The sequence below is a fragment of the Citrobacter sp. R-1.5.2 genome (genome assembly GCF_035064245.1).
GTDB lineage: Bacteria > Pseudomonadota > Gammaproteobacteria > Enterobacterales > Enterobacteriaceae > Citrobacter.
Window position 1 is genome coordinate 1 of sequence record NZ_JASEYC010000017.1, and the last position, 97,067, is coordinate 97,067.

At 52.4% G+C, this 97,067-nt stretch carries 91 protein-coding genes, 1 tRNA gene, 3 pseudogenes and 1 riboswitch; of the genes and pseudogenes, 42 read left to right on the top strand and 53 right to left on the bottom strand.

Features of this window, described 5'->3' with window-relative positions:
* The 4 genes and pseudogenes from tssC to QMN38_RS22100 form a co-directional block, all read right to left on the bottom strand.
* Positions 1 to 1,007: type VI secretion system contractile sheath large subunit (gene tssC / locus QMN38_RS22085; protein ID WP_416348274.1), on the bottom strand; the 1,007-nt coding region annotated here is incomplete at its 3' end.
* A pseudogene (tssB, locus tag QMN38_RS22090) lies at positions 971 to 1,288 on the bottom strand (type VI secretion system contractile sheath small subunit); the annotation flags it as partial. The gene tssC and the pseudogene tssB, both read right to left, overlap by 37 nt.
* A 535-nt stretch (positions 1,289 to 1,823) precedes the next feature.
* Positions 1,824 to 3,683, bottom strand: coding sequence for a bifunctional glutathionylspermidine amidase/synthase (gss, locus tag QMN38_RS22095; protein ID WP_323606023.1), 1,860 nt, complete (start codon positions 3,681 to 3,683; stop codon positions 1,824 to 1,826).
* Between the two features lie 152 nt (positions 3,684 to 3,835).
* Positions 3,836 to 6,124 carry an FdhF/YdeP family oxidoreductase gene (locus QMN38_RS22100; protein WP_323606024.1) on the bottom strand — a complete coding sequence of 763 codons (2,289 nt, stop codon included), beginning with the start codon at positions 6,122 to 6,124 and terminating at the stop codon, positions 3,836 to 3,838.
* A 218-nt stretch (positions 6,125 to 6,342) separates the two neighbouring features.
* On the opposite strand from QMN38_RS22100, the gene yghU reads away from it, so the two are divergent.
* On the top strand, positions 6,343 to 7,209 hold the full coding sequence (yghU, locus tag QMN38_RS22105; RefSeq protein ID WP_323606026.1) for a glutathione-dependent disulfide-bond oxidoreductase: 867 nt from the start codon (positions 6,343 to 6,345) through the stop codon (positions 7,207 to 7,209).
* Positions 7,210 to 7,305: 96 nt separating this feature from the next.
* On the opposite strand, the gene hybG is transcribed toward yghU, so the two are convergent.
* The 11 genes from hybG to yghX all read right to left on the bottom strand — a co-directional run bounded on the left by hybG (position 7,306) and on the right by yghX (position 17,174).
* Positions 7,306 to 7,554, bottom strand: coding sequence for a hydrogenase maturation factor HybG (gene hybG, locus QMN38_RS22110; protein ID WP_048213216.1), 249 nt, complete (start codon positions 7,552 to 7,554; stop codon positions 7,306 to 7,308).
* Between the two features lie 30 nt (positions 7,555 to 7,584).
* Positions 7,585 to 7,926 carry a hydrogenase maturation nickel metallochaperone HypA gene (gene hypA / locus QMN38_RS22115; RefSeq protein ID WP_045447504.1) on the bottom strand — a complete coding sequence of 114 codons (342 nt, stop codon included), beginning with the start codon at positions 7,924 to 7,926 and terminating at the stop codon, positions 7,585 to 7,587.
* Positions 7,919 to 8,407: a hydrogenase-2 assembly chaperone gene (gene hybE, locus QMN38_RS22120; protein WP_271442646.1), complete on the bottom strand. Its 489-nt coding sequence runs from the start codon at positions 8,405 to 8,407 to the stop codon at positions 7,919 to 7,921. The genes hypA and hybE overlap by 8 nt, the downstream gene beginning before the upstream one ends.
* Entirely contained in the window at positions 8,400 to 8,894 is a 495-nt protein-coding gene (locus QMN38_RS22125) for a HyaD/HybD family hydrogenase maturation endopeptidase (RefSeq protein ID WP_271456671.1), read from the bottom strand. The genes hybE and QMN38_RS22125 overlap by 8 nt, the downstream gene beginning before the upstream one ends.
* Entirely contained in the window at positions 8,894 to 10,597 is a 1,704-nt protein-coding gene (gene hybC / locus QMN38_RS22130) for a hydrogenase 2 large subunit (protein WP_003828353.1), read from the bottom strand. Before hybC ends, QMN38_RS22125 begins: the two co-directional genes overlap by 1 nt.
* Positions 10,594 to 11,772, bottom strand: coding sequence for a Ni/Fe-hydrogenase cytochrome b subunit (hybB, locus tag QMN38_RS22135; protein WP_005123144.1), 1,179 nt, complete (start codon positions 11,770 to 11,772; stop codon positions 10,594 to 10,596). The genes hybC and hybB overlap by 4 nt, the downstream gene beginning before the upstream one ends.
* Positions 11,762 to 12,748, bottom strand: coding sequence for a hydrogenase 2 operon protein HybA (hybA, locus tag QMN38_RS22140; protein WP_271449641.1), 987 nt, complete (start codon positions 12,746 to 12,748; stop codon positions 11,762 to 11,764). Before hybA ends, hybB begins: the two co-directional genes overlap by 11 nt.
* Before the next feature lie 2 nt (positions 12,749 to 12,750).
* Positions 12,751 to 13,869 (bottom strand): hydrogenase 2 small subunit, encoded by a 1,119-nt coding sequence (hybO, locus tag QMN38_RS22145; protein WP_016154493.1) that lies wholly within the window; start codon positions 13,867 to 13,869, stop codon positions 12,751 to 12,753.
* Between the two features lie 188 nt (positions 13,870 to 14,057).
* Positions 14,058 to 14,345 (bottom strand): DUF2623 family protein, encoded by a 288-nt coding sequence (locus QMN38_RS22150; RefSeq protein WP_048213218.1) that lies wholly within the window; start codon positions 14,343 to 14,345, stop codon positions 14,058 to 14,060.
* 85 nt (positions 14,346 to 14,430) lie between these two features.
* Positions 14,431 to 16,071: a methyl-accepting chemotaxis protein gene (locus tag QMN38_RS22155; RefSeq protein WP_271455560.1), complete on the bottom strand. Its 1,641-nt coding sequence runs from the start codon at positions 16,069 to 16,071 to the stop codon at positions 14,431 to 14,433.
* Positions 16,072 to 16,286: 215 nt separating this feature from the next.
* Entirely contained in the window at positions 16,287 to 17,174 is an 888-nt protein-coding gene (gene yghX / locus QMN38_RS22160; RefSeq protein WP_323606090.1) for a YghX family hydrolase, read from the bottom strand.
* A 155-nt stretch (positions 17,175 to 17,329) separates the two neighbouring features.
* On the opposite strand from yghX, the gene QMN38_RS22165 reads away from it, so the two are divergent.
* A complete protein-coding gene (locus QMN38_RS22165; protein ID WP_323606029.1) occupies positions 17,330 to 18,370 on the top strand; it encodes an aldo/keto reductase in 1,041 nt (346 codons plus the stop codon).
* 82 nt (positions 18,371 to 18,452) lie between these two features.
* Here QMN38_RS22165 and QMN38_RS22170 read toward each other — a convergent pair whose 3' ends face one another.
* Positions 18,453 to 18,956 (bottom strand): ESA_00282 family adhesion-associated protein, encoded by a 504-nt coding sequence (locus tag QMN38_RS22170; RefSeq protein WP_323606031.1) that lies wholly within the window; start codon positions 18,954 to 18,956, stop codon positions 18,453 to 18,455.
* 103 nt (positions 18,957 to 19,059) lie between these two features.
* Between QMN38_RS22170 and QMN38_RS22175 the strand changes: the two genes are divergently transcribed.
* Together QMN38_RS22175 and QMN38_RS22180 are read left to right on the top strand one after the other, a co-directional pair.
* Positions 19,060 to 19,464, top strand: a complete 405-nt coding sequence (locus QMN38_RS22175) for a hypothetical protein (RefSeq protein ID WP_323606032.1) — start codon at positions 19,060 to 19,062, stop codon at positions 19,462 to 19,464.
* 1 nt (position 19,465) lies between these two features.
* A complete protein-coding gene (locus tag QMN38_RS22180; RefSeq protein WP_323606034.1) occupies positions 19,466 to 19,873 on the top strand; it encodes a cytoplasmic protein in 408 nt (135 codons plus the stop codon).
* 75 nt (positions 19,874 to 19,948) lie between these two features.
* On the opposite strand, the gene exbD is transcribed toward QMN38_RS22180, so the two are convergent.
* Together exbD and exbB are read right to left on the bottom strand one after the other, a co-directional pair.
* Positions 19,949 to 20,374 (bottom strand): TonB system transport protein ExbD, encoded by a 426-nt coding sequence (exbD, locus tag QMN38_RS22185; RefSeq protein ID WP_048213224.1) that lies wholly within the window; start codon positions 20,372 to 20,374, stop codon positions 19,949 to 19,951.
* Positions 20,375 to 20,380: 6 nt separating this feature from the next.
* Complete coding sequence (exbB, locus tag QMN38_RS22190; protein WP_271442225.1) at positions 20,381 to 21,115, bottom strand: tol-pal system-associated acyl-CoA thioesterase; 735 nt, start codon at positions 21,113 to 21,115, stop codon at positions 20,381 to 20,383.
* Between the two features lie 251 nt (positions 21,116 to 21,366).
* Here exbB and metC point away from each other — a divergent pair, with 251 nt between their 5' ends.
* Together metC and yghB are read left to right on the top strand one after the other, a co-directional pair.
* A complete protein-coding gene (metC, locus tag QMN38_RS22195) occupies positions 21,367 to 22,554 on the top strand; it encodes a cystathionine beta-lyase (RefSeq protein ID WP_137382573.1) in 1,188 nt (395 codons plus the stop codon).
* A 131-nt stretch (positions 22,555 to 22,685) separates the two neighbouring features.
* Entirely contained in the window at positions 22,686 to 23,345 is a 660-nt protein-coding gene (gene yghB / locus QMN38_RS22200) for a DedA family general envelope maintenance protein YghB (protein ID WP_137382572.1), read from the top strand.
* Between the two features lie 90 nt (positions 23,346 to 23,435).
* Here yghB and QMN38_RS22205 read toward each other — a convergent pair whose 3' ends face one another.
* A complete protein-coding gene (locus tag QMN38_RS22205; protein WP_271442227.1) occupies positions 23,436 to 24,335 on the bottom strand; it encodes an AraC family transcriptional regulator in 900 nt (299 codons plus the stop codon).
* Positions 24,336 to 24,528: 193 nt separating this feature from the next.
* Here QMN38_RS22205 and yqhD point away from each other — a divergent pair, with 193 nt between their 5' ends.
* From yqhD to QMN38_RS22225, 4 genes are all read left to right on the top strand, one after another.
* Positions 24,529 to 25,692: an alcohol dehydrogenase gene (yqhD, locus tag QMN38_RS22210; protein ID WP_271449646.1), complete on the top strand. Its 1,164-nt coding sequence runs from the start codon at positions 24,529 to 24,531 to the stop codon at positions 25,690 to 25,692.
* A gap of 224 nt (positions 25,693 to 25,916) precedes the next feature.
* Positions 25,917 to 26,744: a 2,5-didehydrogluconate reductase DkgA gene (gene dkgA, locus QMN38_RS22215; protein ID WP_271442229.1), complete on the top strand. Its 828-nt coding sequence runs from the start codon at positions 25,917 to 25,919 to the stop codon at positions 26,742 to 26,744.
* A 188-nt stretch (positions 26,745 to 26,932) separates the two neighbouring features.
* Positions 26,933 to 28,387, top strand: a complete 1,455-nt coding sequence (locus QMN38_RS22220; RefSeq protein ID WP_323606038.1) for a DASS family sodium-coupled anion symporter — start codon at positions 26,933 to 26,935, stop codon at positions 28,385 to 28,387.
* A 44-nt stretch (positions 28,388 to 28,431) separates the two neighbouring features.
* A complete protein-coding gene (locus tag QMN38_RS22225; protein WP_323606039.1) occupies positions 28,432 to 28,887 on the top strand; it encodes an HIT family protein in 456 nt (151 codons plus the stop codon).
* Positions 28,888 to 29,023: 136 nt separating this feature from the next.
* Here the strand turns inward: QMN38_RS22225 and QMN38_RS22230 are convergent, their stop codons facing one another.
* The 6 genes from QMN38_RS22230 to QMN38_RS22255 form a co-directional block, all read right to left on the bottom strand.
* Complete coding sequence (locus tag QMN38_RS22230) at positions 29,024 to 31,195, bottom strand: YgiQ family radical SAM protein (RefSeq protein ID WP_202037744.1); 2,172 nt, start codon at positions 31,193 to 31,195, stop codon at positions 29,024 to 29,026.
* A gap of 189 nt (positions 31,196 to 31,384) precedes the next feature.
* Positions 31,385 to 32,797: a cell division protein FtsP gene (gene ftsP, locus QMN38_RS22235; RefSeq protein WP_005123112.1), complete on the bottom strand. Its 1,413-nt coding sequence runs from the start codon at positions 32,795 to 32,797 to the stop codon at positions 31,385 to 31,387.
* A gap of 71 nt (positions 32,798 to 32,868) precedes the next feature.
* Positions 32,869 to 33,606 carry a 1-acylglycerol-3-phosphate O-acyltransferase gene (gene plsC / locus QMN38_RS22240; protein WP_040233973.1) on the bottom strand — a complete coding sequence of 246 codons (738 nt, stop codon included), beginning with the start codon at positions 33,604 to 33,606 and terminating at the stop codon, positions 32,869 to 32,871.
* A 196-nt stretch (positions 33,607 to 33,802) separates the two neighbouring features.
* Positions 33,803 to 36,061, bottom strand: a complete 2,259-nt coding sequence (gene parC, locus QMN38_RS22245; protein ID WP_323606040.1) for a DNA topoisomerase IV subunit A — start codon at positions 36,059 to 36,061, stop codon at positions 33,803 to 33,805.
* 147 nt (positions 36,062 to 36,208) lie between these two features.
* Positions 36,209 to 37,075, bottom strand: a complete 867-nt coding sequence (locus tag QMN38_RS22250; RefSeq protein WP_323606042.1) for an AraC family transcriptional regulator — start codon at positions 37,073 to 37,075, stop codon at positions 36,209 to 36,211.
* Positions 37,076 to 37,150: 75 nt separating this feature from the next.
* Positions 37,151 to 37,546 (bottom strand): YgiW/YdeI family stress tolerance OB fold protein, encoded by a 396-nt coding sequence (locus QMN38_RS22255; RefSeq protein WP_137382563.1) that lies wholly within the window; start codon positions 37,544 to 37,546, stop codon positions 37,151 to 37,153.
* Positions 37,547 to 37,698: 152 nt separating this feature from the next.
* Between QMN38_RS22255 and qseB the strand changes: the two genes are divergently transcribed.
* The 4 genes from qseB (at position 37,699) to QMN38_RS22275 (ending at position 40,740) form a co-directional block, all read left to right on the top strand.
* Positions 37,699 to 38,358, top strand: coding sequence for a quorum sensing response regulator transcription factor QseB (gene qseB / locus QMN38_RS22260; protein WP_323606045.1), 660 nt, complete (start codon positions 37,699 to 37,701; stop codon positions 38,356 to 38,358).
* Positions 38,355 to 39,704, top strand: coding sequence for a quorum sensing histidine kinase QseC (gene qseC, locus QMN38_RS22265; RefSeq protein WP_271442235.1), 1,350 nt, complete (start codon positions 38,355 to 38,357; stop codon positions 39,702 to 39,704). Before qseB ends, qseC begins: the two co-directional genes overlap by 4 nt.
* A 109-nt stretch (positions 39,705 to 39,813) precedes the next feature.
* A complete protein-coding gene (locus QMN38_RS22270) occupies positions 39,814 to 40,395 on the top strand; it encodes an NAD(P)H-dependent oxidoreductase (protein ID WP_271442236.1) in 582 nt (193 codons plus the stop codon).
* 30 nt (positions 40,396 to 40,425) lie between these two features.
* On the top strand, positions 40,426 to 40,740 hold the full coding sequence (locus QMN38_RS22275; RefSeq protein WP_003024557.1) for a putative quinol monooxygenase: 315 nt from the start codon (positions 40,426 to 40,428) through the stop codon (positions 40,738 to 40,740).
* A gap of 107 nt (positions 40,741 to 40,847) precedes the next feature.
* Here the strand turns inward: QMN38_RS22275 and parE are convergent, their stop codons facing one another.
* The 5 genes and pseudogenes from parE to nudF form a co-directional block, all read right to left on the bottom strand.
* Positions 40,848 to 42,740 (bottom strand): DNA topoisomerase IV subunit B, encoded by a 1,893-nt coding sequence (gene parE / locus QMN38_RS22280; RefSeq protein ID WP_271454301.1) that lies wholly within the window; start codon positions 42,738 to 42,740, stop codon positions 40,848 to 40,850.
* A 28-nt stretch (positions 42,741 to 42,768) separates the two neighbouring features.
* Positions 42,769 to 43,350: an esterase YqiA gene (gene yqiA, locus QMN38_RS22285; RefSeq protein WP_003024575.1), complete on the bottom strand. Its 582-nt coding sequence runs from the start codon at positions 43,348 to 43,350 to the stop codon at positions 42,769 to 42,771.
* On the bottom strand, positions 43,350 to 44,177 hold the full coding sequence (gene cpdA / locus QMN38_RS22290; RefSeq protein ID WP_271442239.1) for a 3',5'-cyclic-AMP phosphodiesterase: 828 nt from the start codon (positions 44,175 to 44,177) through the stop codon (positions 43,350 to 43,352). The genes yqiA and cpdA overlap by 1 nt, the downstream gene beginning before the upstream one ends.
* A 24-nt stretch (positions 44,178 to 44,201) precedes the next feature.
* Positions 44,202 to 44,624, bottom strand: a pseudogene (locus QMN38_RS22295) (DUF1249 family protein).
* Positions 44,621 to 45,253: an ADP-ribose diphosphatase gene (gene nudF, locus QMN38_RS22300; protein WP_040233966.1), complete on the bottom strand. Its 633-nt coding sequence runs from the start codon at positions 45,251 to 45,253 to the stop codon at positions 44,621 to 44,623. The pseudogene QMN38_RS22295 and the gene nudF overlap by 4 nt, the downstream one beginning before the upstream one ends.
* A gap of 199 nt (positions 45,254 to 45,452) precedes the next feature.
* Between nudF and tolC the strand changes: the two genes are divergently transcribed.
* The 3 genes from tolC (at position 45,453) to QMN38_RS22315 (ending at position 48,926) form a co-directional block, all read left to right on the top strand.
* Positions 45,453 to 46,934, top strand: a complete 1,482-nt coding sequence (tolC, locus tag QMN38_RS22305) for an outer membrane channel protein TolC (RefSeq protein WP_323606048.1) — start codon at positions 45,453 to 45,455, stop codon at positions 46,932 to 46,934.
* Between the two features lie 148 nt (positions 46,935 to 47,082).
* Positions 47,083 to 47,760, top strand: coding sequence for a DUF1190 family protein (locus QMN38_RS22310; protein ID WP_323606050.1), 678 nt, complete (start codon positions 47,083 to 47,085; stop codon positions 47,758 to 47,760).
* A 5-nt stretch (positions 47,761 to 47,765) separates the two neighbouring features.
* A complete protein-coding gene (locus tag QMN38_RS22315) occupies positions 47,766 to 48,926 on the top strand; it encodes a glutathionylspermidine synthase family protein (RefSeq protein ID WP_271449653.1) in 1,161 nt (386 codons plus the stop codon).
* A 63-nt stretch (positions 48,927 to 48,989) separates the two neighbouring features.
* Here the strand turns inward: QMN38_RS22315 and ygiD are convergent, their stop codons facing one another.
* Positions 48,990 to 49,778 (bottom strand): 4,5-DOPA-extradiol-dioxygenase, encoded by a 789-nt coding sequence (ygiD, locus tag QMN38_RS22320; protein ID WP_137382555.1) that lies wholly within the window; start codon positions 49,776 to 49,778, stop codon positions 48,990 to 48,992.
* 147 nt (positions 49,779 to 49,925) lie between these two features.
* On the opposite strand from ygiD, the gene zupT reads away from it, so the two are divergent.
* Positions 49,926 to 50,699: a zinc transporter ZupT gene (zupT, locus tag QMN38_RS22325; RefSeq protein ID WP_003024600.1), complete on the top strand. Its 774-nt coding sequence runs from the start codon at positions 49,926 to 49,928 to the stop codon at positions 50,697 to 50,699.
* Positions 50,700 to 50,761: 62 nt separating this feature from the next.
* Here the strand turns inward: zupT and QMN38_RS22330 are convergent, their stop codons facing one another.
* Positions 50,762 to 50,938, bottom strand: coding sequence for a hypothetical protein (locus QMN38_RS22330; RefSeq protein ID WP_271442242.1), 177 nt, complete (start codon positions 50,936 to 50,938; stop codon positions 50,762 to 50,764).
* Between the two features lie 497 nt (positions 50,939 to 51,435).
* On the bottom strand, positions 51,436 to 52,089 hold the full coding sequence (gene ribB, locus QMN38_RS22335; protein ID WP_137382554.1) for a 3,4-dihydroxy-2-butanone-4-phosphate synthase: 654 nt from the start codon (positions 52,087 to 52,089) through the stop codon (positions 51,436 to 51,438).
* Positions 52,090 to 52,195: 106 nt separating this feature from the next.
* Positions 52,196 to 52,345: riboswitch (FMN riboswitch) on the bottom strand.
* Positions 52,346 to 52,477: 132 nt separating this feature from the next.
* Here ribB and ubiK point away from each other — a divergent pair.
* Complete coding sequence (ubiK, locus tag QMN38_RS22340; protein ID WP_202037734.1) at positions 52,478 to 52,774, top strand: ubiquinone biosynthesis accessory factor UbiK; 297 nt, start codon at positions 52,478 to 52,480, stop codon at positions 52,772 to 52,774.
* Between the two features lie 33 nt (positions 52,775 to 52,807).
* Here the strand turns inward: ubiK and glgS are convergent, their stop codons facing one another.
* The 4 genes from glgS to QMN38_RS22360 form a co-directional block, all read right to left on the bottom strand.
* Positions 52,808 to 53,014 carry a cell surface composition regulator GlgS gene (gene glgS / locus QMN38_RS22345; protein WP_137382553.1) on the bottom strand — a complete coding sequence of 69 codons (207 nt, stop codon included), beginning with the start codon at positions 53,012 to 53,014 and terminating at the stop codon, positions 52,808 to 52,810.
* 273 nt (positions 53,015 to 53,287) lie between these two features.
* Positions 53,288 to 54,721, bottom strand: coding sequence for a bifunctional D-glycero-beta-D-manno-heptose-7-phosphate kinase/D-glycero-beta-D-manno-heptose 1-phosphate adenylyltransferase HldE (gene hldE / locus QMN38_RS22350; RefSeq protein ID WP_137382550.1), 1,434 nt, complete (start codon positions 54,719 to 54,721; stop codon positions 53,288 to 53,290).
* Positions 54,722 to 54,780: 59 nt separating this feature from the next.
* Positions 54,781 to 57,621 (bottom strand): bifunctional [glutamate--ammonia ligase]-adenylyl-L-tyrosine phosphorylase/[glutamate--ammonia-ligase] adenylyltransferase, encoded by a 2,841-nt coding sequence (glnE, locus tag QMN38_RS22355; protein ID WP_271454304.1) that lies wholly within the window; start codon positions 57,619 to 57,621, stop codon positions 54,781 to 54,783.
* Positions 57,622 to 57,747: 126 nt separating this feature from the next.
* Positions 57,748 to 59,049 (bottom strand): CYTH domain-containing protein, encoded by a 1,302-nt coding sequence (locus tag QMN38_RS22360; RefSeq protein WP_323606053.1) that lies wholly within the window; start codon positions 59,047 to 59,049, stop codon positions 57,748 to 57,750.
* A 241-nt stretch (positions 59,050 to 59,290) separates the two neighbouring features.
* Between QMN38_RS22360 and QMN38_RS22365 the strand changes: the two genes are divergently transcribed.
* Both QMN38_RS22365 and QMN38_RS22370 read left to right on the top strand, forming a co-directional pair.
* On the top strand, positions 59,291 to 59,911 hold the full coding sequence (locus QMN38_RS22365) for a TIGR04211 family SH3 domain-containing protein (protein ID WP_048213254.1): 621 nt from the start codon (positions 59,291 to 59,293) through the stop codon (positions 59,909 to 59,911).
* A gap of 62 nt (positions 59,912 to 59,973) precedes the next feature.
* The gene (locus QMN38_RS22370) at positions 59,974 to 61,209 is read left to right on the top strand and encodes a multifunctional CCA addition/repair protein (RefSeq protein WP_271441561.1); all 1,236 of its coding nucleotides are present in this window, start codon (positions 59,974 to 59,976) and stop codon (positions 61,207 to 61,209) included.
* 54 nt (positions 61,210 to 61,263) lie between these two features.
* Here the strand turns inward: QMN38_RS22370 and bacA are convergent, their stop codons facing one another.
* Positions 61,264 to 62,082, bottom strand: coding sequence for an undecaprenyl-diphosphate phosphatase (bacA, locus tag QMN38_RS22375; protein ID WP_271441560.1), 819 nt, complete (start codon positions 62,080 to 62,082; stop codon positions 61,264 to 61,266).
* Between the two features lie 90 nt (positions 62,083 to 62,172).
* Entirely contained in the window at positions 62,173 to 62,541 is a 369-nt protein-coding gene (folB, locus tag QMN38_RS22380; RefSeq protein ID WP_137382544.1) for a bifunctional dihydroneopterin aldolase/7,8-dihydroneopterin epimerase, read from the bottom strand.
* 106 nt (positions 62,542 to 62,647) lie between these two features.
* On the opposite strand from folB, the gene plsY reads away from it, so the two are divergent.
* Positions 62,648 to 63,265: a glycerol-3-phosphate 1-O-acyltransferase PlsY gene (gene plsY / locus QMN38_RS22385; protein WP_202037729.1), complete on the top strand. Its 618-nt coding sequence runs from the start codon at positions 62,648 to 62,650 to the stop codon at positions 63,263 to 63,265.
* A gap of 31 nt (positions 63,266 to 63,296) precedes the next feature.
* Here the strand turns inward: plsY and ttdR are convergent, their stop codons facing one another.
* Positions 63,297 to 64,238 carry an L-tartrate utilization transcriptional activator TtdR gene (gene ttdR, locus QMN38_RS22390; protein ID WP_323606057.1) on the bottom strand — a complete coding sequence of 314 codons (942 nt, stop codon included), beginning with the start codon at positions 64,236 to 64,238 and terminating at the stop codon, positions 63,297 to 63,299.
* Positions 64,239 to 64,448: 210 nt separating this feature from the next.
* On the opposite strand from ttdR, the gene ttdA reads away from it, so the two are divergent.
* The 10 genes from ttdA (at position 64,449) to ureG (ending at position 72,528) form a co-directional block, all read left to right on the top strand.
* A complete protein-coding gene (gene ttdA / locus QMN38_RS22395) occupies positions 64,449 to 65,360 on the top strand; it encodes a L(+)-tartrate dehydratase subunit alpha (RefSeq protein ID WP_271441567.1) in 912 nt (303 codons plus the stop codon).
* Positions 65,357 to 65,962: a L(+)-tartrate dehydratase subunit beta gene (gene ttdB / locus QMN38_RS22400; protein WP_323606058.1), complete on the top strand. Its 606-nt coding sequence runs from the start codon at positions 65,357 to 65,359 to the stop codon at positions 65,960 to 65,962. The genes ttdA and ttdB overlap by 4 nt, the downstream gene beginning before the upstream one ends.
* 49 nt (positions 65,963 to 66,011) lie before the next feature.
* Complete coding sequence (locus tag QMN38_RS22405; protein ID WP_271441558.1) at positions 66,012 to 67,475, top strand: anion permease; 1,464 nt, start codon at positions 66,012 to 66,014, stop codon at positions 67,473 to 67,475.
* Between the two features lie 123 nt (positions 67,476 to 67,598).
* A complete protein-coding gene (locus QMN38_RS22410; RefSeq protein ID WP_323606093.1) occupies positions 67,599 to 68,423 on the top strand; it encodes an urease accessory protein UreD in 825 nt (274 codons plus the stop codon).
* A 10-nt stretch (positions 68,424 to 68,433) separates the two neighbouring features.
* Positions 68,434 to 68,736: an urease subunit gamma gene (locus QMN38_RS22415; protein ID WP_137382538.1), complete on the top strand. Its 303-nt coding sequence runs from the start codon at positions 68,434 to 68,436 to the stop codon at positions 68,734 to 68,736.
* 9 nt (positions 68,737 to 68,745) lie between these two features.
* Positions 68,746 to 69,066: an urease subunit beta gene (locus QMN38_RS22420; protein WP_271441557.1), complete on the top strand. Its 321-nt coding sequence runs from the start codon at positions 68,746 to 68,748 to the stop codon at positions 69,064 to 69,066.
* Positions 69,059 to 70,762: an urease subunit alpha gene (gene ureC, locus QMN38_RS22425; RefSeq protein ID WP_323606060.1), complete on the top strand. Its 1,704-nt coding sequence runs from the start codon at positions 69,059 to 69,061 to the stop codon at positions 70,760 to 70,762. Before QMN38_RS22420 ends, ureC begins: the two co-directional genes overlap by 8 nt.
* Positions 70,763 to 70,771: 9 nt before the next feature.
* The gene (gene ureE / locus QMN38_RS22430) at positions 70,772 to 71,230 is read left to right on the top strand and encodes an urease accessory protein UreE (RefSeq protein WP_271454322.1); all 459 of its coding nucleotides are present in this window, start codon (positions 70,772 to 70,774) and stop codon (positions 71,228 to 71,230) included.
* Entirely contained in the window at positions 71,230 to 71,901 is a 672-nt protein-coding gene (locus QMN38_RS22435) for an urease accessory protein UreF (protein ID WP_271449660.1), read from the top strand. Before ureE ends, QMN38_RS22435 begins: the two co-directional genes overlap by 1 nt.
* 9 nt (positions 71,902 to 71,910) lie before the next feature.
* Entirely contained in the window at positions 71,911 to 72,528 is a 618-nt protein-coding gene (ureG, locus tag QMN38_RS22440) for an urease accessory protein UreG (RefSeq protein WP_271454311.1), read from the top strand.
* A gap of 49 nt (positions 72,529 to 72,577) precedes the next feature.
* On the opposite strand, the gene tsaD is transcribed toward ureG, so the two are convergent.
* Positions 72,578 to 73,591 (bottom strand): tRNA (adenosine(37)-N6)-threonylcarbamoyltransferase complex transferase subunit TsaD, encoded by a 1,014-nt coding sequence (tsaD, locus tag QMN38_RS22445; protein ID WP_038633989.1) that lies wholly within the window; start codon positions 73,589 to 73,591, stop codon positions 72,578 to 72,580.
* A gap of 236 nt (positions 73,592 to 73,827) precedes the next feature.
* Here tsaD and rpsU point away from each other — a divergent pair, with 236 nt between their 5' ends.
* The 3 genes from rpsU (at position 73,828) to rpoD (ending at position 78,233) form a co-directional block, all read left to right on the top strand.
* Positions 73,828 to 74,043, top strand: coding sequence for a 30S ribosomal protein S21 (gene rpsU / locus QMN38_RS22450; protein ID WP_001144069.1), 216 nt, complete (start codon positions 73,828 to 73,830; stop codon positions 74,041 to 74,043).
* A gap of 237 nt (positions 74,044 to 74,280) precedes the next feature.
* Positions 74,281 to 76,026, top strand: coding sequence for a DNA primase (dnaG, locus tag QMN38_RS22455; RefSeq protein ID WP_271441552.1), 1,746 nt, complete (start codon positions 74,281 to 74,283; stop codon positions 76,024 to 76,026).
* 359 nt (positions 76,027 to 76,385) lie between these two features.
* Entirely contained in the window at positions 76,386 to 78,233 is a 1,848-nt protein-coding gene (gene rpoD / locus QMN38_RS22460) for an RNA polymerase sigma factor RpoD (RefSeq protein WP_003024699.1), read from the top strand.
* Between the two features lie 177 nt (positions 78,234 to 78,410).
* On the opposite strand, the gene mug is transcribed toward rpoD, so the two are convergent.
* Positions 78,411 to 78,917, bottom strand: a complete 507-nt coding sequence (gene mug, locus QMN38_RS22465) for a G/U mismatch-specific DNA glycosylase (protein ID WP_323606065.1) — start codon at positions 78,915 to 78,917, stop codon at positions 78,411 to 78,413.
* A gap of 124 nt (positions 78,918 to 79,041) precedes the next feature.
* Here mug and QMN38_RS22470 point away from each other — a divergent pair.
* A tRNA-Ile gene (locus QMN38_RS22470) sits at positions 79,042 to 79,117 on the top strand.
* A 127-nt stretch (positions 79,118 to 79,244) separates the two neighbouring features.
* On the opposite strand, the gene QMN38_RS22475 is transcribed toward QMN38_RS22470, so the two are convergent.
* The 9 genes from QMN38_RS22475 to QMN38_RS22515 all read right to left on the bottom strand — a co-directional run bounded on the left by QMN38_RS22475 (position 79,245) and on the right by QMN38_RS22515 (position 88,658).
* A complete protein-coding gene (locus QMN38_RS22475; protein WP_323606067.1) occupies positions 79,245 to 80,210 on the bottom strand; it encodes a LysR family transcriptional regulator in 966 nt (321 codons plus the stop codon).
* A 33-nt stretch (positions 80,211 to 80,243) separates the two neighbouring features.
* Positions 80,244 to 81,158: an alpha/beta fold hydrolase gene (locus QMN38_RS22480; protein ID WP_271456688.1), complete on the bottom strand. Its 915-nt coding sequence runs from the start codon at positions 81,156 to 81,158 to the stop codon at positions 80,244 to 80,246.
* 60 nt (positions 81,159 to 81,218) lie between these two features.
* On the bottom strand, positions 81,219 to 81,845 hold the full coding sequence (gene leuD, locus QMN38_RS22485; RefSeq protein WP_271442463.1) for a 3-isopropylmalate dehydratase small subunit: 627 nt from the start codon (positions 81,843 to 81,845) through the stop codon (positions 81,219 to 81,221).
* A gap of 1 nt (position 81,846) precedes the next feature.
* Entirely contained in the window at positions 81,847 to 83,268 is a 1,422-nt protein-coding gene (gene leuC, locus QMN38_RS22490) for a 3-isopropylmalate dehydratase large subunit (RefSeq protein WP_323606071.1), read from the bottom strand.
* A gap of 436 nt (positions 83,269 to 83,704) precedes the next feature.
* Entirely contained in the window at positions 83,705 to 84,028 is a 324-nt protein-coding gene (locus QMN38_RS22495) for a DUF1889 family protein (protein ID WP_071887391.1), read from the bottom strand.
* Between the two features lie 110 nt (positions 84,029 to 84,138).
* Positions 84,139 to 85,953: a diol dehydratase reactivase subunit alpha gene (locus tag QMN38_RS22500; RefSeq protein WP_323606072.1), complete on the bottom strand. Its 1,815-nt coding sequence runs from the start codon at positions 85,951 to 85,953 to the stop codon at positions 84,139 to 84,141.
* A 10-nt stretch (positions 85,954 to 85,963) separates the two neighbouring features.
* Positions 85,964 to 86,392, bottom strand: a complete 429-nt coding sequence (locus QMN38_RS22505) for a diol dehydratase small subunit (RefSeq protein WP_202037706.1) — start codon at positions 86,390 to 86,392, stop codon at positions 85,964 to 85,966.
* Between the two features lie 2 nt (positions 86,393 to 86,394).
* Entirely contained in the window at positions 86,395 to 86,979 is a 585-nt protein-coding gene (locus QMN38_RS22510; RefSeq protein WP_040230555.1) for a propanediol/glycerol family dehydratase medium subunit, read from the bottom strand.
* Between the two features lie 11 nt (positions 86,980 to 86,990).
* Positions 86,991 to 88,658: a propanediol/glycerol family dehydratase large subunit gene (locus QMN38_RS22515; protein ID WP_271442458.1), complete on the bottom strand. Its 1,668-nt coding sequence runs from the start codon at positions 88,656 to 88,658 to the stop codon at positions 86,991 to 86,993.
* A 393-nt stretch (positions 88,659 to 89,051) separates the two neighbouring features.
* On the opposite strand from QMN38_RS22515, the gene QMN38_RS22520 reads away from it, so the two are divergent.
* From QMN38_RS22520 to QMN38_RS22535, 4 genes are read left to right on the top strand one after another with little or no spacing between them, the layout of a single operon-like run.
* Positions 89,052 to 89,480 carry a GlcG/HbpS family heme-binding protein gene (locus QMN38_RS22520; RefSeq protein ID WP_271442457.1) on the top strand — a complete coding sequence of 143 codons (429 nt, stop codon included), beginning with the start codon at positions 89,052 to 89,054 and terminating at the stop codon, positions 89,478 to 89,480.
* 22 nt (positions 89,481 to 89,502) lie between these two features.
* Positions 89,503 to 90,666: a 1,3-propanediol dehydrogenase gene (dhaT, locus tag QMN38_RS22525; RefSeq protein WP_271449670.1), complete on the top strand. Its 1,164-nt coding sequence runs from the start codon at positions 89,503 to 89,505 to the stop codon at positions 90,664 to 90,666.
* 15 nt (positions 90,667 to 90,681) lie between these two features.
* Positions 90,682 to 91,035 (top strand): glycerol dehydratase reactivase beta/small subunit family protein, encoded by a 354-nt coding sequence (locus tag QMN38_RS22530; protein ID WP_271442455.1) that lies wholly within the window; start codon positions 90,682 to 90,684, stop codon positions 91,033 to 91,035.
* Positions 91,036 to 91,566, top strand: a complete 531-nt coding sequence (locus QMN38_RS22535) for a cob(I)yrinic acid a,c-diamide adenosyltransferase (RefSeq protein WP_271442454.1) — start codon at positions 91,036 to 91,038, stop codon at positions 91,564 to 91,566.
* On the opposite strand, the gene dhaR is transcribed toward QMN38_RS22535, so the two are convergent.
* Complete coding sequence (gene dhaR, locus QMN38_RS22540) at positions 91,544 to 93,469, bottom strand: dihydroxyacetone kinase operon transcriptional regulator DhaR (RefSeq protein ID WP_323606075.1); 1,926 nt, start codon at positions 93,467 to 93,469, stop codon at positions 91,544 to 91,546. The genes QMN38_RS22535 and dhaR overlap by 23 nt on opposite strands.
* A gap of 92 nt (positions 93,470 to 93,561) precedes the next feature.
* A complete protein-coding gene (locus QMN38_RS22545) occupies positions 93,562 to 94,659 on the bottom strand; it encodes a glycerol dehydrogenase (protein ID WP_323606077.1) in 1,098 nt (365 codons plus the stop codon).
* 563 nt (positions 94,660 to 95,222) lie between these two features.
* On the opposite strand from QMN38_RS22545, the gene QMN38_RS22550 reads away from it, so the two are divergent.
* Both QMN38_RS22550 and QMN38_RS27055 read left to right on the top strand, forming a co-directional pair.
* Positions 95,223 to 96,896 (top strand): glycerone kinase, encoded by a 1,674-nt coding sequence (locus tag QMN38_RS22550; RefSeq protein WP_323606078.1) that lies wholly within the window; start codon positions 95,223 to 95,225, stop codon positions 96,894 to 96,896.
* A gap of 71 nt (positions 96,897 to 96,967) precedes the next feature.
* Positions 96,968 to 97,067 (top strand): annotated as a pseudogene (locus tag QMN38_RS27055) (hypothetical protein); the annotation flags it as partial.

The window sequence follows — 97,067 nt, forward strand, 5'->3', positions numbered from 1 at the left end:
GCCTGTGGGCCGCGGATCTGTACACACCAGCCATTACTGATAAAACTGCGCACCATGTTGGCCGCAAAAGCAAAGGATGCATTGGTCCACAGGTATTTGTTGTGATCCGGACCTTTAACTTCTTCCACATAGTTGAAACTACGAACAGGTACGGTGTCCGGACCATACGGCAGACGGCCCAGTACACGCGGCATCACCAGACCGATATAGCGGGCATCATCCGTCTCACGAAAGGATTTCCACTTGATGTATTCAGCACGATCAAAGTAGTTGCCGATGTCTTTAATCGCCGCCACGTCCTCCATCGAGTCCTTGAGGAAGAACGCCGGTCCCGCAGAACCGATAAACGGCATATGTGCCGCAGCGGATACTTTCGAAATATTACGCAGTAATGCGACATCCTGCGCTGAGGCATCGAACTCATACGAAGAAATCAGTGCGGCAACAGGCTCTCCGCCAGGGGTATCGTATTCATCAATATAGGTTTGTTTATACAGTCCGCTCTGAGTCACTTCCGGGCTGTCTTCAAAATCCTGGCGCAGCTCCTCTTTGGACATATCCAGCAGTTCGATTTTCACGTTCTGGCGGAAATCTGTTTTGTCGACCAGCGACTTCAGGCCGCACCACAGGCTTTCTACTGCCTGAAACGCTTCATGATGCATCACGGCATCCAGCTGGCGGCTAATCTGATAATCCAGTTCAGCGATATGGTGATCAATCAGGTTCCTGTCCAGTTTCTCGACTTTTGCACCGGATTTCGTCAGGCACTCGAGAAAGACCTGCATCCCGGCCGTTAAACGCTCATCAGCGGTCGCATCAGACATTGCCTGCGCATCCTGCCAGATATCCAGCGCACTCAGTTCAGATACCGGATTCAGATTAATTTTTTCAAACAGGGACGCGTAAACCCCATTCGCCGAAGCGCGTTCCAGTACAACGCTTTCTCCACCCACAGTACTTTCATTTTGAACACCTGTTCCGGTGAGAAATCTTTCATGTTCTGGAATGTCAGACTGATGGTGTCCTCACTGCCGTCATCAGCAAGCGTATTTTTAACAGTGAGGTCGACTCTGGGGGAATAATCAGAAAGAACAGCATCGAAATTGTTTTTAGTTATATTGGTTTTTTCACGTCCGGATAAGGGTGAGAAATCCTGACCATTGCTGAAATCACCTGCAACCAGTAATTTCAACGGCAATTCTGTTTTCTTGCTCGCCCCGCCGGTATGCAGGTCAAGTTTTAGGTTAACGCGTGCCTTTGGCACCTCATTCTGGAAACTGTCAGCCATCTCATCATCCCTCTGTTTATCGCTGTACACACTCGTCACACTACAGTTCTTTACAGACGATAATAGAATAATGATCTGTATAAGATCAAATAATCAGATCTTTAACCTTAAATAAGGAAATTCTTAAGCATTTTACTCTATTTAATAATGAGAAATTACTCGTTTTGGCAGAAAAACACGCCACAATTAACGCCTGACACACGCATTTATATCGAAAGAGTCGAAATTAGCAGAGCGTTATTGGAAGTTCGATTTTAATTTGATGTACATCAACACTTAAAATATGAAAAACCCCATCAAAAACCAGAGAGAAATTCATATATAGAATGGATGAATAAAAAAGGATTGGAGAATAGATTTGATATATAAAACATCTTAAAATCGCCAGCGCGTGGTCCACGATTTTATGTAATAGGTTTCAGCAGAAAAACTAATCCAATTAGTGAGCCTGCTAAAACATGGTTTTTGGAATATTCAAGATCGCTCATATATGAATACCCCGCAATGGCAATACCACCACTACGGGGTCACGAACTTACTCCTTCACCACAATCAACGGCTCGATATCACTCTCTTTTTTAATCACCAGCGACTCGTCACCGCGCAGGCAGGTCCCGCCGTAGTTACCACCTACGGTGAAGGTACAGACCTGAATATATTTACCGGCAACCTTTGGCAGACACCAAAGTTGCTGATAAATGTTTTTCTGCTCGGCAAACTTACCGCTGGTTTTATCCAGCGACTCTTCCTGGTGGCTAACCAAATCGATGTTGTTACCGCAGCGCCCAGCTATCGGTTTCACCGCATAACCCGTTTTCGCCAGCTCATCATTCACCGTGAAATCCGTATCCAACAGATAGCGATGATGAGGGAAGAGCTGCCACAGAATCGGCAGAATCGCTTTGTTCCCTGGAATCACTGTCCAAAGTGGTTCAAATACCAATACTTCCGGGCGCAACAACACGTCTATCAAGCGCACTTCCTGCTGGGTATGTCCGGTACGAATCGGCACAGCAGCATATTCAGTTTCACTCACCTCACGCACCTGTTCAATCGCGGTTTCCCACGCCCAGGTTTTCCAGACACAGTTCACCAGACGACCGTCACCATCAATCAACTGGCCCGCATCATCCCACCGCAATTCGTCCAGACCACGCAGGATCTTACTTTCGAAACCAGCCTGGTGCAGAGCCTGCTGCATAAACTGCGCATGGTAGTTCTCCTCAATATCCTTATCCTGCATGATATGAACGAAAGGACGCGCACGGCTGTGTTTCCATGCCCCCGCCAGTTCATTAATCAGTCCTTCTGCCGGGTTGTGCCCATGCCCGGTATAACCCCGCTCAGCCCATCTTTCGAGGATCAGACCGGCTTCGGTATGGCAGGATGCGGAATCGGCGTTGTACTCGTACACTTTCAACCCACGCTCATCCATACAGAAATCCATGCGCCCCGTAATCATATGATGACGACGCCGCTGCCAGGATAAGCGCAGACGCGGCCAGAGGATTTTCGGGATATCAAACAGCGCCAGCAGGTTATCGTCTTTCAGTACCTTGTCGGTAGCGTGCAGATACATCAGGTGCAGTTCGTTGGTCGCTTTAATCAGCTCCTGCTCTGCACTTTCGGTAATCGTAAAGTACTGATGCGGATCCTGATTGATCACATGACCGTTCGCCAGCACGTAGGCTTTTTGCAGCGGGTCCTGCTCATCGAGCCACTTACCGTCAAACTGCCCGTTATCTTCCAGTCGTGCGCCGCCAATTTTCAGCGAGTCATTGGCGATCTCCGGCTGCGGCAGGCTGTGACGAGTGTCGTCAGTCTGGATCATCCAGCCAAGGATGGTGGTGTCATCAAAAGTGTCACGCAGCGTGTAGCAGCCATTTTCCACGACCATTTCCAGCTCGCGTGTCCACTGCTGCCCTGGCGGCAGCGGCGTATGAATCACGTTCTGCTCGGCAATACGGATTTTGTTTTCCAGCAACTGGGTGACGACCGCCACATGGCCGGTGTCTTTAAATTCGCCGCCTTTCTGCCAGATAAGCAGAGCACCTGCAACCGGCGCGCGGGGCGAACCATTCGGAAATGCCTGTAACGGCAGGATGTTGTCATTCACCACTTCACGCAGGAAGCGCAAGGAGAAGATCTCCCATGCCATGCCCACATCAGTGAAGACCATGCCATAGTTGAGGAAGAGAAAACGGCGTGCAAATTCTACACACTGCCATTTGTGGCCCATATATTCGTCGTCGATATAGCTACGAAAAGCAGCATCATCGTCGTAGTCCCGTGGGTCGAGGGAGCTGTAATCTGAAGAGTAGATTGCTACGCCGCCTGGGGCGTAGCCCAATAATGTCCCGAATGGGGCATCCTGACTGGTCGTTCCTTTGCTCATGCACCTTACCTCAAAACAATACAGCCTGAGCAGGTTGGCGTGAATTTTTCGCTCTGATTGCCTGCTCTGCGACACTAACCGGACAGAGGTCGACCTATCATACACCTCAACGCAGCGGCTGGCGCTCAGAGGCGAAAAATTCACAGCAGGAACTACACTTTCTTCAACATCACCGGTACGCTTTTATACGCCGGAGTTAAGCTTTCCGTGTCTACCGCATCCAAAGACAACAACACATTCGCTTCCGGCAGATAAGCACCAATAGAGCCCGCTGCCATGTTGTAAATCACCACCGTTAACCCGTACATCACGCGATCGGCACAGGGCAACCCGTTATCGTCCAGCGCCTGAACGTTGACAACATCCCCTTGACTCAGCCCGCGAGCCGCTGCTTCAGTGGCACTCAAAAACACTACATCGCGCCGACCGGTAATACCTCGATAGCGATCGTTCATGCCATAGATAGTGGTGTTGTATTGATCGTGACTGCGCAACGTAGCCAGAACCAGCGCGTCAGCAGGTTGGTTTTCCCGCACTACGGCCCGTTGGCGGCTGACGATAAAGTTGGCTTTACCATTCTCCGTATGCCATTCACGGCGTGAGGCTGGTGTATCCATACGAAATCCGCCAGGAGCAGTAATACGCGCATTGTAATCGTGGAACGCCGGAATCACAGCGTCAATGGCATCGCGGATCAGCGCGTAGTTTCCGGCTAACGTCTCCCAGTTCACCGGCGAGTGAGGCAGCGTGGCGCGTGCCATTGCCGCCACAATTGCCGGTTCAGACTTTAACCATTGCGAAGCGGGTTTCAGCCCACCACAGGAGGCGTGTACCATCGACATTGAATCCTCGACGGTCACCGACTGAATGCCTGTCGCTTGCAGATCGCGTTCCGTTCTGCCCAATGCGGGTAGCAGATAGTTATGTTTAGCCAACAGCAAATGCGATCGATTAAGCTTGGTTGCGATATGGACCTGCATATCGAGTTTTTTCATCGCGGCGAAGGTACGCTGTGGTTGCGGCATCGCCACCGCCAGGTTTCCCCCCATGCAGATAAGCGCTTTCGCCTCTCCCCGCTCAATTGCCCGAATACTCTCCACGCTGGAGCGGCCATGCTTGCGCGGAACGCGGATAGAGAAATGCGCTTCCAGGCGTTGCAAGAAGTCTTCGGATGCTGCCTCGTTAATCCCCACAGAACGGTCACCCTGCACGTTCGAGTGGCCGCGCAGCGGGCAGATCCCTGCGCCCTGCTTACCCATATTGCCTTTCAGCAACAGCAGATTGATCAATTGCTGAACGTTCTCAGTACCGTTTTTATGCTGGGTGATCCCCAGACCGTAGCAGATGATAGTCGCGCGGGACTTGTTGTAACTGTGTGCCAGGTCTTCCATCTGGCTGCGCGTCAGGCCAGAGTCCAATTCCAGCGTCGCCCAGCTACACTGGCGTAAATCGTCATACAGCGCCGAATAGCCTTCGGTATGTTCATCGATAAAGTCATGATCGAGACAAGGTTGTCTGTTCAACAAGATCCGCGCTTCATCCATTTCGATCAGCGCCTTCATGATGCCTTTAAGCAATGAGGCATCACCGCCCATTTTGACCTGGTAGTAGTCGTTGCTGAGTTCCGTTGCCTGGCCGGTGAACATCTCTTTCGGACTCTGCGGGAAGCTAAAGCGCTCAAGCCCTCGTTCGGTCAGCGGATTGATGGAGATAATCTTAGCCCCGCGTCTGGCAACATCGCGCAGCGTGGTGAGCATGCGCGGATGGTTCGTGCCGGGGTTATGTCCTATGCAAATCACCAGTTCGCAATGGTCAAAATCATCGAGTTCAACGGTCCCTTTCCCAAGGCCAATAGCCTGCGTTAACCCTGCACTGGTAGGACCGTGGCACATGTTTGAGCAATCCGGAAAGTTGCTGCTGCCGTATTCGCGGGCAAAAAGTTGGTACAGGAACGCAGCCTCATTGGACGTTCTGCCGGAGGTGTAAAACTCAACCTGTTGTGCTGAATCATAGCTGCGCAGACGCTCGCCGATCTCCTGAAACGCAGTGGCCCATTCCACGGCCTGCCAGGTATCCGACGCTGCATCGTATTTCATTGGATGCGTCAGACGACCTATATTTTCCAGCTCATAATCGCTGTAGTGCCAGAGTGTGGAAACCGGGTGACGGCTGAAAAATTCCGGTGACGCTTTCTTGCGGGTTGTTTCCCAGGACACGGCCTTAACGCCGTTTTCGCACAGCTCCATTGGCGCACGATGACCCGGGTCCGGCCACGCACAGCCCGGACAATCGAACCCTTTCACCTGGTTCATTTTGAACATCGCGATAATGTCGCGTACAACAGCCTTTTGCGAAAACACCGAAGCAGTGACGGCTTTTACCGCGCCCCACCCACCTGCCGGGCCCTGATAACCGCTAACTCCTGGAACACCATTTTTCATTGTTACTGCTTACTGACCGCCAATTATTGATGGTGAGTACGGTAGCAATTTCCGTCCAATATTGATTTCCTCTTCATGGAGTACAGTCTGGGTACAATGAACGGGTTAGTTTTATCTTCCCCTTTCAGCACAAAGCGACATAAAGTCCCAATCTGTTAAATTGAGTTCTACCTAGCTGCTACACTGCTTCAACACAACCACTCAGAAGGCAGGTCAACATGTCAGACAACACTTATCAGCCCGCGAAAGTCTGGACGTGGGAAAAATCAAACGGCGGTGCATTCGCCAATATCAACCGCCCGGTTTCCGGTGCAACGCATGAGAAAACGCTACCGGTCGGCAAGCATCCGTTGCAGCTGTACTCGCTGGGTACGCCAAACGGTCAGAAAGTGACGATTATGCTGGAAGAGTTGCTGGCGCAGGGTGTAAAGGGTGCGGAATACGATGCCTGGATCATTCGCATTGGCGATGGCGATCAGTTCTCCAGCGGCTTTGTTGAAGTGAATCCAAACTCTAAGATTCCGGCGCTACGCGACCATTCACAAAATCCGCCGGTACGTGTATTTGAATCTGGTTCGATCCTGCTCTATTTGGCAGAAAAATATGGTTATTTCCTGCCGCAGGATTTGGCAAAACGCACCGAAACGCTGAACTGGTTATTCTGGTTACAGGGCGCGGCCCCCTTCCTCGGTGGTGGTTTCGGCCACTTCTACAACTATGCGCCGGTTAAAATTGAGTACGCAATCAATCGCTTCACAATGGAAGCCAAGCGTTTACTCGACGTGCTGGATAAGCAACTTGCACATCATCAGTTTGTAGCGGGAGATGAGTACACCATTGCCGATATGGCGGTCTGGCCGTGGTTTGGCAATGTGGTATTGGGGAATGTCTATGATGCGGCAGAATTCCTTGATGCGGGTAGTTACAAGAACGTTCAGCGCTGGGCAAAAGAGATTGCAGCACGTCCGGCAGTTAAGCGTGGTCGCATTGTAAACCGCACTAACGGACCGCTGAATGAGCAGCTTCATGAACGCCATGATGCCAGCGACTTCGATACCAATACCGAAGATAAACGTCAGGGTTAAAATGCCTGATGGCGACGCCAGGGCGTCGCCATCAGGCCAACAAAGACGCCATACCGTAGGCCGGATAAGGCGTTTGCGCCGCCATCCGGCATAAAATCACGCGCTGGTGACGTCATACTCCATGCGGCGAAGTGCATCCAACGTGAATTTAGCTTCATCTTCGTCAATGATGCTCATGGCGAACCCTACGTGCACCAGCACCCATTGCCCAACCAGTTCGGCAGGTTCGCCTTCACAAATCAGGGCAATATTAACATCACGCTTGATGCCGCACACTTCAACCTGCGCAAGCTGGTGAATATCTTCACCAACGGCCAGAACCTGACCAGGGACTCCAATACACATATCTGACTCCGCCCCATAGCAACCTATGGGCTATTCGACTTCAATACTTTTCACTTTCAGTGAATCGCCAGCATCTACCCGCAGGCGATCGCCCTGACAGAGAGGGCACTGTGCATCATGCTGGGTGATCTCTACGACCTGACTGCAATCCCAGCACCAGGCCTGGGCGGGTTTGTAATCAATATGCAGTTCACATCCCTGCGCCAGTGTTCCCTGGCAGACGATGTCGAAACTGAAACGGACGGCACTCTCTTCAACACACGAGAGTGCGCCAATTTCCAGCCAAACGCCGGTTACGCGTTTTACATCGTGCTGCTCTGCCTGCTGCTGAATAATCTCAACCGCGCTCTGACAAAGAGACAGCTCATGCATTTTCGCAGTTCCGCCGGCCCAACAGTAGCGCACGACGCCCCATCTGCGGCGCATTCGGGTCACTTACCGGTAGCGATAACACCATCCGCGCACAATCGTCAGCCAGGCGAACACCTTCCTGTGCCGACAGACTATGCGAAAGCGGCGACATCAGCGAGCAGGAGAGGTATTGCGATACACCATCCAGTTCACCAACGGTAAATGTCATCTCGCCATACGGTAAACGCAGCCCGATTTTTTCACTGACTTTACGCACGGGCCAGATCTGATCCGGCCCTGGGAAAATCAGTGCACTGAGCATCCAGGGCGTGATAACGCATCCCGTCCACTGCCCTTCAAACAGCGTAAAATCAGAGACATATACCGGCATATTCGGATGCAGGAAAGAAAGATCGTGCATCGAACGCCGGGAAACCTCTTCAAACGCTGCCTGAATTTGCTGCTTCGGGGCTGTCTGAAAGCCTAAGAACTCCTCAGACATGAGCCGCCTCCCGAGGGATCGCTTCAACGCCTGATTCGCGAAGCGCATCAAGAACCTGCTCAAGCGCAGGTTCAATCATCGCTTCAACCGTCGGTGTCAGCCCAATATGCGGTTCCAGCGATTCCGGAATGATACCCACCAGGGTCAGTTTTTTCGGAAACTCGCCGGTAAAACGCAGGGCCGACAAAACGTCGGCCAGGCCAAGCTGGTGCGGTGAGATTTTGTTGGTAAACAACGCCGGAATCTCTTCGTCCCGCAGGACCATCATCGTTCCCGGCGTGTTTTTTCTCGACACAATGGCGTCAGCGATAATCAGATGATCTCTGTTCGCCATATCGCCGAGAAGCTCCATCCCAGCCGTACCACCGTCCAGAACATCAACATAGTCTGGCAGGATGTATCGTTGTTCTAATGCCTCAACGATACGTACCCCGATGGCTTCATCGGTCAGCAAAATATTGCCGACCCCTAAGACTAATATCCGCATTACAGAACCTTAACTGAGACCACTTCGTTCCCGTCAACGTCCACCACATGCACCGCACATGACATACAAGGGTCGAAGGAGTGAATGGTACGAACCACTTCCAGCGGTTTGTTTGGATCGGCAATTGGTGTACCGACCAGCGAACGCTCGTACGGTCCGACTTCATCGTTGAAGTTACGTGGGCCTGAGTTCCAGGTTGACGGAACAACCGCCTGGTAGTTGCTGATAATACCGTCTTTAATCACCATCCAGTGAGACAGCATACCGCGCGGCGCTTCAAGGAAACCAACGCCTTTAAATTCGCCTGTTGCCGGGATATCCGGTTTCACGAAGGTGGTGTGGTCACCTTTACCGATGTTCACGATCAGCGCGTTGTACTGATCCTGCAGAACATTCTGCAGTTCACAGCAGTGAACGGTGCGACCAATGATACGACCCAGCGTAGAGTGCAGCTGCGAAACTTCGATGGTTTTACCCGTCAGCTTGGTGTAAATCGCGATGATTTCATTCAGCTTGGCATGAGTTGACTCGCGCTTAGCAGCAAGTTTACACAGCATGTTGGCCAGCGGACCCACTTCAACCGTTTTACCGTAGAAGGTCGGTGCTTTAACCCAAGAGTATTTACCATCATCTGACCAGCCCGTGTAATCAGGAACCGTTGTGCCTTCCCACGGTGCCTGCGGCGCTTCGTCTTTGTACCATGCGTGTTTCGCACTCTCCTGAATCCCTTTAATCAGGTACTCATCTGAATGAGAGGTGATCGGACGATAAGTCGACAGATCGGCATCGGTGATATAACCGCCCGGGAACAGGAAGCTACCGTTTTTACCGTCAGTCGGGAATTCCGGCGCGCTCAGGTAGTTAACCGCACCCTGACCACGCTCCAGCCACTCAGGATAGAACGCAGCAATAACTGCGGTATCCACCTTGTAAACCTGCTCAACAAAGTCGCTCAGCTTATCAATGAAGGACTTGATGTACATCAGACGTTCAAGGTTCAGTACGCCAAGGCCGTCAAGGTTAATAGGGTTCGCAACCCCACCAACAGCCAGGTTCTGAATGTGCGGTGTTTTACCACCCAACAGCGCCACAACGCGGTTAGCATCACGCTGACATTCCAGCGCCTGCAGATAGTGTGCGACCGCAATCAGGTTCACTTCAGGTGGCAACTGCATTGCCGGGTGACCCCAACAACCGTTGGCAAAAATGCCTAACTGACCGCTGGCAACAAGGTCTTTGATCTTGTTCTGTACTTTGGTGAACTCTTCAGCACTGTTCAGATGCCAGGAAGACACGCCGTTCAGCATCGCCGAGGCTTTCGCCGGATCGGCTTTCAATGCGGAAGTAATATCCACCCAGTCCAGCGCAGAGAGCTGGTAGAAGTGCACGATATGGTCATGCGTGGTATGCGCGGCCAGAATGATGTTACGGATGTACTGTGCGTTCACCGGAACATCAATATTCAGCGCGCTTTCAGCTGCACGAACAGAAGAGATAGCGTGAGTTGTGGTGCAAACACCACAAATACGCTGAACAATCATCCAGGCATCGCGCGGATCGCGATTCTTCACGATCTCTTCCATGCCGCGCCACATGGTACCGGAAGCCCATGCTTTAGATACCACGCCATTTTCGATTTCGCAGTCGATGCGTAAATGACCCTCAATACGGGTTACCGGATCAATAGTAATTCTCTGGCTCATGCTTTGCTCGCCTCATGACGATTTTGATCGTTTTGTTTTAAAGGAGGAAGTATCGGCAGTAGACGAATGAGTACGATGTATGCACAAATCTCAATAGCCACAAAACCAATAGAAATCAACAGTTCTTCCCAGGTCGGGAAGTAGTGGTAGCCACCACCAGGATTGAATGCCACCAGCGAATAGGACAGACGCCATGTTGCACAACCCAGCAATGCGCTCAACGCGGACAGATACAGCATACGCGAGTCATTGCGCAGCTTCGTGACACGCAGCACCACCAGCGGGAAGACCATCAGCACGACTTCAATCCAGAACATCACGGAGTAAAGATCGCCTGCAAACGCATACGACAGCTTGTCGCGGTAGATCAACTCGCCAAAGCGCAGGACAACGAAAATCGCCAGCAGAACGCTAATCGTATTTGTCAGCTTGATGAACAGACTTTTCTCATCCGGACCATTACCTTTCAGACCCGCTTGTACCAACGAGCCTTCAAAAATGACGATCGAGAAGCCCATTATAAAGGCGGTTAATACAGAGAAAAGTGGCAGCATTTCATAAGCTTGCCATAGCGGATGTACTTTATAGCCCGCAGAAATCATCAATGAACCCATTGAAGATTGGTGCATGGTCGGCAGCAGCGCGCCGAGAGCGATAATAAAGAACATCACTTTATTCAAACGCTTGAGCGATACTTTCCAGCCCAGACGTTCAAACAAGGCCGGAGCAAATTCCAGCGCCATGATACCGATATAGATGGTCATACAGACCGCCGTTTCAAACAGTACCGAGTTCACGTTGAAGTGACCCGGAATGTAGAAATACGGCAAGTTCCAATAACGACCGACGTCAATGGTGATCGACAAACCACCCAGCGAGTAACCAAACAGGCTCGCCAGCAGCGCCGGACGTACCAGCGGATGGTATTGCCCTCTGTTGAAAACATACACCGCCCACGCCAGCGCCCAACCACCACACGCGAAACCAGTACCGATCAACAGGTCAAACGCGATCCATACGCCCCACGGGAAACCGCCGTTCAGATCGGAAACTGACCCCAATCCGAAGACCAGACGTTTTACGATCAGGAGCATACACAGGACGATTAACGGCCCAAAAATAATGACCGGTTTGCTGATTATTCTTCCGCCCAGCGGTTTAGGATCATGACTCATGATCGTCTCCTCCATCGTGATGGTCGTTTTTCGTATTACGACGAACCAGCACGGTTAAGCCCGCCAGCGCAGCCAGGGGTAAAATCATGCCCTTATACAGGGAATGTTGAACATGTTCGGAACGCGCACCGGTTGAAAGGTCATCCAGTTTTGGCAGATCCAAATCCTCGTAAGGAACACCCGTCAGCACCATAACCTGCGTACCACCGCCTTCCTTTTCACCGTACAGGTGCGGATAGTACTTCGGTACCGTATGCAAATAGGTATCACCAGCGCTCACTGTCTGACGCGGATAGTGGTATTCGCTGCCAGGCTTCAGGGCGAGACGTTTTTTTGCCTCAGCCATCAGCTCTTCACGCGTACCAAAAATCACGGCACCAGCAGGACACACTTCAACACACCCCGGTAACCCCCCTTTGTCCAGACGTTCAACGCCTTTCTGGTTACACAGTTCACATTTATGAAGCGCACCAAACGGGTTGTTGTAGTCGTATTTAGGGACGTTGTACGGGCAGGCAACCATGCAATAGCGGCAACCAGTACAGACATCTTTGTCATAGTGGACGATGCCGGTTTTCGGGTCTTTCTTCAGCGCGGAAACCGGGCAAACGGAGACGCAGTTTGGATCGACACAGTGCATGCACTGTTTCTTAATATATGCGTAGCCGTTCTCTTCCTGGTCTTTGTTAACACCTGTTCCGCTACGCCACACCTGGATGATGTTGTTGGTGTACGGTGACAGTTTGTCGTTGTTCGACCAGGTCTGTTCGCCTTCCGGGTTACGCGCCGGGAAGTTGATATCCTGACACTTGGTAACGCAGGCCTGGCAGCCTACGCACAGCGTCGAATCATAGAGCATCCCAAGTGAACCCGGGATCGGCGGACGGTTTTCTGCAGCCGCATGACTGATGGACGGCGCAGCGCCCAACAGCAATGCCCCGCTGGAGGCTGCTTTAATAAAGTTACGTCTGTTCACGGTTATTCTCCCCGTGAGTCAGCGTTATCTTTCTTCTGCTGACGCCCCAATTCACGTACCGCCATCACGCTGACGCCGGCAACCAGTCCTACTACGCCGCCAAGCAGCCCAATAGCCCCAGCTGAAATGTTGCCGCCTTCTTTCATGTTGACATCAGGCTTCTCTGAACGCGGGGTTTGGTTTTCCACATGGGCGAGTTGGTGAATGCCTTTATGGAAACCGACACCTTCTTCGTTACAGCCGTAGCAAGGGTGACCGATCGCCACCGGCCACACGCCGCCAACATCGCAGAATTGCAATGTTGAACAGTTGCCGTACGTTTCTGGCCCTTTACAGCCCAGATGATAGAGGCACCAACCTTCACGGTGGCCTTCATCGCCGAACTCTTTAGCAAAACGACCGGCATCAAAGTGCGGGCGACGTTCGCAGTGTTCGTGAATCAAACGACCGTAAGCAAATGTCGGACGGTTTTTGGTATCCAGCTTCGGCGGCTTACCGTAAGTGATGATATGCGCGACCGTGGCGAGGAAGTTATGTGGGTTAGGCGGACAGCCTGGGATGTTGATGATGGTTTTGCCTGGCAGAACTTCTTGCAAGCCGACTGCACCTGTTGGGTTCACACCAGCGGCAGCGACACCACCCCATGCGGCACAAGAGCCGATAGCGATGATCGCTGCTGCACCTTCGGCCGCTCTGCGGATGTGATCCACAATTGGCTCACCGGCAACCATGCAGTAAATACCATTATCTTTTAGTGGTATAGAACCATCTACCACCAGAACATATTGCCCTTTGTACTTCTCCAGAGCGTTATGTTTGTTCTCTTCGACCTGGTGGCCAAAGGCGGCAGAGAGTACCTCATGGTATTCCAGAGAGATGGTCTCCAGAACGAGGTTTTCCACTGTAGGGTGTGTCGCACGAAGCAGCGATTCAGTACAACCCGTACACTCCTGAGCACCAATCCAGATAACCGGTGGGCGCTGAGGACGAGAAACTGATTCGGCCATTTCTGCGGCGGCTTTGCTACTGAGCCCCATGGTAGCGGCCAGTGCTGCACAAAGCTTCATGAAATCACGGCGATTGATGCCGTTCGAATTGATGAGAGAATTATCTCCAGTCATTTTATTGTTATTCCGTTGCGAAGACCTGGCTTTTATTTTGCACCATTCGCATGTTGCTTATTGCGATCGGCGCGCCATTACCACACTTTTTATATGGTTATGTGCATTATAATACTTCGGCGGAGCAACAAAACGAAGGCGTAGGTCAATAGTGTAATTAATTAAAGCAAGATAATACCCCTTTTGGATCAAGCTTCGAGCCGATAGCCGGCCATGAAAAACCGAATTGTTGTACTCGACTGGTTCTCTTTGAAGAAATCCATCACCATCTCTTTATCCAGCCCGTAACGGCGCGTCAGGATCCCCGCTTCCCATGCGCTGAGCTGTCGGTCGCCCGTTTTTTCAAACATTCGATGTGAAAAACCCAGAACAAAACCGCGTTTATAATCTGAACAAAAATTCGCCACTGAACGAGCACTGTCCGCACTTGAGGCGTTCAATCCGGCCATCAGGCCCTTACCAAAATGGTTGTCCATGCATAACCTCCAATCGCTATATAATAAATTATATAGCGATTTTTTAAGCAAAGGCCAGAGGTATCACGCACTTTTTTGTGCCAGATTAAAAGGACACCCACTCGTCCGTTTTAGGCGCTGCAGAGGTTCTGCTTTCTGCGGAGGGGGAAGCGGTATTTGTCGATGCATATTGCACATCGTTGGCTGAAAGCCGGAATTGCTGTACAGAGCGTTGCAGCTCTTCCGTTTGCCGTTCCAGTGCCACTGCCGCAGCGGATACTTGTTCTACCAATGCGGCATTCTGTTGCGTCACGCTGTCCATCTGAGTGATCGCAACGCTGACCTGCGAGATACCTTTATTCTGTTCTTCAGAAGCAGAGGCAATTTGTTTCATGATGACGGTCACTTCGGTCGCGCCGCGCAGAATCGCTTCCATCGTTAACCCGGTCTCTTTGACCAGTCGAGCCCCCTGGTCGACACGACGCGACGATTCACCGATTAATGTCTCAATCTCTTTTGCCGCGCCAGCGCTACGACTGGCGAGATTACGTACCTCCCCCGCCACCACGGCAAAACCACGTCCCTGTTCACCAGCCCTGGCCGCTTCAACGGCGGCGTTAAGCGCCAGAATGTTGGTCTGGAAAGCAATGCTATTAATGACGGAGGTAATTTCTGCGATCTGTTTAGAACTGGCAGCAATACCGTCCATGGTGTCGACCACTTCAGAAACCAATTTGCTGCCTTTACCTGCTGTTTCTGTTGCGGTATCGGCAAGCTGGCTGGCCTCACGCGCATTTTCGGCGTTAAGTTTTACCGTTGCGGTTAGCTCTTCCATGCTGGCTGCTGTCTCTTCCAGCGCTGCCGCCTGCTCTTCAGTACGGGAAGAGAGATCGTTATTGCCGGTAGAAATTTCCGTAGCGCCTCGCCAGATGTTGTCACTGCCTGAACGAATCGTACTTACGGCCTCACGCAGGCTGTCCTGCATTGCGCACAATAAAGGGACCAGTTGGCCTACACAGTTCCGGCCGAATTCTTCAATCGGCTGGCTGAGATCGCCCTGGGCAATCTGGCGGAACTGCTGGCGAATACGGCCGAGAGGTTTCACCATCATGGTAACGAGGTAACGATCGGTGAAGAAAAGGAGGGCGATCCCGAGGATAACGGCAGTAATAATCAGTGTCCGAATGATCGACGTTTTACCGTCTACCATAATGCGCGTCGCATCAAGTCTCTTTCCGGCTGTGGTATTAAACCGTTCAGCGCTGGCACCAAATTCACGGCTCAGTGCGGGCGTAATCGTGCTGGCATGTTCCGAAAACGCCGTCAGCGAGCCCTGCTGCGCCAGCTGCATTTGCGGTATCACGCCTTTATCCAGCAAAGCTTGCCACTTGGCCAGCACTGCTGCTGAAATTTCCGGGTCCATCGGCCCCGGAGATAATGTTTTCATCTCCTGGAGCTTTTGGCTCAGATTATCCAGCGATTGCTGGGCAGGTGTAAAATCCGGCGTTCCACCACCAATTTTGACATCCACTGCACGGCTCAGGCGTGTCACAAAGCGAAAGTACTGATCGTTACCCTGACTCAACACCGTCATCTGTTTGACGAGATGGCGATCAATATCATTCCCTTCTGATATTTTTGATAAAGCATGAAGACTGAATAAACCCACGCCCGACCAGAGCAGGCAAAAAAGTCCAAGTATTGCCAGCATGACAATACGAATAGTGAAGTTTTTCAGCAAATACATAATAATTTCCTTGCCATTGATGAGGAATTCGCCATCAGGCGATACTTTCCCTTGTTATCGGCAGGCAATGGAGAAGATATAATACGTTCTTTATTTTTTTACTTTTTTAAGTCTATCTATTATCCCTGCGGGTCATATCAATATGAATGTTAATGAAATTAGGTAGCATTATTATTCAGATAATTAACCTAAAGCTGTAAATAATGCGTTGTTTTTCATAACAAATATTTATCAAACCAGGCAAGAGTGCGTTCCCAGGCTAAATCAGCAGCTGCTTTATCATAACGGGGTGTCGAATCGTTATGAAAACCATGATTAACACCAGGATAGATATATGCTTGATAGATTTTCTTATTCGCTTTGAGTGCAGCGTCATAAGCGGGCCAGCCGTCATTAATTCGTGTGTCTAGCTCTGCATAGTGTAATAATAAAGACGCATTAATTTTAGGGACATCGGAGGCAGGAACCTGACGCCCATAAAAGGGCACCGCACATGCCAGTTCAGGGAAAGCAACAGCCGCTGCATTCGCCACACCACCACCGTAGCAAAATCCAGTGATCCCCACCTTTCCCGTCGTCATCGAATAATGCTGCATAAATTCAATAGCAGCAAAAAAATCATTCATCAGCTTAACAGGATCAACCTGCTGCTGTAATTCCCGGCCTTTATCATCATTGCCGGGATAACCTCCCAGTGAACTTAATCCATCGGGGGCCAGCGCTATATAACCCGCCTTCGCCACCCGCCGTGCTACATCCTCAATATACGGATTCAAACCGCGATTCTCATGTACCACAACCACTGCCGGAACCTTCCCCGTCACCTTCGCAGGTTTCACCAGATAACCTCGCACATCACCATGCCCATCTGGCGATGGATAGGTAATGTATTCTGCCAGAATATCGGGGTCGGTAAATTCTACCTGCGTTGCCAGGGCATAATTCGGTTTCAGCAAATTGAATAGCGCCAGTGCCGTCATGCCACCTACCGCATATTTCGCCGCCAGATTCAGAAACGCTCGTTTAGATATTTTGCCATGGGCGTAATAGTCATAGTAATCGAGTAACTCCTGCGGAAAGTCTTTAGCAGTCAAACGCGGCATGGTTGCACTCCTGAGTGATGTTTTTTTAAGCAAAGCACAGTGGTCTGTTTTTGCCCAGTTTTTCATCCCAATGTGACCTGGGGAACGGGATATTCACCACGAACCCGCTAGAATAGAAACGTTGTTTTGAAATTCACCTGCACTAAGGAGATCTCATGGCCTGGTTTGCCAATCCTGAACGTTATGAGCAAATGCTCTATCGCTACTGTGGTCGCAGCGGTTTGCGCTTGCCCGCGCTGTCGCTGGGTTTATGGCACAGTTTTGGACACGTTCACGCTCTGGATTCACAACGAGCACTGCTGCGAAAAGCATTTGATTTAGGGATCACACATTTTGATTTAGCCAACAACTACGGGCCGCCTCCGGGCAGTGCTGAAGAAAATTTTGGTCGGTTATTGCGTGAGGATTTTGCACACTATCGTGATGAATTGATTATCTCGACCAAAGCGGGTTACGACATGTGGCCGGGGCCGTACGGTTCTGGCGGCTCACGCAAGTATCTGCTGGCCAGCCTCGACCAGAGCCTCAAGCGTATGGGTCTCGACTACGTCGATATCTTCTATTCGCACCGCGTTGATGAAAACACACCAATGGAAGAGACAGCTTCCGCGCTGGCCCAGGCCGTGCAAAGTGGCAAAGCGCTGTATGTCGGCATCTCATCTTATTCGCCAGAGCGCACGCAGAAGATGGCCGAACTGCTGCGGGAATGGAAAATTCCTCTGCTTATCCACCAGCCATCCTACAACCTGCTTAACCGCTGGGTAGACAGCAGCGGCTTGCTGGATACGCTGGAATCCAACGGGATGGGATGTATAGCCTTCACCCCGTTGGCGCAGGGGTTGCTGACAGGGAAATACCTCAACGGTATTCCTGATGGTTCCCGCATGCAGCGTGAAGGGAAAAAAGTCCGCGGACTGACGGAAAATATGCTGACGGAAGCAAACCTCAGCAGTCTGCGTTTGCTCAATGAGATGGCACAACAGCGTGGGCAGTCGATGGCGCAAATGGCGTTAAGCTGGCTGCTAAAAGATAACCGGGTCACATCGGTATTAATTGGCGCCAGCCGACCTGAGCAGTTAGAAGAGAACGTTCAGGCACTGGCAAACCTGACATTCAGTGCCGAAGAACTGGCACAGATCGATAAACATGTCGCTGACGGCAAGCTCAATCTGTGGCAAGCCTCATCAGACAAGTAACGATCTGACCATGACGCCGGGTGTAGTCCTACCCGGCGTCATGGTCTGCTGATGAGGGTGGGCAAGACAATCTCGCCTCACATCACACCTCGTCCTCTTTGATCAATGGACGCTGATATTCCGGCCACACCAGCGCGACAAGTGCAGGATAGGCTTCCAGGCTGAACTCCCTGAAGCACTGTCGCAAGTTAAGCACATCCAGATCGGCGTGCGGGACTTTCTCCCCGCTGAGGCAGCGCTTTTTAATATTGTCGTAATACTTATAAACCGCAGAGTTAAGATCGCTACAGCGCCGCTGTGCGTCAAAGAGCCCGGGCGTTTCATTCAGCTCCACCATCGTCATCCGCTTGACTGTGGAGTGGATAAAATCGATATATTCGTGATTGACTCGCCAATACCATACCGGAGTAATCGAATTCATCAGGGCAGAAAAATGATCTTCTCCCTCTTCTTTACTTAGCATTTCCGGCTGGTGCTGAGCGTTAACATCTTCTGCATAACGGTTTCTATTTGCACTACGCATTAGCAAAAGTACCCCGCAGGTAAGCAATAGCAGGGTAATAACAGAATAAAATATACTGTTCATAGCAGGCTCCATTTTTTTTGATTTTAAAATTACCCCATGCTATTGTCAACGCGGCCTACCTTATTAAAAACATCATATTATTGGCAGCAAAGGATATTTCAACATGCTTCCCGAGCATCTTGTTCCCTCTCGTTTTCATTTATCCGCAACCCCGAACCATACAAATACCACAGAAAATAGTGAAAATTTGACTCAGGGAAAGATAACGCTAAGTGATTACGAATCAGAAATTTTGATTAGTTCCACAACTACCGGCCAGTCCCGGAATATGTTATTTGAAGAGTGCGATCGTCATTTAAAAGAGCGTCTTTTCCGCGCCGCAAAAATAGAGTCATTTACTCGCCTGCTCAATTCATTACAGGCGGAAGGCGACATTAACGCCCAGGAATTAAGTAAAATTCTGTCCAAAAATACAGCCATGATAAATGAACAAGGCAACAAAATTTGGCTTAATTTAATTACTCGCGAAACCAACGATCCTATTTTTTATTCTCTGGAAGAGAAATAAAATGAAAGATGTTGAAGATAATAATGTTTATTTGGCTTTAGATAACCACAAAAGTGATGAATTTGTCTTAAAACAAAATCTGTCTGTGTTGACAGCCAATAAAAACGCGACGCTGGAAAACCTTGCTCAAGAGATGGTTTCTATACCCGCCGCGCTGGTGCGGATGAAATGGCAAAATCGTCATGAAATCTACGCACTGCAAGCCAAAGAAGAGATTTACGGTGCCACTATCGAGGCCATCATCGCTCAGCAGCCAGAATTGCGGGACAAAATCATGGCCCGTCTGGAAAGCACATACCAGCATCTGCTTGCACGTGAAACAGCCACACTGCGCCTGACCCGTAAGCTATCCGAAGGGAACTACGAGCCCACAAAAATCACTACGGTTGCGTTGGACGAGAACAGATAAGGCAAAAGACTTGCAGGGGAATGATATCAGGAGAAGCTTGCCGGGTAAGGTCAAACCTGTACCCGGCCACAAGGGTTATTTGGCTTTCACGGTCTCTTCACCGACCAAACCAATCTTCAGGTAGCCCGCCTGATGCAACGTATCCATAACCTTCATCATGGTTTCGTAGTCAACGGTTTTATCTGCCCGGAAGAAGATAGTGGTGTCTTTCTTGCCTTCAGTTAGCGCATTTAGCTCGTTAATCATTGTCTCATCGGTTACCTGATCGTTACCAATAAACATGGTGTTATCGGCTTTTACTGACAGGTAAACCGGTTTTTCCGGACGCGGTTGCGGCGTACTGGTGGATGCAGGGAGATTCACCTTCACATCTACGGTTGCCAGTGGCGCTGCCACCATAAAGATGATCAACAATACCAACATGACGTCGATAAACGGCGTCACGTTGATGTCATGCATTTCACCGTTATCGTCCAGGTTTTCATTAAAGCTCATTGCCATGGAACATTACCCTACACGTAATTTCTGCGCAGCACGTACCGGGTGTGCAGACGCGCTTGCACTCAGATCCAGGTCACGGCTTTGCAGCAACAGCACCTGCGCCGCGACATCGCCCAGCATCGCTTTATAGCTGCCAATCTGACGAGCAAAAATGTTGTAGATAACAACAGCAGGGATTGCCGCGACCAGACCGATCGCGGTCGCTAACAGTGCTTCTGCAATACCTGGAGCAACAACAGCCAGGTTGGTGGTTTGGGTTTGTGCGATACCGATGAAGCTATTCATGATACCCCATACTGTACCGAACAACCCGACAAATGGAGAGATAGCCCCGATGGTTGCCAGGTATCCATTACCCCGCCCCATCTGACGGCCAACTGCGGCAACGCGACGTTCCAGACGGAAACCGGTACGCTCTTTGATCCCTTCGTTGTCATCACTGCCTTCTGACAGTTCAAGTTCATTCTGCGCTTCATTAATCAGCAGAGAACCCAGGCTTTTGGCATCGAATCCAGCGGCAATCTCACTTGCCATTTCTAAAGAGCGGGCATCTGCCAGCATTTGCTGTTCACGCTTAAGACGGCGCTTCTGCGTAAAGAACTCAAGGCTCTTACTAAAGAAGATAGCCCAGGTGACCACTGACGCCAAAATCAGCCCAATCATCACGCACTTAACCACGATATCGGCGTGCTGATACATACCCCAGACGGAAAGGTCCGTCTGCATCAAATTATTACCCACTCTGTATCTCCAGGACGCAAATCACAAAATCTGAGCGTAATCATATCAAAACGACGTCGAATTGATAGTCGTTCTCATTACTATTTACATAGTGCCGCACCTTTGGTTTCTTTTCCTTGCGCTCACGCAGTAAAAAAGTCACCAGAAATCGATTTGAGAATATTTTGTACTTTATGACTATTCTGCAGGACGCGGCAGATGAGATTCATGCTAGTTTAGACATCCAGACGTATAAAAACAGGTAATACAACATGGCAGATAAGCAGCTTGAGACCAAACTCGTTCACGCCGGGCGTAGTAAAAAATACACGCTGGGTTCGGTAAATAGCGTGATCCAGCGCGCGTCTTCACTGGTATTCGACACCGTTGAGGCGAAAAAACAGGCGACGCATAACCGCGCAAACGGTGCCCTTTTCTATGGACGTCGCGGCACGCTGACGCATTTCTCGCTGCAGGAAGCGATGTGTGAACTGGAAGGCGGCGCGGGCTGCGCCCTGTTCCCTTGCGGTGCAGCAGCCGTTGCCAACACCATCCTTGCCTTTGTTGAACAAGGCGATCATGTGCTGATGACAAACACCGCCTATGAACCCAGCCAGGATTTCTGCACTAAGGTACTGGGCAAGCTTGGCGTGACAACCGGCTGGTTCGATCCGCTGGTTGGTGCGGATATTGTGAAGCATATACAGCCGAACACTAAAGTCGTTTTTCTTGAGTCTCCAGGTTCTGTCACCATGGAAGTTCATGATGTTCCAGCCATTGTTGCCGCAGTCAGAAGCGTAGTGCCTGACGCGATCATCATGATTGATAACACCTGGGCTGCGGGCGTGTTGTTCAACGCGCTGGATTTCGGTATCGATATCTCAATTCAGGCAGGGACGAAATATCTGATTGGTCATTCTGACGGCATGGTTGGGACAGCGGTATCTAATGCCCGTTGCTGGGATCAACTGCGTGAAAACGCCTATCTGATGGGACAAATGCTGGATGCCGATACTGCCTATATGACCAGTCGCGGATTGCGGACGTTAAGCGTTCGCCTGCGCCAACACCATGAAAGCAGTTTGAAAGTTGCTGAGTGGCTGGCTGACCATCCGCAGGTTGCCCGTGTGAATCACCCGGCACTTCCCGGCAGCAAGGGACACGAGTTCTGGAAACGCGACTTTACCGGTAGCAGCGGCCTGTTCTCATTTGTTCTGAATAAGAAGCTAAATAATGAAGAGCTGTCTGCGTATCTGGATCACTTCAGCCTGTTCAGCATGGCCTATTCCTGGGGCGGTTTTGAATCACTGATTCTGGCTAACCAACCGGAACATATCGCGGCAATCCGTCCGGAAGGCAAAGTGGATTTCAGCGGAACGCTCATCCGTTTACACATCGGTTTAGAAAATGTTGACGATCTGATTGCCGATTTAGCCGCAGGATTTACCCGAATCGAGTAACATTGCCGCAGATGGACATATATGCAGACACTTCTGGTGGAAAAGTCTGCAATTGTTGCGTCCGGGATCAAGGCATCCCGGACAATTCAGGAGTACAATCCACTTATAAACGCTGTTCCACAGGAAAGTCCATGGTAGTCATTCAAGATATTATCTCCGCGCTCTGGCAACACGATTTTGCCGCGCTGGCGGATCCACACGTCGTGAGCGTGGTGTACTTTGTGATGTTCGCCACGTTGTTTTTAGAAAATGGCCTACTGCCCGCTTCCTTTTTGCCCGGTGACAGCCTGCTATTACTGGCAGGAGCGCTGATCGCTCAGGACGTGATGAGTTTTTTACCTACCATAGCGATTCTGACTGCCGCTGCCAGCCTCGGTTGCTGGCTGAGCTACATTCAGGGGCGCTGGCTGGGCAATACACGAACAGTGAAAGGCTGGCTGGCACAATTACCTGAAAAATATCATCAGCGTGCTACCTGTATGTTTGACCAGCACGGGTTGATGGCTCTACTCGCCGGACGTTTCCTGGCGTTTGTACGCACCTTGCTGCCGACCATGGCGGGGATTTCAGGGCTGCCTAACCGTCGCTTCCAGTTTTTTAATTGGCTGAGCGGCCTGCTGTGGGTCACTGTGGTCACCAGTTTCGGCTATGCGCTCAGCATGATCCCGTTTGTTAAACGCCACGAAGATCAGGTAATGACATTTTTAATGATCCTGCCAATCGCCCTGCTAACCGCAGGTCTGCTGGGAACGCTGTTTGTGGTGATTAAAAAAAAATACTGTAGCGCCTGAGCTGCGTCCGTAGGCCGGGTAAACCCCGGCATTTCGCTTTATAGCGCACAGCGTTAAGGCCTACGGAGAATCAGTCTGTTCGACAAGAGATCAACTCCCCTGCATCATCCTAATTCTGGCTGCATCTTCCCCTGGCGTGACGCCAAAGTAACGTTTGAACTCCCGACTAAACTGCGATGCACTCTCATAACCCACGCGCATTGCCGCCGCACTGGCTTTCATCCCATCATGAATCATCATCATCCGCGCTTTATGCAATCGATAGCTCTTCAGATACTGCAACGGTGAAGTACTGGTCACCGATTTAAAATTATGATGGAACGCCGACACGCTCATATTGGCCTCTGCCGCCAATTGCTCAACATTGAGATTTTCGGTGTACTTGGTTTCAATTCGCTTCAGCACACGGCTTATCAAACTGAAATGTGTCTGGCGACTGACCAGCGCCAGTAAGGCTCCTCCGCGTGGCCCGGTCAGCACATGGTAGAGGATCTCACGAATAATCTGTTTTCCCAGAATACGTGCATCCAGTGGCCGCTCCATCACATCCAGCAGGCGTTCCGCTGCACAGAGAATTTCATCGGATAGTGTCGCCGAATTGATCCCGCTTGCCGCCATTGCGGGCTGGAACAGCTCATCCTCCCCAATATCCATCAGCAATTCCTGCAATTGCAGGATATCGACGTTCAGGCGGATACCAGCCAACGGAACGTCCGGTGTCGCATAAGTTTCACATTCAAAGGGTAAAGGTACTGTTAGCAGTAAATATTCGTTGGCGTCATAGCGAAAGACACGCTCGTTGATATAACCAATTTTATGTCCTGAAAAGAGAAATATGATGCCAGGCTGATACATCACTGGTGTGCGCATCCCTGGTTCAGAACCATACAGTAAGCGAATATCAGGCAGCAGATCATTCAATTTATTTTCATTGTTTTTCAGCTGCTTAATTTTATCTGTCAGCAGGAGACAGATCTCATCACGGTTCATAGGGCACCATTTCATCATTGATTTGCAACCTTGATATAGTGCGCACTTTTATCTCTTTTCTCCAGTAGTCTGTAGAAATGGGCAAGACATCGGCAGAAATGAGCATTGAGAGGAACGCGTCTGGCGACCACAATGTTCACCATCAGGCAGACACTCGCCTACCCTCTTTTTTACCCACACAAGGTAACGAGCAATGAACAACTTTAATCTCCATACCCCAACCCGCATTCTGTTTGGTAAAGGCGCGATTGCAGAACTGCGCGACCAAATCCCACAGGATGCTCGCGTACTGATTACCTACGGCGGTGGTAGCGTGAAAAAAACAGGCGTTCTGGCACAAGTTCAGGACGCATTGAAAGGTCTGGATGTGCTCGAGTTTGGCGGTATTGAGCCGAACCCATCCTATGAAACGCTGATGAACGCGGTAAAAATTGTCCGTGATGAGAAGGTGACATTCCTGCTGGCGGTAGGCGGCGGTTCTGTGCTGGATGGCACAAAATTCATCGCCGCAGCGGCACATTATGCAGACGGTGTTGACCCGTGGCGCATTCTGGAAACACGCGGTAACGACGTACAAAGCGCCGTCCCGATGGGGTCGGTACTGACCCTACCAGCAACCGGCTCAGAATCTAACTCTGGTGCGGTAATTTCGCGCAAAACAACTGGCGACAAACTGGCCTTCATGACCCCGTTTGTCCAGCCCGTATTTGCTGTGCTTGATCCAGTGTACACCTACACCCTGCCGCCGCGTCAGGTTGCCAACGGCGTGGTAGATGCTTTTGTTCATACTGTAGAACAATATGTGACTTATCCGGTAGACGGGAAAATTCAGGATCGCTTTGCCGAAGGCATTCTGCTGACGCTGATAGAAGACGGTCCGAAAGCGTTGCAGGAGCCGGAAAACTACAATGTGCGTGCTAACGTCATGTGGGCAGCCACTCAGGCACTGAACGGACTGATCGGCGCAGGCGTACCGCAGGACTGGGCAACCCATATGCTGGGTCACGAACTGACGGCGATGCACGGACTTGACCACGCTCAGACGCTGGCAATCGTCCTGCCTGCATTGTGGAATGAAAAACGTGATACCAAGCGTGCCAAACTGCTGCAATACGCAGAACGCATCTGGAATATCACTGAAGGCTCCGAAGACCAACGCATTGATGCTGCGATTGCCGCCACCCGTCAGTTCTTCGAACAAATGGGTGTACCGACTCGCCTGTCTGACTACGGTCTGGATGGCAGCTCCATCCCGGCACTGCTGGAAAAACTGGAAGCGCATGGCGGCACGAAACTGGGTGAACATCAGGACATTACGCTGGACGTCAGCCGCCGGATTTACGAAGCTGCCCGCTAAGGTTTTTTTAACCTCCGGCTTTCGTTTTTGGCTATTTATACCAGGCTTAAGTCACATAAACCTCACCGGGGCTTGCTCCGGTGTACTCAATTTACACCCAATCATTCATGATGCTTCGAGGCGGCAATTGAGTGAATCCCCAGGAGCGCACATAAGTACGTGACCGGGGTAAACGCAAGCAGCCAACAAAGAGGCAGCCTGAAGGATTAAGTGTGGGGGGAATTATGACCGGTCCAACCATTATCAAGCTACAGGATGGTAACGTCATGCCGCAACTGGGCCTGGGGGTCTGGAAGGCAAGCAACGAAGAAGTCATCACCGCCATTCATAAAGCGCTGGAAGTGGGGTATCGCTCAATTGATACCGCTGCGGCGTACAAAAACGAAGAAGGTGTCGGCAAAGCATTACGCAATGCGGGCGTGCCACGCGAAGAGTTATTCATTACCACCAAGTTGTGGAATGATGACCAGAAGCGCCCACGGGAAGCATTGCTCGAAAGCATGGAGAAACTCCAGCTCGATTACCTCGATCTCTACCTGATGCACTGGCCTGTCCCGGCGATCGATCACTACGTTGAAGCGTGGGAAAACATGATCGACCTGCAAAAAGAGGGGCTGATCAAGAGCATCGGTGTGTGCAACTTTCAGATCAATCATCTCCAGCGCCTGATGGATGAAACCGGCGTACCTCCAGTGATTAACCAGATCGAACTTCATCCGCTTATGCAGCAACGCCAGCTTCACGCCTGGAACGCAACGCATAAAATCCAGACCGAATCCTGGAGCCCGCTGGCGCAAGGCGGTAAAGATGTATTTGATCAAAAGATCATCCGTGACCTCGCTGAAAAATATGGCAAATCACCGGCGCAGGTCGTCATTCGCTGGCATCTGGATAGCGGTCTGGTTGTCATCCCGAAATCCGTCACCCCTGCCCGCATTGCCGAGAACTTCAACGTCTGGGACTTCCGCCTGGATAAAGATGAACTCGGTGAAATTGCAAAACTCGATCAGGGTAAACGCCTGGGTCCTGACCCGGATCAGTTCGGCGGTTAATCTCTCCTTTCCAGCCCGGCATTCCCGTCGGGCTTTTCTCCTGTCGAAATATTAAGAAACAATAAACGCGCAACTATAGATGTATTTATGGCACATCCACGCGCAGCATTACGCAATATAACTTACTAATTATTCAGTAATAATATTGATCTCATGAATACATCACAAATATCTATAGGTGCGTGACCATGGCGGGAAAAACACAGCAAGGCGTCAAATGGTTCCCATTGATTCTTATACTACTTATTTCTGCCGGACTCTGGCAGCTTACCCCACCCAGTGGGTTAAGTGCGCCAGCCTGGCATTCAGCCATTATCTTCGTTGCTACCATTGCTTCTATCGTGGCGAAAGTTCTGCCTATTGGCGCAGTCGGCATTATCGGTATTACCGTTTTTGCCCTCGCTTATGCTGCCGGGGATAAAACCGCCAGCGGCGCAATTACCACCGCACTGAGCGAACTGAACAGTTCGCTAATCTGGCTGATTGTCGTCGCCTTTATGATTGCCCGCGGATTTATCAAAACCGGCCTCGGTCGACGTATTGCACTGCAGATGATCCGCCTGCTCGGCAAGCGCACGCTGGGACTCGCCTACGGACTGGCGTTTGCGGACCTGATACTTTCCCCCGCAATGCCAAGCAATACGGCACGCTGCGGGGGCGTCATCTATCCGATTGCCGACTCTCTGGCGCGCAGTTTCCATTCGAACCCGGAAGATGAATCCCGCAGTAAAATCGGCACCTTTCTCATCACCTGTATTGGCAATGTAAACGACGTCACCGCCGCGCTGTTTATGACCGGCTATACCGGCAACCTGTTGGCTGTGAAACTGGCAGCCAACGCGGGGGTCACGCTCACCTGGGGCAGTTGGTTTATGGCGGCGCTGCTGCCTTGCCTGGTTTCCTTACTGCTGGTTCCATTACTGGTCTACTGGATTGTGCGTCCGGAAATTAAACACACGCCGGACGCCCCTAATCTGGCGCGTAAAGAGCTGGCGGAAATGGGCCGTATGTCACGCGGTGAATGGCTGATGCTGGCTACTGTCGGCGTCCTGCTGGTGCTGTGGATTTTTGGTGATACGCTGGGCGTCGACGCCACCACCGCCTCATTTGTTGGCTTATCCATCTTGCTGCTCAGCGGCGTTCTAAGCTGGGAAGATGTCAAAAGCGAGAAAGGTGCGTGGGATACGTTGATCTGGTTTGCCGCACTATTGATGATGGCGAACCAGTTGAAAAAACTAGGCTTTACCACCTGGTTTGGCAACCTGATTGGCGATAGCCTGAGCAGTACCATGCATGGGACCAGTTGGGTGGTTGTCCTGCTGCTGCTCAACGCCGCGTACTTTTATACTCACTACTTTTTTGCCAGCGGTAATGCGCAGATTGCGGCGCTGTACGCCGTTTTCCTTGGCGTCGGCCTGCATTTGAATATTCCAGCAGCGCCTACGGCGTTGATGTTGGCTTTCACCAGCAGCCTGTACTGTTCCCTCACTCAATACACTCACGCCCGCGGCCCGATTCTGTTTGGTGCCGGGTACGTCCCGACAGGGGTCTGGTGGCGAACAGGATTCATCATCAGCCTGTTTAATCAAGCCGTCTTTATCACCGTAGGGCTGATGTGGTGGAAGATGCTGGGTCTGTACTAAACTCACTGCGTCCTGACGAAACGTCTTATCTACGGAGAAAAGGAATGGCCTGTATTTTCTGTCAAATTGTTGAAGGTAAAGCGCCCTGCCATAAAGTCTGGGAAGACGAGCATCACCTGGCCTTTCTGTCGATTTTCCCTAACACCGAGGGGTTTACCGTGGTGATCCCGAAAAAGCACTACCCCAGCTATGCATTTGATATGCCGCCGCAGGCGCTGGCAGACCTGATGCTGGCGACCCAAAAGGTGGCGAAAAAACTGGATAACGCTTTCCCGGACGTCAGCCGTACAGGGATGTTTTTCGAAGGGTTTGGCGTGGATCATGTGCACAGTAAGCTCAGTCCTATGCATGGCACAGGTGATTTGACGCACTGGAAACCGATTGAGTCCCGGCAGACTAAATTTTTCGAGCGATATGAAGGGTATCTGTCGTCACATGACCACGAACGGGCTGACGATGAAAAACTGGCCGCATTAGCGGCCAGAATTCGCGAAGCATAAATACTGAGTACGCCTGCCGGATGGCGGTGCAGGGACCTTATCCGGCCTACAAATCACCCGCCTACAACACTGTGCAATTCGTAGGCCTGATAAGCTGTGCGCCATCAGGCATTTCTTCACCACCAGTTAAGACCGTTTAACGTCCTGCAACTTTACCGCGTTTTTTATTCGCCGCAGGTGTCTGACGCTGGTGCGCGACTGGCGTATGCTTGGTCAGAGCCGGGCGGGTGTGGCGGTTCTGACGACGTGCTTCACGCATCTCTTCCAGCGTCGGGGCCGGAACCAGACATTCGCGACGACCGCCAATCAGATGCTTTTTCCCCATATCTTCCAGCGCCTGACGGATTAACGGCCAGTTAGCAGGATCATGGTAACGCAGCAGCGCTTTATGCAGACGGCGCTGTTTATCGCCTCTTGGCACCACCACATCTTCACTCTTATAACCAATTTTGCCCAACGGGTTTTTCCCGGTGTAATACATGGTTGTAGAGTTTGCCAGCGGTGATGGGTAGAAGTTCTGCACTTGATCCAAACGGAAACGACGCTGTTTCAGCCACAGAGCCAGATTCACCATATCCTCATCACGCGTACCCGGGTGCGCAGAGATAAAATAGGGGATCAGGTACTGTTCTTTACCGGCCTGTTTAGAATAGGTATCGAACAACTCTTTAAAGCGGTCGTAGCTGCCCATCCCCGGCTTCATCATCTTCGACAATGGGCCTTCTTCGGTATGCTCCGGCGCAATCTTCAGGTAGCCACCCACATGGTGAGTTGCCAGCTCTTTAATATAGCGCGGGTCCTCAACGGCGATGTCATAACGCACCCCGGATGCGATAAGGATCTTTTTAATACCTTTCAGATCACGTGCGCGGCGGTAAAGATTAATCGTCGGTTCGTGGTTAGTATCCATATGCGGGCAGATATCCGGATAAACACAGGACAGACGACGACAGGTCTGTTCTGCACGCGGAGACTTACAGCGCAGCATATACATGTTTGCCGTTGGGCCGCCGAGATCGGAAATCACGCCGGTAAAGCCCGGAACGGTATCGCGAATGGCTTCGATCTCATTGATGATCGAATCTTCAGAACGGCTCTGGATAATGCGCCCTTCGTGCTCGGTGATCGAACAGAACGAGCAACCACCAAAACAGCCACGCATGATATTGATCGAGAAACGGATCATCTCATAGGCGGGAATACGGCTGCTACCGTATGCCGGATGCGGTACACGCTTGTACGGCAGTGCAAAGACGCTGTCCATTTCTTCGGTCGACAACGGGATCGCTGGCGGGTTAACCCAAATATAGCGATCGCCATGCTTTTGCATCAGTGCACGCGCGCATCCTGGGTTCGTTTCGTGGTGCAGAATGCGCGACGCATGGGCGTACAGTACTTTGTCGCTTTTCACTTTCTCGAAAGACGGCAACAGTACATAGGTTTTTTCCCACGGCTTCGGACGCGGCGGCTGTACGGTTACCGCTTTCGCTTCTTGTTTTTTCGGTGCCACCGGTTTGTTGTCAGCACACGGCAAGTCTTCGCCATACGGATGGGGGATGGGGTCAATTTTTCCTGGCATATCCAGGCGTGTGGAATCCACCCCGCTCCAGCCCGGCAGCGCTTCTTTAACCATAATCGCGGTATTACGCACGTCGCGGATCTGATCAATGGTTTCGCCCATCGCCAGACGGTGTGCGACTTCCACCAATGGGCGTTCGCCGTTGCCAAACATCAGCATGTCAGCTTTTGAATCCACCAGCACGGAACGACGCACGGTATCTGACCAGTAATCGTAATGTGCAGTACGGCGCAGGCTGGCTTCAATACCGCCGAGAATAACCGGCACATCTTTCCAGGCTTCTTTACAGCGCTGGGTATAAACCAGCGTCGCGCGGTCCGGGCGTTTACCCGCTACGTTGTCCGGCGTATAGGCATCGTCATGGCGCAGTCGGCGATCGGCGGTATAACGGTTGATCATAGAGTCCATGTTGCCGGCAGTTACGCCGAAGAACAGGTTCGGTTTGCCCAGACGCATAAAGTCATCTTTGCTGTTCCATTCCGGTTGGGCGATGATCCCCACGCGAAAGCCCTGTGCTTCCAGCATACGGCCGCAAATAGCCATGCCGAAGCTCGGGTGATCGACGTATGCATCGCCGGTAACCAGAATGATGTCGCAGCTATCCCAGCCAAGTTGATCCATTTCGTCGCGTGACATCGGCAAAAATGGTGCCGGCCCAAAGCAGGCGGCCCAGTACTGCGGCCAGGAGAAAAGGTCTCTGTCCGGTTGGATCAGGGATATTGCGCTCATAATGCTTCCAAAAAAATGGTAAAAAAATAATCAAAGGCCGGGGATTATACGCTGGATCAACAGGGGAAATGAAGGAGTATTGTAAGGATGTTAAATTTCATCTCTGCTGGTGCTACGCTGACCGTGCCTGTGCTTTCGCACGGCCCAGGCCGGGTTAGGCGAAACCGCCACCCGGCACAGGAATATCCGTTACGGAGCCGGATTCACCAGCATCTGTCCAATAGAACCACGGTCTGCCATTTCCAGCGTCTGGCTGTTGAAGTAGAACGGGAAATGCGCCCAGGAAGGCTGTCCATAATAGACCAGCAACTCCACTTGTCCATCAACCCAGACGGTATCTTTCCAGCCACGGTCTTCCGGGAACGGCATCGCACCATTCACATTACGGATCAAGAAAGAAACGCCTTCAATATGGAACGACTGCGGCATATCTGCGCGCACCGTCCAGCGCTCCCAGGAGCCCTGTTGCGCCGTGATATCCATGCGATTGACATCCCATAGTTGGCCATTGATTCCGGGATCGTCATCAAGGCTAATATCACGGCTGCGAATCGGCGAGCCGCTTAAAATTTCGGTGGGTAACAGACGCATTGGCAGGCTATCCGTTACCAGCGGCAGAAGGCCGGTTGGTCGCAGAGTCAGTACCAGCGTGGAGATCAGGATACTGGAAGGTTCAAAGAAACCACGGATCCTGTCAACAATACTGGCCGCCTCGCCGCAGGTAATCGAAACTTCATCACCGTTGGTCATATCGACCAGAATCTCACGACGCTCACCCGGCGCCAGCGATAGCTGCTTCACCGAAACCGGCGCGGGTAAAAACCCCTGATCGCCTGAGATAACATGCAGCGCACGACCATCGCTCATTTTCAGCAGATAACGACGCGAGTTTGAGGCATTCAGCAAACGCAAACGCACCCAGCCACGGGACACTTCGACATACGGACTTTGCGCCCCGTTGACCAGAAGAGTATCCCCCACAAAACCACCGCTGCCCGGCTCGCTATATTCTGGCGTACCGAAGTTATCCAGGCGCTTATCCTGAATAATGACTGGAAAATCATCCACGCCATAGTGGTTAGGGATTGGCAGTGATTTACTCACTTCATCTTCAACCAGCCACATCCCGGCAAGGCCGTTATAAACCTGCTGGGCAGTGCGATTTGGCGTATTGGCGTGATACCACAAGGTCGCAGCGCTCTGGCGGATCGGCAGCACGGGTGCCCAGTCCGCATTAGGCGACATCATACGCGCCGGCCCCCCCATAAGAGGACCTGGCACCTGTAATCCGGCAACGGTCATTGAGACATTTTCTGTCAGACGGTTGCTGTAGATAAGCTTGACGTCATCGCCTTTCCAGACGCGGATTGTCGGCCCCAGGTAGCGCCCGTTAACACCCCAGACGGGTGCGCGCGTGCCAGGCGTAAACGACCAGTGCGCACGTTGCAGCGTCATAAATAGCGGCTGTCCCCGACGGGACTCCAGCAGGGGGGGAACAGGTAGCGGTTGTTGCTGACCTGCAGCATTAGCCTTCAGCGGAACAGCACCTGCACACAGTGCGATCCCCGATGCCTGAATGAACTGACGCCGACTGAATGACATATAAGCTCCATGAAAAACTGGCGATTAACACGCAGGAAATCATTTCCTGTAACAAACCCGAAATGAGCGAATTAAACCTTACCGGCAGCTTCCCGCTCAGCAACTTCTTTATCGAGTTCTGCGATTTTTTGTTCCATCAGCGTGCGGCAATGCGCTGCCAGTTCACGAACCTGATCTTTACCAAAATGACTGATATCCACTGGCGGCAGCATCTCTACAATCGCCAGCCCATTATTCAGCCGGTTCAATTTGATCTTATTAGAAGTCGTTGAAACGCAAACAGGGATAACCGGGACACCCGCAGCAATTGCCGCATGGAACGCCCCTGTTTTAAACGGTAACAGACCACGGCCACGGCTACGCGTTCCTTCAGGGAACATCCAGATAGAGATACGACGCTTTTTAAAGTGGTTCACAACCGCCGCAATGGTGCTGTGCGCTTTGGCGCGGTTATTTCTGTCGATCAACAGATTACCGGTGAGCCAGTACAGCTGTCCGAAGAAAGGGATCCACAACAGGCTTTTTTTACCTACTGTGACCGTCGGCGGCTGAACGATATTCGCTGCGGTAACCATGTCATAGTTATTCTGGTGGTTACAAATATAGATAGCATTACCATAGTTCTTCGCGTCAGGCGGCATGCGACACTCGACCTTCAGGCCATACAGGGGAGCCAGGCGACCAAACATATGACCGAACGTCGCAACGTGTTTTGGATTTCTTGGGCTGAACAGACAGTATATGCAACCGAAAATACAGACCAAAATGCAGTAAATAACAGTAATAATTAAACGAAAAATATATAGCATAACAACCTCTAAAGGCCTAAGAGCCTGGCATTCTACGTCACCTGATTCCGAACACTACATCAGGTTAGGGCATTGTTAAGAGCGGCTCTCTGGAAAAGCGTATTGTTAATCGCAACGCACGAATAAACAACGGTTTCACGGGAATTTTTAAAACAAGCTCTCCCTGTGCGAAAACAGGGAGAGCCAGACGCTGGCGTTATTCTTCGCTGTCGCCGTGACTCGCGCGTCGAGGCGAGTCAATCTCAACACGGTCGATGCGTTGCAGACCGCGCATGAGCGTACCGCGACGACCACGCTCGCCGGTTACCTTCTGTAGCTCTTCAGGGCGCAGTTTAATTTTGCGTTTCCCGACGTGGATAGTCAGCGTGCTTTGCGGCGGCAGCACGTAGAGTTGTGCCAGACCATCTTCGCCTTTCGCCGCTTCCGCTGAAGGGATATTGATAATCTTGTTCCCTTTGCCTTTCGACAACTGCGGCAAATCGCTCACCGGGAACATCAACATGCGGCCCGCATGGGTAATAGCCAGCAGCATATCGGTTTCATCTTCAATCACCACCGGCGGCATAACATGCGCGTTTTCAGGCAGCGTAATCAATGCTTTGCCCGCACGGTTACGCGCAACGAGGTCATTGAAGGTGCAGACAAAACCGTAACCGGCATCAGATGCCATAAGCAGTTTCTGATCGTCGCCTTCCATCAGCATATGTTCAACCGTCGCACCCGGTGGTAGCGTGAGCTTACCGGTCAACGGCTCCCCCTGACCCCGTGCCGACGGCAGCGTAATCGGGTCGATAGCATAGCTACGCCCGGTCGAGTCAACGAACACCACTGGCTGATTACTCTTCCCTTTCACCGCCGATTTAAAGCTATCACCCGCTTTATAGCTTAAGCCAGGAGCGTCTATATCGTGGCCTTTCGCACTTCGCACCCAGCCACTCTGAGACAGCACAATGGTCACCGGCTCAGACGGCAACATGTCGTGCTCACTCATCGCCTTCGCTTCTTCGCGCTCCTGCAATGGAGAACGGCGATCGTCACCATAGGCATCCGCATCAGCCTGCAGTTCTTTCTTCAGCAGGTTACTCATTTTGCGTTCAGAGGCCAGAATGCCCTGCAGTTGATCGCGCTCTTTAGCCAGTTCATCCTGCTCACCGCGGATTTTCATCTCTTCCAGTTTGGCAAGGTGACGTAATTTCAGCTCAAGAATGGCTTCCGCCTGAGTTTCTGAAATACCAAACCGTGACATCAGCTCGGGTTTAGGTTCATCTTCATGACGAATAATTTCAATGACTTCGTCAATGTTGAGGAACGCTATCAGTAAACCTTCAAGAATGTGCAGGCGCTTGAGTACTTTCTCCAGGCGATAGTTCAGGCGGCGGCGCACAGTATCGCGACGGAACGCCAGCCACTCGGTGAGGATCTCCAGTAGGTTTTTAACTGCCGGACGACCGTCGAGGCCAATCATGTTCAGGTTAATGCGATAGCTTTTTTCCAGATCGGTAGTGGCAAACAGATGGTTCATCACCTGTTCCATATCCACGCGATTCGACCGCGGGACAATCACCAGACGAGTCGGGTTTTCGTGATCCGATTCATCGCGCAGGTCGTCGACCATTGGCAGCTTTTTATTGCGCATTTGAGCCGCAATCTGCTCCAGCACCTTTGCGCCGGAAACCTGGTGCGGCAGCGCGGAAATCACCACCGCGCCATCTTCTTTCGTCCATACCGCACGCATGCGTACGGAACCGCGTCCGTTTTCGTATATTTTACGAATCTCCGCACGCGAAGTTATGATCTCTGCTTCGGTCGGGTAATCCGGTCCCTGTACGATATCCAGCAGCTGATCCAGCGTCGTTTTCGGCTGTTCAATCAGCGTAATTGCCGCTTTGGCCACTTCACGCAGGTTATGCGGTGGAATATCCGTCGCCATACCCACAGCAATTCCGGTCGTGCCGTTCAGCAGAATATTCGGCAGACGCGCAGGCAGCATTTTCGGCTCCTGCATGGTGCCGTCGAAGTTTGGCACCCAATCCGACGTTCCCTGACCAAGTTCACCCAGCAGGACTTCCGCATATTTCGACAGACGGGATTCCGTGTAACGCATCGCGGCGAAGGATTTCGGATCGTCCGGTGCCCCCCAGTTCCCCTGCCCGTCAACCAGCGGATAACGGTAAGAGAACGGCTGGGCCATCAGCACCATCGCTTCATAGCAGGCGCTGTCGCCGTGTGGATGGTATTTACCCAGCACGTCACCGACAGTACGGGCTGATTTTTTAAACTTGGCGCTGGCGTTCAGCCCCAGTTCGGACATCGCGTAAACGATGCGACGCTGAACAGGTTTCAGACCATCACCAATAAACGGCAACGCCCTGTCCATGATGACGTACATGGAGTAGTTCAGATAGGCGTTTTCCGTGAATTCATGCAGCGCAAGGCGCTCTGCCATATCGCTCATTAATCGTGGTTCCTCAACTTATACCCGTCTATTGAAGGGCAATATTGCCGCAGATACTACCCTATCTGGCGTGTTGAGTCACAAAGTTCAGTGGATTTGGCGACGCAGAAATAACAATGCATCGCCAGGCATTGATGGTGAACAACGCTATACCAACGGCAAATAAATATCCGTGAGTAACTCGTGTTCGGCAACCTCATGCACGAAATTGAGATACTGGAAATAGATCGGGAAATCACGCGGTGTTTCACCGCTACCCGGTAACCATTCCCGGAAAAGAAACCACACGCTGTCAGAAAGCGTGTCCAATGCCCCCTGGTGGCGCACTACTGCACAGCGTCCGGCGGGAATCTCACTGTTCACGACGCCAAACGCATTTTCGGGGACCGCCTGGCTGACGCTCCCGCAAATATCAAAACGAAACTCTGCCGGCGGCGTGCTCCGTGGGTCATGCCAGGCAATTCCAAATGTCTGGCTGCCAACAACCGGTGACAAGCCCGTCGTGCGTCGCCATTCGATAAACTTTGCGGCGCTGGCGTTAACCAAATCCGGATGGCCCCGATGCGTTAACATCGCCACCTGAATACGAGGGACATCGACAATTTTTACGTCCATTACGTGCTGCTCCTGAAATACCTGCTTAGGAATACGCTGGTGCCAGTCCAGCCAGTCCGGGGTTTGCCGGAACTGGCGAGGGCTTTTACCAAACGCAGTTTTGAAAGCACGTGTGAACGACTCCGGATTCTGAAACCCGGCATCCAGCGCAATATCAATGACTTTATCCTGCGGGTTAAACGCCAGCCGCCATGAAGCACGGCGCAGACGAAGCCACTGGATATAGCGATAAAGCGGTTGGCCACTCCAGGCAGTAAACTGCCGGTGAAAATGAAATGGCGAACTGTGCGCCATTCGGCTTAACGCCTCAAGTGTAAGGGGCTCATCCAGATGACGCTCAATGTGTTCACAAACACACCGCAATCGTCTGGCATAAGCCGCGCTGAATCGGTCATTCATCACTGCCTCCTTGTGGCTTATTCTGTCCACCTGGCCGCATTGAATCCTGACCGATCTTGCGCACTCTTCGTAGGATTACGGATTTACTTTGCGGATTTGTTTCACGTCGATTTCAACGGAGTTCCAGTCTTTATCTACTTCACCCTGAATTTCAACCGTATCCTGCGGGCCGACGGTTACGCCGTTCCAGCGTTTATGGTCGATATCCACATTAACCGTGCCAGTGGCATCCTTAAACAGGTACAGATCGTCAGAAATACGTTCAACGATATTCCCGCGCAACGTGACCCATGTGTCATCACGCAGTGACTTTGCACTTTCAACAGTGGTACTGCTGCCGTTCGGGCCAGTAAACCCGCCATTTTGACTTTGCGTCGTCGTCGTAGGTCCAGAGAAACCGCCCTGCTGTGCGGCAAAAACAGGTGCGGAACACAATGCCATCACGGCAACCATTGCAGCTAATTTTTTCATTTTCATGTCTCCCTTTCATGTTGGTTTACGACTATTTAATAAGTTAATCCTTAACAAGTTCTTAAGGCAAAAAAAGATACTTTTTTTGCTGTACAGAGACCGTTGTCACAAGGTTTACTGTCGGCAAAGAGCGTTACCGCAGGGAAGAACATATGCGTATTTTACTGATCGAAGATGACACGTTGATTGGCGATGGCCTTAAAACAGGTCTGAGTAAAATGGGTTTCAGCATTGACTGGTTTACCGAAGGTCGTCAGGGAAAAGAAGCGCTGTACAGCGCCCCTTATGATGCGGTGATCCTTGACCTGACGCTACCAGGCATCGACGGGCGCGATATCCTGCGCGAATGGCGGGCAAAAGGTAAGCAAGAGCCTGTGCTGATTCTGACGGCTCGGGATGCGCTGACAGAACGCGTTGAAGGCCTGCGCCTGGGCGCGGATGACTATCTGTGCAAACCCTTTGCACTCATCGAGGTTGCCGCCAGACTGGAAGCATTGGTACGCCGCGCCAGCGGTCAGGCCAGCAATATTCTGAGCCATGGTCAGGTCTCATTTGATCCCGGCGCGCTGGTCGCGACAGTCGCAGGTGAACCTTTGTCACTCAAACCCAAAGAGTTCGCCCTACTGGAACTACTGATGCGTAATAAAGGCCGCGTGCTGCCCCGCAAACTGATCGAAGAAAAACTGTATAACTGGGATGAAAACGTCTCCAGCAACGCTGTTGAAGTGCACGTCCACCACTTACGCCGTAAGCTCGGCAGCGACTTTATCCGCACTGTACATGGCATTGGCTACACCCTGGGTGACGCATGAAACTCACACAACGCCTCAGCCTGCGCGTCAGGCTAACGCTTATATTCATGATTTTGGTTTTAGTGACCTGGCTGATTTCCAGCTTTGTCGCCTGGAAGCAAACGACCGATAACGTGAATGAGATGTTCGACACGCAACAGATGCTGTTCGCCAAACGCCTTATCACGCTGGATCTCGATGAACTAAAAGCCTCTGAACGCATAGCGCATACCCCGAAAAAATTCAAACATGGTCATATTGACGACGATGTTCTAACCTTTGCGGCCTACACGCCAGAAGGGAAAATGGTTCTTCACGATGGCGACAATGGTCAGTACATTCCCTATAGCTATCGCCGGGAAGGTTTTGACGATGGCTATCTGAATGGCGACAACGATAAATGGCGTTTTGTCTGGCTGACTTCCGCAGATAAAAAGTATCGAATCGTTGTCGGCCAGGAATGGGAATATCGTGAAGATATGGCTTTAGCGATTGTGACAGCACAATTAGTGCCGTGGTTGGTCGCTTTGCCGCTGATGCTGTTAATCCTGATTGTGTTGTTAAGTCTTGAACTTAAACCACTGAAAAAACTGGCGAAGGCGCTACGTTTACGCGACCCGGAATCAGAAGAACCGCTCAGTTTGAAAGGCATTCCTGGCGAGGTCCGCCCGTTGGTTGAATCACTCAATCAACTTTTCACTCGTATTCATACCACCATGGTGCGTGAACGGCGCTTTACTTCAGATGCTGCTCACGAGCTGCGTAGTCCGCTGACGGCGCTGAAAGTGCAAACCGAAGTGGCGCAACTGTCTGACGATGATCCTCAGGCAAGGCAAAAAGCCTTAATGCAGATGCAGGCCGGGATCGATCGCGCTACACGTCTGGTCGATCAGTTACTGACGCTTTCGCGCCTTGACTCCCTCGACAACCTTCAGGATGTAGCGGAAATCTCGCTGGAGGAGTTGCTGCAATCTTCGGTGATGGATATCTACCATTCGGCCCGACAGGCGCATATTGATGTGCGTTTGCAGATTAACGCCCACGATATCAAGCGTATGGGACAACCCTTGTTACTTAGCCTGATGGTGCGGAATCTGCTGGATAATGCGATTCGCTACAGTCCGCAGGGCAGCATTGTGGAAGTGACGCTCAACGCCCGTAATTTTAGCGTCAAAGACAACGGCCCGGGCGTTGCACCGGAAGTCCTGACACACATTGGTGAACGCTTTTATCGTCCACCGGGACAAAGCGTTACCGGCAGTGGTCTGGGCCTGTCGATCGTTCGTCGTATCGCGACCTTACACGGGATGTCTGCCTCCTTTGGTAATGCTCCGGAAGGCGGTTTTGAGGCAAAAATCAGCTGGTAAAGACCTCATTATTGCTAATAATGCAAAAGACTTTGCACATTTTGCTAATTTCACCGCACCGCCCGTGGGGGTAAAATCGTCCTCAAACGTATTTCCTTGAGGACACAAAATGAGCAACATTCTGATTATCAATGGTGCGAAAAAATTCGCTCACTCCAACGGTCAGTTAAACGACACCCTGACCGAGGTCGCGGATGGCCTCCTGCGCGACCTCGGGCATGATGTTAAAATCGTGCGTGCAGATGGCGATTACGACATTAAAACTGAAGTGCAGAACTTCGTCTGGGCTGATGTGGTTATCTGGCAAATGCCGGGCTGGTGGATGGGTGCACCGTGGACGGTGAAAAAATATATCGATGATGTGTTTACCGAAGGTCACGGTACGCTGTATGCCAGCGATGGTCGTACGCGTTCAGATGCCTCTAAAAAATACGGTTCCGGCGGGCTGATTCAGGGCAAAAAATACATGCTGTCCCTGACCTGGAACGCGCCAATGGAAGCCTTCACTGAAAAAGACCAATTCTTCCATGGTGTTGGCGTTGATGGTGTGTATCTGCCGTTCCATAAAGCAAATCAGTTCCTGGGAATGGAAGCACTGCCGACGTTTATCACCAATGACGTGATTAAAATGCCAGATGTTCCGCGTTATATCGCAGAATATCGCAAGCATCTGACCGAGATTTTTGGTTAACTAGGTACCTGGAATTAGAAGGAGTTAATCATGCTTACTGTTATTGCAGAAATCCGTACACGTCCAGGTCAACATCACCGCCAGGCGGTACTGGATCAGTTTGCTAAAATCGTTCCGACCGTACTGAAGGAAGAAGGCTGCCACGGCTATGCGCCGATGGTGGATCATGCTGCGGGTGTGAGTTTTCAGACCACAGCACCAGACTCAATCGTGATGGTTGAACAGTGGGAAAGCATCGCGCATCTTGAAGCGCATTTGCAGACCCCGCATATGAAAGCCTACAGCGAAGCCGTTAAAGGTGACGTGCTGGACATGAATATTCGTATTCTGGAATCGGGCATTTAAGATTGTCGATTTGCCGGGTGACGCTTTGCTATCCGGCATATAATCGCTTCGTCAGATGAGAGCCGGATAAGGCATTTTACGCCCCTTTCCGGCTTTTCTACATGCAATTACCCTTCGAGATCCGCCAGGTCACCTTTCTCCTGCAGCCAGTTGCGACGATCCTCTGAACGTTTCTTGGCCAGCAGCATATCCATCACCGCATTCGTACGCTGATCGTCCTCATCATCAATGATGAGCTGTACCAGACGACGCGTATTAGGGTCCAGCGTCGTTTCACGTAGTTGCATCGGGTTCATTTCACCCAGACCTTTAAAGCGTTGTACGTTCGGTTTCCCTTTCTTGCGCTTTAACTGCTCCAACACGCCCGCTTTTTCTTCTTCTGTCAGTGCGTAATACACCTCTTTACCGAGATCGATACGGTACAACGGAGGCAGCGCCACATAGACGTGACCGTGTTTCACCAGCGTACGGAAGTGTTTCACAAACAGCGCACACAACAGCGTCGCGATGTGCAGACCATCGGAGTCCGCATCCGCCAGAATACAGATCTTGCCATAGCGCAGTTGGCTCAGATCATCGCTGTCTGGATCGATACCGATCGCTACCGAAATATCGTGAACTTCCTGCGAGGCTAACACTTCATCAGAAGAGACTTCCCAGGTATTGAGGATCTTACCTTTCAGCGGCATGATCGCCTGGAATTCACGATCGCGCGCCTGCTTGGCCGACCCGCCCGCCGAGTCACCTTCAACGAGGAACAGTTCGGTGCGGTTGAGATCCTGTGCGGTACAGTCCGCCAGTTTCCCCGGTAGCGCCGGACCGCTGGTCAGCTTTTTGCGTACTACTTTTTTCGCCGCACGCAAACGACGCTGCGCGCTGGAAATCGCCATTTCCGCCAGTTGCTCGGCTGACTGCACGTTCTGGTTCAGCCACAGGCTGAAGGCATCTTTCACTACGCCAGAAACGAATGCCGCACACTGACGTGAAGAAAGACGCTCTTTGGTCTGTCCGGCAAACTGTGGATCCTGCATTTTTACCGACAGCACATAGGCGCAACGATCCCAGATATCTTCTGCTGACAGCTTCACGCCGCGCGGCAGAATATTACGGTACTCGCAGAATTCGCGCATCGCGTCCAGCAGTCCCTGACGCAGGCCGTTAACATGCGTACCGCCCTGCATAGTAGGGATCAGGTTGACATAACTTTCAGTCAGCAACTCACCGCCTTCCGGCAGCCACAGCAATGCCCAGTCTACAGTCTCAGTCTCACCACTGAAGTTACCGATAAACGGTTTTTCCGGCAGCGTTGGCAGGCCGTTGACGGCTTCGCTCAGGTAGTCATTCAGACCGTCCTGATAGCACCAGCGCTGCTCGCTATTGTTAACTTCATCTTTAAAGGTGATTTCGACGCCCGGGCACAGTACCGCTTTCGCTTTCAGTACGTGCGTTAAGCGAGAAACAGAGAAGCGTGGGCTGTCAAAGAAGGTTTCATCCGGCCAAAAGTGCACGCTGGTACCGGTATTTCGTTTACCGCAAGTACCGACCACCTGCAGATCCTGCACTTTGTCACCGTTTTCAAACGCGATGTTGTACACCTGACCATCGCGACGCACGTTCACTTCTACACGTTTTGAAAGCGCGTTGACCACGGAGATACCCACCCCGTGTAAACCGCCTGAAAACTGGTAGTTCTTATTAGAAAACTTACCGCCTGCATGCAGGCGACAGAGGATCAGCTCGACCGCCGGAACGCCTTCTTCTGGGTGAATATCCACCGGCATACCGCGTCCGTCGTCAATGACTTCCAGCGATTGATCGGCATGTAAGATCACATCCACGCGTTTCGCGTGGCCAGCCAGTGCTTCATCCACACTGTTATCAATCACTTCCTGTCCAAGGTGATTAGGACGGGTCGTGTCAGTGTACATCCCAGGGCGACGGCGTACCGGCTCAAGCCCAGTGAGTACCTCAATGGCATCAGCGTTATAAGTTTGCGTCATGGTTTAAATTAGCAATTCGAATTGATCGTCAGAAACTGTGCAGTCCAAGGAAATCGACAATCGGGTTGAAATAATCTTCGAAGCCCGTGAATGCGTGGTTTCCGCCCTCAATAACTGTCTGACGGCAGGAGGCGTAATACGCCACCGCCTGGCGGTAGTCCAACACTTCATCGCCCGTTTGTTGAAGCAGCCAAATCAAATCCGGCGCTTCCAGCGGGTCAATCTGCATGACTTTAAGATCGTAAATATGGCGTGACTCTAGCACATATTGCTGCCCCGTGTAGGGGTTCTCGTTTTGACCGAGATAGTCGACCAGCAGTTCGTAAGGCCGCACGGCAGGGTTCACGACCACCGCTGGCAGCATAAAACATTGCGACAGCCAGGTGGCGTAGTAGCCTCCTAATGAGGAGCCGACAATCCCCAGCGACTCGCCGCCATGCTCAAGGATAATTGACTCCAGCATCTCTGCCGCCTGGGCTGGATACGGAGGTAGCTGCGGTACAATCATCTCAACGTGCGGATGGTGCTCCGCCAGCCAGTTTTTTAGCAGACATGCCTTCGCCGAACGAGGAGAACTATTGAATCCATGAAGATAGAGAAGCGTAGACATCAGTAGCCTTCTGAAGCGGTATCAGGGTGAAACCGATTTCCCTGTAGACGACACACCTGGGTCTGTAACGTACCGTCTGCAAAGAGTTCCAGCGTACGCCAGCCGGGGCTTATCGTATCTAACGTGAAATTGGCGCAATGCGGCTTAAATTGCACGCATGTTGATGGCGTCGCCAGCAGTCGGCGGCCGTTCCAGTCGAGATCCAGCTCCTGGTGAATATGCCCACAGAGCAGATACTTCACGCGCGGATAGTTCACCAGCACGTTGTCGAGCTCCGCCGCATTACGCAGACTGTGTTGATCGAGCCAACTGCAGCCCGCAGGCAAAGGATGATGATGCAGAAGCAGCAACGTATTACGTTCAGGCGCATCAGCAAGTTTACGCTCCAGCCATTCAAGCTGAAATTCGCTTAACTCACCGTGAGGGACGCCAAAAACCTGGCTGTCCAGCAACAAAATTTGCCACTGTTCACCGATGAAGATGCGTTTGGCGGGGGAAATACCCGCATCCTGAAGCGCGCTGTACATCGCTGGCTGAAAATCGTGATTACCGGGTAACCAAACGCAGGGCGCACGAAAACTTGCGATGCCCTCAGCAAAATGCTGATAAGCCGCAGCGGATTGATCCTGCGCCAAATCCCCAGTCGCGACGATGAGATCGTACTCTGGCGACTCTGCATGTATTGCATCCAGTACGCACTGGTAGCTATCCCAGGTGTTCACACCCAGTAAGGTTTCATGCTTTTCGGCAAACAGGTGAGTGTCTGTAATTTGTAAGATCCTGACTCTGGCCTCACCAGCCAAAGGAAGGGTTAACAGGCTTTCCAAATGGTGTCCTTAGGTTTCACGACGCTAATAAACCGGAATCGCCATCGCTCCATGTGCTAAACAGTACCGTAACCAGTCGGCCAAAAACTGATTAATTTGATGCTTTTCGTCGCGTTGATGCAACTTTTTATTTGGATAATCATACCGCGCTTTGAAGCGAAAGATCTGCTGACTTGAACACACTTCAGCCACCCTCGCATCATGATACAGGCGCACAGTCAGCGACGGCAGGCTCCAGTAGGTAACCGCTGGTGCCGTTTGTTCAATCGCGACAAGCGTAGTGTATCGGGTCGATTCAACAATCGTTAATCGATATTGTGCGTTTGCAACCTGATAGCTCACTGTTTCACCGGCTGCATCATTGCGTGGCAACAGGCGGCGCAACTGCGAAAAATTGGTTTAGCACAGGCGCATCATTTCAGGGAAGTCAGGTGTGTAACGCTTCATTTTTTCCACTCAGTTTTTAACTCTTGATAGTGCAGCTGTAACCATTGCAAGGCGATGACAGAAGCCGCGTTGTCGATTATCCCCTCTTCTACCCATTGATAAGCCTGTTCCCGACTCACCACATGAACACGAATATCTTCGTTTTCATCCGCCAGACCGTGGATACCATTTGCGGTCGAAGCGTCCACTTCACCTACCAAAATAGACAGGCGCTCACTGGTGCCCCCCGGACTTGCCAGATAGCTCAGCACGGGCTTAGTCCGCTTCACATCCAGTCCGGCTTCTTCCATTGCTTCACGGCGGGCCACATCTTCAACGGTTTCACCTTCTTCAATCATTCCGGCTACCATTTCCAGCAGATACGGCGTTTCGCTGGTGTCATAGGCCGCGATACGGATCTGTTCAACCAGCACAACTTCATCCCGCTCAGGGTCAAAGGGTAGCAAGACTGCCGCGTGTCCGCGCTCAAAAATTTCACGCTTCACTTCACCGCTCATACCACCGTTAAACAGGCGATGACGGAAGCGATAAAGATCCAGTGAAAAAAAACCGCGGTATAGTGTTTCTCGTGCAATAATTTCTACATCATTTTTAGTGAATGTCATTGGCAAGTTGTCTGGTTTACGCATTGTGCTGTCCTGGAACCAATAGTGATTAAAGTGTGAATTTCAAGGTCGTTTGACTGCTGTTTGAGCGCCCTTGTGTTAAATTGATGCAAATTAACGCCGTATGGCACGTAACGCCAACTTTTTGAAGTGGCGGATTCTGCTAGAATCAGCAATTATTTTTACAATTTGATCAGCGCTAAATACTGCTTCACAACAAGGAATGCAAATGAAGAAATTGCTCCCCATCCTTATCGGCCTGAGCCTGTCGGGGTTCAGTACTCTGAGCCAGGCAGAAAACCTGATGCAGGTTTATCAGCAAGCACGCCTGAGCAACCCGGGATTGCGTAAATCCGCCGCCGATCGCGATGCTGCATTCGAAAAAATTAACGAAGCGCGTAGTCCTTTACTGCCGCAACTGGGCTTAGGTGCCGATTACACCTACAGCAATGGTTTTCGTGATGCCAATGGCGTCAACTCCAACGCGACCAGTGCTTCGTTAAGCCTGACTCAGACTCTGTTCGATATGTCAAAATGGCGTGCCCTGACGCTGCAAGAAAAATCAGCAGGCATCCAGGATGTGACTTATCAGACCGATCAGCAAACGCTGATCCTGAATACCGCCACGGCCTATTTTAACGTATTGAACGCGATTGACGTGCTCTCTTATACCCAGGCACAAAAAGACGCCGTTTATCGTCAGTTAGATCAGACGACCCAGCGTTTTAACGTTGGCCTGGTTGCCATTACTGACGTACAGAACGCCCGTTCACAGTACGATACCGTGTTGGCGAACGAAGTTACCGCGCGTAACAACCTGGACAACGCCGTTGAACAACTGCGTCAGGTCACCGGCAATTACTACCCGGAACTGGCCTCGCTCAATGTTGATGGTTTTAAAACCAACAAACCGCAGGCGGTGAATTCACTGCTGAAAGAAGCAGAAAACCGCAACCTGACGTTATTGCAGGCACGTTTAAGTCAGGATCTGGCGCGTGAGCAAATTCGTCTGGCGCAGGATGGTCATCTGCCGACGCTGGGTTTAACCGCCTCTACCGGTGTATCTGATACCTCTTACAGTGGTTCTAAAACTAACACCTCTCAGTATGACGACAGCAACCAGGGCCAGAACAAAATTGGTCTGAACTTCTCGCTGCCGCTGTACCAGGGCGGGATGGTTAACTCGCAGGTTAAACAAGCGCAGTACAACTTTGTTGGTGCCAGCGAGCAACTGGAAAGCGCGCACCGCAGCGTAGTGCAGACCGTTCGTTCGTCATTCAACAACATTAATGCGTCTATCAGTAGCATTAATGCGTACAAACAAGCCGTTGTCTCTGCGCAAAGCTCCCTGGACGCGATGGAAGCGGGTTATTCTGTCGGTACACGTACCATCGTGGACGTGTTGGATGCCACCACCACGCTGTACAACGCTAAGCAGCAGTTGGCAAATGCGCGTTATACTTATCTTATCAACCAGTTAAACATCAAGTCTGCGCTCGGTACGCTTAACGAGCAGGATCTGGTGGCGCTGAACAATACGCTGGGCAAACCTATTTCCACCGCACCTGACGCCGTTGCGCCGGAAAACACCCAGCAAGACGCCGCGGCAGACGGATATACCGCGAACAGTGCGGCACCGGCGGTCAAACCGGCAGCAGCACGTACAACCAGCAGCAGTAACGGCAACAACCCGTTCCGTAATTGATGTTGATGACGGGGCTTCGGCCCCGTCTGAACGTAAGACAACGTAAAGATCCGCCCCTTCTCCCGCATTCTCGCCTCTTCCCGCTTCAATTTCGACCAGCCATCCTCTATTCTGAGCAGTATTTACCACTGGGTCCTGGAAGACATAAATGAAACGGACAAAATCTATACATCACGCGTCGTTCCGCAAAAGCTGGAGCGCACGCCATCTGACTCCTGTCGCACTGGCTGTGACCGCTGTTTTTATGCTGGCAGGCTGTGAAAAAACTGACGAAACAGTTTCGCTTTACCAGAATGCGGACGACTGCTCCGCGGCGAATCCGGGTAAAAGCGCTGAATGTACTACCGCATTCAACAACGCACTGAAAGAAGCTGAACGCACGGCGCCAAAATACGCCACGCGCGAAGACTGTATTGCCGAGTTCGGTGAAGGTCAGTGCCAGCAGGCACCTGCCCAGGCAGGAATGGCACCTACGGGCGAAGGCCAGGCTCAAGCGCAGAATCAAAGCAGTGGCAGCTTCTGGATGCCGCTGATGGCGGGTTACATGATGGGTCGGATGATGGGCGGCGGCATGGGCGCGCAACAACCGCTGTTCAGCTCGAAAAATCCGGCAAGCCCGGCATATGGCAAATACACTGATGCCGGCGGTAAAAACTATGGTGCCGCCACACCGGGCCGCACCATGACCGTTCCGAAAACCGCGATGGCACCAAAACCTGCCACAACGTCTACCGTTACGCGCGGTGGATTTGGTGAGTCGGTGGCAAAACAGAGCACCATGCAACGTAGCGCCAGCGGCACCACGACACGTTCGATGGGTGGCTGATCCCTATGGAAAGAGTCAGTATTGTTGAGCGCCCGGACTGGCGCGACAAAGCTACCGAATACGGTTTCAACTTTCACACCATGTACGGCGAGCCGTACTGGTGTGAAGATGCCTACTACAAGCTCACGCTGGCCCAGGTTGAAAAACTGGAAGAGGTCACCGCAGAGCTGCATCAGATGTGCCTCAAAGTGGTGGAAAGAGTCATCAACAGCGATGAGCTGATGACCAAGTTTCGCATTCCAAAACATACCTGGGGCTTTGTTCGCCAGTCCTGGCAGACACAGCAGCCGTCGCTTTACTCCCGTCTCGATCTGGCGTGGGATGGCACGGGTGAACCCAAGCTGCTGGAAAACAACGCAGATACGCCAACCTCATTGTATGAAGCTGCTTTTTTCCAGTGGATCTGGCTGGAAGATCAGCTTAATGCGGGCAACCTGCCGGAAGGCAGCGATCAGTTCAACAGCCTGCAGGAAAAACTGATCGAACGTTTCACTGAGCTGCGCGAGCAGTACGGTTTTCAGTTGCTGCACCTGACCTGCTGTCGCGATACGGTCGAAGATCGTGGAACGATCCAGTATTTGCAGGATTGCGCGGCTGAGGCTGAAATTGCCACTGAATTTCTCTATGTCGAAGATATCGGGCTCGGTGAAAAAGGTCAGTTCACGGACATGCAGGACCAGGTGATCGCCAACCTGTTCAAGCTGTATCCGTGGGAGTTTATGCTGCGTGAAATGTTCTCCACCAAGCTGGAAGACGCTGGCGTTCGCTGGCTGGAACCGGCATGGAAGAGCATTATCTCCAACAAAGCACTGCTGCCGCTGCTGTGGGAAATGTTCCCGGATCACCCGAATCTGCTACCGGCATATTTCGCCGAAGACGACTATCCGCAGATGGATAAATTTGTCGTGAAACCGATCTTCTCGCGTGAAGGGGCTAACGTTTCCATCATTGAAAACGGTAAAACGATCGAAGCCGTGGAAGGGCCATACGGTGAAGAAGGTATGATCGTACAGCAGTTCCATCAGCTACCAAAATTTGGCGACAGCTATATGCTGATCGGCAGCTGGCTGATTAACGATCAACCTGCCGGGATCGGCATTCGTGAAGACAGAGCGTTGATCACCCAGGATCTCTCACGCTTCTATCCGCATATTTTTGTCGAATAAATCTGTTGTGCCCGGTGGCGCTCACGCTGACCGGGCCTACGTTCGATACCATCCGGTAAAATACTACCCCACCTGCACCGACAACATACTCAGGCTACCCATCTCAATGCCATCGACCGGGATTGTTACAGGTTCTTTACCATCCCATGCGCCTAAAACATACAGCAGCGGCAGGAAGTGATCCGGTGTTGGGTTCGACAACGATCCGCCTTCATGCTCGAGATAATTCACCAGCGGATGCTGTTCAACCGGTCCCTGCCAGGTCAGGTTGGCTTTCACATAATCATTGAATGAGGTCGCCCACGGGTATGGTGTATTCTCACCGTGCCAGCGTGCTGTACGCAGGTTATGCACCACGTTGCCGCTGGCCACCAGCATAATGCCTTCATCGCGCAATGCTGCCAGCTTACGGCCTATTTCAAAATGCCAGGCCGCAGGTTTAGTGCTATCGACACTCAACTGCACCATCGGGATATCCGCGTTCGGGTACATCTTGATCAGCACGCCCCATGAGCCGTGGTCAAATCCCCACGCCTCTTTATCCAACGTGACTGGCACTGGAGAAAGCAGATCCACCAGATGCTGAGCCAGTTCAGGAGACCCAGGGGCCGGATAATGCGTGTCATACAGTGCTTGCGGGAAACCACCAAAATCGTGGATCGTTTTTGGTGCTTCCATCGCCGTCACACCTGTCCCACGAGTGAACCAATGTGCCGAGACCACAACAATCGCTTTCGGGCGTGGCAACGTTTCCCCCAGTTGCTGCCAGGCGCGGGTATAAACGTTATCTTCCAGAACATTCATTGGGCTGCCGTGTCCCAAAAACAATGCTGGCATACGAGTTGAAGACATGATGATATCCTTACTGAGGGAGTCATTTTGATATCACCACAATACGCTTTTTCGGTTGATGAAGAACTCAGATAACCATGATGAAGATCATCAGTTATTTTGACGATCCGCCCCGAACAGCAGATTGATAAGGAGTTTTATTTGTCGATGTCAGTACCTTTACTTCTGACCTTACTGGCAGGCGCCGCCACATTTATCGGTGCATTTCTTGGCGTGCTGGGACAAAAACCCTCTAACCGCGTTCTCGCGTTTTCTCTGGGTTTTGCCGCAGGTATCATGCTGCTGATTTCCCTGATGGAAATGTTGCCAGCCGCACTGGCAGCAGAGGGAATGTCGCCGGTGCTGGGTTACGGGATGTTTATCGTTGGTTTGTTGGGCTACTTTGGCCTGGATCGTTTGCTGCCGCACGCTCACCCTCAGGATTTAGTCCAAAAAACCACACAGCCGTTACCCGGTTCCATTAAGCGTACTGCGATTTTATTAACGCTGGGTATCAGCCTGCACAACTTTCCGGAAGGGATCGCGACTTTTGTTACTGCCAGCAGCAACCTGGAGTTGGGTTTTGGTATCGCACTGGCCGTTGCATTACATAATATACCTGAAGGTTTAGCCGTTGCCGGGCCCGTTTATGCTGCCACAGGTTCCAAACGTACCGCTATATTCTGGGCAGGGATCTCAGGAATGGCGGAAATATTAGGTGGGGTACTGGCATGGTTAATTCTGGGCAGTTTGATTTCGCCCGTGGTAATGGCGGCAATTATGGCCGCGGTCGCCGGAATTATGGTCGCATTATCCGTTGATGAGCTGATGCCGCTGGCAAAAGAGATCGACCCCAATAATAATCCCAGCTATGGGGTACTGTGTGGAATGTCGGTAATGGGCCTCAGCCTGGTTATCCTACAATCTATGGGCATCGGGTGAAGCCGATGGCGGATGCTGCTCTGTGACTCAGAACATCCGCCTCATTCATGGTGGCAGGGCTGCTATTCGTGGTCCTTGACGGTGGTACCACCTTCGCCCGTATGGCGAAACAGTTTGTTGCGCGCCTCAAGTAATGCATCTCTGTCTTGCCGGAACGCTCTGCAATAACGTTTCATATGGCAATAATAACCGATAGCAACGAGTGCAATTAATACAATCCAATACCAGGCAATAAACATTCTTTTACCCTTAAAATTTAACATCATTAAACATTTAACGTTAAAATTTTACATAACTATATTCTGACCTACCTCTATAGTGGCATAACATGAAAACAAATATATGATTTCGATCATATAACGTAACGGATAACGCTAATCGAAAAACCTGCATTAAAAAGGAAACAATATCATCACATTTACACGACTAAATAAAAACTCATTATCCAGAACAACGTCCCTCATTGTCATTCACATAATAATAAAAATGTTACCCACTGATAATTAATAATTTTCTCGCAGAGTAGGATATTTAAACATTTACGGGCTATACCATTTAATTATGACAGCGCATCAGCATAAGAAAAATATATTAATAACTATTATTTAGTGTTGATACGTAGTACCAGAGCATCCTATCTAACTAAAGCTAAATTCTCCGGCCATAACAACAAAAAACCGAAGCCAGAAAACTGACTTCGGTTTTTTTCTACCACAACAAGCGTGGGAATACGCTATTAGCTGGCTTTGCGCTCGTGCGCCTGACGGTAAGCCACTAAATCTTCGATAGTGACTACAGCCATATTGTGCTTGCCGGCAAATGCAATGCACTCCGGCGCGCGCGCCATGGTGCCATCATCATTAGTCAATTCGCACAGCACACCAGCCGGTTTAAAACCCGCCAGCGTCACCAGATCGATGGTGGCTTCGGTGTGGCCACCGCGAGTTAACACGCCACCAGCCTGAGCACGCAGCGGGAAAACGTGGCCCGGGCGGTTCAGATCGGAAGGTTTAGCGCCATCTTTAATCGCCGCGCGAACGGTCGTGACACGGTCTGCTGCGGAAACACCGGTAGTCACACCTTCTGCCGCTTCAATGGTCACGGTAAAACCCGTACCGTAAGCGCTGGTGTTATTTTCCACCATCATCGGCAGATCGAGCTGTTTGCGTCGGTCTTCAGTGATGCACAGGCAAACAATACCGCTACCGTGACGGATGGTTAGCGCCATCTGTTCAACAGTCATGGTTTCTGCCGGGAAAATCATATCACCTTCGTTTTCACGGTCTTCATCGTCAAGCACCATCACACCGCGTCCTTCACGCAGCGCAGCAAGCGCATGTTCAACACGTTCGAAAGGCGTACCAAAAGAGGAAAGTAGCGTCTGATTCATGGTAAAAAAACCTCACTAAAATTATGGTTACCAGAATCAGGGCAGTCTTAGGAGTGCCGTCAAAGCGGCAAAAAAATAACGTGAGCGGGTCCATGCCCGACTGGATCGTTACTCTCTCCCATCCGGACTCTAACCGTCGGCCCCGGAATTACACCGGATCTGCTGACCTTTTTGCCGTAACAAAAAGCGCTCGCGGGCTTTCAACATTCGTTGATTTACCGCCGGTGGGGAATTTCGCCCCGCCCTGAGAATAAGCGGGTTAACTATAACGCTATTGATTACCTTCATCAACGCCTTTACTCGACTTAGCTTCACACAATTCTGGTTTATGCCTGGGGCAGTTCGCACTACAATAGGCAGCAACACGTACCAGTTCAGGGAAACCATAATGATTGACCCGAAAAAAATTGAGCAGATTGCTCGTCAGGTTCACGAGTCGATGCCGAAAGGGATCCGGGAGTTTGGCGAAGACGTTGAGAAGAAAATTCGCCAAACGCTGCAGTCGCAGCTGACACGTCTGGATCTGGTAAGCCGCGAAGAGTTTGACGTACAAACCCAGGTTTTACTGCGTACCCGTGAAAAACTGGCGTTGCTTGAGCAACGCCTGACGGAGCTTGAAGCGCGTGAGAAAACGGCTGAAGTTAAGCCTGCGCCCGCAATCCCGCCAGTCGATCCACAAGTATAAAAACGACAACGGGCCGTAAGGCCCGTTAGTATGTCAGTGTTCCAGTTCTAATTTTTTCGCCTCTGTTGCCTGCTGGCAGTAAAGTGCATAGCGTTTGCAAAACCAGCTGCGATGTTCCTCATCCATATTTCCAGTGACAGCCTGGATATCAACGGGTCGGCCCTCAGCCTGCATTCTGGCAAAACTCCGGGCCAGGAAATCGAAATTGTTCAGTGAATACATATTGCTGTTCATGAGCATACCCTCCAGTTATTGAATATCTGTTAAGGCCATATGCTTTTTCTGATTTCAGTATTTCCCTATACGCGAAGCTGTTCTGTACATTATGTGCGCAAAATGAGGGCTCTGCTTCACACTTTTCTACGAAATCTGTGAGAGAGTCAAATGAGGTCTATCAGAGGAGGAATACATCTCCTCCTCTCATCTTTCTTCCGGTACTTCGGGTCGAGCAAACAGCATCGTCAAGCAAGGAAAGCGCGCTAAACGGAAGGTTTGACGCGTTTCCGGTATTTGTTATTTATCGCTGTCTTTCTGGATCTTTTTGATGATATTGGTCGTTGAACAACCATCTTCGAAGTTGAGTACCAATACTTCTCCGCCGTTGGCCCACACCTCTTTGCTGCCGGCAATCTCGTCCGGCTTGTAATCGCCACCTTTGACCAGCAGATCCGGCAGAACACCGGCAATCAGACGCTGCGGCGTATCCTCTTCAAAAGAGACGACCCAGTCGACAGACTCCAGCGCCCCCAGCACGATCATACGCTGTTCAAGCGGATTGACCGGGCGAGTTTCGCCTTTCAGACGTTTGGTGGACGCATCGCTGTTAACCGCGACGATCAGACGGTCACCCAGCTTGCGCGCATTTGCCAGATAGGAGACATGCCCCGCATGCAGGATGTCAAAGACACCGTTGGTCATCACCACTTTCTCACCACGTTTGCGGGCGCTGGCGACAGCCTGCTTCAGCTCATCTTCACTCATCACGCCAAAGCCGGTATCAGCGCGACCGCGCACGGCATTTTCCAGCTCGATCGGTGAAACCGTAGAGGTCCCCAGCTTACCGACAACAACACCTGCTGCCGCGTTAGCAAAATAGCACGCCTCTTCCAGCGAATTACCCGCGGCAAGCGTCGCTGCCAGTACGCCGATAACCGTATCGCCCGCACCGGTCACGTCATACACTTCCTGCGCCTGGGTCGGCATGTGCAATGGCGCTTTGCCCGGTTGCAGCAGCGTCATTCCCTGTTCGGAGCGCGTGATTAACAGTGCAGAAAGACCGAAATCCGCAATCACCTTCATGCCGCGTTCAACCAGTTCATCTTCGCTCTTGCACTTACCCGCAACCGCTTCAAATTCGGACAGATTCGGCGTCAACAGTGTCGCGCCGCGGTAACGTTCAAAATCGGTCCCTTTCGGATCGATAAGTACCGGAACCCCTGCTTTACGTGCCAGTGCAATCATTTGCTGAACGCTTGCCAGCGCACCTTTGGCGTAGTCCGACAGCACCAGCGCGCCGATAGATCCCAGCGCCTGATTGATACGCTCATGCAGTGGCTGCGGATCCACACCTTCAAAGCCTTCTTCGAAATCCAGGCGAATCAGCTGCTGGTTGCGGGAAAGCACGCGCAGCTTGGTTATCGTCGGATGCGTCGGCACGGAAACGAAGTCACATTTTACGTTTACGTCCGCCAGCGTTTTACTGAGTGCACGCGCCGCATCGTCAATGCCGGTCAGGCCCACCAGACGCGAATTCGCTCCCAGAGAGGCAATGTTCATCGCCACGTTTGCTGCGCCACCGGGACGTTCTTCAATGGTATCCACTTTTACCACCGGGACCGGCGCTTCTGGGGAGATACGGCTGGTAGGGCCGTACCAGTAGCGATCCAGCATCACATCACCGACAACCATGACTCCTGCACGTTCAAACTCTGGCAGCGTTACTTTCATTCCTGTCTCCTGAGAGATTCTCTGAGGGTCTTAAAATTTGCGCGCGATAATAGCACACTTCACTCGGCAACCAGCCACTTCTGCCAGCTGTCACGCACCAGCGTACGTTCAGCACTGAAGCTCTCCGGCGCGACATGGCCCGGAAGTTCCTGCAGGGCAAGATGGTGAAGTTCATCGCGCAGCGTCGTGTAAGCGCGGGTAAGCGCCAGCGCTTCCTGTTCGTCCATAATGTCGTTTTGTGCCAGTAATTCCAGAATGCGCACGTTATCCGACCAGCGCGTCAGCTTGGGTTTTTCGTGGGCATAGCGCAGCACCAGATATTGCGTAATAAACTCAATGTCGGTGATACCGCCTTCATCTGCTTTAATATCAAAACGATCGCGATGTTTATTGCCCAGATGGGCACGCATTTTCTCACGCATTTCGCGCACGTCTGTCTGTAATGTTTTTCCATCACGGGCGAGGGTCATGATATCGCGCCGCACCACATCAAACTGAGAGGTTAGTTGCGGGTCGCCGTACACCACACGAGCCCGCACCAGCGCCTGATGCTCCCACGTCCAGGCTTCGTTACGTTGGTAGTCAGCAAAAGCATCTGTTGAGGTCACCAGCATTCCCGCCGCACCGGACGGACGCAGCCGTGCATCCACTTCATACAAAATGCCAGATGAGGTGCGGGTACTGAAAAGATGCATAATGCGCTGCGACAGGCGCAGATAGAACTGCCGCCCGTCAATCTCACGTTCGCCGTCAGTCATCACATCCATCGGGCAATCATGCAGGAAGATCAAGTCGAGATCGGAGCTATAGCCCAGCTCCCAACCGCCCAGTTTGCCGTAGCCAACAACGGCAAAACCGCGGCCTTCACGATCGCCAAGATGCGTTGGCTGCCCGTAGCGGGCGACCATTTGCGTCCACGCCTGCTGAACTACGGCATCAATAATGGCTTCCGCCAGCCAGGTCAGGTGATCGCTTACCTTCATGACTGGCAGCGTCCCGGCGATATCAGCCGCCGCAATACGCAGCAACTGCGTTTGCTTAAACTGACGCAGGGCTTCCAGCTGCTGCTCTTCGTCATCTTCCGGTACGCGTAGCAAATACTGGCGCAACTCATCACGATAGGCGTCAGTCGCCGTGGGTTGGTACAACGTGTTGGGGTCCAGCAGTTCATCGAGCAACAGCGGATAGCGTGCCAGTTGGCTGGCCACCATGGGTGAGGCAGCGCACAGCGAAATCAGGTGTTTAAGCGCCCCTGGGAATTCGCTCAGCAGTTCCAGATAAGTCGTGCGGGTGACAATGCCCACCAGCAGCGGAGTAATACGCGACAACGGCACGGAGGCATCATCGCGGGAACAGACATCGCTCAGCAGATGCGGCATCAAATGATCCAGCACCTGACGCCCCCGCGGGCCTATCGTGCGCTTATCCAGCTCTTTACGGAAATCAGCGATCAGTGTCAGCACACGGCGGCGATCATCATCCGCCAGATGCATCAGCACTGGCGTAGTATCATCTTCCTGCAACGCATCCTGCCACAGCTCGCGCCACTGTTCCGACAGCGACTCTTCCTGAGTTTCACTGTCGTCATCACCAATTAACTCATTAAACACCCGGCGCACATTACTCATGTGCGCCGCCAGCACATCAGTCAGTTGCTGCCAGTCATCGACACGCATCCCCCACGCCAGTCTTGCCCGGTTCAGCTCATCGCCCGGCAGCGTTTGGGTCTGTTCGTCATTGATACTCTGCAGCAGATTTTCCAGGCGGCGTAAATAGAGATAGGCCGTCCGTAGTTGTTCCGCATCGGTATCAGACAGCAAATGCAGCGCATTGATGGCGCTTAGTGTGGGTAAAAGCGAACGGGATTGCAGAGAAGGCTCACGCCCGCCGCGGATCAGCTGGAATACCTGAACGATAAATTCAATTTCACGAATACCGCCCGCGCCGAGCTTAATGTTGTCCTTCAGACCACGACGGCGAACTTCACGGGCAATCATTCCTTTCATATTACGCAGGGACTGGATCACACTGAAATCGATGTAGCGACGGAAGACAAACGGTCGTAGCATGGCGCGAAGCTCGCTGACATAAGTACCGTCGGCATCGCCCATAATACGTGCTTTCACCATTGCATAGCGTTCCCAGTCGCGCCCTTGCTCCTGATAATAATCCTCCAGCGCGGAGAAGCTCAGCACCAACGGACCGCTGTCGCCAAACGGACGTAAGCGCATGTCTACCCGATAAACAAACCCGTCCATGGTTGGCTGATCCAACACCTTGATGAGTCGCTGCCCCATACGGGTAAAGAACTGCGCGTTATCCAGTTCACGCCGTCCACCCTGCGTAGAACCATGTTCCGGCCAGGCGAAAATCAGATCGATATCGGAAGAAAAATTCAGCTCGCCGCCACCGAGTTTTCCCATCCCTAAAATCAGCAGCGGTTGTGGGGTGCCATCCTGATTACAGGGCGTTCCCCACTCACGGCAACAGGCGTCATACAGCCAATCACGTGCGGCAATGATCAGCGTCTCCGCCAGGTGACTTAGCTGTTGCAAAATACTCTCTTCAGCCACCAGCGACAGCGTCTGCGCCCAGGCAATGCGCACCATGATGCGACGGCGGAACAGGCGAAGTTCACGCATCAACGTCGCTTCATCACTGACGTCGTTCAACGCTTGCTGTAACCAGGTGACATAGTGTTGCCATTCATCAGCCTGTGGCGCGGCGCTTTCCAGCTCCACCAGCCACTCAGGATGGGCAATCACACTGTCGCGAACAAAATCACTGAATGTAAGCACTGACTTCGCCTGCACACTAAGTGAGGACTCAGATATTGCTGCTGGCAGCCGCTCAACAACGGTCGGCCAGTACTGCTGTAACGGTGAAGAGAGCTGCTTCATCTACGGGTTATCCTTTGAATGGTGCCGGATGGCGGCGTTTCGCTTTATCCGGCCTACATGACACTTACACCCATCGCGTAGGCCTGATAAGCGCAGCGCCATCAGGCATCCCGGCCTCGATCCTGGTTATCGTTTACCGCTGTGTAGCCAGAACGGTTCCTGAGAGATCGCTTCGTTGCGGAAGTGTTCAATTTCAATATGTTGGCGGGTTTCGATGGCATGACGCAGCCCCTGCCAGTTGGCAATCCATTCTGATGCGACATTCTCATCGTAGTAACCCGCCAGCATCAGAATGCTATCAATATTTCGCGTCAGACGAGGGAGTTGATCGGTGTACTGATCGCCCAGCGGTTGCGCAAAAGCCGTTTTCAGTTCAGCGGCATGACGTGAAAGATGGGTGTCAGAAAAACGCTTAAAGGAGTCGGTAATTTTAGCCTGCGCTTTTGCATCAAGGAACGTTTGCCACCCTTTGGTTACCAGCCATTCGGTAAGTGCCAGTTTAGCCATTGCCGTTTGCGTACTATAAACCGCCGAAACGGCAGAAACGTCCGACGCAATGATCGCTTCCGACTGGGTCAGCAAATCACGTAAGTGAGCGCTCGCTTTACGTGGAACATGACCACCAAAGAGCATCAGGACGTGGCGAACCAACCCTATTGCAGCCAACACGCCGTCTTTCGCGCCTTTGACGCCGCGCACCCACAACTCTTCGTGATACTGCCATTGCGACAATGCCTGTTCCAGCGCCGCTTCCAGCCCTTGTTCAATGTTCGCTTTCGCAGGGACTTGCAGAATACCCGTCGGTTTGATTTCACGCGGCGCGTTCCCCTGCGCCAGATGATAACCACGAGCCGCCTTGCTCAGACTGCCCTGGCGTAAACCGGTTTGCGACACCAGCTGACTTGCCAGCTTCAGTACCGCACGGGTATCGCCGCTCAACAACTCAAGTTCAAGCTCGCAGAGGGGTTCTGCAAACTCGCCGGCCTTCACTTCCCCCAGATCGAGAGCGATTTCAATCCGGCTGCCGTCGACATCAACCAACCATTTCTCGCGGTAAAAGTCGGTGCTGAACAACGGTTGCACCTGAGAGGCAAGATCGGCAGGGAGTTCACCATTGGGCCAAACCTCAGCAGGAAACTGGGTGAGATCCAGTTCCGGCGCGCTCAAGGCGACATTATATTCTGGTCGCTGATGCAGACCGCCCGTTACCCGTCCGGCAATTTTCATGGTCATTTCATAACGACCATTCTCCCCGCGAATACGCAGCCCCATATCATGGCCTCGCAACCAGGCATCCGGGGTCTCGTAGTAAATATTCAGCAACTGGCTGGGGGCGTGATGCTCTCCCCCCAATGTATTCAGACGTTCACGTAGCGCATCTACAGCATCACTATTGACGATAAACTTTAATTCGATTTCCTGGGCCATGGTCTTGTACTTATGGGTTATGTCACAGTTGAGAAAACAGACTGCGAACTAAGTGCATTCTTTATTGTCAGTAGATAGTATTTTGCGCCAAATTGCCATGCAACGTGCAATTTGACGGGCGTAAAAGTTTCGAGTGGTGGCAAAAAGGACACAGATGATTCCGATTGATGTCGAATGCTTTGCGTAGAGACACTGATGCCACTACTATCGTTCCACTTTCTATGACAATAACGACAGCCTGATGCCAAAATTACGCCTGATTGGATTAACTTTACTCGCACTTAGCGCCACTGCAGTCTCTCATGCCGAAGAGAAGCGCTATGTCTCTGATGAACTGAACACCTGGGTCCGCAGCGGTCCGGGAGATAATTATCGCCTCGTGGGCACGGTTAACGCCGGCGAGGAAGTCACGCTTTTACAGACTGACGCCAACACCAACTACGCCCAGGTGAAAGACAGCACTGGACGTACCGCGTGGATCCCACTTAAAGAGCTGAACAGTACGCCAAGCCTGCGTACCCGCGTACCCGATCTTGAAAACCAGGTTAAGACACTGACCGATAAGCTCAATAATATCGATACCACCTGGAATCAACGCACCGCCGATATGCAGCAAAAAGTATCGCAAAGCGACAGCGTGATCGACGGGTTGAAGGAAGAAAACCAGAAGCTGAAGAACGAGCTTATTGTGGCGCAAAAGAAAGTCAGCGCCGCTAACCTTCAGCTTGATGACAAGCAACGTACTATCATCATGCAATGGTTCATGTATGGTGGCGGCGTGCTCGGACTCGGCCTGCTTCTCGGTCTGGTTCTGCCACACATGATCCCGAGCCGGAAGCGCAAAGATCGCTGGATGAACTGAATCGCCTTCTCCCTCACACTGACATATGATTAAGGAATACTGTTTTTCAAAAGGAACGTGGTGTGAAGATTTATCTGGTCGGTGGTGCTGTTCGGGATGCGTTATTAGGGCTACCGATTAAAGATAAAGATTGGGTCGTTGTCGGCGCCACGCCGCAGGAGATGCTTGACGCGGGCTATCAGCAGGTAGGTCGCGATTTCCCCGTGTTTCTCCACCCACGCACCCGGGAAGAGTATGCGCTGGCACGCACCGAACGAAAATCGGGCTCAGGTTACACCGGGTTCACCTGTTATGCCGCGCCGGACGTTTCGCTGGAAGCCGATCTTCAGCGCCGCGACCTGACGATCAACGCGTTAGCCCGTGACGACGACGGAGAGATTATCGATCCGTATAACGGCCGTGGCGATCTGGAAAATCGTTTGTTGCGCCATGTATCCCCTGCTTTTAGTGAAGATCCGCTGCGCGTCCTGCGCGTGGCGCGTTTTGCTGCCCGCTATGCACACCTTGGCTTTCGTGTTGCTGATGAAACCATGATGCTGATGCGCAACATGGCCGCCGCTGGAGAGCTGGAACACCTGACGCCAGAACGTGTGTGGAAAGAGACAGAAAGCGCCTTAACCACCCGTAATCCGCAGGTATTTTTCCAGGTCCTGCGCGATTGCGATGCCCTGCGCGTGCTGTTCCCGGAAGTAGATGCCCTGTTTGGCGTTCCAGCCCCCGCACAATGGCATCCAGAAATCGACACCGGCATTCACACGCTAATGACGCTGTCGATGGCGGCCATGTTAAGCCCGGAGGTCGACGTGCGTTTCGCCACGCTGTGTCACGATCTCGGTAAAGGATTGACACCCAAAGCACTCTGGCCGCGCCACCATGGTCACGGTCCGGCAGGCGTTAAGTTGGTAGAACAACTGTGCCAACGCATGCGCGTGCCCAATGACATCCGCGACTTAGCCAAACTGGTAGCCGAATTTCACGATCTGATTCATACCTTCCCGATCCTGCAGCCCAAAACCATCGTGAAGCTGTTTGATTCCATTGACGCCTGGCGTAAACCACAACGTGTGGAACAAATCGCCCTGACCAGCGAGGCCGACGTTCGTGGTCGAACTGGTTTTGAAGCAACAGATTATCCGCAGGGCAGATTGCTGCGCGAGGCCTGGCAGGTTGCACAAGCGGTACCCACAAAAGAGGTTGTCGAGGCAGGTTTTAAAGGTCCGGCAATTCGCGAGGAACTGACCCGACGTCGCATTGCAGCAGTGGCCAGTTGGAAGGAACAGCGTTGCCCGAAAGCGTAGGAAATGCATTGCCGGATAAGGCGGAACGCCGCCATCCGGCACCACGGAAAGTCATCAGAAGAACACCACGTAAACGGCGGCGGCGACCACAAAACGATAAATCGCAAAGGGAATAAACGAGATCCGTTTAATCAGTTGCAGGAAGGTTTTGATCGCCACCAACGCCACAACAAATGCCGTCACGAAGCCGACAGCAAACATCGGAATATCTGATGCGGTCAGGAACGACCAACTTTTGTAGAGATCCAGCGCCGTCGCGCCCATCATCATCGGTACCGCCAGCAGGAATGAAAATTCAGATGCTGCATAACGGCTCACCCCCATCAGCATACCGCCAGAGATAGTCGCTCCGGAACGGGAAAAGCCGGGCCACAACGCCAAACACTGGAAACAGCCAATCATAAACGCCTGGCGGTAAGTCATATCATCCAGACCCGGCGCACGCGGTTCTTTTGGTTTGAGACACTCTGCGACAATCAGCAGCACGCCCCCCACCACCAGCGCATACATCACGTTGATCGGGTTAAACAGTGACTTGATGGTGTCGTGGAAGACCAGACCCAGAACCACAGCAGGAACCATCCCCAACAGGATATGTCCGAGGGTCAGTCGCCCCTTACCAGAGCCTTCATGCGGAGTCTTACCAAAGTGAATGCCAATTAAACCAAACAGACGTCGCCAGAACATCACCACTACAGCCAGAATGGAACCCAGTTGGATCACGACTTCAAACGTTTTTGCGGTATCGCCCTCAAAACCTAACAGGTGGCCGACAATTATCATATGGCCGGTACTGGAAACGGGTAGGAACTCCGTCAGCCCTTCGACCACACCCAAAATTGCCGCTACCAGCAGCGAGTGCATATCACTCATCAATAAACCCCTAACGAAAGAGAAAAAGCACGGCAAAAAAGAGCCGACGTCAGGACTCTTTTATACCTGTTTGGTTTAGATATTATTAAGTTAATTATTTTCTTTCAGATTATTGCTACGTTCGATGATAACCCCGACGTTTGCCGCACGGGCCACCGCACCAGGTTTGCTCAGCTTGATGCGCACCCATGGAGAATTAAAGCGGCTGAGCAGGAGATCCGCCACCTCTTCCGCCACACGTTCTACCAGCGCAAAACGCCCACCTTCCACATGATTAACAACTGTTTGAGCAATATCAGCATAGCTCAGGCAATCAGCGACATCATCACTTTTGGCAGATTTACGGTTATCCCATGCCATTTCGATATCGAACACCAGTTTTTGTTCGATAGTTTGTTCCCAGTCATAAACACCGATAGTGGTGATTACTGAAAGTTGCTCTATAAATACAATATCCATCACGACCTGCCCGCTTTTTGGCTAACCCGGATACCACTTCCGGCGAAATATGCGTATTATCCACAGAAGTAGCGTTTTACACGACATTTTCAAAACGGAACAGCTTATGAGTGCAATCGCGCCTGGAATGATCATCTTCGCGTACCTCTGCGGCTCAATTTCCAGTGCCATTCTGGTATGCCGCCTCGCTGGATTGCCGGACCCGCGTACAAGCGGCTCTGGGAATCCGGGCGCGACAAACGTGCTGCGAATTGGAGGCAAAGGAGCCGCCGTCGCCGTGCTGATTTTCGACGTCCTGAAAGGTATGTTACCCGTCTGGGGGGCATACGCGCTAGGCGTCAGCCCCTTCTGGTTAGGATTGATCGCCATCGCGGCCTGCCTGGGGCATATTTGGCCGATATTTTTCGGTTTTAAAGGTGGAAAAGGCGTAGCCACCGCCTTTGGCGCGATTGCGCCGATTGGTTGGGATCTTACTGGCGTAATGGCTGGTACCTGGCTGCTAACCGTCCTGCTGAGCGGCTATTCATCATTAGGCGCTATCGTCAGCGCACTGATTGCGCCGTTCTACGTCTGGTGGTTCAACCCTCAGTTCACCTTTCCGGTCTCCATGCTGTCATGCTTAATTCTGCTGCGTCACCATGACAATATCCAGCGTCTGTGGCGTCGTCAGGAGACAAAAATCTGGACCAAGCTAAAGAAAAAGCGCGAAAAAGACCCTGAGTGATTTTCTTGCCGGATGGCGACGCGAACGCGTCTTATCCGGCTTGTGGAATCTGATACCCCTCAACAAGCCTACCCAATCTTTGCTGACACCACGTTGCCAGAAACTCCACGCACACACGCAACTTCACGCTGCGATACAGCGGCTCCTTATAAACCGCCCAAATGTTGGCACTCTGCGCGTAGCCTGGCAGTACGCGAACCAGCTCGCCGCTGCGCAGGAACGGCTGCACATCCCATTCGGAGCGTAACATAATCCCCTTTCCCTGCAGCGCCCACTGCAGCACGATCTCACCGCTGTTGGACGAAAGGTGCCCTGCCACCTTAACCGTTTTTTTCTCCTGACCGTTGTCGAGCTCCCATACCCCGTGGGTCATATCGCGCTCTTTCGTTACCAGGCAATCGTGATGACTTAATTCCTGTAACGTCATCGGCTGGCCATATTTTTGTAAATATATCGGCGCGGCACACAATATTCTTTTATTTTTCGTTAACAAATGCGCAATATAATAATCAGGAATATCATCATTAATCCGAATATCCAGATCGATATTATCCTGAGCTAAATCAATTTGCCGATCGTAAAGCTCAAAATGCACCTGTAATTCAGGATAGCTGTGCATCAATTCGGTAATAGCAGGAGCAATATAACTACGCCCAAATCCAAAGCTACAGCCGATACGAATCATCCCTTCCGGACGCGTTTTGATTTGTGTGACGTCATCCACCAGATGCTGATAACGGGCAAGGATCTCCAGCGCATGTTCATAACAGCGTTGCCCGCTTTCCGTGAGTGCCACGCCGCGCGCAGAGCGGCTAAGCAGTGTCGTGTTCAGCGTAGATTCGAGGATCTGAATGCGTTTTGTCACAAACGCAGGCGTTTGTCCAAGCGTCGCGGCTGCTGCGCTAAAGCTGCCACTATGAACAATCTCAACCAGCACCTGCAGGTCTTTCGCCAGGGGATAAGTGTTCAGCATGTTCAGTATATCCGTGATGTTGTTAACCGCAGTGTAATTCTCTGATGCGAATTAAACCCTGCCTTTGCGCAATTTTTATTGCCTTATCGGGACATCATTCACGAACTGTTAATTGGATATTCACAGTGGCAAATAATATAAAACCACATTTTTAGTGGTAGTTTGTGCCGGAGAATTTATTTCCAGATAAATAAAAGAACTGGAGTTAGCATAATGAGCAAGCAAAATAACCAAAATGCGATAAACACGCTGACTAACATTGTCGCGAACTTTACCGCCATGATTTCTACCCGCATGCCCGACGACGTCGTAGATAAATTAAAACAGCTACGCGAAGGTGAAACTTCACCAATGGGTAAAATCATTTACCACACCATGTTTGACAACATGCAGAAGGCTATCGACCTGAATCGCCCGGCCTGTCAGGACACCGGCGAAATCATGTTCTTTGTAAAGGTCGGCTCCCGCTTTCCGCTGCTGGGCGAACTGCAAAGCATTTTGAAACAAGCCGTTGAAGACGCGACCGTCAAAGCGCCGCTGCGTCATAACGCGGTCGAGATTTTTGACGAAGTGAATACCGGTAAAAATACCGGTACCGGTGTGCCGTGGGTCACCTGGGATATCATCCCTGACGGCGACGATGCAGAAATCGAAGTCTACATGGCGGGCGGCGGCTGCACGCTACCGGGACGCTCCAAAGTGTTAATGCCTTCTGAAGGCTACGAAGGCGTAGTGAAATTTGTCTTCGAAAATATCTCAACGCTGGCGGTCAACGCCTGCCCGCCGGTTCTGGTCGGTGTCGGTATTGCTACCTCTGTAGAAACCGCGGCCGTGCTGTCACGAAAAGCGGTACTGCGTCCTATCGGGTCACGTCATCCGAACCCGAAAGCGGCCGAACTGGAACTGCGTCTGGAAGAGGGACTTAACCGTCTGGGCATTGGTCCGCAAGGGTTGACCGGTAACAGCTCGGTGATGGGCGTGCATATCGAATCTGCCGCGCGCCATCCCTCCACTATCGGCGTTGCCGTCTCCACTGGCTGCTGGGCGCACCGTCGCGGCACGCTGCTGGTTCATGCTGACCTCTCCTTCGAAAATCTGTCTCACACCCGGAGCGCGTTATGAAAAAGATCCTGACAACCCCGATCAAAGCCGAAGATCTGGCAGACATCCGCGTTGGCGATGTGATTTACCTGACCGGTACGCTGGTGACTTGTCGCGACGTGTGCCACCGCCGCCTGATCGAACTTAAGCGCCCGATACCGTATGACCTGAGCGGCAAAGCCATTTTCCACGCAGGTCCAATCGTACGTAAGAACGGTGAAAAATGGGAGATGGTTTCCGTTGGCCCAACCACCAGCATGCGTATGGAAGCCTTTGAGAAAGAGTTCATTGAGCAAACAGGTGTGAAGCTGGTGGTCGGTAAGGGCGGTATGGGGCCGTTGACGGAAGAAGGCTGCAAGCAGTTCAAAGCGCTGCACGTGATCTTCCCGGCTGGCTGCGCAGTCGTCGCGGCAACCCAGGTTGAAGAGATCGAAGAAGTGCACTGGACGGAGTTAGGCATGCCGGAATCCCTGTGGGTATGCCGGGTAAAAGAGTTCGGCCCGCTGATTGTTTCCATCGACACCCACGGCAATAACCTGATCGCTGAAAACAAAAAGTTGTTCGCTGAACGCCGCGACCCGATCGTGGAAGAAATCTGCGAGCACGTGCACTACATCAAATAACCCTTCCGGAGGGGCGCTGCGCCCCTCCCCCTTTCGCAGGGATACAACAATGGCACCTTTAGCTGGTTGGTGGCGATACCTGGCTCCGCTGGTGGTTATCGCCATTATTGCTGTTCTGCCCGTTCCCACCGGTCTTGAGAGCCACACCTGGCTCTATTTTGCCGTCTTTACCGGTGTGATTGTCGGGCTCATTCTGGAACCTGTACCGGGTGCGGTAGTCGCGATGATAGGTATTTCGATTATCGCGGTACTGTCGCCGTGGATCCTGTTCAGCCCTGAACAACTCGCGCAGGACGGTTTTAAATTTACTGCCAAATCGCTGTCATGGGCAGTATCGGGTTTTTCTAACTCGGTTATCTGGCTGATTTTCGCGGCCTTTATGTTTGGCACCGGCTATGAGAAAACCGGACTGGGTCGACGTATCGCGTTGATGTTAGTGAAAAAGATGGGGCACCGTACGTTGTTTCTCGGCTACGCGGTGATGTTCTCTGAGCTGATCCTTGCTCCTGTCACGCCCTCTAACTCTGCGCGTGGTGCCGGGATTATCTATCCGATCATCCGCAACCTGCCGCCGCTGTATAACTCACAGCCCAATGATCCCAGCGCCCGCTCCATCGGCTCTTACATTATGTGGATGGGGATTGTCGCTGATTGCGTTACCAGCGCTATTTTCTTAACGGCGATGGCACCAAACCTGCTGCTAATCGGTCTGATGAAAGGTGCATCTCACACGGCGCTAAGCTGGGGCGACTGGTTCTTAGGGATGCTGCCGCTGAGCATTTTGCTGGTATTGATCGTGCCCTGGCTGGCGTACGTGTTGTACCCACCGGTGCTGAAATCCGGCGACCAGGTACCGCGCTGGGCAGACACCGAGCTAAAAACAATGGGACCGCTGTGCGCACGTGAGAAAAAGATGCTGGTGCTGATGGTTGGCGCGCTGGTGCTGTGGATCTTCGGCGGTGACTATATCGATGCTGCAATGGTCGGTTACAGCGTGGTGGCACTCATGCTGGTGCTGCGCATCATCAGTTGGGATGACATCGTCAGTAATAAAGCCGCGTGGAACGTCTTTTTCTGGCTGGCCTCGCTGATAACGCTCGCCACCGGGCTCAATAACACCGGTTTTATTACCTGGTTCGGCAAGCTGCTGGCAAACGGGCTAAGCGGTTACTCGCCAATGATGGTGATGGTGGCACTGATCGTGGTGTTTTATCTGCTGCGCTACTTCTTTGCCAGCGCCACGGCATACACCTCGGCACTGGCGCCGATGATGATTGCCGCCGCGCTGGCGATGCCCGCTATCCCATTACCAGTCTTTTGCCTGATGGTGGGGGCGGCGATTGGTCTGGGCAGCATTCTGACCCCCTATGCAACCGGCCCAAGCCCTATCTACTACGGTAGCGGCTATTTACCGACGGTAGATTACTGGCGATTAGGTGCCATTTTCGGCCTGATCTTCCTCGTGCTGCTGGTGATAACCGGTCTGGTCTGGATGCCCCTCGTTTTACTGTAAACCCCATTGGGGCGGCGTATTGTCGCCCCTTTTTTCCATAAGCTTCTCATATGACCCTTTTCCCACTGCGCTGAGGCATACTTTTTTGTATGCAAATACCCTCATGCCGATAAGGGAAACGCTCTGGATACGGTTGCGCACGAGACACATACACGAGGCTGGCAGGCCGAACTGGATCTGCAGTTTACCCGCACCACACACAAAACGGTGCTTGCCTCGTCGCGTCATCACGGCCCGTTAACGGTCCAGCGCCCGTTTTACCCGGAAAACGACGTCTGTCATCTCTATTTACTTCATCCTCCCGGCGGCATTGTCGGCGGTGACGAGTTGCATATTTCCGTTTCACTCAGCGAACACAGCCATGCCTTAATAACCATGCCCGGTGCGGGCAAGTTCTATCGTAGCCGTGGACCGCAGGCCCAGCTACGCCAGCATTTTACCCTTGCCCCACACGCCACGCTGGAGTGGCTACCGCAGGACACAATCCTTTTTCCCGGCGCCAATGCCACTCTCCAGTCAGTCTTTCACCTGACACATGAAAGTCATCTGTTTGCCTGGGATCTCTTGTGTCTCGGACGACCGGTACTGCAGGAAACGTTCAGTCACGGCACGCTACAGAACCGTCTGGAAGTATGGCGGGACGGACAACCGCTCCTGATAGAACGCCTGAAGTTGCAGGGTGGAGACTTGAGCAGCATTGCTCAGCTTCCCTGGGTCGGCACGCTGCTGTGCTACCCGGCGAACGAAAATATGCTGGAAGGTGTACGCGAACGGCTCACACCATTGGGAAATTACGCCGGTGCCACGCTTAACGACGCGTTGCTTACGCTACGTTTTCTGGCAGATGACAACCTGGTCGTTCAGCGCGTGATGCGCGATATCTGGCAATTCCTACGCCCACTGCTTACGCAGAAATCTCCCGTACTCCCGCGAATCTGGCAAACCTAAGAGAACCCTTATGGAACTGACCCCCCGAGAAAAAGACAAGCTGTTGCTGTTTACCGCTGCGTTGGTGGCGGAGCGTCGCCTGGCCCGCGGGCTAAAGCTGAACTACCCGGAATCTGTGGCGCTGATTAGCGCTTTCATCATGGAAGGGGCGCGCGATGGCAAAACTGTTGCCTCGCTGATGGAAGACGGTCGCCACGTTCTCACCCGCGATCAAGTGATGGAAGGCGTTCCGGAGATGATCCCGGATATTCAGGTAGAAGCCACGTTTCCGGACGGTTCTAAACTGGTCACCGTCCATACCCCGATCGTTTAAGGAGCAGCAATGATCCCTGGTGAATATCAGATCTCAACGGGAACTATCGCGATCAATCCGGGCCGGACAACCCGCACGATCGTAGTGGAAAACCATGGCGACCGCCCCATCCAGGTGGGATCGCACTATCACTTTTACGAAGTCAATCCGGCGCTACATTTTAACCGTCAGTCCGCACGTGGTTTTCGCCTGAATATTGCTGCGGGTACCGCAGTACGTTTCGAACCCGGACAAAAACGGGAAGTCGAACTGGTGCGTGTGGCCGGTGCACAACGGATCGTGGGTTTTCGCGGTGAAGTTATGGGTGCACTGGAGGCAGACAATGAATGAACTGTCCCGGCAGGCTTACGTTGACATGTTTGGCCCGACAACCGGCGATAAAGTACGGCTGGCAGATACGGAACTGTGGATCGAAGTAGAAAAAGACTTCACCACCTACGGCGAAGAGGTCAAATTCGGCGGCGGAAAAGTGATCCGCGACGGTATGGGACAGGGTCAAATGCGCGCGCAAGCGTGTGTGGATCTGGTGATAACCAACGCGCTGATCGTCGATCACTGGGGGATCGTTAAAGCGGATATTGGCATCAAGAACGGCAGGATCTTCGCCATTGGTAAAGCAGGTAACCCGGACATTCAACCTGACGTCACGATCCCTGTCGGCGTTGGCACGGAAGCGATCGCCGGAGAAGGTAAGATCGTCACCGCCGGCGGTGTGGACACCCATATTCACTGGATCTGCCCGCAGCAGGCGCAAGAAGCACTGGTATCCGGCGTGACGACAATGATCGGCGGCGGCACGGGACCGGCAGCAGGAACCCATGCCACCACCTGTACGCCAGGTCCATGGTATATCGCCCGTATGCTCCAGGCGGCTGATGCGCTGCCGGTCAATATCGGTCTGTTGGGCAAGGGCAATGGATCGAATCCCGACACGTTACGCGAACAAGTCGCTGCGGGGGCAATTGGCCTGAAGATCCACGAAGACTGGGGTGCCACCCCGGCGGCTATCGACTGCGCACTGACCGTCGCCGATGAAATGGACATTCAGGTCGCGTTGCACAGCGACACGTTGAATGAGTCTGGCTTCGTCGAAGATACGCTGGCGGCAATTGGCGATCGCACTATTCATACCTTCCACACCGAAGGGGCGGGTGGTGGACATGCGCCGGACATCATCACCGCCTGCGCACACGCTAATATACTGCCCTCTTCTACCAACCCAACGCTGCCTTACACCGTCAACACCATCGACGAGCACCTCGATATGTTAATGGTCTGCCACCACCTCGACCCGGATATCGCCGAGGACGTGGCTTTTGCCGAATCGCGTATTCGTCGGGAAACAATCGCCGCCGAAGATGTGCTGCACGATATTGGCGCATTTTCCCTGACCTCATCTGATTCTCAGGCCATGGGGCGTGTGGGTGAAGTGATCCTGCGTACCTGGCAAGTGGCGCACCGCATGAAGGTCCAGCGCGGTCCGCTGGCGGAAGAAACCGGCGATAACGATAACCAACGCGTTAAACGCTATATCGCCAAATACACCATCAACCCGGCGCTGACCCACGGTATCGCCCACGAAGTTGGTTCCATTGAGCCTGGCAAACTGGCTGACCTGGTGCTGTGGTCACCGGCATTCTTTGGCGTAAAACCGGCAACGATCGTTAAGGGCGGGATGATTGCCTGCGCGCCGATGGGCGATATCAACGCCTCGATCCCGACCCCGCAGCCGGTGCATTACCGCATGATGTTTGGCGCGCTTGGCGCGGCGCGGCATCACAGTCGTCTGACATTTATCTCTCAGGCTGCTGATGCGCTAAGCCTCCCGCTACAGCTCAATCTGCAAAGTGCCATCGCTGTCGTTAAGGGGTGCCGGACGGTGAAAAAAGCCGACATGCTCCACAACAGCCTACAGCCCAATATCACCGTCGATGCCCAAACCTACGAGGTGCGTATTGATGGCGAACTTATCACCAGCGAACCGGCAGATGTGTTGCCGATGGCGCAACGCTATTTCCTGTTTTAAGGAGTGATGATGATCTACCTGACCCAACGCCTTAACCACGCCCATCCTGTCACTGCAAGCGTCACGCTACCCATTGATGTTCGGGTAAAAAGTCGCGCCAGAGTCGCGTTGAACGACGGCCGCGAAGCCGGGCTGATGCTACCGCGAGGCTTACTGTTGCGCGGTGGCGATCTGCTGACCAACGACGAAGGCAGCGAAGTCATCGAAGTCATCGCCGCGCCGGAGTCGGTTTCTGTCGTGCGCTGCGCCGATCCTTTCCTGCTCGCTAAAGCCTGTTATCACCTCGGCAACCGCCACGTTCCTCTGCAAATCCTGCCCACTGAATTGCGCTACCACCACGATCATGTGCTGGACGATATGCTGCGCCAATTCAACCTTGAGGTCACGTTCGCCCAATTGCCGTTTGAACCGGAAGCAGGCGCTTATGCCAGCGAGTCACACGGCCATCATCACGGTCATGCGCACTGATGCATAACACCCAACAGCTGCGCCTGATGCAACTCGCCAGCGGCAGTTTACCGGTCGGGGCGTTTACCTGGTCCCAGGGCCTGGAGTGGGCGGTCGAGATCGGCTGGGTGACAAACGTCGATGACTTCTCTGACTGGCAAATCCAGCAGATGGAACAGAACTTTTTTACCGTCGACCTGCCGCTACTGGCAAGACTTTATCGTGCCTGCGAACAGGACGATCTTACGGCGGCACATCGCTGGACGGCCTGGTTATTGGCCTGCCGGGAAACCCGCGAACTGCGGGATGAAGAACGCAGTCGGGGCGCCGCTTTTACGCGCCTGGTCACCGACTGGGAGCCCGATTGTTCCCCGCAATGGCGTGCGCTCTTTAGTGAAAGCCAGCTCTGCGGCATGGCCTGGCTGGGCGTACGCTGGAAAATCCCGCTGACAGAGCTGGCGTTAAGCTTCGGCTACAGCTGGATTGAAAGTGCGGTGATGGCCGGCGTCAAACTGGTTCCCTTTGGTCAGCAGGCGGCGCAGCGCTTGATTATCTCGCTTTGCGATCGCTATGCGCAGGGTCTGGCACAGGCACTGGCTTGCCCTGACATTGGTCTCGGCTCCTCTACGCCACTGGCCGCCATCGCCTCTGCCCGGCACGAAACGCAATATTCCCGACTATTCCGCTCCTGAGGAGAAAACATGAATACACACAAACATCCCCTGCGCGTGGGCGTAGGCGGCCCAGTAGGTTCCGGAAAAACCGCGCTATTGGAGGCATTATGCAAAGCCATGCGCAACACCTGGCAACTTGCCGTCGTGACCAACGATATCTACACCAAAGAAGATCAGCGCATTCTCACCGAGGCTGGCGCACTGGAGCCTGAACGGATTGTCGGCGTGGAAACCGGCGGCTGTCCACATACCGCAATCCGTGAAGATGCGTCAATGAACCTGGCGGCCGTAGAAGCACTGAGCGACAAATTCGGTAATCTGGATCTGATCTTCGTGGAAAGCGGCGGCGATAACCTGAGCGCCACCTTTAGTCCGGAACTGGCCGACCTGACGATCTACGTGATCGACGTTGCCGAGGGCGAAAAGATCCCGCGCAAAGGTGGGCCGGGGATCACAAAGTCTGATTTTCTGGTGATCAACAAAACCGATCTGGCGCCCTACGTCGGTGCCTCGCTGGAGGTTATGGAACGCGATACCCTGCGCATGCGCGGCGAGCGGCCATGGACGTTCAGCAACTTAAAATCCGGAGAGGGTCTGGAAACAATTATCGCGTTTCTGGAAGAGAAGGGAATGCTGCGGATGTAGCGTATTGCCCGGTGGCGCTACGCTTACCGGGCCTACGATTATTGTGTGCTTATGCTGCTGGTAATTCCGCCAGCGGCCAGCGTGGACGCACCGTCACGCCAAGATCGGCTGTCGCGCCCGCTTTAAAACGCACCATGCCGGCATAGGCGATCATTGCCCCGTTGTCGGTGCAAAATTCCGGACGCGCGTAGAACACTTCGCCACGGCGTTTTTGCATCATCTCGGCCAGTTTTGCACGCAGCGTACGGTTCGCACTGACGCCCCCCGCCATCACCAGACGTTTAAAACCGGTTTGATCCAGTGCGCGCTTGCACTTGATCATCAGCGTATCGACCACCGCATCTTCAAAGGCTCGGGCGATATCTGCGCGGGTCTGATCGTCATTTTCGTTATTACGAATGGTATTTGCAGCAAACGTTTTCAGACCAGAGAAGCTGAAATCCAGCCCTGGACGGTCGGTCATCGGGCGCGGGAAGACAAAACGCTTTTCGACGCCCTGTGATGCCAATTTTGACAGCATTGGACCGCCAGGATAATCCAGCCCCAGCAGCTTGGCTGTTTTATCGAATGCTTCACCTGCCGCATCATCAATCGATTCGCCCAGCAGTTCATACTGGCCAATTCCGGTGACGCTAATCAGCTGTGTATGACCGCCGGAGACCAGCAGCGCGACAAACGGGAATGCAGGCGGATTCTCTTCCAGCATTGGGGCTAACAGATGGCCTTCCATGTGGTGTACTGGAATTGCTGGAACGCCCCAGGCAAATGCCAGCGAACGCCCCACAGTTGCGCCGACCAACAGCGCACCAACCAGACCAGGACCTGCGGTATAGGCTACCGCGTCAATCTCTTTGGCCGTCAGTCCCGCCTCTTTCAGCGCGGCCTGGATCAGCGGTACGGTCTTACGCACATGATCGCGCGAAGCCAGTTCTGGCACCACGCCGCCGTAGTCAGCATGTAATTTCACCTGACTATACAATTGGTTGGCTAAAAGACCTTTTTCATCGTCGTAAATGGCGATGCCGGTTTCATCGCAGGATGTTTCAATGCCCAATACACGCATGACTTGTTTTACCTCGCTCTATTACCGCGCAGTGTAGGACCAATGCGGGTTGATGTAAAACTTTGTTCGCCCCAGGAGTTCCGCTCGTGTATACTCCTTGTCCTTATAAAAGTCCCTTTCAAAATCGCGTCGGTGCTTTACAAAGCAGCAGCAATTGCAGTAAAATTCCGCACCATTTTGAAATAAGCTGGCGTTGATGCCAGCGGCAAACCGAATTTATTAAAGGTGAGAGTTACATGCCGGTAATTAAAGTACGTGAAAACGAGCCGTTCGACGTAGCACTGCGTCGCTTCAAGCGTTCATGCGAAAAAGCAGGTGTTCTGGCGGAAGTTCGTCGTCGTGAGTTCTATGAAAAACCGACTACCGAACGTAAGCGCGCTAAAGCTTCTGCTGTGAAACGTCACGCGAAGAAACTGGCTCGCGAAAACGCACGCCGTACTCGTCTGTACTAATCCATTGAGAGCCAACGCTCTCAATTCAGACTGAGTTGTAGTTGTAAGGCCGTGCTTCCGGAAGGAATGCGCGGCTTATTTTCGTTTATACACGTCATCATTCAAGCTGCCTCAGTGTTGGCTGCAGTCGCTCACCCCAGTCACGTACTGCTGTACGCTCCTGAGGATTCGCTTCCTTGCCGCCTTGATGCATCCTGAATGATTTTGTGTATATGAGTCATCAAAAAACAGGGGCTTATGGCTGGACGAATTCCTCGCGTTTTTATCAATGACCTGCTGGCAAGAACCGACATCGTCGATCTCATCGACGCGCGGGTAAAGCTGAAAAAGCAGGGCAAAAATTATCACGCGTGCTGTCCGTTCCATAACGAAAAAACCCCCTCTTTCACCGTAAACGGTGAAAAACAGTTTTATCACTGCTTTGGGTGTGGTGCACACGGCAACGCCGTCGACTTTCTCATGAACTACGACAAGCTCGAGTTCGTGGAAACCGTCGAAGAACTGGCCGCAATGCACAACTTAGAAGTGCCCTATGAAGCAGGCAGTGGCCCCAGTCAGATAGAGCGCCATCAACGGCAAAGTCTTTATCAATTGATGGACGGCCTGAACACTTTTTATCAACAGTCTTTGATGCAACCCGCCGCTACCCCTGCGCGCCAGTACCTGGAAAAGCGAGGATTAAGTAGCGACGTTATCACCCGTTTTGCCATTGGTTTTGCGCCCCCTGGTTGGGACAACGTCCTGAAGCGGTTTGGCGGCAATCCCGAGAATCGCAAATCGCTGATCGACGCGGGAATGTTGGTCACCAACGATCAAGGACGCAGTTACGATCGCTTCCGCGAACGGGTGATGTTCCCCATTCGTGATAAACGTGGTCGGGTCATTGGTTTTGGTGGACGTGTGCTGGGCGATGCCCTGCCGAAGTACCTGAACTCCCCGGAAACCGATATTTTCCATAAAGGCCGTCAGTTGTATGGCCTTTATGAAGCCCAACAGGATAACGCCGATCCGCAGCGTCTGTTAGTGGTCGAAGGCTATATGGATGTGGTCGCCCTGGCACAGTACGGCATTAACTACGCCGTGGCATCCCTTGGGACGTCAACCACCGCCGATCACATTCAGCTGTTGTTCCGTGCAACGAACAACGTCATCTGCTGCTACGACGGCGACCGCGCCGGGCGCGACGCAGCATGGCGCGCGCTGGAAACCGCACTGCCTTATATGACAGACGGCCGCCAGCTACGTTTTATGTTTTTACCTGACGGCGAAGACCCCGATACGCTGGTGCGTAAAGAAGGGAAAGAGGCCTTTGAAGCCCGGATGGAGCAGGCGCTGCCGCTCTCCGCGTTTTTATTTAACAGCCTGTTACCGCAGGTCGATTTGAGTACCCCGGACGGACGCGCACAGCTCAGCACGCTGGCATTGCCGCTGATTACTCAGGTACCGGGCGAAACGTTGCGCATTTATCTGCGACAGGAGTTAGGGAACAAGCTCGGCATCCTGGATGACAGCCAGCTTGAACGTTTAATGCCAAAACTGGCAGAAAATGGGGCTTCCCGCCCTGTTCCACAGCTAAAACGTACGACCATGCGTATACTTATAGGGTTACTGGTGCAAAACCCGGATTTGGCCCCGCTGGTTCCGTCGTTAGGCGCTCTGGATCAAAATAAGCTACCTGGACTTGGCTTATTCAGAGAACTGGTCAACACTTGTCTGTCTCAGCCAGGTCTGACCACCGGACAACTTTTAGAGCACTATCGCGGTACAAATGATGCGGCGACCCTTGAAAAACTGTCGATGTGGGACGATATAGCAGATAAAGATATCGCAGAAAAAACCTTCACCGACTCACTCAACCATATGTTTGATTCGATGCTTGAACTGCGCCAGGAAGAGTTGATAGCTCGTGAGCGCACACACGGTTTAAGCAGCGAAGAACGCCGGGAGCTCTGGACGCTGAACCAGGAACTGGCCAAGAAATAAGAGAAAGACAAAACAAAGACAAAATCATTCGCGTTGTATCAAGGCAGCAAGTGAACGAACGCCTGGGAGTGTACATAAGTACATGACCAGGATGACAAATCCGCCGGGAGCGGATTTGAACGCTGCTTGCGGCGGCCCCGTAAGGGGCGAGGCTCAGGATGAGCCGAGTAACGAACGCAGCTAACGCAGAGACAACGTGAAAGATGAAGTATTTAACGGCTTAACTGCCGAATATCGATCGGGAAGCCCCCGACAGCCGCACGGAGAGGCAGCGGCAAAATATAAGTATGCCCTCGTTTTGCCGTTGGCGGTTTTACCGCCCAACACCAATCAAACGAATTAAGTGTGGATACCGTCTTATGGAGCAAAACCCGCAGTCACAGCTGAAGCTTCTTGTCCAACGTGGTAAGGAGCAAGGCTATCTGACCTATGCCGAGGTCAATGACCATCTGCCGGAAGATATCGTCGATTCAGATCAAATCGAAGACATCATCCAAATGATCAATGACATGGGTATTCAGGTGATGGAAGAAGCACCGGATGCCGATGATCTGCTGCTTGCTGAAACCTCCAACAGCACCGATGAAGACGCGGAAGAAGCGGCTGCCCAGGTTCTGTCCAGCGTTGAGTCCGAAATCGGCCGTACAACTGACCCGGTCCGCATGTACATGCGTGAAATGGGTACCGTTGAACTGTTAACCCGTGAAGGCGAAATTGACATCGCTAAGCGCATCGAAGACGGGATTAACCAGGTTCAATGCTCCGTTGCCGAATACCCGGAAGCCATCACCTATCTGCTTGAGCAATACGATCGCGTAGAAGCTGAAGAAGCACGTCTTTCCGATCTGATAACCGGCTTTGTCGATCCGAACGCAGAAGAAGACATGGCGCCAACCGCGACCCACGTCGGCTCTGAACTTTCTCAGGAAGAGATGGATGATGACGAAGACGAAGATGAAGAAGACGGCGACGACGACAGCAGCGACGACGACAACAGCATCGACCCTGAATTAGCGCGCGAGAAATTCGGTGAACTGCGTACTCAGTACGAAATCACCCGCGACACGATCAAAGCGAAAGGCCGCAGCCATGCAGCCGCGCAGGAAGAAATTCAGAAGCTGTCTGAAGTATTCAAGCAGTTCCGCCTGGTGCCAAAACAGTTCGACTACCTGGTCAACAGCATGCGCGTCATGATGGACCGCGTGCGTACTCAGGAACGTCTGATCATGAAGCTCTGCGTTGAGCAGTGCAAAATGCCGAAGAAGAACTTCATCACTCTGTTCACCGGCAACGAAACCAGCGAAACCTGGTTCAACGCGGCAATCGCGATGAACAAACCGTGGTCTGAAAAACTGCACGATGTGGCAGATGATGTTCACCGCGGCCTGCAGAAACTGCAGCAAATTGAAGAAGAAACCGGCCTGACCATCGAGCAGGTTAAAGACATCAACCGTCGTATGTCCATCGGTGAAGCGAAAGCCCGCCGTGCGAAAAAAGAGATGGTTGAAGCAAACTTACGTCTGGTTATCTCCATCGCGAAGAAATACACCAACCGTGGTCTGCAGTTCCTGGATCTGATTCAGGAAGGCAACATCGGTCTGATGAAAGCGGTTGATAAGTTTGAATACCGTCGTGGTTACAAGTTCTCCACCTATGCAACCTGGTGGATCCGTCAGGCGATCACCCGTTCGATCGCGGATCAGGCGCGTACCATCCGTATCCCGGTACATATGATTGAGACCATCAACAAGCTCAACCGTATCTCCCGCCAGATGCTGCAAGAGATGGGTCGCGAACCAACGCCGGAAGAACTGGCTGAACGTATGCTGATGCCGGAAGACAAGATCCGTAAAGTGCTGAAGATCGCGAAAGAGCCTATCTCCATGGAAACGCCGATCGGCGACGATGAAGATTCGCATCTGGGTGATTTCATCGAGGATACCACCCTCGAGCTGCCGCTGGACTCTGCCACCACCGAGAGCCTGCGTGCTGCAACGCACGACGTTCTGGCTGGGCTTACAGCGCGTGAAGCGAAAGTTCTGCGTATGCGTTTCGGTATCGATATGAACACCGACCACACGCTGGAAGAAGTCGGTAAACAGTTCGACGTTACCCGCGAACGTATCCGTCAGATCGAAGCGAAGGCGTTGCGTAAACTGCGTCACCCGAGCCGTTCTGAAGTACTGCGCAGCTTCCTCGACGATTAATCTCAAGGTTTAAAACGTGAAAAAGCTCCCTCATGGGAGCTTTTTTTTCGCCTGTCAATCTAAGCATTCCCGGCGGCGCTACGCTTGGCCGGGCTACCCGTAGGCCGGATAAGGCGTTTACGCCGCCATCCGGCAATTTGCGCGGGTTCTTCCGGATGGCAGCTTCACTTATCCACCCTACAAGCCGCGCGCCTTTAACGCCACATCCACTTCCCGATACGCCTCCACTAACTTATCCAGCGTAATACGGCTTAACCCACTGGGGTTCGGCAATACCCAAATCTGCGTCGCACCAATCGTCAGTGTCTGTTTCCCCCACTGCGCGCCACGTTGACTGAACCCCTGCTCAAATGCCTGTTTCCCGAGGATTGCGAGCGCTGCGGGTTGGAACTCTTCTATCTTCTCAATGAGCTTACGGCCACCGCTACGCATCTCCTGTAGCTTTACCTCATTGGCTTGCACCGTTGGCCTGTCGACGAATTTGGTGACGCCACAGCGGAAATCCAGTAGGTGTTGCGCCTCTTCCGGCTTTAGCTGGCGTTCAGTAAATCCCGCCTGATGGATAACCTTCCAGAAGCGGTTAGCCGGATGCGCGAATGGGAAGCCGGTTCCCGCAGAAGACAGCCCCGGATTGATGCCGCAAAAAACCACCCGCAGCCCCGGCGCCAGTATGTCCTTAACCATATTCACTCCACACAATACATCAGGGAACAAGTATAACGGACTGAAAATACATTGTTTATAAAAACAGCATCCGTACGCTTATGTCTGGATTGCAACGCGGAGTTACTTTATAATCCACCGCCACGGCCCCTTAGCTCAGTGGTTAGAGCAGGCGACTCATAATCGCTTGGTCGCTGGTTCAAGTCCAGCAGGGGCCACCAAATTTCAAGGACTTGCGAGAAATCGCAGGTCCTTTTTAGTACCGATTATGCCTCCCATAAGTTACCCCCAGTGTTTATGCATTTCAGCTAATGCCATCTGGCCGATATTAACCTTCCCCTCAACTGCTCACAACACGTCCGGTGCTTTGCCGCCTGGCAAGCATTGCGCAAGATGTTCAGTGAGGAAATCGATGCAGGTTTTGATACGATCAGAGCTTGATGAACGCCGGGTATATACAGCCCAGATATTCGCTTCCTGATACCACTGGGGCAACACGTGAACCAGTTCACCGCGTTCAAGATACTGCGCAACATCCCATTCCGACCGCAATGTAATGCCATGACCTTTCAGTGCCCAAATGAGCACCACGCTGCCACTGTTGGAAGAATGAAAACCGTTTAGCCGGCAATGTGTCTGCTGCCCGCCATCCGTTAATATCCAGTTGCCAAATGCCGAGTTTTTTTCCTGAATCATCAGGCAATCATGTTGCACAAGCGCACTCACAGACTCCGGGTTACCGTGGCGTTCGAGATACTCAGGGGAAGCACAAAGGATCCGGCGATTAGTGGCCAACTGCCGTGCGATATACAATTCATTGATGTCATCCCCAACACGAATCTCAATATCGACGCCCTCCTCCACAAGATCCACTTCACGATCCGTTAGCGTGAGTTTTACCGTGATATCAGGGTAGGCGATCATAAATGACGACAGCGCCTCTGCGACATATTTATGCCCAAAACCAAATGAGCAGTTGAGGGTGATATTACCTGCCAGCACGCCACGTTGATTATCCAGACGACTGACAAAGCCATCCATTTCACTGACGACCTGCATCGCCCCATCCAGCGCATTTTCGCCTTCCGGTGTGAGACGCATCACTCTGTTATTACGGAAAAAAAGCCGGACGTTGAGGCATTTTTCAAGGATAGCGATGCGTTTGCTGATATAGGAGGGGGATAGCCCCAGCTCCAGCGCAGCCCGGGCAAATCCACCGTTGCGGGCAACGGTGACAAAAACGAAAAGATCTTCAACAGAAGGCCAGCCCTCAAGGGGCTGGCGATGCTTTTTACCTACAGGCGTCGTTTTCATAACATCGCAGCGAGATGACGGAAAATGACAATGTTATAACACCGATCGCAAAAATGACTGCAGTTTCTGCATGAAGATCTCTGGGATCTCCTCTTGCGGAGAATGCCCGCAAGGCAATGCTTCTCCCTGCACGCGCATCGCTTTTTCTCTCCAGGTGTCCACCACATCATACAACTGCCCTACCGTACCCTGAGCCCCCCATAGCAACAGTAGCGGACACTCAATACGCGCAGACGCATCCACAGCATCGTCTTCAAGATCAATCGATGCCGCGGCACGATAATCTTCGCAGACCGCATGGATCATCTCTGGATTTTGGTAACAGCGCAGGTATTCATTGAACGCATCTTCTGATGTCGCCCCCGCAGTTTTCAACTGACCTGCAATATGCTTACGCAGAAAAAATGCCGGATCGTGCGCGATCATTGTTTCCGGTAATGGAAAAGGTTGGATCAGGAAAAACCACCAAAAATAGCGCGTGGCAAACGCCTTATTGGTTAATGCGTACATTGTAGCTGTCGGGGCTATGTCGATGAACGTGCAACACGTCACACTGTCAGGATAATCAAGGGCCAGCCGATGTCCAACCCGTCCTCCACGATCATGCCCGACAAAAGCGAACCGCGGATAACCCAGAATCTCCATCAGCATGACAATATCCTGCGCCATCATACGCTTTGAATAAGTACGATGCGCCGGATCACTCACTGGTTTGTCGCTGTCTCCATAGCCCCGCAAATCCGGCAAAATCACCGTGTGGCTTTTCGCCAATTCCGGCGCGACTTTACGCCATGTGATGTGGTTCTGCGGATGGCCATGTAAGAGCACCAACGGTGAACCGTTTCCTCCGATGGCGACCCGGATGGTTAAACCATTTGGCAGCCGTACATCCTTTAATGCAAACCCAGGAATGAACGGAGAAGCGCCGCATTCAATAACTGTACTCATCACTGTCTCCTGCGTTCTTTGCTTGCCCGACTTTGCCCCGTCTCATCGCCATCTCTTTTCTTAGCCACGTGCGGATACCGGACGCTTTAACCATGGGCGACGCGCGTAATGCTGCGTCTCAAAATTTTCAATCTCTGGCAGATATTGCAGCGTCCAGGTAATCGCATCTTCGCCAGCGGCCAACATCTCTCGTTTGAGTTCACTAATAACAAAAGGAAGTGTTTCATCTGCTGTCACAATCTCGCAGCGTTCAAGAGAAACCGTAATCAGATTGCTGTCAGCCTTCGTGGCCAACTGTGCCAGACGAGCCAGAGACGCGTCATCCAAAGAGATTGTCAGGATCCCGTTGCGCTGGCAGTTGTCATCAAAAATCCCGGCGAAAGTGGAACCTAACAGCGCCCGGATGCCCAACTGTTTTAATCCCCAAACGGCATGTTCGCGGCTCGATCCGCAGCCAAAGTTGGGGCCGACCAGCAAAAATGTCGCGTCCTGCCAGCCAGGCATATTGAGAATAAAATCAGGATTAGGCTGACCATTGCCCAGGAAACGACGATCGAAAAACACCCCTTTATTCAACCCCTGACGATCGATCCCTTTCAGGAACTGTTTCGGCATAATCACATCGGTGTCGATGTTCGGTTCCAGCATTGGCGCAATTCGCCCGCTAATTTGCTTAAACGTATCCATCTCATTCCCCCGCCTGAAGTAATGTCCGAACATCGACCAGATGCCCTGCTACCGCTGCTGCCGCGACCATCGCCGGGCTCATTAAATGCGTTCTTGCCCCTGCGCCCTGTCGCCCAGGGAAATTACGGTTCGTACCCGATGCGCAGCGATCGCCTGTTGCCAGCACGTCCTCGTTCATCGCAAGGCACATTGAGCAACCCGACTGACGCCATTCAAAACCAGCGTCAATGAAGATTTTCGCCAGCCCCTCTTCTTCCGCCTGACACCGGACCTGCGTTGAACCGGGCACAATAATCCCGCGCACATGGCTGGCAATTTTGCGTCCTGCCACGACTTTCGCGACGGCCCGCAGATCTTCAATGCGGCCATTCGTGCATGAGCCAATAAAAGCGTGCGAAATACGAATGTCACTCACCGGCGTACCGGGCAGCAGATCCATATACTGGAGAGCTTTCTCAAGCGCGAGACGTTTAAGTGGATGCGTTTCATGTTCCGGGGATGGAACATAGCCGGTGATCGCACAGGTTTGATCCGGGCTGATCCCCCAGGTCACTTTAGGCTCAAGATCGAGACAGTCGATCGTCACGGTCTTATCAAAAACCGCATCTGCATCACTACACAACTGCGACCACTCCTGCAATGCCAGTTGCCAGAGTTCACCTGCGGGCATTTGCGGCTTCCCGTAGATATAGTCAAAAACCTTTGCATCCGGCGCAATAATCGCACCGCGAGCCCCTGCCTCCACAGCCATATTGCAAAGCGTCATTCGCCCCTCAACACTCAGGGCACTGATTGTTTCACCGTCGAATTCGATGGCATATCCTGTCGCACCATCTGCGCCAGTACGTTCGAGTAATGCAAGAACGATATCTTTTGCAGAACAACCAAAAGGTAATTCACCCTTAACGCTGACACGCAAGGTTTTCAGCTTACGATACACCAGCGTCTGAGTAGCCAGCAGGTGTTCGATTTCCGACGTACCGATACCAAATCCCAGAGCGCCGAACGCACCGTAAGTGGTGGTATGGCTGTCGCCAGCCGCAATCACCATTCCGGGCATGACCAGCCCTTGCTCGTGGGCAACGACATGTTCTATCCCTTGTCGTGGGTCCAGCACATCAAATAACGTGATACCAAAATCAGCGGCATTTTCCCGAAAATAATCAACCTGTAACTGACCGCCGGGATCCGTCATCAGCATATCGCGCTGAGGTCGGGTGGGATTAACATGATCAACATTCAGCAGAAAGGCTTCCGGATGCCGCACCGGCCGTCCCTGTTCCCTTAACCCGCTAAATGCTTGTGGACTGGTATATTCATTGAGTATCGAACGATCGATATAAAGTAAAACATGCCCTTCGTTATCAAGTTCCCGAACGGTATGCGATTCAACTAATTTTTCATACAGCGTTTTAGCAGACATAGATATATTCCTGGGGTAACGAATGGCTGAATAATGAGAGATTCGTCATTGAGGCTTTTAGCTATAGTGACACATTCATAAAAAAACGATGATTCCAGTCGGGAAAGTATAAAAACACACTTCGTGTTGGTGAGCAGACGCCGCCCAGAGTAGGTTGCGCTGCGATCACAATGATTTCGCAGGCACCGCTGATCTGATTATGTTCATATTTTTATTTTGCCCAGAAAGACAAAACGAAATGGCGTATTTAATGAAATGGAGATCGTCAGAGGTGAACCAGATAATAAAAACGTGGTTATTCTTAAGATATAGAGTTAGCCACGCGTTTTAAACGCACCAGGTTGGCTATCGGGATTAATCAGAGTCGGGGCAGCGCTTTTGGACGCTGCCATCCCGAAGATGGAAACGTCCGTTAGCGTTTTATTCGATAGTCAGCTCACACGAGTTCTTTGAGCTGCTCCTGCATATAGGTCGAAAAATACTCTGGATTCTTGATAAGGATACGGTTACCGGAGGCAACTTTTTCTGCCCATCCGGCCACTTTTTTCGTGAACTCGGGATTCCATCCCTCCTGCTCACCCCGTGCCATCACAACTTCCGGACTCGCTGGCACACCTAAGTCATGCAAATACTTTAAGATTCCCTTAGCGGTACTTTCGTCCATTGAATGGGGTACTGACACTGAGGTGTTCATACCACCAATAAAATCCAATGCTTTCTCAATTGCTGTTGGCATGCTCTTATCCTTAAAATTAACCACGTGAGAGACACATTTATACTATGTACCCAACTCAGTCGGGATATCAAAGAGAACGTTGCCTTTATTTGATTTACCCCTCAGCTAAACGCTTGCGGCGGCTGTTTTCTGCGCTATTTTTTTGCTTCCCCGGCTAAAACCAGGCCAGTAGCCACCGCATTACGCGGCCCTTCGGTCCCCCGGATATTGCCCTGTCCCGCGACGACACCGTAATGCGCCAACGCGTCGGTGATCATCTGCGGAATTTCAAAATCCAGCGATGACCCCCCCACCAGCACGACAAAAGTGATATCACGGATGGAACCACCAGGTGACACCTGGCGCAATGCACGCAGGCAGTTGGTCACGAAGACCTTCTCCTTAGCTTGACGTCGCACCAGACGAATTTTTTCCAGCGAAGTCTGGTTATCCACGGGGATCAGCTCGCCGTCTTTCAGATACACCACTTTGGCAAACACCGACGGGCTGAGTGGTTCGCGGAAAAACTCCACCGCACCGTTCTCATGACGAATACTGAACAGGCTCTCTACTTTCGCCAGCGGGTATTTTTTTATTTCCTCGGCCAGAAACGGATCGCTCAGACCCAGTTCCGTCTGAATCAACAGGCTGACCATATTCCCCGCGCCGGCCAGATGTACCGCCTTTACTGCACCTTCGCTATTGATGATGGCTGCATCAGTGGAACCAGCGCCTAAATCGAGGATCGCCAGCGGCGCAGCACATCCAGGCGTCGTTAACGCGCCAGTCACGGCCATATTGGCCTCTACACCCCCCACTTCAACAGAGGTGTTTAATCGCGCGCTCAGCTCGCTGGCAATGACCTGCATTTGTAAACGATCGGATTTCACCATCGCCGCAATGCCGACAGCATTTTCCATCGAACACTCCCCGGCGATGCCGCCCTGCACCTTACGAGGAATAAACGTATCAACTGCCAGCAAATCCTGAATATGCACCGCGTTCATATCATGCCCGGACAGCGAAGCCATCACCTTACGCACGCGTTCCAGCATACCGCCTGCATGCGTTCCCGCTTCACCGCGAATGTCACATACAGGCGCACAGGCGCTCATCGCCTGCATAATAGCCTGCGCCCCTTGCGCCACGTCAGCCTCGCCGCCGCGCCTTTCTCCGCGGATAAAAATCTTACCCGCCGGGATCACCCTTGAGCGCACATCACCCTGCGGTGTTTTCAGCACCACGGCGGAGCGGTTACCAATCAGCGCCCTGGCAATAGGGACGATGGTTTGCGTTTCCTCCGGCGTCAGGGCAAAGAACGTGGCAATGCCGTAGGGGTTAGACAGCGCCCGAACAACCTGGCCCGCGGCCGCGACTTCGACCGCCGCCAACACCCCCTCCGGCACTTTTTCCAGCAACGTGACTTCATCAACCACCGGCATAGTTCGCTGCAGACGATTGTTCACCAGCACGCCATCATCTTTTTTCAGGATCGCCGCCACCACGTTCACGCCGCGATCCAACGCGTCGTTGATGAGCCAAACGGCTTCGAGGAAATCCATTTCCTCACCCACCAATGGGATCCAGCCCTGGGCAAACCGATCCTCGCTCAATGCCGCCAGCTTCTCCACTGCAATGGTGGTTCCCATTCCCACGCCAACGCCGCCGGGCGTTTGTGGGTTATGACCAATCATCGTCGATTCAGTAATGATGGTTTCGGTGATCGTTTCCATCGCCACATCACCAATGACCGGTGCGGCCTCATTGATACAGATTTTCGCCACATCTTTAAGCGACCATGGCGTTTTTTCCAGCGCCTGCTGCAGGGAAGCGACCACCCCGGCAATATTGTCCCGCGTTCCTTTCATGCCCGTGGTCGCGACAATCCCGCTGGCGATAAACCGGCCATGCTGCGCCAACGCCACTTCCGTGGTGGCATTGCCGATATCAATCCCTGCAATTAACGGCATATTCCCTCCGTCACTGGCTGCCTTTACGCAGCTTGTTTCTCTGCTGATACACCTCTGCCGACTCGCGCACAAATCCGGCGTTTACCGTCGCGTGCCAGGTATGTTCCAGCTCATCAGCGATCGCCTGTAGCTCCGCGAATGAAGAGCGAAACGGACGTAGTGCGTTGTAGATTTCCAGAATGCGGGTATCCGGGATGGCAATCAGTTCCGCCGCCCGACGGAAGTTGCGCGCCACGGCATGACGGTGCATCTGTTCGGCAATCTGCGCCTGATACTCCAGCGTTTGCTGGGAAATACGCACATCCTGCGGCCCTACATGTCCCGCCAGCACATTCTCAAGGGTGATATCGGTTAATGGTTTCCCGGTGGGGGTCAGGATTTTCTCCGGGCAGCGGGTAGCTAAAGGATAATCCTGCGCGGTCATGATGTTGTCGTTCATGGTCATTCCCTTACTAATGCAATATGCAGCGTGACAGGCGCAGCATCCTGCACCACATGCTTGGTTTCTTTAATGTGAAACAACGCGGCTTTGGCCATAAATTTGGGGCGCACCATCTGGTCATTGACCACCGGAACCGGCGAGGGCGACTCTTTGCGTGCATAGCGCGCAGCGTTCTTTCCAATCTGACGATACGTTTCCAGCGTCAGCAGCGGGGCCTGAGAGAAGAGTTCAAGGTTACTCAGGGGCAGCAAATCACGCTGATGGATAACCGTGGTTCCCTTTGACTGAATACCAATCCCGATGCCGGAGCCACTGAGGTTCGCCGCATCCCACGCCATAAAAGAGACATCCGAGGTGCGCAGAATTCTCACCACTCGCGCATGCAGTCCCTCTTCTTCAATCCCCGCCACCAACTCTTTCAGAATCGCGTTGTGCGGCATATCAATCAGGGTTTTATGCTGGTGCTTGCCAAAGGCCGGTCCGACGCCAATCACCACTTCGTCAGCGCGATCGTCTGCTTTTGCCGCCTCGCCTTCACTGACCTGCAAGGTAAAAACGGGCTTACGTTCAGTTGTGCATTCCACGGTGTACCGCCTTATTCAATCGAGCTGGGCTGAACCACGCCCGCAATATTTTTAATTTCCGCCCAGCGTTCGGCACTGATGCGATAGCCGGTGCCGGGTCCCTGATAATCATTGATGTCGTTCACGGCGCTGACCACGTCGAACTGGCGATCCAGAATGGCCGATGTTTGCAGGTAATCACCGGTCACACGCTGTCTCAACATATTGAGAATATTGCTGGCGATATCTTCGAATCCGCTACCGCTTAGCGCCCCGACGATATCCAGCCCGGTAATGTTGCGCTTCATCATCTCTTCCACTGCCGCCAGATCTTCCACCACATTGCGCGCAGGCATGTCTTTGCTGCCGTGAGCATAGGTGGCAGCCTCCACTTCCTCATCACTGATTGTCGGCAGCCCCAGTTCGCGGAATACCGCCTGAATAGCCCGCGCCGCTTTGTTACGGATGGCGATGGTTTCTTCTTCGGTTACCGGGCGCAGGCCACCGTCAACCATCAGGTCACGTTGCAGTATGTTGTAATCATCGAAGTCTTCAGCATCGAAGTTAGAACCGGCAAACATGTTGTCGTAGTTGGGGACGGCGCTATAGCCAGAGAAGATAAAGTCGGTGCCGGGCAGCATCTGCATCAGGGTGCGGGCGGTACGGCGAATATCGGAGTGTGAGAAGGTCTGGTCATTGGCCGAGGCCACTTCAAGGTCGAGCATCGACGCAATCAGGTTTTCCGCCAGCACCGCGCGAATACCCGACGGCACTGCACCCGTCATCCCGATACAACTGACCGCCCCGTTTTGCAGCCCCTGCACACCCGCGCCCTTGGTAATGAAAATGCAGCGGGATTCCAGGTACAACATCGATTTACTCTCGGAATAGCCCATCAAGGCTTCCGAACCGGTACCGGAGGTATAGCGCATCTTCAGCCCGCGGGACGCATAGGCCGAGGCGAGAAACGCTTTTGACCACGGCGTATCGTCGCCGTCAGTGAATACCGATTCCGTTCCGTAGACCGACACCGTTTCGGCGTAGCTGGTTAACCCGCGCATTCCCAGCTCCAGCTCAGTAGCCTCTTCAACGGAACATTGTGTCAGCACGCCAGGACGACCGCACTGAGAACCGACCAACAGCGCCAGGGCGTTAAACGGCGCATAGCGGGCAATCCCGACCGTCGTTTCCTGTTCTGAAAAACCACGAATCCCCGCTTCAGCGGCATCGGCGGCAATCTGCACCGGATTATCTTTCAGGTTGGTCACGTGACACTGGTTGGAGGGCGTGCGTCGGGCGCGCATTTTTTGCAGCGCCATCATCATCTCTACCACGTTCATTTTCGCCATCACCTCCACTGCTTTCGCCGGGGTGATAGCGGTGGTAATGGCAATGATCTCTTCGCGACTGACGTGGATATCTACCAGCATTCTGGCGATCGCCAAAGCGTCGAGCTGCATGGCGCGCTCGGTTTCAGCCACGTTTATCGCGTAGTCGGCAATAAAGCGGTCAATCATGTCGAACTGTGCGCGGCTCTTGCCGTCCAGTTCAACAATACGACCCTTCTCCACCTTCACAGAAGAGGCCGGATCGTAGGGACTTTCCATGGCGATCAGCCCTTCTTCCGGCCATTCGCCAATAAGCCCATCCTGATTTACAGGACGCTTTGCAAGGACTTCGAATCGTTTTGATCTTCTCATAGTTTATGGACTCAAAAGATAAAGAATAGGGACGCCAGGCTGTATCGCTGGTGCTCTATCACCCCAGCAATCGCCTTTATCAGCAATAGCCGAACTTTAAATGAGCAGGCCGATAAAAAAATAAAATTAATTGCGTTCCAATTTGATACATATTTAAATGTCAGCGTTTCATATTGAAACGGTCCACGGGAATATCCACGAAGAATTGTGACGCGCTTAAATGATCATTATCAATAAATGCCAAACACAGGAAATAAAATTAATATTTTAGAAAAATCCACACTATTGACTTAATAACGCGCCGCGAGAAAATACAGAAAACCCAATGAGAAAAAATAGCTGTAGCGCGATATTTTTTGCGACCTCAGCCCTACAACCTTGTCAGGAGATACTGTGAATAAGAGCCAACAAATCGCCACCATTACGCTGGCGGCCGCAAAGAAAATGGCGACTGCCGTCGAGGCAAAAGCGCTTAAAATCAACGTTCCAGTAGTCTTTTCCGTGGTTGACCGCGGCGGAAACACGCTACTGATGCAGCGTATGGACGAGGCGTTTGTCACCAGTTGTGATATTTCTCTCAATAAAGCCTGGACCGCCTGCTGTCTGCGGCAGGGCACACATGAAATTACCGATGCAGTACAACCTGGTGCTTCTCTATATGGTTTACAGCTCACCAATCAGCAGCGAATCGTTATTTTCGGTGGCGGTTTACCTGTTATATTCGACGGACAATTAATCGGTGCCGTAGGTGTTAGTGGCGGCACTGTAGAACAAGATAGATTATTGGCCGAGACCGCACTGAATTGTTTCTCTGAATTATAATTTAAATCTAAGAAGGTATATTATGAGCTATCGTATGTTTGATTACCTTGTGCCGAATGTTAACTTTTTTGGCCCAAATGCTATTTCCGTTGTCGGCGAACGTTGCAAACTGTTAGGCGGTAAAAAAGCGCTGCTGGTCACCGATAAAGGTCTGCGGGCGATAAAAGACGGTGCGGTAGATAAAACGCTGGCACATCTGCGTGAAGCCGGGATTGAGGTGGTCGTATTTGACGGCGTAGAGCCAAACCCTAAAGACACCAACGTGCGCGACGGTCTGGAGGTATTTCGTAAAGAGCAGTGCGATATCATCGTTACCGTTGGCGGCGGTAGCCCGCATGACTGCGGTAAAGGTATCGGTATCGCGGCCACGCACGAAGGCGATCTCTACAGTTACGCCGGAATTGAAACGCTGACCAATCCGCTGCCGCCAATCGTTGCGGTCAATACCACCGCGGGTACCGCCAGCGAAGTCACCCGCCACTGCGTGCTGACCAATACCAAAACCAAAGTGAAGTTTGTGATTGTCAGTTGGCGTAACCTGCCGTCGGTTTCCATTAATGACCCGCTGCTGATGCTCGGTAAACCAGCACCACTTACCGCCGCGACCGGGATGGACGCCCTGACCCACGCCGTGGAAGCTTACATTTCCAAAGATGCTAACCCGGTCACCGATGCCGCCGCTATCCAGGCGATCCGTCTAATTGCCCGTAACTTGCGCCAGGCCGTCGCGCTGGGCAGCAACCTGAAAGCCCGTGAAAATATGGCCTATGCCTCTCTGCTGGCCGGTATGGCTTTCAACAACGCCAACCTCGGCTATGTTCATGCGATGGCACACCAGCTCGGTGGTCTGTACGACATGCCGCACGGCGTGGCCAATGCGGTACTGCTGCCACACGTCGCCCGTTATAACCTCATCGCCAACCCGGAGAAATTTGCTGATATCGCTGAGTTTATGGGCGAGAACACCGACGGGTTGTCAACCATGGATGCCGCTGAGCTGGCCATTCGCGCCATCGCCCGTCTTTCCGCCGATATTGGTATTCCACAGCATTTGCAGGAGCTGGGCGTCAAAGAAGCCGATTTCCCTTACATGGCGGAAATGGCGCTGAAAGATGGCAACGCGTTCTCGAACCCGCGTAAAGGGAACGAGAAAGAGATCGCTGAAATCTTTCGTCAGGCTTTCTAATCCAAAGGGGGCGCAATGTCACTTTCATCACCGAGCGTACATCTGTTTTATCACCCACGCTGGCAGGATACCCGCGCGCTTGATGAGCTGTGCTGGGGGCTGGAAGAGCAAGGCGTCCCATGCCGGACTGTCTGTTGCGACGAGAATGACTGTGCGCTGGCCTTGAGCAAACTTGCGGCCAAAAGCTCAACGCTGCGTGTCGGTCTTGGTCTCAACGCCACGGGTGATATTGCGTTAACCCACGCCCAGTTGCCCGAGGATCGGGCGCTGGTTCGTGGTCATATCACCGCCGGAATGGCGCAGATCCGCACGCTTGGCGCCAATGCCGGTCAACTGGTCAAAGTGCTTCCTTTCAGCGAGATAAAATAAATGTACCGTATCTATACCCGTACTGGTGATAAGGGCACGACCGCGCTGTTTGGCGGCAGCCGTATCGACAAAGACGATATCCGCGTGAATGCCTATGGCACCGTGGACGAACTGATTTCCCAGCTTGGCGTCTGCTACGCCAGCACGCGCCTGACAGCGCTTCGCCAGGATTTACATACCATCCAGAAGACGCTGTTTGTGCTTGGCGCGGAACTTGCCAGTGATGAGAAGGGACTTGCTCGCTTAACACAGACGATTAGCCCCGAGGATATTCAGGCGTTGGAGCAGCTTATTGATCGCAATATGACGCAAAGCGGTCCGCTAAAAGAGTTTGTTGTTCCGGGGAAAAACCTCGCATCGGCACAGTTGCATGTTGCGCGCACGCTGGCGCGTCGGCTGGAGCGACTCCTCATCGCCATGGACAGAACGTTGACGCTGCGTGATGAGCTTAAGCGTTACATCAATCGTCTGTCCGACGCCCTCTTCTCGATGGCGAGGATCGAAGAAACTACTCCAGATGTTTGCGCTTAAACTGGCTGGCATCGATGTCGTACTGTTTCATCTTGCGCCACAAGGTGGTGCGGCCAATATTCAGCAGTTGCGACATTTCCTGCACACGTCCGCTGGTGACGCGGGCGGCATGGATAATCGCTTCTTTTTCGATGGCGGTAAACGTCAGGCTGGCTGGCAGCAGCGATGATGCAGTCTCCAGGCCTGGGCGTTCCGCAAACAGATAATCCGGCAGATTACTCAGGCGAATATGGCCATTGTCGCTACTGATAGCGATATTTTCGATAATGCTGTTGAGCTCAAAATCATTGCCCGGCCACGAATAGGCAACCAGTTGTGCCAGCGCGTCATCGTCCAGCTTCAGACTGGATGAAAAGCGTTTTTTCAGGCTATTTAAGCGTGTATGAATCAGCGCCGGAATGCTGTTACGCCGTGCCCGCAGCGGTGGAATAACAATTTCAAAGGAGTGTAATGCGTAATACAGTTGGCGGCTAAAGCGGTTTTGCTCCACCAGGTTGGCGAGATCAACCGTAGTAGTGGCAATCACTTTCACATCAACCGGGATCAGGCGGCGGGCATCAAGGCGAGTCAATACGCCCTGCTTGATAACCTGCAACAACGCGGATTGCAACTCGGGTGCCAGATACTCAATTTTTTCCAGAAACAGCGTACCGCCGTTCGCCAGCTCAAGGCGGCTCAGCCGACCGTTTTCATCATCGGTTGGCGCACTGCCCATAAAATCCTGCCCCAGCACGCTGTTGGCATACAGTTGGCAGTTAACGGCGATATAAGGCCCGCTGGCATGTTCACTTTCATTGTGAATAGCCTGGCTCAATAGCTCTTTACCCACCCCCTCTTCACCGCACAACAGAATAGGGAAACTCCCTCTCGCCGCCTGGCGACCAAAATGGATCAGTCGACGGGTTTCCGGGTCATCCGTCGACATCTGTTCAAAGGTGTGGCTGACTTTCCCGAGCTGGCTGGTCATCAACTGACGCATTTGTTCAACGGGATGAAGCAGCAGAATAAAGCTGTTGCCCTGTTCTTCAACGATAGGTTTCAGAGTAATAACAGCATCAACAAACTGGTGCTGGCTTTCGAAAGTCACTTCGACGTGATTCAGGCCACGAGCATGTTTGATCGCCCGGCGCAGCAAGGTGGGCAGATTAACCAGGTCATTAATGTTTTTACCCTGGCTGGCCTGTGCATCCAGATGTAAAAGCAAAGCGGCACGGGCATTAAGAAACTGCAGAACGCCCTGCTCGTTCCATGCCATTACGCCATCATCCATGCTCTCTAACAGCCCATACATCTGATTAAGATGGCGGTTAGATTCGGCCAACAGGCTGTCGGTCAGCAAAGAGTTGCCGACTTCTCTGGCAATCGCCAGCGTCAGGGAGAGATCGGAAACGGACTCATGCTCCACCAGGCAGCACAGGGAAATGGAGCCAAACAGCCGCCCATGGTTATCAAAGACCGGGGTAGAGCAGAACGACCACGGATGCAGCGCCTGCTTAAAATGCTGATCGCCTGAGGTTTTTGTTGGCTGCCCTGGCATCGTCGCCAGCGATAGCGCACAACTGCCGATAATGCTTTCCGCGCAGTAGCTACCGTCACGAAAGCCAAGTTCCGCCAGTTGTTCCACCGTCTGCGGATCGCCGCACCGGCTGAGAATACAAGCCGATTCATCCAGAATCAGCAGCGCACAGGGACGTCCATCCATAAACTCCCAGGCATCTTCCAGTGCGGCCTGTCCAATCGTCAGCAGTGCAGTCTTGCGGCGGCAAATCGACGCAAAAGTCAGTCCCTGCGCCTGATGCGGTGCCTGCCAGGTTTCCCGCTGCATAAACTTGCTGCAACGATGCCATGACTGAGCAATGACCGAAGAAACTTCCTTCCCGATGCCATGAGTGTGCGCCGTCATATCCATTTCCGCTGTTTTACCATAGACAACCCCTCCGGCAGAGACTGTCAGAGGGGGAGAAGATACTGAATAAAAGGCTTACCGACGTCTGATTAACGCGCCAGCCACTGCTGTCCCAGCAGGTCTGCCGTCAGAATCGCGGCATGGACGCTTTCAGGCGTCACCGGGAACGGCATATTGTGAATGGTTTCACCTTCCGCGCAGGTGGCTTTCGCAACAGCCATAATCTTAGCGTCGATGCCGTCTTTCACGCTCATTTGCGCCAGCGTTACCGGCAGATCCACTTTCTGGCAGAAATTCAGCACTGTTTCGATCTCTTCCATCGGGCTGTTCTGTAGCACCAGTTGCGCCAGCGTACCAAACGCCACTTTTTCACCGTGGTACAAATGGTGACACTCTTCCAGAATGGTGAAGCCGTTATGGATGGCGTGTGCCCCCGCGAGGCCACTGCTTTCAAAGCCAATGCCGCTGAGATAGGTGTTCGCTTCCACGATACGTTCCAGAGCATCGGTCACCACGCCAGCCTGTGCAGCCAGACGAGCCTTTTCACCTTCTGCCAGCAGCGTATCATAGCACAAGCGTGCCAGGCTCAGGGCCGCCGCCGTGGACTGTCCCCCCGCCATACTGGTCGCTCTGGCATCAAAACACGCTTTTGCTTCAAACCAGGTCGAGAGCGCATCGCCCATCCCAGCCACCAGCAGACGTACCGGCGCTTTGGCGATAATTGCCGTATCCATGACAACCATATCCGGGTTTTTCGGGTAGATCAGATATTCTTCGAACTCACCGGCTTCGGTGTAGATAACAGACAGCGCACTGGTTGGCGCATCCGTTGAGGCGATAGTTGGAATCACCACCACCGGCAGTTTCTGGTAGTAGCCAATCGCTTTGGCTGTATCCAGCGTTTTCCCACCGCCAATCCCAACCACACCACGGCAACCGTGCTGCTTCAGAATGGCAATCAGGCGATTAATTTCAACATGGCTGCATTCGCCATTGAAGCGTTCCGCGTGGCAGCTAATACCGTGGCTGTGCAGGCCATTGAGTACTTTGTCTCCCGCCAGTTTCATGACGAAGTCATCTGCAATCACGAAAAAGCTGTCTGCCAGATTTTTAGCGTATTGACCAAATAAGGTAGAAGCGTCAGGACCCTGGAGATATTTGGCTGGAGATTGAATAACTTTTAGCATTCCTTTCATCCTCAAATAAGTACATGTTTTTACATGGTGAGCCCTGGCGTTAACCTGTTTAGCCTGTTGCGAACGGCAAAAACGGGAGGTACCGGAGCGATGCAATAACTGTATGGCGAGGCGGGAACAAAAAAATCATTCGTCTTTTTGTTCTGATATGAAACAGATAAAAATGACATGCGTTCCATATTGAAACGATTAACCATAAAAATACTAAGGTTTGCGATCCCGATCCGTTCATTTGCCGGCAAATCCTTGCAGAACGCGAAAATCGAATTCCCTTTGCCTCTCTCTGACACCATTAAAAGCAGTAAAAAAACGTTTACTGTGCCGTGTGGCCAACATTGAAAAGGCGATAAAAAAGTCGAGCGGGCTCGCATTGTGATCATTCCTCTCACAAATACGTTCCATTACGGAACAAAAAATAACAATTACGTTCCGTAATGAAACTCATTTTGCCGCTGTTTTTTTCCACGCTGACTCCGCCAGAATCTCCCCCATCGCCTCCGCACCATGACAATGCATTCGGGGGTTTGTTTTACACTCAACCTCGAGGAGCCGTTATGTCTCAATTCTTTTTTAATCAGCGTACCCAACTTGTTAACGACGTCATCGACGGTACGATTATCACCAGTCCGTGGAACAATCTGGCGCGTCTGGAAAGCGATCCGGCTATTCGCATCGTGGTTCGTCGCGATCTCAACAAAGATAACGTGGCAGTGATCTCCGGTGGTGGCTCAGGACACGAACCCGCCCACGTTGGCTTTATCGGCAAAGGAATGTTGACCGCGGCAGTCTGTGGCGACGTGTTTGCGTCCCCGAGCGTAGATGCAGTGCTGACCGCAATCCAGGCGGTAACTGGCGATGCAGGCTGTCTGTTGATCGTTAAAAATTACACCGGTGATCGTCTTAACTTCGGCCTCGCCGCCGAAAAAGCACGCCGCCTTGGCTATAACGTCGAAATGCTGATTGTTGGCGACGATATCTCCCTGCCAGATAACAAGCATCCTCGCGGGATTGCGGGCACTATCCTGGTTCATAAAGTGGCAGGCTATTTCGCTGAACGCGGCTACAACCTCGCGACCGTCCTGCGTGAAGCGCAGTATGCAGCAAGTAACACCTTCAGCCTGGGCGTCGCCATTTCCAGTTGCCATTTGCCGCAGGAAACCGACACCGCACCACGCCATCATGCGGGCCATGCCGAACTGGGCATGGGCATTCACGGCGAGCCTGGTGCCTCGGTTATTGCTACCCAAAACAGTGCGCAGGTGGTGACTCTGATGGTCGATAAACTCATGGCGGCACTGCCTGAAACTGGCCGTCTGGCGGTGATGATTAATAATCTGGGCGGCGTGTCCGTTGCTGAAATGGCTATCATCACTCGGGAACTGGCAAACAGCCCACTGCATCCGCGTATCGACTGGCTGATTGGCCCGGCCTCGCTGGTCACCGCCCTGGATATGAAAGGTTTCTCGCTGACCGCCATCGTACTGGAAGAGAGCATCGAAAAAGCGCTGTTAACCGAAGTCGAAACCAGCAGCTGGCCGACGCCTGTCCCACCACGCGAAATCAACTGTGTGCCATCATCGCAGCGCAGCGCGCGTGTCGAATTCCAGCCTTCAGCCAACACGCTGGTCGCCGGGATTATTGAGCAGGTCACCGGAACGCTTTCCGATCTGGAAGCACACCTCAACGCGCTGGATGCCAAAGTAGGTGATGGTGATACAGGTTCAACTTTTGCCGCTGGTGCACGTGAAATCGCTGACCTGCTGCATCGTGAGCAGCTTCCACTGAATAACCTCGCCACGCTGTTCGCCCTGATCGGCGAACGCCTGACCGTGGTGATGGGCGGGTCCAGCGGCGTACTGATGTCCATCTTCTTTACCGCCGCCGGGCAGAAGCTGGAGCAAGGGGCTGATGTTGCCGAAGCCCTGAACACAGGGCTGGCGCAGATGAAGTTCTACGGCGGTGCAGACGAGGGTGACCGTACGATGATTGATGCGCTGCAACCCGCGCTGACATCTCTGCTGGCACAACCGCAAAACCTGCAAGCCGCTTTTGACGCCGCACAGGCAGGCGCAGAGCGTACCTGTCTGTCGAGCAAAGCCAACGCGGGTCGCGCATCGTATCTCAGCGGTGAAAGCCTGCTGGGCAATATGGACCCCGGTGCACACGCCGTCGCAATGGTATTTAAAGCACTGGCAGAGAGTGAGTTGGGATTAGCCATAAGTGCCTGATGCGCTTCGCTTATCAGGCCTACGAGTGCAAACCTTTGTAGGCCGCCATCCGGCGAAGAAATGCCTGATGCGCTGCGCTTATCAGGCCTACGAGTGCAAACCTTTGTAGGCCGGATAAGGCGTTTACGCCGCCATCCGGCGAAGAAATGCCTGATGCACTGCGCTTATCAG

What these genes read in the sequence shown, in the direction of transcription:
- gss (WP_323606023.1), bottom strand. Translation starts at nt 3,683, where the DNA reads ATGAGCAAAGGAACGACCAGTCAGGATGCCCCATTCGGGACATTATTG.
- QMN38_RS22100 (WP_323606024.1), bottom strand. Translation starts at nt 6,124, where the DNA reads ATGAAAAATGGTGTTCCAGGAGTTAGCGGTTATCAGGGCCCGGCAGGT.
- yghU (WP_323606026.1), top strand. Translation starts at nt 6,343, where the DNA reads ATGTCAGACAACACTTATCAGCCCGCGAAAGTCTGGACGTGGGAAAAA.
- hybG (WP_048213216.1), bottom strand. Translation starts at nt 7,554, where the DNA reads ATGTGTATTGGAGTCCCTGGTCAGGTTCTGGCCGTTGGTGAAGATATT.
- hypA (WP_045447504.1), bottom strand. Translation starts at nt 7,926, where the DNA reads ATGCATGAGCTGTCTCTTTGTCAGAGCGCGGTTGAGATTATTCAGCAG.
- hybE (WP_271442646.1), bottom strand. Translation starts at nt 8,407, where the DNA reads ATGTCTGAGGAGTTCTTAGGCTTTCAGACAGCCCCGAAGCAGCAAATT.
- QMN38_RS22125 (WP_271456671.1), bottom strand. Translation starts at nt 8,894, where the DNA reads ATGCGGATATTAGTCTTAGGGGTCGGCAATATTTTGCTGACCGATGAA.
- hybC (WP_003828353.1), bottom strand. Translation starts at nt 10,597, where the DNA reads ATGAGCCAGAGAATTACTATTGATCCGGTAACCCGTATTGAGGGTCAT.
- hybB (WP_005123144.1), bottom strand. Translation starts at nt 11,772, where the DNA reads ATGAGTCATGATCCTAAACCGCTGGGCGGAAGAATAATCAGCAAACCG.
- hybO (WP_016154493.1), bottom strand. Translation starts at nt 13,869, where the DNA reads ATGACTGGAGATAATTCTCTCATCAATTCGAACGGCATCAATCGCCGT.
- QMN38_RS22150 (WP_048213218.1), bottom strand. Translation starts at nt 14,345, where the DNA reads ATGGACAACCATTTTGGTAAGGGCCTGATGGCCGGATTGAACGCCTCA.
- QMN38_RS22155 (WP_271455560.1), bottom strand. Translation starts at nt 16,071, where the DNA reads ATGTATTTGCTGAAAAACTTCACTATTCGTATTGTCATGCTGGCAATA.
- yghX (WP_323606090.1), bottom strand. Translation starts at nt 17,174, where the DNA reads ATGCCGCGTTTGACTGCTAAAGACTTTCCGCAGGAGTTACTCGATTAC.
- QMN38_RS22165 (WP_323606029.1), top strand. Translation starts at nt 17,330, where the DNA reads ATGGCCTGGTTTGCCAATCCTGAACGTTATGAGCAAATGCTCTATCGC.
- QMN38_RS22170 (WP_323606031.1), bottom strand. Translation starts at nt 18,956, where the DNA reads ATGAACAGTATATTTTATTCTGTTATTACCCTGCTATTGCTTACCTGC.
- QMN38_RS22175 (WP_323606032.1), top strand. Translation starts at nt 19,060, where the DNA reads ATGCTTCCCGAGCATCTTGTTCCCTCTCGTTTTCATTTATCCGCAACC.
- QMN38_RS22180 (WP_323606034.1), top strand. Translation starts at nt 19,466, where the DNA reads ATGAAAGATGTTGAAGATAATAATGTTTATTTGGCTTTAGATAACCAC.
- exbD (WP_048213224.1), bottom strand. Translation starts at nt 20,374, where the DNA reads ATGGCAATGAGCTTTAATGAAAACCTGGACGATAACGGTGAAATGCAT.
- metC (WP_137382573.1), top strand. Translation starts at nt 21,367, where the DNA reads ATGGCAGATAAGCAGCTTGAGACCAAACTCGTTCACGCCGGGCGTAGT.
- yghB (WP_137382572.1), top strand. Translation starts at nt 22,686, where the DNA reads ATGGTAGTCATTCAAGATATTATCTCCGCGCTCTGGCAACACGATTTT.
- QMN38_RS22205 (WP_271442227.1), bottom strand. Translation starts at nt 24,335, where the DNA reads ATGAACCGTGATGAGATCTGTCTCCTGCTGACAGATAAAATTAAGCAG.
- yqhD (WP_271449646.1), top strand. Translation starts at nt 24,529, where the DNA reads ATGAACAACTTTAATCTCCATACCCCAACCCGCATTCTGTTTGGTAAA.
- dkgA (WP_271442229.1), top strand. Translation starts at nt 25,917, where the DNA reads ATGACCGGTCCAACCATTATCAAGCTACAGGATGGTAACGTCATGCCG.
- QMN38_RS22220 (WP_323606038.1), top strand. Translation starts at nt 26,933, where the DNA reads ATGGCGGGAAAAACACAGCAAGGCGTCAAATGGTTCCCATTGATTCTT.
- QMN38_RS22225 (WP_323606039.1), top strand. Translation starts at nt 28,432, where the DNA reads ATGGCCTGTATTTTCTGTCAAATTGTTGAAGGTAAAGCGCCCTGCCAT.
- QMN38_RS22230 (WP_202037744.1), bottom strand. Translation starts at nt 31,195, where the DNA reads ATGAGCGCAATATCCCTGATCCAACCGGACAGAGACCTTTTCTCCTGG.
- ftsP (WP_005123112.1), bottom strand. Translation starts at nt 32,797, where the DNA reads ATGTCATTCAGTCGGCGTCAGTTCATTCAGGCATCGGGGATCGCACTG.
- plsC (WP_040233973.1), bottom strand. Translation starts at nt 33,606, where the DNA reads ATGCTATATATTTTTCGTTTAATTATTACTGTTATTTACTGCATTTTG.
- parC (WP_323606040.1), bottom strand. Translation starts at nt 36,061, where the DNA reads ATGAGCGATATGGCAGAGCGCCTTGCGCTGCATGAATTCACGGAAAAC.
- QMN38_RS22250 (WP_323606042.1), bottom strand. Translation starts at nt 37,075, where the DNA reads ATGAATGACCGATTCAGCGCGGCTTATGCCAGACGATTGCGGTGTGTT.
- QMN38_RS22255 (WP_137382563.1), bottom strand. Translation starts at nt 37,546, where the DNA reads ATGAAAAAATTAGCTGCAATGGTTGCCGTGATGGCATTGTGTTCCGCA.
- qseB (WP_323606045.1), top strand. Translation starts at nt 37,699, where the DNA reads ATGCGTATTTTACTGATCGAAGATGACACGTTGATTGGCGATGGCCTT.
- qseC (WP_271442235.1), top strand. Translation starts at nt 38,355, where the DNA reads ATGAAACTCACACAACGCCTCAGCCTGCGCGTCAGGCTAACGCTTATA.
- QMN38_RS22270 (WP_271442236.1), top strand. Translation starts at nt 39,814, where the DNA reads ATGAGCAACATTCTGATTATCAATGGTGCGAAAAAATTCGCTCACTCC.
- QMN38_RS22275 (WP_003024557.1), top strand. Translation starts at nt 40,426, where the DNA reads ATGCTTACTGTTATTGCAGAAATCCGTACACGTCCAGGTCAACATCAC.
- parE (WP_271454301.1), bottom strand. Translation starts at nt 42,740, where the DNA reads ATGACGCAAACTTATAACGCTGATGCCATTGAGGTACTCACTGGGCTT.
- yqiA (WP_003024575.1), bottom strand. Translation starts at nt 43,350, where the DNA reads ATGTCTACGCTTCTCTATCTTCATGGATTCAATAGTTCTCCTCGTTCG.
- nudF (WP_040233966.1), bottom strand. Translation starts at nt 45,253, where the DNA reads ATGCGTAAACCAGACAACTTGCCAATGACATTCACTAAAAATGATGTA.
- tolC (WP_323606048.1), top strand. Translation starts at nt 45,453, where the DNA reads ATGCAAATGAAGAAATTGCTCCCCATCCTTATCGGCCTGAGCCTGTCG.
- QMN38_RS22310 (WP_323606050.1), top strand. Translation starts at nt 47,083, where the DNA reads ATGAAACGGACAAAATCTATACATCACGCGTCGTTCCGCAAAAGCTGG.
- QMN38_RS22315 (WP_271449653.1), top strand. Translation starts at nt 47,766, where the DNA reads ATGGAAAGAGTCAGTATTGTTGAGCGCCCGGACTGGCGCGACAAAGCT.
- ygiD (WP_137382555.1), bottom strand. Translation starts at nt 49,778, where the DNA reads ATGTCTTCAACTCGTATGCCAGCATTGTTTTTGGGACACGGCAGCCCA.
- zupT (WP_003024600.1), top strand. Translation starts at nt 49,926, where the DNA reads ATGTCAGTACCTTTACTTCTGACCTTACTGGCAGGCGCCGCCACATTT.
- QMN38_RS22330 (WP_271442242.1), bottom strand. Translation starts at nt 50,938, where the DNA reads ATGTTTATTGCCTGGTATTGGATTGTATTAATTGCACTCGTTGCTATC.
- ribB (WP_137382554.1), bottom strand. Translation starts at nt 52,089, where the DNA reads ATGAATCAGACGCTACTTTCCTCTTTTGGTACGCCTTTCGAACGTGTT.
- ubiK (WP_202037734.1), top strand. Translation starts at nt 52,478, where the DNA reads ATGATTGACCCGAAAAAAATTGAGCAGATTGCTCGTCAGGTTCACGAG.
- glgS (WP_137382553.1), bottom strand. Translation starts at nt 53,014, where the DNA reads ATGCTCATGAACAGCAATATGTATTCACTGAACAATTTCGATTTCCTG.
- hldE (WP_137382550.1), bottom strand. Translation starts at nt 54,721, where the DNA reads ATGAAAGTAACGCTGCCAGAGTTTGAACGTGCAGGAGTCATGGTTGTC.
- glnE (WP_271454304.1), bottom strand. Translation starts at nt 57,621, where the DNA reads ATGAAGCAGCTCTCTTCACCGTTACAGCAGTACTGGCCGACCGTTGTT.
- QMN38_RS22360 (WP_323606053.1), bottom strand. Translation starts at nt 59,049, where the DNA reads ATGGCCCAGGAAATCGAATTAAAGTTTATCGTCAATAGTGATGCTGTA.
- QMN38_RS22365 (WP_048213254.1), top strand. Translation starts at nt 59,291, where the DNA reads ATGCCAAAATTACGCCTGATTGGATTAACTTTACTCGCACTTAGCGCC.
- bacA (WP_271441560.1), bottom strand. Translation starts at nt 62,082, where the DNA reads ATGAGTGATATGCACTCGCTGCTGGTAGCGGCAATTTTGGGTGTGGTC.
- folB (WP_137382544.1), bottom strand. Translation starts at nt 62,541, where the DNA reads ATGGATATTGTATTTATAGAGCAACTTTCAGTAATCACCACTATCGGT.
- plsY (WP_202037729.1), top strand. Translation starts at nt 62,648, where the DNA reads ATGAGTGCAATCGCGCCTGGAATGATCATCTTCGCGTACCTCTGCGGC.
- ttdR (WP_323606057.1), bottom strand. Translation starts at nt 64,238, where the DNA reads ATGCTGAACACTTATCCCCTGGCGAAAGACCTGCAGGTGCTGGTTGAG.
- ttdB (WP_323606058.1), top strand. Translation starts at nt 65,357, where the DNA reads ATGAAAAAGATCCTGACAACCCCGATCAAAGCCGAAGATCTGGCAGAC.
- QMN38_RS22405 (WP_271441558.1), top strand. Translation starts at nt 66,012, where the DNA reads ATGGCACCTTTAGCTGGTTGGTGGCGATACCTGGCTCCGCTGGTGGTT.
- QMN38_RS22415 (WP_137382538.1), top strand. Translation starts at nt 68,434, where the DNA reads ATGGAACTGACCCCCCGAGAAAAAGACAAGCTGTTGCTGTTTACCGCT.
- QMN38_RS22420 (WP_271441557.1), top strand. Translation starts at nt 68,746, where the DNA reads ATGATCCCTGGTGAATATCAGATCTCAACGGGAACTATCGCGATCAAT.
- ureC (WP_323606060.1), top strand. Translation starts at nt 69,059, where the DNA reads ATGAATGAACTGTCCCGGCAGGCTTACGTTGACATGTTTGGCCCGACA.
- ureE (WP_271454322.1), top strand. Translation starts at nt 70,772, where the DNA reads ATGATCTACCTGACCCAACGCCTTAACCACGCCCATCCTGTCACTGCA.
- QMN38_RS22435 (WP_271449660.1), top strand. Translation starts at nt 71,230, where the DNA reads ATGCATAACACCCAACAGCTGCGCCTGATGCAACTCGCCAGCGGCAGT.
- ureG (WP_271454311.1), top strand. Translation starts at nt 71,911, where the DNA reads ATGAATACACACAAACATCCCCTGCGCGTGGGCGTAGGCGGCCCAGTA.
- tsaD (WP_038633989.1), bottom strand. Translation starts at nt 73,591, where the DNA reads ATGCGTGTATTGGGCATTGAAACATCCTGCGATGAAACCGGCATCGCC.
- rpsU (WP_001144069.1), top strand. Translation starts at nt 73,828, where the DNA reads ATGCCGGTAATTAAAGTACGTGAAAACGAGCCGTTCGACGTAGCACTG.
- dnaG (WP_271441552.1), top strand. Translation starts at nt 74,281, where the DNA reads ATGGCTGGACGAATTCCTCGCGTTTTTATCAATGACCTGCTGGCAAGA.
- rpoD (WP_003024699.1), top strand. Translation starts at nt 76,386, where the DNA reads ATGGAGCAAAACCCGCAGTCACAGCTGAAGCTTCTTGTCCAACGTGGT.
- mug (WP_323606065.1), bottom strand. Translation starts at nt 78,917, where the DNA reads ATGGTTAAGGACATACTGGCGCCGGGGCTGCGGGTGGTTTTTTGCGGC.
- QMN38_RS22475 (WP_323606067.1), bottom strand. Translation starts at nt 80,210, where the DNA reads ATGAAAACGACGCCTGTAGGTAAAAAGCATCGCCAGCCCCTTGAGGGC.
- QMN38_RS22480 (WP_271456688.1), bottom strand. Translation starts at nt 81,158, where the DNA reads ATGAGTACAGTTATTGAATGCGGCGCTTCTCCGTTCATTCCTGGGTTT.
- leuD (WP_271442463.1), bottom strand. Translation starts at nt 81,845, where the DNA reads ATGGATACGTTTAAGCAAATTAGCGGGCGAATTGCGCCAATGCTGGAA.
- leuC (WP_323606071.1), bottom strand. Translation starts at nt 83,268, where the DNA reads ATGTCTGCTAAAACGCTGTATGAAAAATTAGTTGAATCGCATACCGTT.
- QMN38_RS22500 (WP_323606072.1), bottom strand. Translation starts at nt 85,953, where the DNA reads ATGCCGTTAATTGCAGGGATTGATATCGGCAATGCCACCACGGAAGTG.
- QMN38_RS22505 (WP_202037706.1), bottom strand. Translation starts at nt 86,392, where the DNA reads ATGAACGACAACATCATGACCGCGCAGGATTATCCTTTAGCTACCCGC.
- QMN38_RS22515 (WP_271442458.1), bottom strand. Translation starts at nt 88,658, where the DNA reads ATGAGAAGATCAAAACGATTCGAAGTCCTTGCAAAGCGTCCTGTAAAT.
- dhaT (WP_271449670.1), top strand. Translation starts at nt 89,503, where the DNA reads ATGAGCTATCGTATGTTTGATTACCTTGTGCCGAATGTTAACTTTTTT.
- QMN38_RS22530 (WP_271442455.1), top strand. Translation starts at nt 90,682, where the DNA reads ATGTCACTTTCATCACCGAGCGTACATCTGTTTTATCACCCACGCTGG.
- QMN38_RS22535 (WP_271442454.1), top strand. Translation starts at nt 91,036, where the DNA reads ATGTACCGTATCTATACCCGTACTGGTGATAAGGGCACGACCGCGCTG.
- dhaR (WP_323606075.1), bottom strand. Translation starts at nt 93,469, where the DNA reads ATGACGGCGCACACTCATGGCATCGGGAAGGAAGTTTCTTCGGTCATT.
- QMN38_RS22545 (WP_323606077.1), bottom strand. Translation starts at nt 94,659, where the DNA reads ATGCTAAAAGTTATTCAATCTCCAGCCAAATATCTCCAGGGTCCTGAC.
- QMN38_RS22550 (WP_323606078.1), top strand. Translation starts at nt 95,223, where the DNA reads ATGTCTCAATTCTTTTTTAATCAGCGTACCCAACTTGTTAACGACGTC.